Raw genomic sequence first — 115,343 nt, 5'->3', positions numbered from 1 at the left:
CGGGATTGTTGTTCGGATGCGTTATCACACTGCAGGTGGGGTGGTTGAGAGTGGTAAGGATCTAATGGAAATCCTACCTCTGCAGGATGAGCTCATTATTGAAGCGTCGATCCAAACCACCGAGATTGACAACGTGAAAGAAGGGCAGAAGGCAATGGTTCGCCTGACGGCTTTGAACCAGCGGATTACGCCGATGTTGGACGCAAGGGTCGTATACGTATCAGCTGATGCGTTGCGAAGTGAGGATCCAATGAGCGTTTCTGCTGATGTTTATAAGGCGCGTGTGAAGCTGGATCGTGAGAAAATTCCGACATACCTCAACTTCAAAGCAACACCGGGCATGCCGGCAGAGGTGTACATCACAACGAGAGATCGTACCTTCTTCGATTACCTTATGGAGCCTGTTCGTGACAGCATGTCGAGAGCCTTCAGAGAGCCTTGATATTGGTCGAGCTTAATAGCTTGTTGCGTTAAGCTGGTTCAACCATATGAGCTTTTTGCAGTGTGATGTTTCTTGGTATAAGGTCTAATGCTCAGCAACCTCTACTAAGAATGATTCAAAGGAGAATGGCGGGCTATACCTGCTTTTTTTATGAGACTCACTTTTGTTACTGCACTCTTATTTGTTTAATTGTGCAGGCGCACTAGCTTTAAGTGAGTGTATGTGGATCTATATTCACAACTGTTTAGTGCAATTTGAAGAAAATTTTTTATTGTGTTCTCAATGTTTCAGTAACTAATTGGGTAGTCCTTTGATTTACCGTAGAAATCCCTGCAAACTGCCGCTTACGTTAGCTTTATTTTGTTGATGAAGGAAACTAAAGCGTCTGTACACTGGCAGTGGACGACTGATGTATGCCGATAGGTAAATAGAACCACAAGTTTGATACTAGGCATTTAATGATAACTATTTGGCATTTCTTAACACTGTCTCCTTAAGCGAAGATAACCATGGGGTGAATTTGTTCAACTGCTGCGGGTGTTTGTTGCCTTCGGCAGTTAGGCTCGTGGTGGTAGCTGCATGACAACAATCGTTATTGTCGATGACAGGGCAATTAATAGAAGTATTTTTGAAAAGCTTGCTCTCGCTGTAGATGCATCTGTCAAAGTGCACTGTTTTGCTTCGCCGGTTGATGCTCTCGAATATATGGAGAGCAGCGTCCCCGACTTGATTATTACCGACTACAGTATGCCGGAAATGGATGGCGCTGATCTAACGCAAAAGGTGCGCGCGCTTGAGCATTGCAGCGATGTGCCGATTGTTGTCATCACCGTCTTTACGGATCGCTCGTTTAGAATTCGTGCGCTGGAGGCGGGCGCAACTGATTTCCTGCAAAGTCCGGTTGACCATAATGAGTTCGTCAGCCGAGCCAGAAACTTGCTTGCTCTGCGAGAAGAGCAAAATGCGGTCAAACGTCATGCTCGCTTTCTTGAACAGGAACTGGTCAACGTGGAGCAACAGAGCAAAGAAGCGCTCCGAGACTCCCGTGAGCAGCTGGCGCAAGTGATCGACAGTGTTCCAGCTATGATCACGACCAGCACACGAGATGGGCTTTGTGCGTTCTCTAATGCGGCCTGGGCGCGCTTTCTGGATTCGACCACGGCAGATCTTGTCGGTGAAGATACTTACGGCAAGTTTGATAAGTTTACGCGTGAGAGAAATCGTCGTTTGGATCGCAAGGTTTTCATTACGGGCAGAGCCTTGCCGCCCTATGAAATTGAACAGCGAAACCATGCTGGTGATATCTTCCATTTCATCGTTACAAAAAGCCCTCTGCTGGATGTTGATGGGAACACAACGCATGTTGTGACGACCGCGACCAATATCTCTGATCGCAAACGTGCAGAAGCGCATTTACTTCATATTGCGCACCACGATGCGTTGACGGGTTTGCCAAACAGAACGATGCTTGGTGAGCGCATTGATGAAGAGATTTTCCAGTGCCGAAACAGCGGTCGTAGCTTTGCACTGCATTTTATCGACCTGGATCGCTTTAAATCAATCAATGATGCTTTGGGTCATCGTACCGGTGATCGCCTCCTGGAGGTGCTCGCAGAGCGTTTATTGCGCTGTGTAGATGGCTCGGACCTGGTTGCGCGATTGGGTGGTGACGAGTTTGCTATTCTCCAGACTGATTTGAAGAGTTCAGAAGAGGCTCTGCGCTTTGCTCAGCATTTGGTGAGTGTGGTTGAAGAACCGTTCCATATCAGTGGGCGGGAACTTCAGACGAGTGCCAGTGTTGGGATTACCAAATACCCGGAGGATGGCCTTAACAGCGAAGAGTTGCTGCGTTGCGCAGACATGGCCATGTACCAATCCAAGGCAGATGGTGGAAACACGTTTCATCTGTTTTCGACGAAGATGGATCATCACGTCAAAGAAACCGTCGCGTTGGAAGCTGAGCTGCGGAACGCGATTGAGCATGATCAGCTGGAACTGTTTTATCAGCCTCAGATTGATTTGCGGACCCAGGAGATTGTTGGTGCTGAAGCGCTGCTGAGATGGAACCGACCAGATTATGGTGTGGTTGCTCCCAACGTCTTTTTGGGAACTGCTGAAGAAGTCGGGCTTATTCTGCCAATCGGTGAGTGGGTGATTTTTGCGGCTTGTCAGCAGGCAAAGAAGTGGCTCGACTTAGGGGTGGCGACGCCTCGGATTGCGGTGAATATTTCGCCAACACAATTCCGTAAGCAGAACGTGCCACAGCTTTTGAAAGATGCTTTGGTTTCCTGCAGTTTGCCGCCGGATAAGCTTGAGATTGAGATTACAGAGAACATCGTTCTGCACGGCTCAGAAGCAACTGTCCGCGACTTGCGCGAGATCCGTGAGATGGGAATTGCGATTTCGATTGATGATTTTGGGACGGGTTATTCCTCCCTCGCATATCTGAGCAGATACTCCGTTGATTGCCTGAAAATTGACCGGTGCTTTACGCGAGATATGATGACGGACCCGAACAACACGGTCATCATCAAGGCTATCGTTGGTTTGGGTAAGAGCCTTGATCTCTCCATCATTGCAGAAGGTGTCGAGACCCGGGAACAGGCTGAATATCTCACAGATGCTGGCTGTGAAATGGCGCAGGGTTATTTGTTTGGCAAGCCTGTACCTGCTGAGGACTTTTTACGTCTCCTGGAAGAGCAAGCGGCGAATTTGCAAGGGAACGGGCAGCAACGAGCGTTGGCTGGGGCGGAGTTTGAACTATGAACGACAACACAAAAACGAAGCTGCAGTTGCTCCCGTTGAGCGGATTAAAGGATCTTTATAAGCGTATTATTCAGTTGGGCGGCGGTGAAGGCGAGATGTCTCTGAACCGTTTTATGTTTACCTTGCTGATCACGCCTTATCTTGCTTCGAACATCACTTTTGGATCTCATGAAAACTTCCAGACCAATGTCATCATGACCACGTTTGGTGTTGGGTCCCTGGCACTGCTCGCTCATCTGCTCTACTCGCAGAACATCAGTTCGCTTCGGCGCGTTCTGGCGGTTTTTCTAGATGTCGGGGCAGTCTCTGCCGGGCTGTATGTGGGAGGGGAATACCTTTCAATCCTGTTTCCGATCTATCTTTGGGTGATCTTCGGTAACGGATTCCGATTTGGGTTGGATTATCTGGCATTGGCGACAATTGCCTCTGTAAGTGGGTTCGCTGTGGTGCTGACGACCCCATACTGGCAAGGTGAGTTCATTCTTGGTCTGGGTTTGCTTGGGTGTCTTGTTGTTGTGCCGCTCTATGCAAGCAAGCTCATCAGATCGATGACCGCAGCACAGCATGCTGCTGAAACCGCTAATAGAGCGAAGACCCAGTTCCTCACCGCTGTCAGTCATGAGTTGCGGACACCGTTGAATGCGATCATTGGCATGGGTGACCTGATCCAGGATACGCAGTTGGATGCTGAGCAGCGGGATATGGCGAAGACCATCAAGTATTCCGGTAGCTCGCTCCTTTCCATGATCAACGGCATTCTTGACTTTAGCCGGATTGAAAGTGGTCGAATGATCGTCAGTCGGACGGTCTTTGACATGAACTCGATCCTGCGTGAGGTGACACAGATTGTGCAGGGCCAAGCGCGCGGTAAAGGGTTGATCATTTCGCGCTACGTGGACAGCAACTTACCTCCGCTCCTCGTGGGTGATGCACGTCATATCCGCGAAGTTTTGCTGAATATTGCCGGCAATGCTGTCAAGTTTACTGAAGAAGGTTCTGTTTCCATTCGCGCAGTTTGCAAGGAAGCTGATGGTGGCGAAATTCGACTGCAGTTGGAAGTTAAAGATACCGGTATTGGCATTTCTGAAGATGCTCAGTCGCGCATTTTTGACCGTTTTACGCAGGCTGATGACAGCATCGTGGATCGATTTGGTGGGACAGGTCTTGGTCTTTCCATTGTACGTGAAGTTGTCCGGGCGATGGGCGGTGAGGTGTTTGTCACCAGCCAGCCGGGGCAGGGCAGCACCTTTGTCATTGAGCTGAAAGTAGGCCGTGCCGTCAGTGATGAGACAATTCGGCTTGAAGTGGAAGATGGGGCTGTTGCTATTGTCTCCAAACGCAAGGATCTGCGGGATGTTTGCGCTGCTTCTTTGCAGGATTGTGGCATTGAGCATGAGTGTTTTGAGACAGTTGGCAGTGCCTTCAGTGCTTTGCGTCAACAAACGTCCAGTGATGGCGGCAAGATTGTTCTCTTCGTTGGGGAAGATGTTCTGGCAGCGACGTCGGATAGCCTGCACTATGCGCTCAAATCGACTGGTCAGCATCACAACGTCAATCTGATTCCAGTTTACTCAGCTGCATCGGAAAAAGAGTGCGAGGACGTTTTCCAGCCAAGTATTGTTTCTTCGATCAAAGTTCCGGTTTCCACGCAAGCGGTTGCCTGGGCTCTAAGAGCCGCAGGTGCGGAAGATGCGAAATCTGGCATGGAGCTTAAGGAAGAGCTACAGGCTTACTTCAGTCGCTATATTGGGCTGAACATTCTTGTTGCTGAAGACAACAAGACCAACCAGCGTGTTATTGAAAAAATCCTGCAAAAGGGTGGTCATACCTGCAAACTCGTCAGCAATGGCGAACTGGCCCTGGATGAGTTGGAAGATAACTCTTACGATCTGGCGATCATGGATATCAATATGCCGGTGCTGAACGGTATTGAAACCATCAAGTTGCATCGTATTACAGAACTTGGACAGGATCGCCTTCCGATCATAGCGCTCACAGCAGATGCAAGTCGCGCGGCTGCGCGAAATGCGCAGGAAGCTGGGGCTGATGCATGTGCCACCAAACCGATCGAGCCGCAAAAGCTTCTGACATTGGTTGATGATGTGATTGCAGAAAGTGGCGTTTACGAAAACATCACCCGCAAGAAGATTGCTAATAGTCAGGTAACGTCTATTTCCGAGCATCCTCGGTTTTCCTCTGAAGTTTCCTCTGGGATCGACTATGCAAGCCTGTCACAACTGAGAACACTTGGTGGTCTGGATTTCGTTATTGCTGTGATTGAAGATTATCTGAAAGACACCACACAGCTGCATCGCGATATTAAAGCTGCATTTGAAGCTCGGGATGCAGAGCTATTTCGGGCAAGTGCGCATGCGCTTCGTTCTGCTTCAGTCAACCTTGGGGCGACGGAAGTTGCGAAACTGAGTGATGACATGGAGAACTTGCCTGCGCCGCAAATGCCGATCCTGGGTGAAGACATGCTGCGTAAGCTGTCAGGCAAGATAAAGCGCGATCATGAAAACCTGACCAGATATCTACAGCAGCTCAAGCAGGAAGGAAGTAATCCTATCAACCGCTTGAGCACACTGGATTTTTCTTAGAGCCAGTACAACTCTAGAAAGCTTGTTTACGTACAGATGGAGCACCGAGACGATCCTGAGCTTTTGTCAGGCGCTCCATCTTTTTCAAGTCCTGGTCGGACAAAGACAGAGCGGCGTCGACCCAAATCTCGACGACGTCAATCAGTTCTTCATAAGCAACAGGCTGAACGGTACGGCCTGCGCGGTAAATGGCAGAGTGAGCGGTGTGCTTGCGTGCGTTCTTGGTGATGTACTGCTGAACCGCAAACGGTGCTTCGCCTTCTTCTACAATCTCATGAACAATGCCCATTTCATGAAGCTCTTCAGCTGAGTAGAGACGACCACTCATAAGCATTTTTTCTGCAGTGCGGCCATCGACCATGCGTGACAGGAAGCTGTAAGCACCCATGCCTGGGAACAGATTGAACAGAACCTCAGGAAGACCGAATTTAGCTTGACGTTCTGCGATAATTACATCGCAAGAAAGCGCAGTTTCAAATCCACCACCTAATGCATCTCCCTGAATCATGCCGATCGTGACGATTGGAAGGTTTGAAGAGATGGCGTTGCGGTAAACAACGTCAATGCAATCAACGGCATACTGGTGAAGCTTCTCACGGTCTTTTTCGCGGATAAGCTGGATGAACAGGTTAAGATCACCGCCGAGATTGTAAACGCCTGGAATACGAGAGGCGACGACCTTGAAGTTGATCGGGCACGGATCTGCTGGCTGATAAGTCTCAAAAAGACGCTTCATCACGGCCTGTGACTGTGCGAGTTCGCTCAGCAACTCAGGTGTAAAACAAGGACGCCCTTCGCTTTTCATATAAAGCCAGAGAGCTTTTGTTGTTTCGTCGAATTCCAGATCAACCCAATTCAACTGAACAGACGCAAATTGCTGTGCAATTGAAACAGCGGCGACATCCACAACTGGATGCGTGCCAGACTTTAAGGATGGCTTTGTTGTTCCAATTAAGGAAGGAAAGTTGGATCTATGCCCCGTTAGATCAGACATCTCAGCCCCTACAAAATTTGCCTATGCGTTACAGTGGTTTTGGCACACCCCAGATCAGTCTATTTTTTGCTTTCGACTGTATTATGTGCAATCAAACATGGTAAATAATATATTAATACCAATATGTATGTCGAGCAAAAAAGTTATTGCACTGCATGAGTGAAGTAGTTACCCAGCGTCATTGTGACTAAAATTTTAGCTTTATTGTTAACCATGAATATTAACTGTTGGACTCTCAAAGCTTATAGATATGATTACTTAAGAGTTGGAGTGGGGGTTCCCAATAGGTAATATGAAACTAAGCTGAGGCTTGTAGTAAACAATTCAGTTATAAGTGGAAATGGATCGCACCTATACAAGCAAAAATAATCATCAGTTTTAGATCTCTCAAATTGTTACTTAAATCAAAGTATAATATTTAAAATATTAGTAATTCATACATCGCGAAAACTAACCAAAATTCGTTTGTTGCTTGATTAGCGAGTTAGTCAGGCAATTTCATCTGATTGAGAGAGCGTATTTTATCACGTAACCTTAACCTATAAGATCGCTATTTGGACTTTACGAGAAACTCTGGGATCATATAAAAATCAATAAATACAACGATTTATGAGTTATTTTTGGGCAACCTTCAGGAATGCTCTCGTTGAGTATTGCTATCGCGCTTTGCAGTTGCAATTTTCGGGTTTAACTCGTCTTCCTAAGGTGTTCTGCCTAAAAAAACGGCACTTATACGCTTGATGAACTTTTACCATCATAAGCGTCGATTTTTTTGTACAAAACGTGGAAAACTGCTGAATTGCGCTGATTTTGAGGTGTTAGACAGCAAATCACTCGTCTGGATTAACGTAAAAAATGGTCGTTTTGAGAGCAACAAAGAGCGGACTTGAGCGTCATTGCTGTGATGGTTTGAGCTTCTCCTACCAACTTTGCGATGTCGATGAGATATGTGTTTGCGACAGTTTGCGTTCATCGGTCAGAAGCGGTGAGCGCTTTTGTAAAAGCTGCGTTGAAATGTGAAAAACACGCTCTCTTTCATCCACTCGCGCGTCTTACTGTCTAGTCACATTGAGCGACGCATTTGCTGCAGTATGGACATGGTCGAGCTATGGCACCAATGCTTCGTGCTGAGTGAAATGAGTGATCTTATCCTGAATGCTTGACTGAGCTTGTGAGTGGAGACAAGGGGCCTCAGGTGGAGGCTTGGCTTAATTGTTGGGTATAGCTTCGTTGTTGCTTGCGCTCTACCTTTTGGGGAGTTTGATGGGCTGCCTTGAGGGGAGAACTGCAGATGCGTTTGCGCCTGGTGCTTGGGGATCAGCTGAGTTCGTCTCTTTCCAGCCTGCGCGATGCCAAGCCGGGTGAAGATGTCATTGTGATGGCCGAGGTGCGTGAGGAAGCGACTTATGTTCGTCATCACAAGAAGAAGATTGCGTTTCTGTTTTCGGCAATGCGTCACTTTGCCGAGGAGTTGAGGTCTCGGGGGCATCGGGTTGTTTATGTAAATTATGATTGCGCTGAAAATACTGGTCGCTTGTTTGGGGAAGTCCTTCGATTAATCAAGAACGACACTGTTTCTGAAGTCATTGTGACAAAGCCCGGTGAATATCGCCTGCTGGATGAGATGGAGAGCTGGCAGGAGCGGTTGGGTGTGCCGGTAGAGCTGCGTGACGATGACCGCTTTCTCTGCTCTGCTGAAGGTTTTCAAAAGTGGGCGTCCGGGCGAAAGAGCTTACGGCTGGAGTACTTTTATCGAGAGATGCGACGTGATCATGCCATCTTGATGGAGGGTGACAAACCTCTGGGCGGACAGTGGAATTATGATCATGACAACCGCAAGAGCGCACCAAAGGAGTTGGATGTTCCAGCTCCTTTTTCTGTAGAGCCAGACAAAATCACGGAGGAAGTTCTGGCGCTTGTTGCGGAGCAGTTTCCCGAGCACTTTGGTGACTTGCAGCCGTTTTCTCTTGCTGTGACGCGTGAGGATGCGCTTAAGGCGCTGGATCAGTTTGTTGCTGAGCGTCTCGGCAAGTTTGGTGATTATCAGGATGCTATGGTTCAGGGCGAACCCTGGATGTTTCATAGTCACATCAGCTTCTACCTCAATTGCGGATTATTGCTTCCTCTCGAATGTGTTCGTGCGGCGGAGCGGGCGTATTTTGACGGGACTGCACCGTTGAACTCTGTCGAGGGTTTCATCCGCCAGATTGTGGGGTGGCGAGAGTTTATTCGTGGGATCTATTGGCTTTCCATGCCTGACTACGCAGGACTAAATTATTTTGAGACCTCTCGAAATCTACCTGAGTTCTACTGGACTGGAGAGACGCAGATGAATTGTCTTCACCAGTGTATTGTTGAGACAAAAACGAATGCCTACGCGCATCACATTCAGCGGTTGATGGTAATCGGGAATTTCTCGTTGCTTGCCGGGCTTGCTCCCAAACAAATGAGTGAGTGGTATCTCGCAGTTTATGCAGATGCTTATGAGTGGGTGGAGTTGCCCAATGTGAATGGAATGATCTTGTTTGCGGATGGTGGGCTGTTCGCGTCAAAGCCATATGCAGCCAGTGGTGCTTACATCAACAGAATGTCGAACTACTGCGAGCATTGCTCTTATTCTCACGCAACGAAGACGGGTGAGAAAGCCTGTCCCTTCAACTACCTTTATTGGAATTTTCTGGATCAGAATGAAGAGAAGCTCCGAGGCAATCCCAGAGTCTCGATGATCTACCGCAGCTGGGACAAGATGAGTGACAGCAAGAAGAGCGAGATCAGAAGTGATAGCCGCCGTTTTCTTGGGCTGTTGGATGGGACGCAAGCGTGATCTGAAAGTTACCTCGCTGCGTAAGAGCAAACAGAGAGGGCGTTATGGCAGAACATGAGAAGCTTGTTTGGATTATTGGAGCGAGTTCCGGCATTGGAGCAAGCCTTGCCCAGTTGTATGCGCGTTCTGGATGGCAGGTTGTTGTCAGTGCGCGAAATGAGCAGAAGCTTCAGGCTGTTGCTCAGGATGCCAGCAATGTTGACGTGATGCCGCTTGATGTGACCGATGCAGTGCAAGTCTCTGAGGTCTTGGAGCGTTTTGAGCAGACCAGCAAACTGCCTGACCTAACGGTGTATTGCTCAGGCGTGTACTTTCCGGGTGGCATAGATGTGCTGAGTGAAGAGCACTCTGTGGCTTCCATGGATACGAATTACTTTGGTGCTGTGCGTGTGATTGCGGGGCTCTTTCCGTTGCTGAAACAGCAAGGTGCAGGGCATATCGCGATCGTCAGTTCATTAAGCGGGTATTGCGGTCTTCCCAACGCTGCTTGTTATGGGCCAACCAAAGCGGCGCTGATCAACCTTTGTGAAAGTTTGAAACCTGACTTTGACAAGGCTGGGATTGACCTGTCGCTTGTGAATCCGGGCTTCGTAAAGACCCCTATGACTGACAAGAACACCTTTGAGATGCCGTTTCTTTTGGAACCAGAGCAGGCTGCCAAGGATATCTATAGGGGGCTTGAGAAGCGCAAGTTTGAGATTTACTTTCCATTTCGCCTTGCCGCTATCATGAAGATCCTGCGCTTGTTGCCATACTCTCTCTACTTTCCGGTTACGAGAAGGATGAGTAAACGATGACTGAGAGAGCTGATCTGGAGGCTGCTGCAAGGCAGTATGCGCTTTTCTTTGAAGAAGTGACGCCAGAACGTATCGAAGACGTTCATGAACTCATCAGTGATGATGTGCACTTCATTGATCCGTTTAATGATGTGAAAGGGCGTGCCAACTTTGAAAAGGTCTTTCATAAGATGTATGAGGATGTTCAGGAGCCACGGTTCAAGATACTCGATCTGGCGTGGTCTGATGACCTGTGTTTCATGCGTTGGGACTTTACCTGCAAGCAAAAACTGCTTGGCAACTGGGGCGTGCGGGGGGTGACAGAGGTGCACTTTGACAAGGATGCCAAAGTTTGTGCGCACTATGATTACTGGGATGCTTCACGCCATTTCTATCGCAAGCTGCCGGTTATTGGTGCGATGATCAGGTGGATTGCTTCGCGTGCTGCGATCTAAAGGATTGGTTGGGCCTGTCTGGCCCAACTTCAACTTCGTCAAATTGGTTTTTTGATCTGAAACAGGCCAACATTGATGGTTCCCTCAGCAAAGCCAGCCTCACAATATGCCAGATAGTAATGCCACATCCGCTTGAAGCGGTTGTCGTAGCCCAGCTTGGCGATTTCTGGCCAGCTCTGGAAGAACGACTTTCTCCAACGTATGAGTGTCCGCTCGTAGTCTGCACCAAAGAACTCACGTGTCACGAGTTGCAGTTTTTGTTGCTCAATCTGCCTTGCAAGTTCCTTAGCTGAGGGGAGCAAACCTCCCGGGAAGATGTAGCGCTGAATGAAATCAACGTTCTTGCGGTAACTGTGGAACTTTTCGTCAGAGATGAGAATTGCCTGAATGACAGCAGTGCCACCGGGTTTCAGGCGAGACTTGAGCTTTTCAAAATAACCGGCCCAGTTCTCTTCACCCACCGCTTCGATCATCTCGATGGAGACTATGGCGTCGTACTGGCCTTGCGTTTCGCGATAGTCGCGCAGTTCGAAGGATGCACTTCCGTCAGTTTCTTGGGATTGAAGGCGGGATTGGGCAAATCTGAGCTGTTCCTGCGAGAGTGTGATGCCGTGCACATCACGTCCGGCAGTGCAGGCATGTTCAGCAAAGCCACCCCAACCGCAGCCAATCTCCAGAATTTGCTGGTCTGGTTGTGTATCGGTCATCTGCAAGACACGATCGTACTTTCTACGCTGGGCGTCTTCGAGTGTTTCGTGCTGTTTTAGTTTGTAAGCAGATGAGTAGGTCATCGTCTCATCGAGCCAGTGGCTGTAAAAGTCATTTCCAAGATCGTAGTGGAACGCGATGTTGCGCTTGCTGCCGTTCAATGTGTTTGCATTTGCCAAATGGCGCAGGCGGGCGAAAGCGCGTGAGAGGATGCCGCGCTTGGTGACAGATTGCATGATGTGTTTGTTGGCCACCAGCAAATCGAACAGAGACCTCAGGTCACTGCATTGCCAGTCTTCTTCCAGATACCCTTCGGCCAATGCGAGAGAGTTACCGGAAAGAAGACGCCATAAAAGGCGAGTGCTTAAAATCTTGACGGTTACGACCGGACCTTTCCCAGACGGGTTGCCATAGGAAAGCATTTGATCATTGGGAAGAATGACCCATAAATGACCTTCGGAGAGACGGCGGAGCATACGGTCCAGCAATGTCTTCCAAAGTTTTGAAGAGAGGTTAAGCTCTGTCATTTTTGTGCCGGTCAACGGACTGAGGGAGGAGTGATCTCTGAGTGTCATGGGTGTCTCCCTGAGTTTATTTTGGTCTTTTTGAGTGCTGGAGTTTGCTTGTGCATACTCGTTACGATGGATGCTGGCGGTGCTGGTCGCTTGTAAAAGCGGGCGCCTTTGATCCAGAGTTTGAGGGCTTCGAAATGAATGAGCCCCAGGATTTTTGCCGAATTCTGGAAGTACCGAAGGCCGATCTTGAGGAGGCGCGTTGTTGTCGCCGCCTTTTGTTTTCCCTGAAAACTGGCCGTCAATACAGGAGCGCTGCCCTGTGTCAGCCGAATGATGAGTGAAACATGGTCTGTTGGTGGGCGTGCAACAAAATGATAATGGCCGGAGACTTCCAGGAACGGTGAAACATGGAAGTTCTTTGGGCAGGAGTGTCGGTAGGCCTGTTGAATGCCTTGATGCTCAGATGGCGTTATTTCAACGGCATAATGGTGCATGTCGCCAAAGGTGTTTCGAACCTGATAGAGAATGGCTTCCAATTTGTTTTTCGAATAGCAGTAGAACACACTGATTGGATTGAAGGCCCTTCCTAAAAATCTAGGGTAGGCGAGGAGGCGTATCTGTTCGGGAATGGCGGTTATGTGCGCTTGTTTCAACACATCCTCTACATAACCGCGCAGGGATGAATGACCTTCTTCCATGTGGTCTGATGGATGGAAGCTGAATAGGTTGAACCGGTCGACGGACAGCAAGCGCGATATCTGGTTCACGTCCTGCAATCGGTCGATGTCGATTGAAAAGGAAACGGCTTTATAGCTGAGCTTGTGTTTGATCTGATCATGACGGCAGTGCACCACATCGCCCAGGTAGATCCTGAGCGGTGCATTGGTGGAGTCCTGCTGTCGTCCTGTCAGGATCATTCCGCAGCCTCCTGATAACTTCCGTGGGGCCAGTCTTCAGGCAGGCCAATGCGTCCGTTGGGATTATCGCATGTCCATGGGCGTTGGCCGTTACCGAGCGCCTCAGCCACGGCCAAGCCAGACTGCAACCCATCCTCATGGAAGCCATAGCCCAGGTAAGCGCCGCAGAACCAAGTGCGCCGTTCCCCCTGAATTTGCCAAAGTTGCCTTTGAGCGGACAATGCAGTTTGATCGAAAACCGGGTGGGCGTATTGGAAGGTGCGCAGCACGGAGCCTTCAGCTGGTTGATGGCTTGGGTTGAGGGTGACAAATACATCCTCAGAGGTGTTCAGTCTTTGAAGGGCATTCATCCAGTACGTCACGCACAGAGCGTTGTTTCCCATCTGATTGCCGATGAAGTTCCATGCGGACCAGGTTGTTTTGCGTTTCGGCATGAGGGAAATGTCGCGATGTAGAATGGCGATGTTTCGCTGATACCGGATTGATCCGAGGATCTGACGTTCTGCCCGAGAGGCATTGCCTTCCGCATTGAGCAGGGCAAGTGCTTGATCTGAGTGACACGCAAACACGATATGATCGTAGGAGGATGCGTGACCGCTTCTTGAGTAAACCGTGATCGATCCGGGTTTGCGCTGGATATCTGAAATGCCGGCATTCAAAATGACTTTGCCGGAAATCTCTGAGGCCAGTTTTTGAACATAGTTGCAAGACCCGCCAGAAACGGTGCGCCATTGCGGTCTGTCTCGTACTTGTAAAAGGCCGTGATTGTTGCAAAAGCCGATGAACGTGCGGAATGGAAACTGCAGCAATTGCTGTGGAGGCATAGACCAAATGGCAGCGCCCATGGGAAGCAGATGCTCATTGATGAAGTTGGCTGAATAGTTGTTTTGAGTGAGATAACTGCCCAGTGTTGCTGACTGGAGTTTTGGATCTTCGGCGTCCTGAGGGGCGTCCTTATAAAAGCGGAGCGTTTCCGATACCATGCGCAGGAAGCTGGGGCGGAAGAGGTTAGATTTTTGAGCGAACAGGCCTTTCAAACCTGAGCCAGAATATTCGCGGGCGCCTTGTTCGAGCGAAACTGCGAAGGACATTTCGGTTGGGTCTGTCTGGATATCCAGATGATTGAAGAGTGCAGTCAGGTTGGGATAGGTTCTTTCGTTATAGACGATGAAACCAGTGTCTACAGCGACGTCTCTATCAGCGACTTTTACGTGCTGTGTGTTGGCGTGACCGCCGAGACGATCATCTTTCTCGTAGATATCTACATCATGACTTTTAGAGAGAAGCCAGGCTGCGGAAAGACCGGAAATTCCACTCCCAATAACTGCAATTTTCATAGCTTACATCCAATCCAAAGTTTCTCTTTTTAGGAGCGTTGATTGGAAATGGATCACCTTAGGCAGGAAAAAGTGATCCAATTGACAAACTGTTTGGTAAAAAGACTATGTGACACAACCCGGCGGTTTGCAGAGCGATGGTTACGATGCAGCTTCAAAATAATGATGGCGAGAGCGAGAACAGCCTGACCTCTGCAGATTTGAGCGCTTTGCTCCAGTCTCTTGGTCAGGAGCGGTCTCGTCAGACATTTCGTCAGCTCTTCGAGTTTTTCGCACCTCGGCTCAAGACCTACTTTCTCAAAGGAGGAGCCACCTCTGAGCTGTCAGAGGAACTGGTTCAGGAAACCTTTGTGATCGTATGGCGAAAGGCTGAGATGTTTGATAGTCGTAAGGCATCAGCTTCGACCTGGATCTATACGATTGCTCGTAACCTCCGGATTGATCGATTTCGTAAAGAGCGGCGGTATCTTTACAAAGATGATCAGTTTTTTGCCAATGCACTGGTTGGAGAAGAGACGCAGTTTGATGACCATCACCAATCACAACTCAGCGAACGGGTGAAGAAGGTTCTTCCCCTGTTGCCAGCAGAACAATCAACCATCATCAAACTGGCGTTTTATGAAGATGCCAGTCATTCAAAAATCGCCCAGTACCTGGAACTGCCGCTTGGGACTGTTAAATCCCGGATGAGATTGGCACTTGGGCGTTTACGGAAACTTTTGGAAGGGGTGGACCTATGATCAATCATCACCTCAGCGATGAAATTGTATGGGCTTATGCAACCGGGTCTTTGCCTGCAGGACATGCCTTGCTCGTCTCCTGTCATCTGGAGCTTTGCCAAGGATGTAAGGCTCGCTTAGCTGAAGCGGAAGCCCTTGCAGGCGCGATGCTTCAAACTACTGAGCAGCAAAAGCCTTCTGACGACATGTTCGACCTTCTGATGGCTCGGGTTGAAAACGAGCCGACACTTTCGGCGGGTGCCTATCTGGCTGAACCCAAGCCTGAGAAAGGCGTGCCATCGGCGCTGTGGGATGTGCTGGGGCATGGATACAGCGGCATCAAATGGAAGATGGTTGGTCCGGGGATCCGGCAGTTCATCTTGCCGATCAAGTCGAGCGAAGGCGAGAGTGCTCGCTTGCTGAAACTGTCTCCGGGTTTCGTCACGCCTGAGCATTCTCACCACGGATCAGAAATGACGCTGGTGTTGCAGGGGTCTTTTAGCGATGAAACCGGACGCTATAAGATTGGCGATGTCCAGGAAGCAGACGAGCATGTACATCATCAGCCAATCGCAGATACAGAAGAAGACTGCATCTGCCTTGCTGTGACTGACGCACCGCTGGACTTCAAAGGCTTCTTTCCCAAGCTTCTGCAGCCACTCTTCGGGATCTGATCCGACGTTGTGGCTGTAGCTGTTCTGGGCTGTTTACTAGTGAGCTGACCTGAGAAATTTTCATAAGAAAGAATAGGCATAGCGTTGTGTTTTGTCTGGGCATATGGTGTGGGGCCTGTTGCATGGAGCGCCGATGTTTTACCTCAGGTTTGTCCTCGCTGTTGTTGCTTTTTCTCCTGCTTTGTTTCTTTTGAGTTGCTCCAGTGACAAGGTAGAAGAGATGCAAGCGCCGTTGAATGATGTGTCGCGGTGGGGCGTTCAGCTGCAGGATATCGAGATCAAGAAAATTCATAGGTCAGATCTCGATCTTGTGGTGATTGATTACTCCAAAGACGGCACTGCACGGGGTCGGTTTTCCAGTTATGAAATTGCCAAGGCCAAGGAAAAGCCAGATGGTTCCAGACGTCGTGTGCTTGCTTATCTCAGCATAGGTGAAGCAGAGGATTATCGGGATTACTGGAAAGATACCTGGCAGGAGACCCCTCCTGAATGGCTGGGTGATGAGAATCCAAACTGGCCCGGTAATTACACCGTCAAGTTCTGGCAACCAGAATGGCAAGGCCTCATCATGGCCTATCTCAAGCACATCATTTCTGCTGGATATGATGGTGTGTATCTGGACGGTGTTGATGTTTTCCAGCGGTATGATGAGGGTGATCAAGCGCAGGCCAGAATGGTGAAGTTCGTTGGAAAAATTTCCAGACTGGCGAAAGCACAGGAGCCCGGCTTTATTATCGTCGCGCAGAACGGGGAAGAGTTGCTGCGGTTTCCAGAGTACCGCGATGAGATTGACGGGATCAGCAAGGAAGATTTGCTTTTTGGCGCCTATCAAGATGGAGCCCGAAATAGCCCGCAACTGATTGACTGGAGTTGGGGCTTTCTGGCTGAAGCGCAAAGAGATGGCTTATCCGTCTTCGTAATCGAGTACCTGGAGGATGGAGACAAGCGTAGGCGCGCGCGCAAAGAACTGGATGAGTTGGGCGTGATTTCTCTCTTTACCCGTAGGCCGTTGGATACGTTGGTCGCCTTCTAACGAAGAGCCTCATACCAGGTGTTGGGCCTCAGGGAGAGGCGCGCCTGAAAGAAGATGTGCTGGTCCAGCTTTCTGAAGGCATTTTGCAATGTTGCCACCGCGAGGAAACTTGCTGTCAGGCAGGCGACGAAGTAGCCGAAGCCAAGATATTCCCGAGGAAGAAACAAGGTTGCGTAGGTACAACTGGCGTTGAGCAATAAAAACGCGAGCTGCAACAGCATGTTTTCCATGTTTTTATTGATGAAAATGAGTGTTGTAGAGGCTGCGAAAAACAAGAATTGAAAGAGTACACTGATTGCTGCAATTCGGATTATCGCAGCTTGTCGGTATTCGAAGTTCAGAGATTCGACCACCATTGGAGAGAACAGGACAAGCAGCGCGCAGAGTGCTAGCTGGATTAGTGTGATGCGCCCCAATGTATAGATCGCTTCTGTCTTCAGGTTTTCTGATTTCTCGCGGATCTCAACGAGGGTGCCATGTCCTGTGATCGTTTGGATGTACGCTCTAAAGTTTCGAAAGAAGTTGGTTTCGGCCTCAATCAAAAACAGCGCCAAAGGTGGGATAAGCAGTAATTGGGCTATGAATATTGAGCTGTCATAGGCAGGCGCATGCCGAAGGCCACTGGGCAGAAACTGGCCCTCAGCACTTTGCCAGATGATGACTTTGTCGACCCACAGTGCGCTGATGTTGAATATTGCGGCCAATGCGAGGGGCCAATAGCGCTTCATGGCGCCTGCAACATATGTCAGCGTTGTTGTGAAAGAGTAGTGCGATGCGGGAAATGTGAAGAGGACTTCTGTTGAAAGCCAAATAAAGCACAACAGGAATCCCAGGCTGAAGGCGCCAAGCAAATGAAATTCGCTGGGACTATGTGCTGTGCTGTAGATGATGAGTGCAACTGTGAGAAGTAAGCCTGTTGCAAAGGATAGGCTGACGCTTCTGTAATTTTGCAGGCTTGAGCTGAAGCCGAGGGCAATCCAGAGCAAGCTGGCGATCACGCAGGAAACGATGATGCTTATCACATCATGAAGCGGAACATTCAGCAGCATTATCAGGATTGGAGCACTGACAATTGCAGTCACCAATGCGCAGGCATAGAGCGCGCCTAAATAGATTTGCGGAATGAGATGGAATTTTCTGAAATAAATAGCGTCTGAGGCCATCCTTATAGCGATGATCAAGACGGGTGCGCTTGTGAGAAGCGATAGGCCGAGGATGTAAATCAGTTTTGTTCTGAAGCCGGTGAGTAGCGGTAAGCCCAGTTTCTGTTCGGTGAGAAGTGAGATGAACAGGACACACAGAATGAACATGAGCCAAGGGCCTGCGATGACCATGCTTGCATGGAAGACAGCCCGTACATGAGACGACAAATCACCTTTGTGAGTTAGACGTTGCAGCTCAAAGCCGATGCCTGCCATTCAAAGTCTCCGATACCATGATGTTATCTTTGGTTTTATGCAAAAAGGTGTTTTGCTTTTGGGCGCTGTCTCTCGAAGTTCCGCTCATACAAATCCTTGTAGGATTTGAGGGCTTGCTGCTCGTTGTAGTCACGTTCTATGCGTTGTCGCAGCTGCGCTCCGTATTGCTGGCGAAGTTCATCATCCCTTAGCAGTCTGGCCATGGCTTGTGCTGTTGCGGATGGAGATACAAGCTCTGTGATGATGCCGCCAGACCCGAGTGGATGGGGATCATCTGCGCGTCCTTCCAAGACCTCTCTGCATGAGCCAACATCTGTTGCGACACATGGAATTCCGGCGGCTCCAGCTTCGAGAAGAACGAGGGGTTGGGCTTCGCTCAAACTGGTGAGTGCGACGAGATCAATGGAGGGCAGGTACTCAGCGATGTTGACCGGACCTGTGAATGTGATTGTCTCCTCCAGACCCAGCTGCACTGTGAGCTTATGACATTCCTCGTAGTAGGTGGGTTCTTCGTCTGTTGGCCCCAGGATGAGTGCATTCACATCAGGGAGCTCATTTTTCAGCAAGCCAACGGCGTGAATGAAGCTTTTGACGTCCTTGATTGCGACCACGCGCCCAATGAGCGCCACGGTTGGCTTGTGGTTGTTGTGCTGCGCTTGTGCGGACTTGAAATTGTCGAGGTTGATGCCGTTGGGAATGACTTGCATCTTGCTTTGGCACGCTCCCTGAGACAGCTGCATCAGCTGGTTGTCTTTGTAAAGCGTGGTGATATCCGAACAGCTGTTGTAGCAGCATCTGGCAAATGCTTCGAAGGCCGAGATCCAGAGATCGCGCAGGTCAAGGCGAGGATCATCCAGCGAGAAACCTTTATTGATGCTGTCTTCAATCCAGTCTGCGAGCAGGATCTCTATGCGGCGTTCGTTGGTGTAGATGCCGTGCTCGGTGATGATTGCCGGTGCTTGTGTGCTCAGGGCCGCTCTTGCTGCGAACAGGCCTGCGTATCCCGTTGAAATGGTGTGGTAGGTCCTGGCTTGCGGGATGGGAGCTTTAAGGACTGCGAACAGGCCGCCGAACAATGTGTACCAAGCCCAGAAGAAGTGATGGAATGAGGTTTCCGGCAGAATCTCCTCGTACATCTGGCAGATGACGTTCCATGTGAGATCAGAGTGGGTCAGCTGGTTTATGGACCATGGGCGGGTGGTGGAGTTCACGAGACGATCAAGATCATACAAGCGCGCTTTGCTGCCGTTTTTTAGGAAGGCGCGTAGTTCTCTTGAGATGCCTTGTGTGCTGGAGGTGCCGTAATCTGGTACGGGCTCGGGATCATGGATGTCGAAGAGAGCAAGCTCCTGATAGTGCTTCACATTTGGTGGTAACTTGTATTTGGGTATTCCATTTTGTGAGCTGGCGAGAACTGCGACGACAGAGAAGGTGAGGTCTGGTAGGCCTGAGATAAGCCAATTGATCCAAGAGGATACGCCTCCGGCAACATAAGGGTAGCAGCCCTCAACGATTATGCAGACGTCTGTTGTTGACGAAGAACGCATACCACTTACCCTCTCAGTTGACTAAAGCCTGCTCGTGCGCAGACTGAACCGTTCTTCGTTCAAGCCTGTTCTTTATGCGCTGATTCATCGCGCAGGCTTCCAGATCTTTGACGCGGGTTAATTGCTTCAGGCAAAGCTGTGCCTCTTTGAGAGCTTCTTTTTGAATGAGGCGGTCTGCCCGCAAGAGGGTCAGGGCTTTTTCGGCTTCGGGGCGTGCATCTGTTTTCAGGAACTTACGCAGCGTGGAAGTCACTTGCTCTGGCTGGGATGTGTCTATGAGTTGAGAGAGGGCTGCGGCCTGTAATCGTGTGATTGCCTCACGTCGTTGCTCTATTGACGCTTCTGAGGGGAGAGTGATGATCTCCGAGATATCGTTTTGAAAGCGTTGTTTGAGTTTGGTGTAAACAGCGGCTGCCTGAACGCGGATCTCAGGCTTGTCGTTTTTGAGTGCGGCCTGAAGGAACTCCAGTAACTCGGGTTTGTATTTGAGCGTTATGATGGACAGAGCTCTTTTGATCTCCTGAGTGTTTCCTGAGGCAAAGATTTTCTGGAATGGCTTCGGCGATCCATTTGTCATGTCCAATGACCGGTTGCTTATGATCTTGCTGAATACATCGGCTTGTCTGGTTGGCGTATCTTCAAGAGCAAGTGTTGTGTGCCATTTGGCAAGCCGGGCAGTTTGTTTTCTGCCATCCAATTGCATCAGGACAGAAGCTAACAATCCTCCCAATGGGCCAAACAGTGCGAAGAGCAAGATGCCATAATCAAAAAGCGCAAAGCCTGTGCTGTGGATGTTTCTCATAAGCAGAAGGCAGAGCACGACTGTCAGACAATGAAATGCAGCAGCAAGCTCGATTACCTCGGAGTTTTGGATGATCTGCGAGAAGAACCAAGCTTCGATAAGTGTTGCGGTTACGATGATAACCGGCAGCAAGAGTATTGAGAGGCTGAAAGGCTGCTTGGTGGTTGGCGCATCGCGCAACGTATCCTGAACCATCCTAGATCACCGAGTTGTCGAACCTGTTGCTCGTTTGGGGAGCGTTGACCGAATAGAAGGCGACGAGGTTATCTGGCATTGGGGCTGTGTTGTGGCTAAGGAGGGTGTTTGAGAGCGCACTGCTGATGGCTTCTAACAGCACTGTGGAGTCTTCTTCGAGCAGGTGCGCTTCCAACTGATGGAAAATGATTGCTCCTTGCAGTGCTTCACCGTCCGTTCGCAGGCTGTTTGAACCTGGAGTTCCAAATAGAAACACCAGACTCCCTCTGGGCGTGCGAGACCTGAATACTCTTTTATCACCAGCCAGAGAGGTTAGCTCGGTCGTATCCAGATGGTTGATCAGCCATGCTTGTTCTTGCTGCTCACGCGAAGGTTTCAGCTCAGATGATGCCGTGGTGTTGGAATGGAGGAGACCAAGGCGCTTATTTGAGCACTTGAAGAGGCTATATCTGGTCGTGCCGATCAGGTTGGCAAAAAGGGTTTCCAGCTGATTGCTGTTGTTTTGAAGATCCAGCGTACTCAGCTTGTCGATTGCCCTACACACACTGACCGGGCTTGTGGTTTCCATCGAAGCTATACGGCTTTGCAGGTTCTCGGCTTCAAGCGTGAGTGTGGTGCAGTAATCAGAGATTGTGTCTCGTTGTCCTAAGGCATGGGCCAACTGGCTTTGGAGTTTTTGGTTTTTGCGCAGCAGTGATGTCCTGAATTCTCCGAGTACAATCGCTGTCAGGAGCCAGAGTGTTGGTTGCAAGCCTGTGTTTGTGAAGTACTCAAAGAAACCCTGTCCGCCCATGGTTTGTGGCGGGATGTGCCAAAGAGTGATCGCCAGCGCTGCCAGAACGGCGAGGATTCCGGAACGGGTTCCGAGGATAGAGCTGGCAATAATGATCGGGATCCACAACGGGCTTGGCGAAATGCTCCAGAGTGGGATTTCAGGATACATCGTGGACACTGCGGGGAAGGGGAGGAACAGCAGGACGACCTCCAAAGCGTGGTAACGCTTTTCCGGTGTGCGTTTCGCTTTCTTCTTTTTATGATGTTCAGTGTTACTTGAAAAATACTGATCCGAATACATCGCGAATAAATAGTCCTATTGTCAAAATCATCAGTATAGATTGTGTTTTAAATCTTCATTTGTGGCCGGGAATATTTACTTGCTGTTTTATTTATATTCAACTCTATGGAAAGTTAGGGTATTAAGTTCGGGGTTGGATATAAAATGATTTGTTTGCAATAAGTATACAGTCTTAAATTACTTATTGGTGACTTCAGGATGCGTGAAGTGCGTAACGATTGTTCTTTGTACTCCTTCTGTATTGAAGGTGAGTGGCAATTGTTTTTAGCTGGAATTACTAGGCAGGTTCGCGCCCTTATTTTCTACGGTTTTGCGCTGTTTTGCTTTGTATGTTTCATCAATAATTCGCAGGCCGCCTTGGTGAAGCGAGAGATTATCGGGTTGTACGATAGCCTTCGTGAGGCTGAGCCATCTGCAACGGCAATACATAACCTTCTTGAGATGCCGTTGAACCACCTTGGTTATTCGATCCGGTATGTTGACGTGAATGCGGGTTTGTCTGCGATGAAACCTACGGAAAACACAGCTGCTGTTGTGAGCTGGTTCCAAGGGGTATTGGCTGATCCGCATCAATACTTTGCATGGGCCGATAAGCAGGCGAGTTCAGGATTGCAGTTTCTTGTGTTTGGTGAGACCGGAATTCGCGATCTGGAAGATGATGGGGCGGTCTTGAATCTGTTCTTGCAGCATCTGGGACTTCGGTTTGAGGCTGGATTCGTGATGCTCACAAGCGCCTCGTCAGATCTTCGTCTGGATTCAGAGCTAACTGCCTTTGAACGACCCTTTTACAAAGTATTGCCGGGGTACTCACTGGTTACGCGCATATCCCCAGAGGGGCAGTCGATTGCCTCTGTTCAGCCGCCTGTGCGTGTTGCGACGGAACGAACGCAGTTGGCTTTTATCGGGGCTGGAGGATCCTATGTTCAACCCGGCTTTGCCATTGCGACTGACGATGTGCTCAACCGCCAGAAGTGGTTGATTGATCCAATTGGATTTCTTCAACTGGCGCTTAAGCAGGAACGCTTTCCTATTCCGGATACGTCGACGTTGATGGGGCGGCGAATTTACTTCTCGCACATTGATGGGGATGGTTGGAACAATGTCTCCTATTCCTCCAAGTATCGGGGACAAAAGGCATTGTCCGGTGAAGTGATGCTTCGAGAGCTGATTGAGCCCTACCCTGATTTACCTGTCACTTATGGTCTGGTGACAGCGGATGTTGATCGGAGTGAGGGAGGGGATGATCGCAGCGTTGGGCTGGTCAAAGAGTTGTTTGCTCTCCCGCAGGTGGAAGTGGCCAGCCATACCCACTCCCACCCATTCCACTGGGCTTTCTATCGAGATTATGACCGTGCAAAAGAGCTTGCGCTTATTCGTGAGAAGAATGTTGCAAAAGAGCCAGCAGCTGAGGGGCCTGTGAGCTGGCTCTCCAAGCGTTTCTTTGGTGAGAGTGGCAAGGCCTCTTTCAAGACTTATCTGGCGCAGAATGTGTCTATGCCGCGCTATTACATGCGTAAACCGTTCTCGCTGGTGGGAGAGATCGGAGGTTCTCTTTCTCAGGCCGAAAGCTTTGCGCCGAGTGGTAAAAAAGCGAAGTTGTTCTTGTGGTCTGGTGACACGCAGCCCTTTGAGGAAGCGCTTGCGCATACTCGTAAGCTTGGGGTTTACAACATGAATGGCGGCGATACGCGGTTTGACCGTGACTGGCCTTCGTTGAGTTATGTGGCCCCCTTATCCCGCCAGGTTGGCGAAGAGCGGCAGATCTATGCTGTCTCCAGCAACGAGAACACATATACGAATGACTGGACGGGGCCATTCTACGGATTTTCGCAATTACATCAGACCGTTGATAATACTGAGAGCCCGATCCGGCTGAGGCCCTACAATGTGTATTACCACACCTATTCTGCGGAACATGATGCATCGCTGAGAGCGGTTCGGAAGCATTTGGATCGGGCGCGTGGAGGGGCTTATTTGCCGATCTTTGCCTCGCAGTATGCTGCTATTGCAAATAGCTTTTTTGGGGTGAAGCTTTACCAGGCGAGTGATCACAGCTGGCTTGTTTTGAATCGAGGGCGCCTTCAGTCGTTTCGGTTTGATGATGCAGAGCAGTGGCAGATTGATTTAGCGAAGAGCAAAGGCGTTATTGGCTCAAGGCACCACCAGAATTCGCTGTATGTTTCGCTGGATCCGGCGGTTCGTGTTCCGGAGATTGTATTGAAGTCATCGCACAGCACAGGCGATGAGCATATTGCCAGCATCACGGATGCCCGATGGCAGGTTTACGACTGGGTGCATAAGCCTTGCCGCATTGGTTTTCGTGCTTTTGGGTTTGGAGCTGGAGAGTTTCAGTTTCGTGGACTGTCTTCAAGCCTTCATCGGGTGAAGGTGAGGAGAGAGGATGAGCTTATCTTGAGTGATAATGTTCAGCCATTGCCGGATGGATCTTTGCGTTTGGATTTGGCTGTATCCGGGATGGACCCATTGGACATTTCATTGACATGTAAAAACTGGGCTTCGACGGCACGCATGGCGACGATGAGGAGGCGGCCATGATCCGCTTTCTCAAGTATTTGTCGCTTTATCTGCTGTTTCTGGGGATCGGTTATGCGCTTGTTCCGGGGCAAACAGAGAAGATTGCTGTTCAGATCAAAGAGCAAAAGTATCATGAGGCTCGGGAGCATTTACTGGCCTCATTTGAGGAGGACGACAGTAGTCCGGAGGAGTATCTTCAGCTGGCTGAGATTGCAGAGCAATTGGGGTTTGTTGAGGAAATGCACCGCATGCACGAGGCGTATATTGAACGCTCTCCCGATGACCTTTGGGTGTTGCGCAAGATTGAGCTCTACCACCGATTGGCAGGTGACTTTCGAGGATATGTGGAAACCTTAAAGGCGGTCGCACGGTTGAGCGCTGAGCCTGAGGACCGTGACAAGCTGCTCTCCACGTTGCAGTTTGAGGGGCTTTATGAGGAAGAGCTCTCAGAGCTTTCCTTCTTTGGCGGTAAAGGAGTGTTGACGCCTCAACAACTTGGCCGGTTGGGCATGTTGCATTTTCAGGGGGAGAGGATGGAAGTGGCTGCGGCTGCTCTTGCCAAGCATCACGAAAGTGCTCCTTTGACATCCAAGCATTGGCCTGCACGTCTGGCCTATTTTCATAGCCTACTTGAAATCGGTGACTTTCTGAAGGCCGAAACTGTTGCTCTCAGTCTGCGAGAGACAAACAAGCCTTGGGCTGACTTTGATTTTCGGAGCGAGTTTTTGCGGTATGGCCGTGATGAGTACATGCGGGAGGTCGAGGTGCCTGAGGGGCTAGCTGCGATTTTATCTTGTGTCATCAGGCCCCAAGAGGGCGCTCAAGACTGTCCATGACATCGTGGTTTGCTAGGCTCTGGCTGATGCTTCTGAAGATTCATCAGCCTCAGTTGTGGGCGTCTTTGCTGCTCTCAGCTACGCACTGCCGCGGATGACCAGTTCGGGTTCTACCACGACGGACATTTCCTGCTGATCCGGGTCTGCAAGGCGGGCTTCCAGCGTGTTCATGAGGTTTTGGACAATCTCGTCGATTGGATTGGTTGCTGCAGTCAGATCAAAGCAAGGCCAGGCAGCCATTGGCATGTTGTCTGATCCTACGACGGCAACATCTTCCGGAACACGCAGGTTCAGTATGGATTTTGCTGCATTCAAAACACCCAGAGCTGCTGCATCCGAGACACAGTAAAAGGCGTCGGGCGGATTATCACTTTGCAGGAGGCTCAATGCGGCCTGCAGGCCGCTTTCGAAATCGAACCGGGTTTGTGACACTCCGTGGGGTTGAAGGCCAGCTTCGCCGAGTGCTTCCAGATATCCTTCGCGTCGACCTGTGTCTGCTGTGATGCCTTCAATACCGCCGATGTAAGCGATCTTTTTACATCCGCGTTTGATTAGGTGCCGCGTGCCAAGCAGACCGCCGCGCTTGTAGTTTAACCACACACAGTCTGCACCTTTGACCATTGGTCCCAGCCCTGTGTAGATCAATGGCACGTGCATTTTCTTGCTGTTTTCGATCACTTGCAAATCAACTGTGCCGGCTCGCACGATGGCCGCTGAAACCGGATACATTAGTGCTTTGCCCAGTGTCTCGGCAATGTTTTCTTCTTCCTCAGAGCGTATTTGCAGGGCCCATTTTCCGCGTTTTTGCAAGGCGGTCGACAGGCGATTGAAGAAATCTTTATCGTACATGCCATCGGTGTTTCCGAAGACGACAGCGACCAGATCTGATTCTTGTTTGATGAGGGAGCGTGCAAGTGCGTTGGGGCGATACCCCATCTCAGAAGCGACTTTTAAAATGTGATCGCGAGTCGCTTTGTTGAGGCGATTCTCCGCCGTGAACGCACGGGAAACAGCAGAGACAGAAACGCCTGCGGCACGTGCAACATCTTTACCTGTCAGTCTTTTCATCGCTTCTTACTATCTTGGATGATTGTCATTTTAACTTCAAAGAAGTCGCTTAGAAGACCTCTATTGCAATCGATTGCCAAAACTCATAGCATAATGCTTTGGTTGCTTAAAGGGGGGCAAGTTTCCGGAATGGTTGGCGTAGGAATCGAAATCGAAAAGCTTTGTGTTGGTTACGACAAGACCCGTGTTCTTCATGACATTGATCTTGAAATCAACTCGTCTGAGTTTGTTGCGCTGCTGGGTTCATCTGGCTGCGGAAAGACAACTCTTCTGAAAAGTCTCTCCGGTTTCATCAAACCCATGTCGGGGCAGATCCGCGTTAACGGGAATGATGTTGCACAGTTACCACCCGAGCAACGCAACATGGCGATGGTGTTTCAAAGTTATGCGCTCTGGCCTCATATGACGGTTTGTCAGAACATGGGATATGGGCTGAAGCTGCGTGGGATGTCCAAGGAGCAAATCAACCGGAAGGTTGATGAGCTGTTGACGCTGCTGGGACTTGCGGATTTTGGGGACCGCAAAGTGCCCAACCTTTCTGGTGGTCAGCGTCAACGTGTGGCGCTTGGCCGGGCACTGGCTGTCGATTCTCCGATCCTGTTGCTGGATGAGCCGCTTTCCAATCTTGATGCACGCATTCGCTTGTCCATGCGGCATGAGATCCGTTCTTTGCAACAGCGTATGGGTTTGACGGCAGTGCATGTGACCCACGACAGGGAAGAGGCGATGGTGATGGCCGATCGCATTGTTATTCTCAATGGAGGGCACGTTGCGCAGGTGGGCACACCGCTGGAAGTTTTTGAGCAGCCAAAGTCCAATTTTGTTGCGACCTTTATGGGCGCTGAGAACGAAATTGCCCTCAATGTTGAGCGTGCAAATGGAACTTTGAGCATTGCAAGGCAGGAGGCCGTCAAGGCTGCCAGCTTAAGCGTTTCAAACGAGATTGGTGATGGAGGTGTGAACTGGCAGGCATCAGCTGCCGGATCTGTTCGGGGGCGTTTCCGCTCCAGTGCAGCACATTTGCGTGCCGATGAAGCCGTACCTGAGGGGCATTTGGCTCTGGCGGGTAGGGTGACACAACTCAGCTATCCGGGGGGGGTATTTCGCTACGAAATAGAAAGCGCCGGGCAGCTCTACATGATCGACGATCCTTGTCGATATGCGGTTGGCGATGTGGTGACGATCTGCGTGCCAGCTGGTGGGCTTCACCTTTATTCCGAGGCGGCCTGACACCTTTTTAAACGTGAATAGAACTTTTTTCTCAACGATCTTAACCCAGGAATTTTGAGTGATGACACTTAAGTCAGTTCTTACAGGTGCAATCTCAGGTGCTGTGATTGCTGTTGCTCTGCCTGCGTCGGCTGAAACCCAGCTGAACGTGATTACCGGCGGCTCCCAGAACATGGTTGAATATGTGACCGATTATCTGGGCCCGCTTTTTGAAGAAAAATACCCAGGCGTGAAAGTTCGCGTCACTGGGACCGGCCCGGGAGATGCTGGTTCTCAGAAAATTCTTGAAAAGCTGGAAGCACAGTCTGCTGCAGGTAAAGAGCAGTGGGACATCGACGTTATTGTTGCTGCGCAGAAGAAAACCGGCGAGATGAAAGAAAAAGGCCTTTTGGCTGATTTCCGCGACAACATCGAAACCGGCAAAATGGTTACGCGCGCGACGGCTGAAAATGCGCTTGGCGTTTATGTTGGCGGCTATGTGATGCCAATGTTCCATAGCCAGACGGCGATTGCTTACAACCCGGCTTTGGTGCCAAACCCACCTGAGTCTTATGACGAGCTGCGTGCATGGGTAGAGAAGTACCCAAAACAGTTCGGCTACAACGGCATCAAAAACGGTATGTCCGGCGTCGCGTTTGTGACTGGCTGGATGTACACCTACGCAGGCGACACAAAGACCCTGCAGAGCGGTCCATATGATCCGGCGAAGAAAGACACCTGGGCGCAGGCTTATGCTGATCTGAAAGCGTTCAACGAGAACGTGACTTTCACTCCGGGTAATGCTGGTACTCTGGACATGCTGAACCGTGGTGAGATCGTCATGGGTCCGGTTTGGGTCGACATGTTCTATTCCTGGCAGGGCGATGGCCGTATTCCACCAAATCTGAAGCTGAAACTGATTGCACCGGGTATGCCTGGTCAGCCTTACTATTACGCAACCCCAGCGAAGGCTGCGAACAAAGATCTGGCTGAAAAGTTCATCGAGTTGGCAACCAGCCCTGCTGTTCAGGCCGAAGGCATTGTGAACCGCTTCAACTGGTATCCAGGCATCGATGCAGACCACGTGAAAGCAGCTTTGGATGAGGAAGTCTGGTCCAAGTTGTTCACTGACGTCACACCTCTTGAACTGGCTCAGAAGGGTAAACCGTTCCCGATTGGTCCTTACTTTGACGACATCAAAGAAGGCTACGAGCGGCAGGTTTCTAACTAAGCATATCTGAAAGAAACCGGGAGGGGCGTGCGTCTCTCCCGGCAAGTTTGGTTTTGGTGAGAGGTGGTGTCCATGAGTGGACAAAGTATGTCAGTTGGGCCGGGTCGGATGGGAGCAATATTGCTTGTTGCGCCTGCACTGTTGATGATCGGCTTTTTGTTTGTTTATCCCTTTGGCTATTCTGTGGTTTCAGCCTTCACAGACAATGGCGAAGGCAGCTGGCATATCGCCAATTTTACTAAGGCTATTGAGTTCTATTCCAAAGATATTCTGTTTACGATTGTGATTGTCAGCCTGTCTACGGTTGTTATCGGCGTGCTGGCTGTTGCTATTGCGGGCTATCTGACGCTTGGCGAAAACCCGACGGCTGTCGCAGTCCTCAAGTGGCTTTATCGGTGGCCGTTGTTCATTCCGTTTATTGTAAGTGCGCAGTTGATGCGGACGTTCTTGGCAAAGAACGGGATGATGAACAACATCCTCACAAGCTCTGGCATTATCGAGCCACTGGCGGCGCAGAGTTATCTAGACTGGCGCGGGATTGTGATCACCTTTGTCTGGAAGCAGACACCGTTTGTGGCTCTGCTTGTTGCGGGCGCTATGGCTTCCATTGACCGCACCACGATTGACGCTGGCCGGATTTTTGGGGCTTCCCGCCTGCGTATTCTGATTGAGCTTGTGGTGCCGCAGATTGCGACAACGCTGATGGTTGGGTTGATCCTGTCTTATGTGGTGATGCTGTCTGTTCTTTCCGTGCCGCTCATGATTAACGCGCAGTCGCCGACCATGCTGACTGTTGATATGGCGTGGCGGATCAATTCCTATGGCGACTATGGCGTCGCTAATGCGCTGGGCATCATGTCCTATCTGTTTACCGGGGTGGTTGCGTGGTTCTATCTGCGTCAGAGCCTGAAAGATAAGGGAGCATAAGATGGTGCAAGCTGCTCTTTCTTCCACTTGGGTGCGCACAATTACCCGCGTTCTCACCATGAGCCTGCTGGCTTTTGCGATCTTTGGCCCGATCACCAACATGCTTTTGTGGGCTGTCGCGGAAGTTTGGTACTTTCCTTACAAGCTGCCTCTGGAATACGGCTTTTCCTTCTGGGAACGTGTTTTCCGCCCTGAGGGTAATGCCACTGAGGCCCTGTTCTCCAGCATCTGGATTGCGCTGCTAACTGTGGTGGTCAGTCTGGCGATTGCCATTCCAGCTGGATATGCTCTGGCGCGTGGGAAAATGCCGTTCCGCTATCTCATCATGCTGCTGTTTCTCCTGCCGCAGGCCTTTCCGGCGGTTGCTGTGCATATGAATGTTGCGCGCATTTTTTATGGATTGGATCTGACCGGTTCCATTGCAGGTGTTGTGCTGGTTCACGCCAGTCAGGGGCTGGTGTTTGCCGTATGGATTGCGACTGCTGCCTTTGCTGCTGTGGATGCGGAACTGGAAGCTGCTGCGCGTAACATGGGGGCAGGGCGTTGGCGCACGTTTACTGATGTGACATTGCCTCTGGCTTTGCCGGGCGTCATGGCAAGCGCGATCTTTGTGTTCCTCATCTCTATGGACGAGTTTACCGGAACCTACTTTGTTGGTGCGCCAGACGTTGTGACGCTACCGATGTTGCTGTTTACCTCCAGCATGGAAGGCAACTACCAAATCGCGTCCATCTCCTCCCTGATCCTGCTGGTGCCATCCGTCGGCTTCATGCTGTTTATTGAGCGTTTCCTAAAAGCAGATGTGCTTGCAAAGGTGGGGAACTGAGGTTGCTTTCGGCAACAAGTCTTGCACCTAGAACTCTAAGTGGCGACCCAAGGTTTTTTGGGTCGTCGCTTTTACCTCGTTTGATTGAATTCATATATTTTTCGGCTACTTACGTGATAACCAGCTCGTTACATCTGCTGTGGGATGTTCCGGAGATGTATCCTTCATAGGTGTAGTCGAATGTTTCAGCCTTTTTCACGGTTCAACCGCCTCTTAATTTTGATCGGATACGATCATAACCTCTCCCAGGTCCCGTAATAGTGGTCAGGCAAGGCTGAGTGATGCCGATGGAAATGAATGCACTGCTTGTACTTCTCATTGAAGACGATATGGATCTGGCAGCGACAGTTGGTGATTTTCTATCTTTCGAGAATATCGAATGTGACTTCGCCTTTAATGGTCAGGCAGGCCTCGATAGCGCGCTGAAAAATCAATACGATCTTATTTTGCTGGATCTCACGCTGCCGAAAGTCGATGGGCTCTCGGTTTGTCAGCAGTTGCGGGCAAAAAATATCACCTGTCCGATCCTTATGCTGACTGCACGTGATGCGGTGAGTGATCGTGTTGCGGGATTTGAGGCAGGTGCAGATGACTACCTGATCAAGCCCTTTGCCTTTCCCGAGCTGGCGGTGCGTATTCGTGCTTTGCATCGCAGGAGTAAAGGCCATTGTAATGCAGTTACGATCGGGGATCTGGAAGTCAATTTGAATGCGCGACAGGCCACACGTGCGGGGCGGCAGTTGAAATTGTCTCCGACTGGATGGATCTTGCTTGAGCAGTTGGTTCGAAGTACGCCCAATGTTTTGAGCAAACAAGAGCTTGAGAGAGCTGTTTGGGGAGATCAGGTACCTGCCAGTGACAGTCTTAAAGTGCACCTTTATAAACTTCGCCGCCAAGTGCAACGCCCTTTTGAAACGCAGCTTTTGCATACAATTGCGGGCTCCGGCTTTGTATTGAGGCCCTGAGGGAAGTACCAGATGTTTCTGTTTAGGCGAAAAAGAAAGAAGACAAAGACACTGAAGCGGGAGCTGCGCTACTGGTTACTCGCTTTCGTTGGCTTGCTTGTAATCGTCTATACGATCGGTCTGTTTTCTTACCTGGTTGCTGGGTTGAAGTTATCAAACAAGGTTGAGCTAAAGAGCTTTATACTTGCCTATGAAAAAGCGCTGGAGAAGCAGCCTGCAGACTTGCCTCCTGAAGATGCAAGGATCTTCTCGACATTCAAATATGAAGATCTACCAGAGATGGTAAAGAAGGCTTTTCCAAAAGATGAAATTGAGCTTGGCCATGCTGATATCGAACCAGTTGGTGAAAGCGGAAGAGCTCCAGAATTTGTCATCTTTTTCTTAGCTGAGCGTCTTAGTGATGGTCGTACGCTCTATGTCGTTCGCATGTTGAAGTTCAATGAGGATCTGGACACTGGGGGAATTCTGGATTTTGATTTTCTTGAACGTGTGATGTTTGTTGGTGGTGCTACAATCCTTGTACTGGTGTTTTTGCTGTCGCAATTCCTCAACCAACGTATCAATCGCCGTATCGCTGCCTTACAAGAGTGGGCTGACACGTTGAATGAGACGAGTGCCGTCGAGCGGCGACCAGATTTTCATTATGACGAACTGAATAAAATTGGTGACCACCTGAGCAATGCTGCACGGCGACTGGGGCGTTTTGTGGAAAGAGAGCATTCGTTTTTGCGTCATGCGAGCCATGAGTTGCGGACACCGATTACGATCATTTCTGGTAGCACCAGTGTCATGGAAAAGATTGCGACAGATGACAAACAACGCAAAGTAACCGCACGGATCAAACGTGCCAGTCATTCAATGGAGACCATTGTAGCGACGTTGTTATGGTTGGGACGTGAGCAGGAACCTAACCCGGACCTTGAGAAAGTGGATCTATCGACACTTCTGGATGAAGTGATTGAAGACCATAAATATTTGCTTTGCGGAAAGGGCGTTGTGCTGAACGTGAACCTTCCAGCTCTTACGATTGATGCACCCAGAGTACCGCTGAGTATTATTGCTGCCAACATTATTCGGAATGCATTCCAGCACACGCAGCATGGTCAAATTGATATTTCGATCAGTCCTAAAGATATCGTCATTTGCAACCAGGCTGCGGACCTTTCCGAACAGGAGAGCAAGATTGTCTTTGAGGAGAGTTATGGTGTCGGTCTTTCGCTCATTCGCCGGATTGCACGCCGTTTGAACTGGACTTTTCAGATAGAGCAAGTTGGCGATCACGTTACGACTCGTTTAACTTTCTAGTGAATGCATCTGCGATATGCATATTCTTAATTGTTGTTATTTCATAGTAAGTTACGTCGTTACCCTGCGATAATCCTCACTGAGTTATTTCTCCCCTGAGAATTTATAGGGGATAGGACATGCGGTCTTTATCGCACATGCTCATTTTTGCAGCATCGGGTATTTTGCTGGCAAGTTGCACAACCGGGCTGAGCCCTCAGCGAACAACGTTTACGGAAGAAATGGCCGTGAAACAGACACCCGCTGAGTGGAAGCAAGGTGTGTCGCCTCAAGCGCAAAACCTTTCGTCACTGCTTGCGTTGAGTAGTGATAAGAAGCTGAACACACATGTGGATGCGGTGTTGGCAAACAACATCTCTCTTCGTCAGTCAGTGCTTGATTTGCAAAAAGCAGAGCTGGAGCGGGAAAAGACATCTGACTCACTCTGGCCAACACTTACATTCAACAGCAGTGCAGATCGACAACGCTCAAAATCTGCCCAAGGGACGTCTTATGCCAGCTCTGTTGGCGGAGACCTCACCGTCAATTGGGAAGCTGATCTTTGGGGCAAGCTTTCTGATCGTGCGCGCGCATCTGGCCGGATCCAAACCGCCAGCGAGCATGATTTGCAAGCAGCACGGGCTTCTCTTGCAGCGCAAGCGATGCGGAACTGGGTGCAGCTCACTGCACTGGAGAAACTGGCAGATCTGGATCGTTCCCGCATTTCCAGCCTGGGAAACACCGAGGAGATCATCTCTGATCAATTTACACGCGGTATCGGAGAGCTGAGTGACTTGGAGGCGGCGCGTTCTGCCACTGCCAATGCGCAATCCGATCTGGCAGATCGTAAATTGCAGATTGATCAGCTTAAACGGCAGATGCAGGTTGCGGCCAGCCAGATGCCGAACACTCATTTTCGAACTGGTAGCTTGCTCCCCAACGTCAAGCTGCCTAAAGGCGCCATGCCAGCCACCACACTTGGGCGGCGACCAGACCTGTTAGCTGCTTATGAGCGGGCCGCTGCTGCGGACCTGCAACATAAGGCAGCTTACAAGGATCTGCTTCCGTCTTTTTCTGTCAACTTTTCTGCAAGTGATCAATCCGCAAGCCTTGCAGATTTGTTGAATGGTGGCCCGGCATGGCGTCTCCTTGGATCAATGTCAGCTCCGATACTCGATGGCGGAAATCGCCGGTTAACCGCCAAACAAGCTGATCTGGATGCTGCCCGCCTCTGGCTGTCTTATCGTCAGACATTGCTCACGGCTGTTCTGGAGGTCGAAAACGGCCTCCAGAATGAGCAAACGTTGCGCAGCCGCGAAACGTTTCTCACCCGGGCCCTGAGCCATTCTCAAAGCAATTATGAACAATATGAACGCAGGTATCGTGATGGCCTGACCGATATTGTGACGCTGTTGTCAGCGGAACGTGATGCGTTTGCTGCTCGGCAAGCGGTGGTCAACATACGCAGCAGCAGAATGCAAAATCGTGTTGATCTGGCTGTTGCTTTTGGCATCGGCCTTTAGGCGGGCACTTTTATTCCTTCTCAAACCAACAAGCAGTTCCCAATATGCGTAGTACCCTTCGACCATTTATGGCTTTCGGAGCATATCCTTCGAAAGCACCTCAGGCCGTTTGCCTTTCGATACTGACCCTTCTGGCAGGATTGACAGCTTCACAGCCTGCTATGGCACAGGAAGCCACTGTACCTACTTTGCCTCGGCCTTTGGTTTCAGTGGTTACGCGAGAGGCCGGGCCGGAGGCTGTTGAGTTTACTGTCTTTGGTGCTGTGAGTGCACACTATCAGCAGCAGTTGACGAGTGAGGTGACTGGTCGTGTTGTGCGCTTATCATCGCAGCTCGAGCCTGGACTGATGCTCAAAAAAGGTGATGTTCTGGCTGAGATTGAAGATAGCAGCTATCGGGCAGCGCTGGCCACTGCACAGGAAAGTGTCGCGAGTTCTGAGCTGTCTTTTTTGCAAGAGGAACAGCGCGGGAAACAAGCTGAGCTGGATTGGGAACGTGCGAATATCAAAGGTCGTGAAGTAACCCCGCTGGTTTTGAGAAAACCGTTTTTGAAACTGGAGCAGCTTAAGCTCAAAGCAGCCGCGGCCAATCTGGTGGAAGCGCAGCGGAATCTTGAAAACACTCGTATAGTTGCGCCTTTTGATGCGGTTGTGATTTTGCGCAGCATTGCACCTTCCAGCTACGTCGCCGCAGGCACGCAGATCGCCGAGATTTACTCGACCGACACACTGGATGTTGAGGTGGCCCTGACACCTGCCCAATGGCAATTGCTGATGACTGAGAAGGGCAGTTCTCTCAGCGTCAATGAGATATCGGCACGCGTGTTGAACGAGTCTGGCGTGCAGTGGCCCGCCAAGATCACTTCAGTTGGGGCAACTGCGAATGCCCAAACACGTCAGCAATCCTTGCGGTTGCAGATTGAACCTCGCAATGCGCAGGGCACTGTCATGCGTCCGGGTACATTTGTGCGTGTGATGCTCACAGGGCGAGAAATTCCGGAGATAGTCATGGTTCCGGCGTCCGCCATTACCTCTCAAGGATATGTCTGGACAGTCTCTGATAATAGCCAGCTTGAGCGGCATCTTGTGGCGCCTTTGTTCACGCGCGGCGATGAGGTGGCTCTAGATGTAACGGCGTTTCCTTCTCAAGGGTCATGGGAGATCGTGGTGAACCCAATCAGTCGTTATCTGCCACAGCAGATTGTCACCACTCAGGCTGCGGAGTAAGCCATGCAACAGAGTAACCACAAAGGGTGGATCGCTTGGTTTGCGCACAACCCGGTTGCGGCAAACCTGCTTATGATCTGTATTTTTGTTGCTGGTATTTACACCGCAATGAACATTCGCACTGAGGGTTTTCCGGGATTTGAAGCCAATCAGGTCACTATCAGCGTTGAATACAAGTCAGGTGCTGCGCAAGAAACTGAACGTGGTGTGACGGAGAAGATTGAGCGTGCGCTGACAGGGACCGAAGGTATCAAGAAAGTCACGAGCACCTCCACGGCGAGCAACTCTTCGATCGTAATCGAAAAATCCTCCGGCACTGATCTGGATAAGCTTCTTTCCGACATCAAAACCAAGGTGGATGCTGTTTCTCTTCCTTCAACTGCTGAGAAGCCAGTTGTGGTGCGCGCGGAGGAGATTGAAGATGCTATTCAAATTGAGCTCTATGGAGAGGCGGATCCAGACGTTCTGGATACTGTTGCGCGGCGTATCAAAGACCGCTTACTTGAGGACGCGTTGATCCCAACTGTCACTATCAGTGGTGAGCGGATGCAGGAGATCTCGATTGAAGTGCAGGAAGAAGCTTTGCAGCGATATAAGCTCAGCTTTGATGAACTGGTTCGACAGGTCGGTAACTTCTCGCTTATTTCTCAGCAAGGCAGTTTGAAGAGTGAAAACGGGCGGATCCTGATTAAAGCAGACAGGCAGGGTTACTTTCTGCAAGACTTCGAAAGCATTCCTGTTGTGACTCTTTCTGATGGCACTGTTGTTAGGTTGCAGGATGTTGCAAAGATTACGGATGCTTACACGGATGATCGCTCAATCTACCGCTATCAAGGACTACCTGCCAGAAAGCTGAGCGTGCAGCTGATCGGGAAAGCCAATCTTATTCCTGCAGCAGTGCGAGCACGTGAAATTATCAATGAGGTTGAAGCTGAAGACAGCTTGCCCACGAACATCAAGTTTGATTTTTGGGAGGACGAGAGCGAGAACATCTCAGACCGTCTTTCTCTGATGATGAAAAACGGTCTCATGGGAATGGGGCTTGTACTCGTCACTCTTGCGCTTTTTCTCAACTTACGTACGGCTTTCTGGGTTGCAATGGGGCTGCCAATCGCTTTTGCAGGCGCACTTACCTTGATGGGAGATTCCTTTTGGGGAATGACGCTCAACGAGATGACTACATTCGGGTTCATCATTGCGCTTGGTATCGTGGTTGATGATGCGATTGTGGTTGCTGAGAGCGCGCATAGTGTGACTGAGAAAGAAGGCGATGGGATTGATAACGTCATCAAGGGCGTCAAACTGGTCGCGACACCTGCAATCTTTGGCGTGCTGACAACAATTGCTGCTTTCTACCCAATCACGCTGGTGACTGGACGGCTGGCGGAAGTGTTCTCGGTGTTCTCTTGGGTGGTGGTTTTCTGCCTTGTGTTTTCGATCATTGAATCCAAGTTCATTCTGCCTGCGCATCTGGCTCATCTGAAGCATAATGCAAAGCCTGCTAATCCGCTTTCTCGTGGTTGGAAGGTTATTCAGAACGCTGTCAGCGGCGGCTTGGAGCGGTTTAAGCAAAGTGTTTATCGCCCCTTGGTGAAGCTCAGCCTCAGAATGCGTTATCTGTCTGCCTTGTGCTTTGTGGTGCTCTTTGTGGCGGTGGTCTATATGGTGCCCTCCGGGATTGTGCGTGTTGTGTTCTTCCCAGAGATCCCACGTCAAATCGTGACTGCGACCTATAAAGGCGAGCCTGACCTTGGTTATGGGCGACTGTTTGCTGAAGCGAACCGGATTGAAGCGGCGGCTCATGAATTGAAAGCGCAGCTGGATGCTGAAGTAACGTCTGGTGTTTCTCCGATCACTGGCATTGAGATGCAGGCCAGTGACGATGGAAACGTGACTGTGCTGGCAATTACTACACCGCCAAGCGAGCGTGACATTACCGCAAATGAGATTGCAGAGCGCTGGCGCAAGCTGGTTGGACCAGTTGAAGGGGCGCAAACGATTAAGTTTGCGGCTGATGACTTTGATTTTGCTGATTTCAGAGTAGAGCTACTGCTGGATGATGTTGATCAGTTGATTGCGGCTAGCCAGTACGTTGAGGATAGGCTCTCAACCCAGAACGGCGTTTTGTCAGTTACCAATGACTTCAGGGCTGTGCGTGGGCGATTGAACATTGAACTCACTGATTACGGACGCTCCGTTGGCATGACGACCTCTGCCATTTCTGAGCAGGTGTTTCAGGCTATCGGCGGCGCAGAGATACAGGAGTTCCAGCGGAACCAGCAAGAAGTTAAGGTGAGGGTGCGTTACCCAGAGGCGCAGCGAAGCTCTGCTGCAGCCTTGCAAACGCTCTATGTTCGTACTCCGGCTGGTGATCCTATCTTGCTGTCCTCCGTTGCAAACTTGCATTCTGATCTGACTGTAGATGAGATCTATCGCAGTTCACGCAAGCGGGTTGCGACACTTGATGCGCAGATCAATAAAGACGAGATAGCTGCTGATGCGTTGGTCACCTACTTCAATCAGGAAATCTTGCCAGAACTACAGGCAATGTATCCCGGTGTTGCCGTTGATTTTGGGGGAGAGGTTGAACAGCAACGCGAAGCAATTGGTGGGTTGATGACGGCCTTTGGAATTACGATCATCGCGATCTATGTTCTGCTTGCGGTGCCGCTCAAGTCTTATACCCAGCCGATTGTGGTTATGATCGCTATTCCGTTTGGTATTACGGGAGCGATTATCGGGCACTGGATTGTTGGTATCCCTGTTTCCATCCTCAGCATCAACGGGATACTTGCTCTCAGCGGTATTGTGGTGAACGACAGTCTGCTTCTGGTTTCTGCCTTTAATGACAACAGGGCTGTCGGTATGCCAATGCGTCAGGCTCTTGTTGCGGCAGGAACTCAGCGCATGCGTGCCGTGATCCTAACCTCGACGACCACGTTTGCCGGGCTGGCACCAATGATCTTTGAAACCGCTGAACAGGCCCAATTCCTCATTCCTGCAGCGGTGTCTTTGGGCTTTGGAATTCTATTCGCAACCTTGATCACCTTGTTCTTGATCCCGACATTCATGATGATCCTGGCAGATGTCAGGAGGTTGAAAGAGACTGTGATAGGGCTGGTTGCACCAAAGCGGATGGAAACGGATGCGCGCGAGGTTACAGTTGTGGGTGAGTGAATGAGGCGAGTTGGTCATTTCACTAGGCAGAGACCCCTGAGGCCGGCTGATAGAAGGAAAGTGACGCAAGCAAACTGTTGAAGTTGCTTGCATTGCGTCTGACATGGTGTCCTTGTTGTATAGCTTTGGGGCTAATCTCCAAGCCTTGTGCTCTTAAGTATCGGGGTTGTAAGAAAATGGATGCTGGACGCTATCAACTGAACTTTGCAAGCTTACCACTTGATTTCGACCGCGTCTCTTTGCTGCGTACATGCGAGCATCAGCTAATTTGAATAAATTGTCCAGATTGCCGTTTGCTTCTTCAACTATTGCGACACCAATTGAAACAGTTAAGCGAATTGTATTGCCATCTCGGCGTAATGGATTACTATCGATTCGATTGCGAATTCTTTCGGCAATTTCTGTTGACATAGTATTAGATGTGTCACTGAGTAATATTGTAAATTCTTCTCCGCCATAACGGCAGACAATATCATCCCCTCTTACAGTCGTACGAATGATTGTTGCTATATGATTTAGGGCTTGATCACCTAATTGATGACCGAACGTATCATTAATTCTTTTAAAATGATCAATATCTATCAGGATGAGGGATAAATTTCGCTTTTTCGCAGGCAGTTCTTGAAGTTGCTTGAGATGACCACTGAAGTACTTCCTATTGTAAGTAAGCGTAAGTGGGTCCAGAGTTGATGCTCGATGCATTTTTCTCAGTACATCGAGCTCTACATTGGAAAAAAGAGAGTATCGCAATATTATCTTTGGTCCGATGCGAATTACATCATTGGGAGATATCCAGCATCTTTTGATCTTATTACCATTTACAAACACGCCATTACGCGATTTCAGATCAATCGCTTGAACGCCTTCTGGCGTTGTTTCCAAAAGCAGATGCTGACGGCTAACACTCGCGTCTCTAACCATTATTTGGCGGTCTGGCGAACGACCAATTTGAACCCTTGGAGTAGTCAGAAGATGAACTTGCCCAGTTTCATTACCACTAACAAACATAATGCCAGGCTGGGAGTTGTCGTTCTGACTTGAATGACTTGCTAGATCAATAGGGAGTTGTTGGTGATCAAATTGAACTGTCTCATCTGATCCTTGTCCCAAATCACTTGCCTGATCTACTGAATTCTCGGTCTTTCCAATTTTCAAATCATCACAGTTCATTTGGAGCCCCGGCCATCTCTTATTTTCCGAAGCGATCAGACTATTGTGCCGTCACGGTATTCGGATTTATCAGTTAGCACGCATTTTCTGCTTTGATCGTTAACACTCTCGAGTTAGCCAAAACCCCTAACATTGGATTATGGGGCATTAGTGCTCGTTAGTGTTGTGTGATGAGCGCGGAAATTGCTTTAAAATATATTACACTAAACTATCATTGTAAATGTATGCACGAGTGATAATAAAAACTACGTAAATATATTTGATTCTTAATTGAGGGTAAGAAATTATGTCTACAGATAACAATGAGAAAGTTGAATATGATCAGGATGTACTGATTGTCTGGAAAGATGAAGTATATCGGATCTCTGAGGCTGAGTGGAAAGACAAAACTCCTGAGCCAATTTCTGAGCACATGAGAGTGGAAGAGCTGGTGAAGTTTGGTGCAGCAGTTGCTTCAATTCCAAACTACGAGGAGAAAGGTTCTGAAGAGAAAATTTCACCGAGCAGTGTTGGAGGGACATGCTTTCTCCTGAATATCGATGTGATTAAAGGCGGTTATTAATAGATATGGCTCCGCATAAAGCGGCGGAGGCGTGTTTTCGGAGCGGTGAAGAGCTACAACGAAGTCATGCCTCTGAAACATCGTTAGTGGAGAAAACATACCGTAGAGGCACGCATCGGCTCGTTTCACCTGTCCAGACGGTTGAGCGGATTGAGCCCTATTTGCAGTCTTTTGGGATTACCCGTGTCGCGAATATCACCGACCTTGATAAGATCGGCTTGCCTGTGGTTGCTGTCTACCGACCTAATGCGCGGTCGCTGGCCGTATCTCAAGGCAAAGGCTTAGACCTGGCGGCAGCCAAAGCTTCCGGCATAATGGAGGCGATTGAAGGCTATCACGCAGAACATGTAAAGCTCCCACTTCGTCTGGCAAGTTTCTCTGAGATCTCTCAGGACGGGGCTGTGCTTGATGTTGGACGCCTACCGCACAATAGCGCTCGATCATTGGATCTGAACCGGCAGATTCTATGGTGTGAGGGGCGTGATCTGGTGTCTGATTGTTCGGTTTGGGTGCCCTATGAGATGGTGCACACCAACTTTACGCTGCCACTGTCCGGCAGCAGCGGCCACTTTCAGATGAGTTCTAACGGACTTTCCAGTGGCAACTGCTGGCAGGAAGCGGTTAGTCATGGGATTTGTGAGCTGGTGGAACGCGATGCGCTCGCACTTTGGTCTGCTCGTGGGGCGACAGCGGATCCGAAGGGTGCTCTGGATTTATCTAGTGTTGATGATCCGGATTGTCTTGAGGTGATTAAGATGCTGCGCGATGCAGGACAGGCTGTCGGTGTTTGGTCCATTACGACCGATATCGGGCTACCAACTTTTGCTTGTACGATCGCCGATTTCGTTCCCAACCATCTTGGACAATATTATGCAAGCGATGGCAGTGGATGCCACTCAGTGCGTGAGATAGCCCTTTTGAGAGCTTTGACGGAAGCTGCCCAAACTCGACTAACATTTATTGCTGGAGCTAGGGATGATGCTCACCGCGACTTTTTTGAGGTTTCCAGAAATCGCGATCGCGTGGAGACTATAAGGAAAAGAATAGGTAAGTGCGCTGAGCTTCAAGGCCTTTCGTTCAAGGACGTGCCAAGCTTTGATGGGGAAAGCTTTGAAGAGGACATTACACATCAAATTGCGCAACTTCGGGCGGTTGGAATTGAGCAGGTCGCACTGGTGAATTTAGGAGGGTATGTTGACGGCATTGAGGTCGTGCGTGTTGTCATTCCCGGTCTTGAAGGTTTGCATGATGCTCCGGGCTATGTCCCCGGCAAGCGATTGAAGTTGCATAGTCTCGATTTAGCTGGTGGTGCATAAAGCTATGTCTGTTTTTGTTTTTCTTGGTCCAAGCCTTGCTCTATCTGATGCTCAGGCCGTCTTGGATGCGACTTATCTTCCGCCAGCTTCGCAAGGTGATGTTTATCGTGCTGTTGAAGATGGTGCCCGTATGATCGGAATAATCGACGGGTATTTCGAGCAAGTTCCTTCTGTTTGGCACAAGGAAATCCTATGGGCTATGTCGCGAGGCGTTCATGTTTATGGGGCTGCGAGTATGGGCGCATTGCGAGCTGCTGAGTTGGCTACCTTTGGGATGACTGGCGTCGGCAAGGTGTTTCAGGCCTATCATGAGGGGCGGCTTGAAGATGATGATGAGGTTGCCATTGCTCATGGGCCGGCAGAGTTGGGGTATCCAAAACTGTCTGAGGCTATGGTCAACATCCGTGCAACGCTGGATCGGGCGGAGAGCCAGCATGTCATTTGCAAAGAGCTTCGAGAGTTCTGTGAGGCAACCGCAAAATCCTCTCACTTTCCTGAGCGTTCTTACAAACGTCTGTTGTCCTCTATAGAAGGCCAGGCAGATTGCGATGAAATCGAGGCATTTCGAGGCTGGCTTTTAGCTGAGCAGGTGGATGTTAAGCGTGATGATGCCTTGGAGATGCTCAAAACCATGGCTTCGCAGCAAGCGGGGGCTTTAGAGCCAAAGAAGGTGTCGTTTGCTTTTGCGCATACGGACACATGGGAAAAGTTAGTCCGGCAGATCGCCCCTTCAGAAGACCCAGTGAATATTGATGATCTGCTGGATGAGTTGCGTCTTGATCCAAAGCTGTATGCTCAGATTGTCGATGGTGCGATTGCACGAGCTCTTTCGCTGAAGGAAGCGGATCGAGTTGCCTTACAGGAGCAGCCAGAGAAATTTCAGCTAAAGCTCCACTCCTTCTTTGTGAGGCGTAATCTTGTTGAGGGATCGGAAATTCAGGACTGGCTGCATGAGCAGGAACTCAGCTCTGAAGACCTGATTTCTTTGATTAAGCGTGAGCAACGTATCGAAACCATCAGAGATAGTTTCGATACTGATATTCGCAAAGCACTTCCAGATGTGCTGCGCGCTGCCGGGAAATATGGCTCTCTTGTCCAGAAGGTTGAAAGCAAGAAGACGTTGGTCCCATCTGACGTTCTGGAAGGGTTTTTTCTAAACGACGACAACCCTACTGAGGAACAGCTCTTAAGCTGGCACTTTACCGAGCGATTGAAGACTCCCGTTCCTGTTCATATAGATAGTCACATCGCTGGATTGGGCCTGAAGAGCCGAAAGGCGTTTCTCCAGACCCTTGTCATGGACTATGTGCATGAGACTGCGTTGTCTACAGCGCATCAAGTCGTTGTGAGTGAGGCTACCAGCTGAGCTAGATAGTCATTGAGTGGTCGTGGGCGGAAGCCCAATGTTTTTTCAGCTTCTTCATTGTCAACGATACAGCCGTCCTCAACACACACACTCATCAAACCGGAAAATGTTTGCATCATTGGGTCGCCAGATGAGGACATTGCTTCCAGCTGTGTTTTTGGCATGTCTTCGCGCTGCAATGGTCTGCCAGCGAGCTGTTCGCAGCGTAAGATGACCTCTTCCTGACTGAGCGCTTCGGCACCGCCGATTTTCAAGGTGCGGTTCCGAGCCTCAGGTGTTTCCAAAGTGGCTCTGACGGCCGCACACACATCATCTATCGAGATCCAGGAAATTGCACCTTTACCGCCGCCAAAAGTAAGTATTGCATTTGTTTCAGGATTGATACCGGTTGGCGCTGCCAGCCAGGACTCCTGAAAATGAGGCGCTTGCAAGATGGTATAATCCATCTCACCACATCGCAGGGCATCTTCGACCGCCCGTTTTGCAGTCTGGAGCGGGAATGTTCGACCAAACTGGGGGAATGATAGGTATACAAAATGCTTTACATCGTTCTCTTTCGCGAGCGTGACCAAATCCAACTGTCCTTTCAGGTCAACGCTCTCAAAGCTGTCACCTTCAACGGGCCTTGAAACAGATGTCGCTGTAGAGACAACTGCATTCACGCCTTGGCAGGCAGTTTGAATTGTTGTGGGGTCTTTAAGGTCTGCGTGAACAACTTCAGCACCAAGATTTTTAAGCTTTTCGACGCTCTCTTGGCTGCTGCTACTTCGCACCATTGCTCTTACCTGGTGCCCTTTGGCTCGTAGTTCTTTACAGACTTTAGAGCCGAGCACACCGGTTGCTCCAACAACAAGGATCATTTTATTTCCCTCAAAATGATTACGTGATTCTAACTATGTATATTACAAGAATCCTCTGGTTTCGGCTTGAAGCAATGCTTCTTTTGCGCAGCTCATTACTTTGCGATAATCCTTTGTGGAGAAGCTCGTGATTATGCCCTCCAACGGAAAGTCTACCTGATCGGGGAGTCTCAGCTGAACTTCATGTCTTAAAGTTTGCGCGCAGTTGTTCAGCGCTTCTAGGTCGCCTGCTTCACAAGCGATCTTCAGATCAATTAGTATGGCTGTCCATTTCATTGCATATTCAAAGGGGAGGGCCGACCAAACCTTCATTGCTTTTTGGGTTTCTGTTTTTGCTGAAGCAACGTTTCCTTGCTTGAGCATCACCCATCCCAATGATGCATGCGCGACACCAACGTAATCCATCATCTGAGCTTTTTTTGCTGCCTCCAGTAGCTCCAGCGCTGCAATCTCGGTTGCAGTTAGGTCTCCCAGTCTTCTTAATAGTATGACATGGTAGCAAAGCGTGCGAACTTGGCCGCTGGTATCGCCGATTTGCTTGGTCATCTCCAGAGCCTTCAGTAGAGCTGACTTCGCCTCTTCAAGCCTTCCGGCAAATAATAGAAGAAATCCAAGTTCAAATTGTGCGACGGAAATCTCTATGTGCCTTCCTGTTTCAATGGCCGATCTCAACAGCTGTTGCCCTAACTCAACTGTTGCTTCGTTGACTCTGTAGCGATCGCGGCGCAGATTTCTGTATATAAGCGAAAGGTACAGTTTGTAGTGATGGTCGGGGTTGCCGCTGTGCTCGATTAAAGTTTGTGTCTCAGAAAATTCTTGGTCCATTTTGTGATAATTTGCGGCCCAGTAATGTGTCCACAAGCGAGCAACCTTGATTTCTATGTATTCCTCACGTGTTCCAGTCAGCGTGCGCTTATCTGTTATCAAGACGCGCGCGGCTTCATCCAGAGCTGTCAGCGCCTCTTCATGCCTATGTTCTGCTTCATAGGTTTTGGCCCTCAGTCTGTACAGGCGGGCCTGCGTGATCAGGTTGGTTGGCTTTTGGTCCAGAGCGCTTTTCAATGCACTACGGGCGAGGTCATGGTTTCGTTTGAGCGAATACAGGCCTGCCAGAGCTTCGTTAACTGATATGCTTTCCCTAGACCAGTCCTCTTTGCGTTCTGGTTCAAGGGTGCGGGCCTTCTGGATTTCCGACAGGGCGGTTTGATAGAGTTTGATAGCTTCATCATTTGCGTGGTGGCGATGAGCGTGATCTGCTGCAAGTTGCAAATGTCGGGCTGCTCGACCGGGAACGCCTGCACAGGCCCAATGATAGCCTAGGCGCGCGTCGATATTATCGGACCCTTTTTCACTCGCACTTACTTTGTCCAGTTCAGTCGCTATTCTCTCATGCAGTTCGCGGCGACGGTGAGCGGAAAGTTGGGCTTCTGTTACCTCCCGGATTTTATCGTGAAGGAAGCGGAAGCCATCTTTTTCGTCGGCTTCTAAGATTTGGCGTTCAACCAACTCGTCAATCACATGGCCGATCGTCTCTTCGTTCAGCTTTTTAACAGAGGCGATGAGGTCTATTTCGAACTGACGGCCAATGAGTGCGGCGCAGTCAACTGAACGGCGTGCGTCTGGGCTAAGCTGGCCAATGCGGAGGGTGATCAGCTCACTCAATGAACTCGGCAGTGGGAGTTTTTCAAAGTGGGTTGTATCGGATAGTGCTTTGTGCGCGAAGGCCCACTTGCCAGATTGGTCCCGCCGGAGCACCTGTTCTGCCACTGCTGTACGAAGATACTCAGCAATGAAGAACGGGTTGCCATTGCTACGCTCTAAAAGGAATTCTGCGAATGCATCAGGAAGCCGGTTTATCGCCAGCATGCCGCTAGCTAATTTTTCAATGTCATGGGTACCCATTCTTTCCAAGGAGACATCACTGACATCATCAAAAGGCAAAATAGCATTGATCTCTTTGGTTCGCTCTTCGGATCTCATAGTTCCAAGCAAAAGTCCGGAGATGCCGTCCATGCCTTCTTCAGCAAGGTGTTTTAGAAATGCCAGGGTTAATTCGTCGGCCCATTGCAGGTCATCAAGGATCATCAGCAAAGGGCAAGTTTGAGAATAAGCGGTCAGGACACTACGCAAGGCTTCGAATAGTCGTATGAGCGTTTGCTCTGGTTCGAGCTTTGGTGAAGTAGGAAGGTGCTTCGCCCAAGGGAGAGATTTTATGCTGGTCGAGTATTGAGATAATACTGCGGCATGTCTCCCTATTAGTATTTCAAAGTTCTCCTTTCCCCCTTCGATGCAAGTGTCAGCGATCTGATCCAACAATCGTAAGAAAGGTTGGAGTGGTTGGCTAACTGGCTTAGTTTGAGTGCTGTCTCTTACTTGAGAGGCGCACTCGCAACTGACAACCGACATTCCTGATTTCTTAGCCTTACTGGCAATCTCTGAGACGAGACGTGTTTTACCCAGTCCGCTTTCACCGAAGACAATATGGATCTGGCCTATTCCATCTTTGGCGTTGCTCAGATGACTTTCTATATTTGCCTGTATCTTGAAGTTTTCAATAAAGGACGCGCGATAAAGATACGGCTTTGCTGAAGGAGCCGCTACTGGCCACTTTGGCCGCTTTATGCCGAGTGCTTCAATCGACTGCAAAACAGTTTCTGCGTAGCCGATGCGTTGGTCTGCGGTTTTTGATAGGAGCGACATGATCATGTCATCTAGTGTTTTGGGAACACCATGAACAAGATCAGATGGATTGATCGGAAGGCGTTCGAGATGACCGCGAAACACCTGAGTTCGCGAGCCGTTGAAGGGTTTCAATCCAGTCACAAGTTCGTATAAAATACATCCAAGGCTATATAAGTCGCAGCGAGCATCGAGAGTTTCGTTTCGAATTTGCTCCGGTGCCATAAAATGAGGGGATCCGCTGATGACTTGGGCGCTTTCAACGACCTCTCGACCGACTGAGCCACGTACCTCAGTGACAAGGCCAAAGTCGGCCAGTATGGGAAACTTGCTTTTAAGGATGAAGACGTTGCTGGGCTTTAGATCGCGGTGAATAATTCCCAAGCCATGTACATAGGCAAGAACCTCACAAATGCCGTAGATAAGCGTAAGGGCATCTTCCAGTTGGCCGGAAGCTGCAATATTGTGATGGTCCAGTAGGACGTTGTGGTCAGGGTAAGTGATGTTTTCGTCTAGATTAATTTCATCAAAACCGGAGATAGTTGTCTCGGGGCTGTATTCTGTTGCGAACCACTCCTGGGTAGTGGAGGTGGAAGTCGCTGATCGGTGGTCTGACCAGATTTTGTCAATCGTTTTGGCAAGCGTAGGTGCTTCAATTACTTCCGTAGCATGCCATGGGAGGCCATCAGAGATGCCATGGTCGAGAATCTGAATAACTCCAGGATGCTTAAGCTTTGCGAGAGACCTTATTTCGCGACGGAGTTGGTTTAGCTTGGATGCGTCGCGCTTAGTGGCCATTTTGATGGCGACATGTTTGCCGGTGGCTGTATTTTCACCAGCAAAAACAACCCCGTTACTGCCTTGCCCTATCTGCTTGATTATTCTGTAAGGGCCCAATTGATTGTTTTTTTGATTCATCTGAATATCTATTGCTGAGGTTCAGATGTAATATATCAATATTATCTGGCTTTATCGATGTGATATTTTAATCAATGTTTGAATTTGGCCGATAAAATAGCATGCTGATTACACGTTATGGCGATAAAACAAGGTCGATAAGTGTACATGGAGAGAGCACAAGTGAAGAAGCTGTTTGTCACATCATATCTTGAGGTAATTGTAGCTTCTCGTCTTGATCTTCGTTTGAAGAGAGATGGTAGCGAGGGAGGGACTTGAACCCCCGACACGCGGATTATGATTCCGCTGCTCTAACCAACTGAGCTACCCCGCCATCCGGTGCGCTATGTTGCGGTGTTGACCGCCGCGCTGTGAAGGGGTGTATAAGGCCCCAGAGGGGTGGCGTCAAGCGTTCTTGGGTAAGTTTTGTGGAAATATGATCTCTTGTGAAAAACTCCATGAAAACCTAGGGTTAATGCCAATTTCGTTGAGCAATAACTGCCAGTTGCAGTTGTCAGGAACAAGAAAATCTCATTTTTTACCAAGTTAGAAATTCCGGAGTGGCTTTTCTGGGATTTGTGGGGCGGTGTCGTATTGAAACTGCGCAAGGCACTGGCTTGAGAAATCAAAATAAAACGCCCCGGTGACGATCAGGTCAGGCGGGGCGTTTTGAATAATTCTGTCAGTTTGGCAATGCGTTAGCCTACAGGAAAGCCTGCTGCTTCCCAGCCTTTTCCGAGTAGTGCTTTGAGGGCAGCTTCTGCGCCTTCCTGCTTTTCAGCACGCTGAATCCAACCGCCGCCGAGAACACGCGCTTCCTGACCGTCTTTGTCGAAGAAGACGCAAGCCTGTCCTGGAGCTACGCCGAATTCGCCTGCTACCAGCTCGACAAAAATGTTTTCGCCGCTCTTGCGCAGAATTGCTTCTGTTGGTGGGCGGGTAGAGCGCACCTTTGCATAAACAGTGATGCCGTCTTCCGGCAGATCGTCCAGCGTACCTGGGCCAATCCAGTTTACTTCGCGCAGCAGCAGGTTGTGGGTTGCTAACGCTTCTTGCGGACCGACAATCACACGTCGCCCATCTGCATCCAGATGAACAACATAGAGAGGGTCACCAGTTGCAACTCCGATACCGCGGCGCTGACCGATGGTGTAATGGATGATGCCGTTGTGTCGGCCAAGAACGCGGCCATCTACATGGACGATATCACCTGGTTCTGCCGCGTGCGGGCGAAGCTTGGCAATAACGTCTGTGTAGCGGCCTTCTGGCACAAAGCAGATGTCCTGACTGTCATGCTTGTCAGCAATTGCCAGTCCAAACTCATGTGCAAGTTCGCGGACTTCTGGTTTGGTCATGCCACCTAATGGGAAGCGTAGGAAATCTAGCTGTTCCTGCGTTGTTGCGAATAGGAAGTAGCTTTGGTCACGGTCCAGATCGACAGGACGGAACATGGCAAGCTGATTGCCTTCCACGCCTGTACGGACATAGTGACCTGTGACCAGAACATCAGCGCCCAAGTCCTTTGCCGTTTCCAGAAGGTCTTTGAACTTGACGGTCTGGTTACATGTTACGCATGGAATCGGTGTTTCGCCATTGATATAGCTGTCCGCGAAGCGTTCGATGACCTGCTCTTTAAAGCGGGATTCATAATCCAAAACGTAATGCGGAATGTCGAGTTTTTCTGCGACACGGCGGGCATCGTGGATGTCTTGCCCTGCACAGCAAGCGCCCTTGCGTTGGATTGCTTCGCCATGATCGTAGAGCTGTAGAGTGACGCCGACCACATCATAGCCTTCGCGTTTCATCATTCCGGCAACAACCGATGAATCAACGCCGCCTGACATGGCAACAACCACCCGTGTGTCTTCTGGGCGGCCGGGCAGGCCAAGACTGTTTAGCATTCCAATTACCTCATCCTGTAGGCGCGTTTAAGTGAGAGCCGTATCTATAACATCACGAGCAGATTTCAATCCTGGGAGACATTGAAGTCTGAAGCGCAGATTAGTTTCTTTTGCTTGCTTAGTGCTTGCTGCGCTCTGGCGATGGCTAAACGCGGGCTCTCTTTTAAACGCTTCGCATGCGTACGCTTCGAGCGTGCTAGTTGGCGGGAATATACCTAAAACTCGACGGAAGGCCAATCTTTTTGATTGATGTTTTTACTTGCTGGGCATTTGTTGCCGAGGCGGGGGCAATAAGTGATCTTGTGGCCTGTTCTTTGAAATGTTGAGTTGAGTTTATCTATTTGAAAATGCTTATATATTTTTGATTTTGTGGCTGGCCCGCTAATTGCATATCTGCGCGCAAGATGTCTTGACCATCGTTGCTGATGGTGTGTGCTGCGTAGTTTGAGGAATATATGTCGCAATCTGCTTTGCTGAGTTTAGCCGGTCCTGTTCAGCCGCAAACGCCTTTAGGCCCCGTTGTGGGGCAAGGTGGTAATGCGCTGCTTGGTGAGAGTGTGCTCGGCCAAAATGCCGATACTTTCTCCGGTCTTCTCGCCAAAGCTTCTGAGAGAGATGGTGCAGCGGCAACTGCGGTGGATCTCTTTTCTGGAGCTTTAACGACTGGCGGTGATCTCTCGGTTTTGAGCCCAAATCTCATCAAGGATGAAAATGGGGAGAGTGCGATTGTTGGTTTGGCTGGTGAACTGCCGCTTTCCACTGTTTCTCAGTTGCCAGTGCCTGGTGTGGTTCCGGGATTGGGGGCAGTTGCGACAACTAATGATGAAGCGCTTCTTCTCAATGGCGGCGAAGGGAAAGCGAAAGCGCCTTTTGTTGCCTTGCCACAAAATGTCCAGGAGGCAGGCAGTCAGCCAGCCTTAGCGGAGAAAGCAGGCGAAGCGAAAGTTACTCAGCCGGTCGCTAATGTTCAAAACGCTTCTCCTATTGTGGGTGAGGGCGAGGCCATCTCTTCCAAGACAGTAGAGAGTGCTGTTGTAAATCTTGGTGCTTTACAGCAGGCCGAGCGTGGTGGGCAGATCTTGCCGCAGGCGGATGATGGACAGGTAACGGCTCAGGTTGGAGCTGTTGCTCAAGAGACAGACGTCGCCGGAACTGTACAGGAATCTAAAGGCAACGCTCGCAATGCTTCAGATACGCGGCAGCGCGTGACGTCCGAGCAGCAGGGTGCTGTTGTTAAGCAAGGTGGTTCAACTGAGCCTCAGTTAAATGCGCTGGAGCTCCCGAATTCAGATCAAGTGGCTAAGGTTTCTCCTGAGCTGATTGCACGTTCTTCAGGCGTATCTGAGAAGTCCCAGAGTTCTGCTGCTTCACCGCAAGTTCAACCAGCGAGCAATGGGGCTAAGGTAGAGCAAGTCGCCAATGCCGTTGGTAATGGTGCTGTCACGACCTCAGATAGCGGTAATGTTGGCACTGTTGCTAATTCAGTCAGCGCCCCTGCCGAAAAGACCGCTGCACCGGATCGTGCTGCAGGTGAAGCGGATGTTCGGTCATCGCAACCTGTTGTTGGTCGTCAGGTCAGTGAGCTAGCAACAGCGCAAGACGTGAAGAGTGTCAAAGTTCAATCCGAACCTGTTCAGCCGCAATCTGTAGAGGTTAAGGGAGCTGTTCAGTCTTCTCGCGGGGATGTTCTTGTTGATGCCATTGAAGGTGATGCAGAGGCTTCCTTAGAAAAGCCTGTGCTTGTCCGGCAGACTGATCGGGCTGGTTCAAGCTTTGTCGGCAATCAACAGCGTGCGGTGCAGACCGCGTCTGTTGAAGTTGATAGTGACATCATTTTCCCGAATGTGACTTCCAAGCCTGATGTGCCTTCAGAAAAGATTGGCCAAGCTTCGCAGGTACAAAAGGCTGTTGATGTATCCTCTGTTCAAGAAAGTGAAGCGAGTGTCCGTTCTGCGGAACAGGTGAGCCGGACTGCTGCTGTGACGAGTGTTGCGACCCCGTTGGTTGTGAAAGACAAAACTGCTGGTGGAGCTGTGCAAGCGACATCGAGTTTTGAATCCGTCACGGAGGTTAGTGATGCTCCGGAGGCTGATGAGCTTACCAATGCACTGAACAAGCCTACAGAGCAGGCAGTATCCGCTGACAAGAAAAGTACTACGCCCTCTGTCAGTATTCAGGTGAAGGTGCCACAGGAAAATGAGCAGGTTGCTTCAACAACGGCAATCGGTTGGGGGCTTGCTGCCGGTCCGTTGGATGGATCTGAAGCTGAGCTTGATTGGGAAAGTTCTGAAGCAATCTCCAGTACTGCTGCACGTTCTGACACTGCATTCCGTTCAATGGGCTCTCTGCCAACCTCTACGCTGAGGAATGTTGCGAATGCTGTGTGGCCTGAGATTGCCCGACAGGCAAGTGGCGGCGTTGATCGTTTTGAAATCCGGCTTGATCCAAAAGAATTGGGTGGAGTCGATGTTTCTCTTGAATTTAGTAAGGATGGCCGCGTACGGGCGCATTTGATTGTTGAGAGACCTGAAACTCTCGAACTTTTGCAGCGAGATCAACGTGGGTTGGAAAAGGCTCTTCAGGAAGCTGGGATCGAAAGCGATAAAAGCTCTCTTCAGTTCTCACTTGGAGGGCGTGGCTCGCAGACTTCAGATCAGCAAGAGAACCGACAGGTCAATGTCGGGCAGCTGGATCGAGCGTCAGAAGGCACTGAGTTGCCAGACGAAAACTATCTCGCACATAACAACTTAAATAGTGCTGCCCGCGCTGGTGGACTGGATATCTCGGTTTGATGCCGCGCATGAGGAAATAGACAATGACTACAATTAATGCACTGACACCGAATGCAAACTCCTCTGGCGCAAGCACCCAGAACAGCATAAATGCAAACTTTGATCTGTTTATTTCATTGCTGACCACGCAGGTGCAAAACCAGGATCCGTTAGAGCCTCTCGATTCGGCTGAATATACGAATCAGCTGGTTCAATACACGATGGTTGAGCAACAGGTTGCAACTACTGAGAAATTAGAGGAGCAGCTGACTCAGCTCAAAACGCAAAGTGCGAGTCAGTTTGTAAACTATATCGGTAAGGAAGTGACAGCTCAGAGCGCAACTGCGCAGCTCAAAGATGACAAAGCCTCGTGGAATCTTGATGCCGTTTCCGCAGGCAAGGCAACCATTACTGTTAAAAATAGTGAGGGTGCTGAGGTCTATCAGGAAGAGATTGATCTGAAGGAAGGTGACAATACCTTTGAATGGGATGGCGTAGCGACAAACGGCACAAAAGCTGGTGATGGCGCCTATTCCATTGATATTATTACCCAGGATGCCAATGGCGAGCCTTTCGCTGTTCAGACCGAAGTGAAAGGGAAAGTGGACGCCGTGGACTTCAGCACTGGCGACATTATTCTGCACATGGGGGATCTTAAAATTCCCGTGGGTGAGGTCACTGGAGTCAATGGAATTCTGTAGTAGTTAATATCCACTAAGATCCCCGGTTATGAATCTTACCAAAACATTGATGGGGGCTTAGCCAAATTTTAAGCGCCTTGTTCTATTCTCATCCTCAGCTTGGTCATGGTTTGTGTGAGAGTAGAATGACCGAACATATACGTTCACGAGTAAAATACGTCATCGGCCCCGATGGGAGCCCTCTGACGATAGCGGATCTTCCTCCTACCTCTACTAAGCGGTGGGTTATCAGGAGAAAAGCTGAAGTGGTTGCGGCTGTGCGTGGAGGCTTGTTGTCTCTGGATGAAGCATGTAACCGGTATACTTTGACGGTTGAAGAGTTTCTGTCTTGGCAGAACTCGATTGACCGACACGGTTTAGCCGGCTTGCGCGCTACACGCGTTCAGGACTATCGCAGCAACTAGTAAGCTTCAGGCAAAAAGGGTGTAATACCCAAACAGGTTTGAGGTTCTGAAAAGGCCGGCTGTCTCAGCCGGCCTTTTTGTATGTGGAAGCCACATTTTGTACAATTTTACAGATTAACCATGATGTCTTAACTGCTTCGGCAAAATCTGCCGAACAGGCCGCTCAAGATTCATTCGACTCTTCAAAAGCCTAGTCAAAGGCCTTTCCTGCGATATTCCACAATGCTTCTTTGTGGGTAGATTTCCCGTTTACCGATTATTAGGGTTTTATTAACCTTTTGTTAACTCTAAGGCGGGCAATTTTTACCTACCAGCAAATCAGGGGCAATTCACGCCGATTTCCAAGGTGTTGAGAGTATTGCTGGTACATTTTGAATGAGCGATTTGAACGTACGGGGCGGCAACTGTGAGTGGAATCCTTGACTTCTTGAAAGGACTTGGGCCCGCGCGACTGGCAGCGATGGGGGCGATGGCTGTTACGTTGATCGGCCTGTTCGGTTTCATCATTGTTCGTGCGACAGCACCGCAGATGGTGCCGCTCTTCACGGACCTTACTCTTGAAGATGCTGCAGCGATTGTTAGCCAGGTTGAATCTCAAGGTGTTTCATATGAGTTGGGTGTCAACGGACGTAGTGTTCTTGTCCCTCAGGAGAACGTTCATCGTCTGCGCATGACAATGGCGGAAGCTGGCCTGCCATCTGGCGGTGGTGTTGGTTATGAAATCTTCGACAAGACAGATACGCTCGGTGCAACCAGTTTTGTGCAGAACCTGAACCGCCTCAGAGCTCTTGAAGGGGAACTTTCCAGAACCATTCGCAGCATTGGCCGGATTTCTTCTGCGCGTGTTCATCTGGTGATCCCTGAAAAGCAGTTGTTCCAGCGTGATCGGGAACCGCCAACAGCTTCGATTGCAATTAAGGTGCAGGGTTCTTTGTCTGGTGGGCAGATCCGTGCCATTCAGCATCTTGTTGCGACGGCAGTTGAAGGACTGGAACCTTCCTACGTCTCTATCGTTGATGAGCGCGGCACTTTGCTTGCCAGCGGAACCGGCGATAAAGAAGGGCTTGCTGGTGGCTCTTCGCTGGATGAACGACGTTCGACAATGGAGGCTCGCCTGCGGCAACAGGTTGAAGAGATCCTCAATAACGTTGTTGGAACCGGTCGCGCTCGTGTTCGGGTTGCTGCAGAAATCAACTATAACCGCAAAACTGAGACACAGGAGCTGTATGATCCTGATGGGCAGGTGTTGCGTTCTTCTCAGAGTAAAGAAGAGAATGCATCTTCCACCAATGGTGAGGAGACGGTTTCTGTTGGCAACCAGCTGCCGAATGCAGACGCAGCTGGCAGTGCAACCGGGTCCAAGGATGCCTCGAATGTTTCTGAGGAAATCCTGAACTACGAGATTTCCAAGAGTACAGTGACGGAGATCTATGAAGCAGGTGGTCTGGAACGGCTGTCTGTAGCGGTTCTGGTTGATGGTACCTACACAACCAGCGAGGATGGCACGCAGACCTATCAACCGCGCAGTAAAGATGAGCTGGAGCAAATTGCTACTCTGGTTCGAACTGCTGTTGGCTTTAACAAACATCGCGGTGATAATGTTGAAGTGGTCAACATGCGCTTTGTCGAAGCTCCTCTTCAGGACTTTGGTGATAGCGAAGGTGGGCTGTTCGACTTTACACGTGCTGACATCATGAAATTTGCTGAGTTGGGTGTTCTGTTAGTGATCACCATCTTGCTGTTGATCTTCGCAGTCTCTCCGCTGATGAAGCGTATTCTTGCTAAAGAAGAAGAGAGAGCGGCGGCGGCAGAAGGCGGTGTTCAGATGCTGCCAGATGGCACATTGGTCGCTGAGGGCCCTGCGCAAATTGGAGGTGTTGTTGGTGAAATGGAGGAGGTTCCTTCTGAAATGCCAACAGCAGAATGGATTGAAGATGCCAAAATGCAGGCAGCTCTCCATCAAAGCTCAATTCAGCAAATAAGTGAGTTGATTGAAGATTCTCCAAGCGAAGCGGTCAATATCGTTCGCGGTTGGTTGAACGAGGCAGCGTAGGATGAGTGAGGAGATACAGCCGCAGGAATCGACAGCACAAGCCTTATCAGTCTCATCTGGAATAGCTGAACGAGAGCTTGGAGGTGCAGAGCGCGCAGCCGTTCTGCTCTTGGCGCTTGGGCAGGAGTATGGGAAGGCCATTTGGGCTGGGTTGGATGAAATTGAAGTGCGTCAGGTTTCCAGCGCAATGGCGAGTCTGGGTCCTGTTACACCGACCATGCTTGAAGAGCTGTTTGTTGACTTCCTGAAGCGGCTTTCCACCCGTGGTGCGTTGAACGGCAACGTGGATGTTACAGAGCGCCTGCTGAACTCTTTCCTGCCAACTGATCGTGTTGCGATCATTATGGAGGAAATTCGAGGTCCTGCAGGTCGGAACATGTGGGAGAAGCTTTCCAACGTTCCTGAAAACGTTCTGGCAAACTATCTGAAGAATGAGTATCCGCAGACCATTGCGGTGGTTCTTTCCAAAATTCAGAGTGACCATGCGGCTCGCGTTCTTGCGCTGCTGAATGAAGAGCTGGCGCTGGATGTGGTGAACCGTATGCTGCGTATGGAGTCTATCCAGAAAGATATTCTGGAGAAGGTTGAGCAGACATTACGGGTCGAGTTCATGTCGAACCTGTCTCAGACCAGCCGTCGTGATAGCCACGAGATGATGGCCGACATCTTCAATAATTTCGACAGGCAAACCGAAGGCCGCTTTTTGGCAGCACTGGAAGAAGATAGCCGTGAGTCTGCAGAGCGTATCCGCAATTTGATGTTCACCTTCGAGGACCTGTTGAAACTAGATTCCGCTGCCTGTCAGACCTTGCTTCGCAATGTTGAGAAGGATCAGCTGGCCATGGCTCTCAAAGGAGCTTCTGAAACTGCTGTTGTGTTCTTTACGGCCAACATGTCATCGCGTGCAGCAAAGATGCTTCAGGAAGACATGGAAGGTATGGGACCAGTTCGATTGCACGATGTAGATGAGGCGCAAAGCTCACTTGTACTGAAGGCGAAAGATTTGGCAGCCACTGGTGAAATCAGCATTAACAAGAAGAAAGGAGAGGAAGAGTTTGTCTACTAATCGTTCCTTTTCTTCGCGATCACCGGAGGCTCGCTGATGGTTACTGTGATGCCTCAAGGTGCTGTGCGGCGACGCTTTTTGTTTGATACTAAATCGATCGATGAGGCTGAGGCCGCAGCAACAGTCGAAGACGTCCCTCCGGTGGAACCTACTATTACAGTTGCTGAGCATAAGCAGCTTTTAAAAGCAGCTGAAGAGGCCGCGTTTGTTCGTGGTGAGATGAAGGCCCGGCAGGCCATTGCCGAGCAGCAGACGCTGAGTGCGCAGGAAGAGCTGGTGGTGTTGCGGGAGCGACTTGAAGTTGCTCTGGGTGATCTTGAAAGCCAGATCCGCGCTCAAGAGCAGAAGCTGGTTTCCATGTGTTTTCTGATTGCGCGCCGTCTTTGCAGTCACCTTATTGCGCGTGAGCCGCTTGCTGAAGTTGTGGCATTGCTTGCTGAATGTCTGGCTCCTTTGCGCAAGATCCCTCAGATTTTGATTGAGGTGCCGACAGAAGATACGCATGCGCTGGAAGACATGGTTGACGGTCTGGTTTTGAACAGCAGCTTTGAAGGCAAGGTGCATGTTGTGAAGTCAGAGAGCATGTCGCGCGGTGATTGCCGGATTGAATGGCCGGATGGTGGAATTATTCGTGATCGTCGCAAGACGGTTGAGCATATTGAACAAGTCATAAAATCTCATTTCGACGCCCGTGAGCGAGCCAGTCGAGCAGCGTGATTTTAGTTTTTGCCTATGACCGTGCTGGCTATGGCCGGTGCGGGATCAGAAAGGTTGATTATGAGCAGTGATGAACAGGGAATGGTGCTGGACCAACACCAGAGTACCCAGCGCGCTGGTGGCCTGGATGAAGAAGGTGCAGGCGGCATTAAAGCAGCTGAGGATTTGGAAGCTGTTTTTGATGTTCCGGTCCAACTGGCTGCTGTGCTTGGGCATACAAAGATGAAGGTTTCCGACCTTTTGCATTTGGATACCGGGATCGTTATGGAACTGGACCGGAAGGTGGGCGAGGCCATCGACGTTTACGTGAATAACAGGCTGATCGCGCGCGGAGAAGTTGTGCTCGTGGAAGATAAGCTTGGTGTCACCATGACTGAAATCATCAAGGCGGATAAGTGATTGTCATGGGGCGTACTGGAAAGGAACTGACATGCGGCTCTTGATCGTTGGGACCCTTGGCGGTCAGCTGACGACCGCAACCAAGATCGCGATGGAGCGGGGGGCATCTGTTACCCATGCGCCTGGCGTTCTTGAGGCCATGAAAGTCTTGCGTTCTGGTCAGGGTGCGGATCTTTTGATGGTTGATGTCAATGAAGATATCGGTCAGCTGGTAGAACTGACAGAACGCGAGCGTATCCATGTGCCACTCGTTGCGTGCGGGTTGGGAACGGATGCGCGCGCGGCTGTGTCTGCCATTCGGGCTGGAGCAAAGGAATACATTCCGCTGCCTCCTGATCCGGAGCTGATTGCTGCTGTGCTGGCGGCTGTTACGGAAGAGCGTGAAGACCTGATCTATCGCGACGCGGCCATGGCAAGTGTGATCAAGCTGGCAGAGCAGGTGGCTCCATCTGATGCATCGGTTCTGATTACGGGTGAGTCCGGGTCCGGTAAGGAAGTGATTTCCCGCTTCCTGCACAGCAAGTCCAGTCGTGCTGATAAGGCGTTTATCTCCATCAACTGCGCTGCAATTCCTGAGCATCTTCTTGAATCCGAACTTTTCGGCCACGAGAAGGGCGCCTTTACCGGTGCTGTTGCGCGCCGTGTTGGCAAGTTTGAGGAAGCCAATGGCGGCACCTTGATGCTTGACGAGATTTCCGAGATGGATGTTCGTCTGCAAGCCAAGTTGTTGCGGGCTATTCAAGAGCGGGTGATTGACCGTGTTGGAGGCAGTCGTCCGGTACCGGTCGATATTCGCATCATCGCGACGTCCAACCGTGATTTGGCTGAGGAAGTGCGCAATGGTGGCTTCCGCGAGGATTTGCTGTACCGCCTGAACGTGGTGAACCTGAAACTGCCGGCGCTGCGAGAGCGGCCAGCAGATATTCTGGAGCTGGCAAGTCACTTCATTGAAATTTATGCCAAGGCGAATGGTACTAAGGCACTGCCGGTTTCTCAGGAAGGTCGTCAGCTTCTGTTGGCCAACCAATGGAAAGGAAATGTACGCGAGCTGGAAAACACCATGCACCGTGCTGTTCTTCTTTCTTCTGGTAGCGAGATTGATGCAGACGCTATTCGCATGCCAGATGGATCTCCAATTGCCATGGGGTCTGGACAGCAAACGGCTTCGCGCGCGGCCCATGCAGCTGAAGCCGTCTCGCGCGATATGGTCGGGCGTACTGTTGCTGATGTGGAGCGTGATCTCATTTTGGATACGCTGGATCATTGTCTGGGGAACCGTACGCATGCTGCAAAGATCCTTGGCATTTCGATCCGCACGCTTCGCAACAAGTTGAACCTTTACACCAAAGAGGGTGTTGAGGTTCCAGGGCCAGGCGAAGCACGCGCTGGCACTGCAGACGCATAAGAACGGATAGGGCGCGGCGATGTCTGAAGAGACAAATACAAAAGCGGCTCAAGGAGGAAGCGACAGCGCTCCTTCTGCTGCTCGCGTGCCCGGACTAGGTGCAGCTGGTGGTTCAGCCTTTTTCCAAGACCTTTGGGGCGCCATAAAGCAAGGCGACCTTGGGCTTGCTGCAGGTGTGATGGTCATCCTTGTGATGCTCATTGTTCCGATGCCTGCGATGCTTCTGGACATGTTTCTCGCGATTTCGATCATCTTTTCAGTGATGATCCTGATGGTGGGGCTGTTCATTCAGAAACCGCTGGAATTTTCCGCATTTCCGACTGTGTTGTTGATTGCGACCATGTTGCGACTGTCGTTGAATATGGCGTCGACGCGACTGATTTTGGCACACGGACATGAAGGAGCTGACGCAGCCGGCAATGTGATTGCAGCGTTCGGTAGCTTTGTGATGGGCGGTAATTTCGTGATCGGGATTATCGTCTTTGCAATCCTTGTGATTGTGAACTTCATCGTTATTACAAAGGGTTCTGGCCGTATTGCTGAGGTTTCTGCCCGCTTTACGCTGGATGCAATGCCCGGTAAGCAGATGGCGATTGACGCGGATCTGGGTGCGGGCCTGATTGATGAGGAGACTGCACGGACCCGTCGTAAAGAGCTGGAGTCTGAATCCACCTTCTTCGGCTCCATGGATGGTGCCTCTAAGTTTGTGCGTGGTGATGCTGTCGCCGGTCTGATGATCACGTTCATCAACGTGATTGGCGGCATCGTTATTGGTGTGATGCAGCAGAACCTGACGTTCGCTCAAGCTGCCGAAAACTATACGCTGCTGACGATTGGTGATGGCCTGGTCTCTCAGATTCCTGCGCTGATCGTTTCCACTGCTGCGGGTATTCTTGTTTCTAAAGCGGGTGTTGAGGGTGCGGCCGATAAGGCTCTTGTCCGGCAGTTTACCGGCTACCCAAAAGCGCTTGGCATGTCTGCGTTTGTGATGGTCGTGCTGTCGTTCCTGCCGGGTATGCCGATGTTGCCGTTCCTAGCATTGGCAGGTGCTGCTGGTTATCTGGCGCGGCAGGCAAGTAAGAAGCATGCTCGCGAAAAAGCGGTGGAAGTGGCTGCAAAAGTTGAAGCTGAAGTGCCGGATGAGCCGCAGGAAGCGCCGATTTCCGACAGCTTGAAAATGGATGTGCTGCGGATTGAGCTTGGCTATGCGCTGCTGCCAATCATCAATGGGCGTAATAAGCAGGAAACAGATCAGGTTACGGAGCAGATCAAAGCGCTGCGCCGTCAGATTGCCTCTGATATGGGCGTGATCATGCCGTCAGTGCGTATCCTTGATAACATTCAGCTTGGCGCGAATGATTACATGATCAAGGTGAAGGAAGTGGATGCTGGCGGCGGTTCTCTGTTCCCGAACCAGTTTATGGTGATGGACCCTGCTGGTGGGCAGGTTCGCCTGCCGGGGACGCATACCACAGAGCCAACCTTTGGTTTGCCTGCGACCTGGGTGGAAGCGCAGTATCGGGAAGAGGCCAATCTGCTTGGTTATACGGTGGTTGATCCTGCGACGGTTATTTCCACGCACCTGACGGAGACAATTAAGTCTCACATTTCCGAGCTCCTTACCTACGCAGATGTTCAGGTTCTGTTGAAGAAGCTGGATGAAGAGCAGTCCAAGCTGGTGGAAGATATTGTTCCGACCCAGATTTCCATCTCTGGAATTCAGCGTGTGCTGCAGGCGCTGCTGGAAGAGCGCATTTCCATCCGTGATTTGGGAACAATTCTGGAAGGGATTGCGGAGGCGATTGGTTCAACGCGGAACCCGAATGCCATTGCTGAGCATGTGCGTACCCGTCTGGCGCGCCAGATCTGCTCTGCCAATCAAGCGCCTGGTGGTTATCTGCCTTTGATCAGCCTGAGCCCTGTATGGGAGTCTGCATTCCTTGAAAGTATTATCGGGGATGGGGATGATCGCCAGCTAGCGATGGCGCCTTCCAAGCTGCAGGAGTTCGTTGGTTTGGTTCGTGATGCTTATGATGCGGCGGCCAATCAGGGTGAAGTTCCTGTGCTGTTGTGCTCAGCTCAATCGCGGCCATTCGTGCGTTCCATTGTTGAGCGTTTCAGAGCGCATACGTTTGTTATGAGCCAAAACGAAGTTCACCCGCGGGCGCGACTGAAAACAGTGGCAACCATATAGGATCTCAAGTGTTTCGTGAGATTGGAACACTTGCAGCCTTTCCTTCTTCCCGCTACCCAGAGTGCATTGTTTCTTCCTAGTTTGAGAGAGTGGTATGGCGCATATTCAACTGGATCTTGATGGATACACAGACCTGCCAGAAGGCAAAGTCGCGACTGTGGTGACGCATCTGGAGATGTTGGAGAAGCCTGCTCTCAAACCGATTGATCGTCCTGACCTCACGCTGGAACGGGCCGGCAAGATCGATATCACCGAGTATAGAGCTCTCTTTAAACGTGTGGGTGAGCCGTGGCTTTGGTTTGGTCGTTTGGTGATGAATGATGCTGAGCTGGAGGCGACGCTGAGCAGGCCGACCAATGAGTTTTACTGGGCTATGAAGAACGGTGAGCCTGTGGGGATGCTTGAGTTGGATGTTGCCAAGGAAGACGAAGTCACACTGAGCTATTTCGGACTTGTGCCAGAAGCTGTTGGCGGTGGTGCTGGCCGCTGGCTGATGAACCACGCGATCAGCAAGGCCTTCTCGCGTCCTGAAGTGAAGCGCTTCTGGTTACACACATGCACAGGGGATAGCCCACGGGCGCTGCAATTTTATCTGCGCAGTGGCTTTAAGCCCTTCAAGCGGTCCATTGAGGTTGCTGATGATCCGCGTCTGAATGAGATTCTTGATCGATCCTGCGCTCCTCACATTCCTTTTTTGCCATAGGGCAGAGCAGGTTGATGGGCTGGACCTTTCGGTTCGCTTGGTAGACGCGTACATGCTTGCATTGGTGTTCTCACCTAACTTTGGGGTTGTGCGGCAGAAACCCCTCAGGGTTGGTGTTGGAAAAGTGCCCCAAAACGGGACAGTTAATGAGGTTTCATTAGAGTTTTATCTAGGATGTGTTAGTTTCCTTTTACCATGTACCTTTGATTAATCGTGGAAGATGTGTGAGGGCTGCACGCAAATCGATTGGTTGTACGTAGGTTGAGGGGCGGTTGAAACGGGGTGTGTTCAACCGAATATTCGGGAGCTGCCATGTCAGAGCTACATGACAACGTTGTGCCTCATGAAAAGGTGCGGTCGCTGAGAGATAGTATTCGCAAAGTGCGTGTTGCGGAGATGGAACGGACAGACGTTGTTGTGAGCCTTCAGGAGAGCGAGAAAGCACGCCTTGAATTGCTCAGCGAAGAGCTGATTGATGTGTTCAAGGAAGTTCCTGAAGACGACGACCAGTTTGCCTTCCAGATCGTTCCCGGTACCCAGCCTCGCCTATGGATCGACATGACCAGTCATGTGTTGATGGGTCGTGATCGACATTCTTACCGCTTTGTGAAGGAGACTCGTCTGGGGCGGATGGTGTTGCTTGAAACCGCTGATATTGACGATATGGCGGACTGCATTACCGAATATATTGCCGAGCGGATTATTGAAAAGGAACGTGCGCTGGAAGCAGACTGGATGCTCAATCGCATTCGCCAGCAGGATGTTCCAACAGGCAAGAGGCTGGACCAGCTTAAACAGGAAAATGCAGGCAGAGCTGTTGCAGCCAAGCGCAATAAGGCGCGTGACTTCTTTATTCTGATCTGCGGGCTTTTGCTGGGAACTGTTATCGGGGCGGCGGGGCTTGTAGCACTGGCTTTATATGCGAACCCTTTTGCGGGTTAAGCGCTGTCTTTGTGAGAGGCATCAGCATGCCTCTCTGTTTTTTAATCTGAAAACGAGCCCCACGTCTTAACTATAGGCTTTACGCTGCTTGCCTTAAGCTGGGTATGGACAGATCATGCTGTGCGATGTGATGCACGCCTTCTTCTGCCGTTGTAAAACCGCGTTCTTCCATAATGCATGACCAGCCGTCGCCATCTTTTTCAATGGTGAAGAGATTGTAGCGAGCAGGTGGCTTATGGCCACTCAGGCCATTTGATGCGGATGGAACGCAAATCACAGGCACTGGACCTTCCGGCCCGTTGATTTCCATACGGGTCGCCCGATGGGTGTGGCCATGCAGAACCAACTCCGCGCCATGTTCTGCAATGATGTTGCGGAAACGGCTGGAGCCTACCAGACGCTTGTACCAGGCTGTCGCGTTGCGCACAGGTGGATGATGCAGCATGACAACGCGGAAATCACCGCGCTCTTTTGCGCGGCGCAACTGGTCTGCCAGCTCGCGCAGCTGGTTGCTGCTGATGTGGCCTGTGGCCATGAAAGGGCCAGTTGCTTTGGCAGTGGAGAGGCCAATAATCGTGACGTGGCCTCGTCTGCGGGCAAATGGGAAGTGCGGATCAGTTCCCAGAGGCGGTGTCAGCCCCAAGCCCGGATCGCTTTGCATGTATGGACGCCAAGCGCCGTAGGCTTGCTTTAAAGCGCCTGGGACATAGGCATCGTGATTACCTGGTGTCAGGGATAAAGTCTCGGGAGAGCCCACGGTTGCGAGCCAGTCTTTGGCTCCAGCAACCTCTTTGGGCAGTGCAATGTTGACCAGGTCTCCGCAAAGCGCGATATGATCCGGCTGCTGCGCGTGAATATCGCGTATCAGTGCATCAAGATAAGAGTTGGTCATTGCATGGGCGCGGTTGCGCCGCCAATTTATGTAGCCAAGAATACGCTTCGAGACCAACTGAACTGGCTGAACGTCCGGCAATGGACCCAGATGTGGGTCAGATATGTGTACAAGCTTAAACATAGCCTGCGCATCATCGCTGCATTGCGCCTGAGGTCAAGGAGTTTTCCTTAATTCTGAGAATTACCCTCAAGCGCCTTTAACAGATCGGCAATGCTGACTTCCAATTTGCCTTAAAGGCAAGAAGACGGACGCAAAACAGCAGTGTCGTGGGTGTTTGCAGAATTGACTGCTGGTGCCCAATGGAAGCGTTTTGTGCGACGGAAACGAGCGAGAACTTTAGTAAGCATGACGTGTTACTCCTGCGATTTGGGAAACGCGGATTGGGTGTCTATTATAAGTAGGTGATGGGGCCGCCCTGATTAATTTTTGGGCGTATGCTTATTCTTTGATCTCTTTCTACGCCTATCCTGTGGGTTGTGTAGTGTTAGTTTTGCAAGGGTGGTATGCACTTTTTGCATAAATGATATTTCAGAATATAGTGCTGCTATATCAAACGGTTACATTGATTGTGAGGCCAGACGTGGCAAGCTTTAAGACACGAATTATCAATATTCTGGTGCAATCGGCGGCTCTTTTGAGTCGTGGAATGACGATGGGCGCGCGCGTTGCGGCATTTGATGCTGAAAACCGAGTCCTTCTCGTACGTCATCAATATCTGCCGGGCTGGTATTTTCCTGGTGGTGGTGTTGATTCCGGGGAGACGATGGCGGAGGCCGCTCGCAGGGAACTGGCAGAAGAAACGGGGTATGGATGCGGACCAGATGTGGCATTGCTTTCCATGCATCTTAACCGTGGTGGAACAGGCCGGGACCATGTCGGCCTCTTTAAGGTGAGCTTGACTGAGCAAGATCCAAACTGGAAAAGACCGGCTCTGGAAATCTCAGATCTACAGCTGTTTGCGTTGGATGCCCTACCTGATGATGTGAGCCCGGCGACGCTGCGTCGTCTGCAGGAAATTGCGGGCGAAGCTGAGCCAGATCCCTATTGGTAGTTGTTTTTCAAGGGCCTACGTGCCGGTGGCCTACAACTAACGAATACGCATCTGCACTTAGTTTTGTGCTTTACGACAGAAAATTTGCGTGTTAGTTAGTCAGGAGAAATTATATTTCGTGTGCTCTGGCATGCGATAGACCGAGAAACTGGGGTGTGAGCCTTATGGCTATTTGCTGGGAACAGCGACGACGAATGAACGCGCGGGACTTGCTCTCGCGTGGTGCATCGTGCCGTCCTTCTCTCAGTGTGCTCCCAACATCGGTCTAACTGCCCGAGCCACACGGATCGACGGTCTTCCTCCTTCGATTTGTGGTATGTGACATGATAGTTTCAAAATGGCTGGTGCGGCAGGAAACCCCAGCAGATTTCTCCGAAATTGAGCAGATGCAAGCAGAGGCGTTTGGCCCTGCACGGTTTGAACGGACTGCGTTCAAAATCCGTGAAGGCGTTCAACAAGCTTCTAGGTTATGTTTTGTTGGAGAACTCAACAGTCAGATTGCCGGGTCTGTGAAACTCACTCCCATCATGATTGGCAATAGCCAGAGCATGTTGCTGGGACCACTGACCGTAAAGGCCGCCAATAAAGGGCAGGGACTGGGTCGTCTTTTGTTGACGACTGTTGCAAATGAGGCCAAAGCGCAGGGCGTTCAGTCCATTTTGCTGGTTGGGGATCATCCTTACTATGGGCCGCACGGTTATGAGCAGGTGCCTCATGGCCAGATCACATTGCCGGGGCCTGTTGATCTGGATCGGTTGCTTGTTTTGAAACTGCAGGGCGGGCAAATGCCGACTGGTGCTGTGGTTGGTGGATACGTGAAGCCTGCGTTGGTAGCCACAAAGCAAAGTGAGAGCCAGCTGGTGGATGTGATGCAAGGCTCGTTGGCAATGGCGACTTGAAAGACTGAGCAGGAGAATTAATTCATCCTGCAGATCCCTTTTCCATCTAAGATGTTTTTCTATCGTCCTTCGCGATACCAGGTGAAGGACAGCAGCCCTAACAGCAAGGCAAGGCCGAGGAAGCCGATGAGAAGCGGATAGCGGTCTATGCCATTCAAGATGCTGGCGTCTGTTCGTTTGATGCCGATCCAACCGTTTCCATGATATTGAGCGGATGAACGCTGTGCGATGACGTTGGGCGGGGACAAGGATGTGCCGTCGTCACCGCCGATCCGCAAAGCTGTACCACCTGTCTGTTCTGTGATGCCAGAGAGTTTGTCTGCCGTTGAAACCACTTCCAGAAACTCTCTCGGATTTGGCGGGCCGACATTAATCAGTGCTGTATGTGCGCCATCGGTTGCTGAATAAAGGCCGAGTTCTTCCACTTTGACGGAGGCGGTCCAATGTCCTGATGTGTCTTTTATCAACTCCAGCTGCTCAGTTTTGCCGGAGGGCGTTGTAAGCGTGACCGGATCAACCAGATTTGCAAGGGTTTGTCGCTCTGTCAGCAGATTGGAACCGCGTAAAGACAAGCGCAGGGCTTCCTCTTCCAGATCAGGTTCCTTCATGAGCCAATGGGCCAGCCTGCGTAGAAGCGGGACGTGTGGGCCGCCACCCTCATAGCCTCTTGCCCAGAGCCAGACATGATCAGACAGCAGGGCGGCAACGCGGCCTTTGCCGACGCGGCTGAGAACCAGCAGCGGCTTATCGCCCAGCGCAGTCATGATGGGTTGGCCTTCTTGCACATTTGCACCGACGAGGCGGAACCATTTGCTCCATTGGGGCGGGCTTTCACCTGCACCGGGCAGATCGCGAGTTACTGGATGGCGCAGGCCGAGTTCTGAGACGTTGGCAAAGAAGGGTTCTTCAAAGACTTCACCAGTTGGTGCGGCTGGAAGCACGCGGCCCAGCGGGGTTCGGAAGATGCTGTTGGCTTCTGCATAGTCAGGACCACCTGCAATGAGGACTGCGCCGCCGTCACTGACGTATCGGGCGATGTTGTCGAAGTAGAGCAAGGGGAGGACGCCGCGGCGTTCGTAGCGGTCGAAGATGATGAGGTCGAACTCGTCGATCTTGACGGAGAACAACTCACGGGTTGGGAAGGCTATCAGAGACAGCTGGTTGATTGGCGTTCCGTCCTGTTTTTCCGGTGGCCTCAGAATGGTGAAGTGGACGAGATCGACTGAGGCATCTGATTTGAGCAGGTTGCGCCATGTGCGCTCGCCCGCATGGGGAGAGCCGGACACCAGCAGGACGCGGAGATTTTCGCGAACGCCATCAATGGTGACGAGGGCGCGGTTGTTCAGTGGTGTCAGCTCGCCATTGAGTGCTTCCACCTCAAACTCATAGATGTTCTGGCCGCCATGTTCGATCTCAACTGCGATTTCTGTCGGATAGCCTGAAGAGATAAACTGCTTGGACAGGATATCGCCGTTGCGGCGGACTATGATTTCAGCGCGATTGCCGAAGGGCTGCGGAGTGCCTTCCTCGATCAATTCCAGCTGGACGACCTGTGTTGAGCCAACCAGGCCAAAGCGCGGGGCTTTGGCGACTTTCAAACGACGATCAAACTCGCCTTCACGGCCTGTGATGAGCGCATGGACCGGAGCTGAGAAGCCGAGCTTTTCTGCAGTGGCTGGTACATCATGTATCTGACCATCGGTGATCACGATGGCTCCGGCTATTCTCTCTGGCGGGACATCAGCCAGTTCATTGGAGATTGCAGTGAAGGCACGGGTGCCATCGCCGCTTTCCATGGAAGTATCATTGAGAGAGACCTGCCGCAGATCAATGCCGTCAAGGGCTTTTAGTTGATTGACGATACCCTCTCGCGCTGCCTCAGTCAGCTCTGCACGATTTTCCAGTTGCTGGCTTTGGCTGTTGTCTGAGACGACAACGACGGTACTTGGCAGGTACTCCCGATCCTCTCGTAAGACCGCCGGATTGAGCAGGGCCAGAACCAGCAGAGCCAAGGCGGCGGAACGGATCAGGGCGCCGCGCATACCGACGAAGAGGAGGTAGGCACAGACCAGAGCTATGATCACTCCAAGCGCGATTATTGCCGGAAGGGGCAAAAGCGGGTCGATGGAAAGAGACCATGTCATGTGTGTAGCTGTGCTCCGCGTCTTGTTTGCTGGCTTATTATTGGCCGATACGTTCCAGTAGAGCAGGGATGTGGACCTGATCTGCCTTGTAGTTGCCTGTCATGGTGTACATGAGGATGTTGATGCCCACCCGCGCCGCCATCTCGCGCTGGTTGCCATCAGCAGGAATGGTTGGGTAAAGGTAGTTTCCTTGCGTATCAATGGCCCATGCTGCAGCGAAATCGTTGCCGCTGATCATGATGGGGGACACGCCATCGCCTGCGCGGACCGGGCGGCTGCCATCTGAGGTGGTCGCGCTGGCTTGTACCCACATGGGGCTTTGATTGTAGCGGCCGGGGAAATTATCCAGAATGTAGAAGGTTTTGGTCAGCACGTGGTCTTGCGGAACAGGTTCCAGACTAGGAATGTCCAATCCGCGCAAGAGTTGCTGAAGCTTCAGTTTGTTTGGAGAGTTTGAGCCTGTTCCAAACGCATCTCTGGTGTCGAACAGGATTGTGCCGCCGTTGCGCATGTAGGCACTGATCCGCGACATGGCCTCAGGGCTTGGCATCTGCATGCCTGCATCTATGGGCCAGTAGATGATTGGGAAAAATGCCAGTTCATGGCTTTGCAGATCCAGACCCACCGGAGCTTCAGGCTCCAATGCTGTTCTGTCGGTTAGTAATCTGGTGAGGCCGAACAGTCCGGCTCGGCTGATTTCGTCCACCTCTGGCACGCCTGTCATTACATAGGCGAGGCGGGTGTCTAATGAAGCATCGAGGGCGAACTGTTCTGCGTTGTCTTGTGCCTGCGTTTTATCAGCACCTGTCAGGCTCAGGCTGGAGGCGATGAGCAAGAGAATAGCAGCGTGTGTGAATTGGCTTCGACGTAGTTTACCAGAGAGCCAGAGCAAGGCGAGCGTATCCAGCAAAGCTAGCAGGATTGCGATAGAAAAGAACCAGCCACGAAGGTCCAGCGGTTTTTCTGAGGGGTAGTCGAGTATCTTTGCCATGGACAGTGGTTTGAGGTCTAACGGGATCAGATTGTCCTCATCTTCCATGAGGTTAAGTGCGCGTGCTGTATCGTCGGTGCCGTAGAGACCTGGGGGGGTATCGCGGCCTGGATGAGTGGTTGCAAAATCGCGCTCCAGAATAGGTTTGTGACTGGCAGAAGGCGGTGTGAGTTTGCCATAGCCATCCAGCATTTTGAGCAGAGGCAGGGCGGAGGCTGATGTTGTGCCGTCAGCTTCATCATCCGGATTGAAGACCGCCGTTGAGGAGATGCTTGTGATGGCTCGCAACATATCCACAAACCCACCGGAAAGAGGCAGGTTGGACCACTTGGTATCAGGGGTGACATGGAACAGGACAATGGTTCCGTTGCCATGTTTCTTGGCCGTGACGAGAGGTGTACCGTCTTCCAGTGAGGCCCATGTTCTGTCAGGCAGGTCTGCGGTTGGTTCTGCAAGCACCTGACGGTTTACGGTGACGTCCTTAGGAAGAGCGATAGAACGGAACGGGCTGTTTTCTGAAAAAGACTTGAGTGCCTGTGGCTCCTTCCAGGAGAGAGAGCCACCCAATTTACGGTCGCCCAAACGGAGAGCAACAGGGATGAGCGAATCTTGCTTTTCCGGGAGTTGCGGGCCAGCGAAGCGTATCAGTGTGCCGCCTTTGGAGACCCAGCTGGCGATGTCAGCCTCTGTGGTCTTGGGCAGTGTGCCGACTTCAGCGAGGACGAGGACTGAGATACCTTTGTCAAAGTAGTCGGAGATGGCTGTGGTGATGTCTGTGCTTTTTGCTGGCGGAAGGTCTGCAAAAGGGGCAAGTGCACGTTCCAGATAGTAAAGTGGCGAGAGCAGAGGCTGAGAGCGGTCGGCGAAACCGCCTGCGAACAGGCCGACTTTTCGGCGGCGCCATTGTTCATCCACGAGCACCGTGCTGCCAGCGCTGGACTTACCAAGAATTGCGAGTTTGGTGATGTCGTTGCGCAGCTCTGACGGAAGCTCCAATGAAATTTCGGCGGCGCTTTTGCCTGCTTTCATCTCGATGGTTTGTTCTGCAATAGCGCGTTGCTTGCGATCGAAAGCGCGGACCGTCAATGTTTCTGCCAGTGGTGCTGGGTGGCGGAGGACTGTGGTCGTCATGGCGCCAGTGGTGTTTTGCAACTGTTTAAGTGCGTAGACCGGGGTGTCGGAGCGGTAGATAAGGAAAGAGCTTTCGCGCACGTCTGACGCTCTGGCAATGCTGGCTAATCCCCGTGCAAAGCTTGTGGTGGATGGTTCCTCAAGCGGTGATGAAAACCAAAGGATTGCACCGGGCGCGTTTTGCTCTGCTTGCTTTTGCAGGGTAGGAATGAGTTCTGACCGGGCGGCTTGCCAGCCTTGAGGTGTCAGTGCGCGAAGCTGGTCGGCAACCTCCTGCGCACTGGACAAACGCAAGGGCTGGGCAGGGCCATCTGCTGTTGTCACCAGCATGACGGTTCTGTTGTTCTGCGCTGCACCGTCTACCATGAGTTCCGCCATACGGATTTGGCGGTCCCAATCTGCTGAGGCATCCCATCCATTGTCGACGATGATCCAGAGTGGGCCTGTTTTGGGCTCTGCAATATCCAGAGGTTTCCAGACGGGGCCAGCCATAGCGATGATCAGGACCGCAGCCAGCATAAGGCGCAGCAGGATCAGCCACCACGGGGTGTGTTGTGGGGTTTCCTCTTTGTTGCGAAGAGACAGCAGGAGGCGCAGAGGTGGGAACTTAACGTGGGCAGGTTGAGGTGGTGTGGTGCGGAGCAGCCACCACAGAACGGGAAGAGCTGCGAGTGCGGTGAGTACCCACGGTGCTGCAAACCCAATTGGGAGAAGAGAACCGATCATCGCAGGTCTCCTCTCATTTTGTGCTGTGGGGCGTCAGCCAGACGGGAATGGAGCAGCATCAAGGGCTCGACCGCTGGGCGGTCTGTGTGGTGCAGGGTATAGCTCCAGCCGAATTTGCGGGCGAGAGAGCTGATCTGATCCTTATGCGCGGCCAGACGAAGCAAGTACTCCTGTTGCCAGGTTTGTGCGCGGCCTGCTTTGAGCTGCTCTCCGTTTTCCGGGTCTTCGAATTGGGTTGGGCCTGTGAAGGGGAATGTCTCTTCAATCGGGTCTAGAAGCTGGATGAGGTGGCCTTTAGCGCCTGTGCCGGCGATGTTGGCCATCCACGCTTCCAGCTTTTCCGGTGGGTCGAGCAGGTCTGAGAAGAGTACAATCTCAGAAAAACGGCGGATTCCTTCAGGGTTGGGTAGCGTTGCCTCAGGGTTCTCGTGCACCAGAGTTTCTGCGATGGTCTGCATTGAATTTCTACTGGCCAGTGGCCTTGTCAGGCCAGTCAGACCGACACGTTCGCCAGCTTCATTCAGGGCATACGTCAGAGCCAGCATGAGCAGCAAAGCGCGGTCGCGTTTGGAGGCGGTGGCTTGTCTGCTTTGGAAGCGCATGGAAGCGGAGAGGTCTGCCCAGACCCAAATGGTTTGGGCTGCTTCCCACTCGCGCTCACGCACATACAAATTGTCGTCGCGGGCGGAGCGGCGCCAGTCAACTTGCTGGGCGGCTTCTCCAGAAAGGAAAGGGCGGAACTGCCAGAAGGTTTCGCCGGGGCCTGCTCGGCGGCGACCATGCCAGCCAGAGGTGACATTAGCTGCAATGCGTCTTGCCTCAACCAGCAGCTCTGGCAAGGTATCAGCAATGGACTGCGCTTCGCCCGTTAAGCCGAAGATGTTTTCCTGTCTGTCTTGAGGAGCGGTCCTCGAAGATAACATATGCGATCCTGTCGGCTTGTTGTTAGGCGATGCGTTCTTTTATGTCTTTGAGCAGTTGCGGAATGGTTTTTCCGTCGGCTCGTGCGGCAAAGGTGAGAGCCATGCGGTGTTGCAGCACAGGTTCGGCCAGAGACATGACATCGTCAACGCTTGGAGACAGGCGTCCATCTGCCAAAGCACGGGCACGCACGGTCAGCATAAGTGCCTGACTGGCGCGCGGTCCTGGGCCCCAGGCGATGTATTGGGCGAGATCGTCAAAGCCATCTGCTTCGCCGGGGCGGGCTGCTCTGACCAGTTTCAGGATTGCGTCCATGACGGTTTCGCCCACGGGAATGTGGCGTACCAGTTGTTGCATCTCCCGCAGCTCTTCAAGTTGCAGGACCTGTTTGGATTTGGCTTCTGTCGCCCCTGTGGTTTCCAGCAGAATACGGCGCTCTGCATCTATGTCCGGATAATGGACATCAATCTGCATGAGGAAACGGTCGAGCTGTGCTTCCGGAAGTGGGTAAGTGCCTTCCTGTTCAAGCGGGTTCTGAGTGGCCAGTACGTGGAAGGGGGCAGGCAGGTCGTGGTGATGGCCTGCGATTGTGACGTGGTATTCCTGCATGGATTGCAGGAGAGCGGACTGGGTTCGCGGGCTGGCGCGGTTGATCTCGTCTGCCATCAACAACTGGGCGAAGACCGGGCCGGGAATGAAGCGGAAGGAGCGTTTGCCATCCGGGGCTTCCTCCATCACTTCAGAACCCAAAATGTCCGAGGGCATCAGGTCTGGTGTGAACTGGATACGGCTGGAATCGAGGCCGAGCACTGTGCCCAGAGTTTCCACCAGTTTGGTTTTTGCAAGACCGGGAACACCAACAAGCAGACCGTGGCCGCCGGAGAGAATTGTCACCAGTGTGCGTTCAACGACGCTTTCCTGACCAAATATGGAACGGGCGATTTCCTCTTTTGCCTGTCGGATTTTCTCACAAGCCGCCTCTGTGCGTGCGACTATATCCTCTGGTTTGGGGGGCATGCCTGTCATATTGGTGTTCATCGCTGCTCTCTTTTCGTCGCGCGTTGCAACCCTGCCTAGCTCACCTTTGCATCATACTCGGTTTTAAAAAAGGCGATCCCTAGCAAATTTATAGGCCTGTACTTTTCAGCAATAGGCTGACTATGCAGGCAGAAGTGCAATGCAAGGCGCGAAAGCCAGTTTCAAAATGTTTTGATATGATCGGGGTCAGAGCATCCCTGGGTTATAGTTTGGTTGGCTCTACCCTAACGGCATTTCTGTGAACAGATAGTGAGTCTGAGGACTGAGATTCTGTTTGCCCCTGAGAATTGAGAGCATTGCGCACGTAATAGAGACCACCAATGACGTCTCTATTTTGCTGCGTCGATGCTTATCGCAAAGGTATAACTTGGCGCGGGCTTTGAGGGAGGGTAGCGTTAGAGCTTGCGTGACACCATATTACCCCAATAGTGGTGTGTTCCGATGTATTGGTAGAATGACCGTGGTGAGCGAATTAACAGAAAAGAGCATTCCGGAAATCAAGGAGATGCCGAAAGGTCTTCAGGCTTTGATTTCGCGTGCGGGAAAGTCCAAAAGCCTGCCTCCCATCCATCTTTGGAACCCGGAGTTCTGCGGTGATCTGGATATGCAGATCAAGCGGGACGGATCCTGGTATTACATGGGCACGCCTATTCAGCGTGAGGCTCTGGTGCACCTGTTCGCGACTGTTTTAAAACAGGAAGACGACGGGAAGTATTATCTTGTCACGCCTGTTGAGAAGATTGGCCTGAGCGTTGAAGATGCACCGTTTGTGGCCGTGGAGATGGACATTCACCAGCAGGACGGAGAGCAGGTGATCACCATCCGGACCAATTGCGGTGACGTGGTTGAAGCTGGGCCTGACAATCCTATCCGTTTTGTACAGCAGGAAGAAGATGGCGGGCTGAAGCCTTACATCCTTGTGCGTGATCGGTTGGAAGCATTGTTTGCGCGGACACTGGTTCATGAGCTCGCGCCGCATTTGCAAGAGCGTGAAGGCGAGGGTGGACGGGTTGTTGGCATTGAAAGCCATGGCGCATTCTTTGTGGTGGATACGGTCCAGAACCTTGGATTTTAGGAAGAGACATTAGGACGGCGTATTATCTTGTCTGAGTTTACAGCAGAGAATTTCAGATCTCGGGTGATGGACCGGTTGGCCGGTCAAGCCCATGAGCCTGCAGGAGATCACATCCTCAATCCGGATATTCCTGATTATGGTGAGGATCTGGAGCAGGTACGGGATGCTGCTGTTCTGATCGGTATTGTTGACCGGGGGACAGAGGCGTCCATTCTTTTAACCCAGCGTACCGCGCACCTGCGTTCTCATGCAGGGCAGATTGCGTTTCCTGGTGGCAAAATTGATGAGGATGATGACGGGCCTGTGGGTGCAGCCTTGCGAGAGGCGCATGAAGAAGTTGGCCTGGACTCTGACTTAGTAGAGATTTTAGGTGATCTTGGCGATTACTACACGGGCTCCGGGTATCGGGTCGTGCCGGTTCTTGCGACGGTCAAACCTCCGTTGATCCTCTCTCCCAATCCGGCAGAGGTGGATGAAGTATTTGAAGTGCCTTTGTCTTTTCTGATGAACCCTGAGAACCACCAGAAAAAAAGCGGAGAATTCAGAGGCAAAACGCGCTACTATTATGCCATGCCGTTTGAGCAGCGTTACATATGGGGTGTCACCGCTGGCATCCTGCGCGTGCTTTACAATAGGGTTTATGCCTGATGATACGAATGCTCCTGACACATGGGTTGTTGTTCTTTGTTCCTTTTATCGCCTACGCAGTGTGGGTGATGGTGGTACGTAAGGCAAAGAAAGACAAGCGATTTCGCGATGGCCCGATGTTGTGGTTGAGCATCAGCGGAATAGCTCTTGTCATCGCCAGCCTGATGCTGCTTGCAGAAACAAGCCGCGCGCCTCTAGGCTCACAATACAGACCAGCGCAAGTGGTGGATGGTGAGTTCGTTCCAGGTGGATACGAGACTCCTCAAAAATGACCAGATTACAACAGAGCGGCTGGCTGGACAGTGCTGCTGTTCAGCGGGCTTTTGACGTTCTGGAACAAGACGGTGATGTTGCGCGTGCAGTTGGTGGAACTGTGCGCAATTCTCTACTTGGTGAAGTGGTGGATGATGTTGATATTGCCTGTACTGCCTTGCCGGATGTGGTGCTTGCCAGAGCGGAAGCTGCTGGTGTCAAAGCCATCCCAACTGGTGTTGACCATGGAACGGTGACGCTGGTTATTGATCGCCAGCCAATTGAAGTGACCTGTCTGCGTGAGGATATTGAAACGCACGGACGCCACGCGACGGTTAAGTTTGGGCGTGACTGGACGAAAGACGCACAGCGCCGCGATTTCACAATGAATGCGCTTTACGTGGACCGTCATGGTGAACTGTTTGATCCGCTAGGCGGTCTGGATGACTGCCTCAATCGGCATCTGCGGTTCATTGGAGATGCGCGTGCGCGTATTCGTGAAGATTATCTGCGCATCCTACGGTTCTTCCGGTTCTTCGCGACTTACGGGCAAGGGGAGATCAACGCGGATGGGTATGCTGCCTGTATTGAGCTGAAAGATGGCCTTTCTCACCTTTCCAAGGAGCGTATCACCAAGGAAGTTCTGAGAACGTTGTCTGCACCGCGTGCTCTCGATTCATTGCTTCTGATGGAGCAGGGCGGAATCTTGCAGCTCATTTTAGGTGGAGAGGCTGCGAGCTCTCGCTTGGCGCGTCTTTTAGACCTTGATGATTTGCCTGAGGCAGCTCTCCAGCCAGTGTTACGGCTTGGTGGTGTTGCGGGGTCGAAGGTTGCTGAGCGCCTGCGCCTTTCTAATGCGCAGAAGAAACAGATTGAGGTTGCTGCTGATATTGCTGAGGCTTTGCGTTTACACGGGCAGAGCAAGCAGCAGTTGAAAGCGTTGTTGGTTGCTCACGGTACAGATGCTATTGTTGATGGTGTTTTGACTGCCTGGATGAGCGACATCGTGCAAAGTGAGGCGGAGCTGAAAGAGCTGTTGGCCTTTGCGCAGAACTGGGTGATACCGAATTTTCCGCTGACTGGTAAGATGATGCTTGCTGGCGGTATTCCTGCCGGACCTGATATGGGTAAGGCGATGCGGCTGGCACAGCAGATCTGGGCTGATGCGGATTATCAGCAATCTGCTGAGAGTTTGCTGGAGCAGGTGAAAGTGCTGCTGGCTGATGAGGTGAAGTGATCATGAGTGTCAAGCTGCGTGGTCATCACTTGCTATGCGTGCTTACATTTATTGGGCATGGCTATTCTCCTGCGTTTTCCAAGAACTATGAGGCTGTGGTGAAGCGCCTGAATGCGGGAGAGGCTGCCCTACTGGTTGAGGGGCCGGATGAGATTTGTGCGGTTCTGATCAGTGAAGAAGAGCAGCCGCATTGCTTTAATTGCAGTGTGGTGGAGCGTGATAAAGTGGCTGTGACGTTGATCTCTCGTCTGCTTGGGACTGAGCTGCGTGTTGGCGATGAGCTTGCGCTGAGTTCGCATTTGGTCACCAAAATGCGGAAGGCATATGCTGAGGGTGTTTTTAAGACAGCCTGCCAAAACTGCGAGTGGGTGCAGTTTTGTGATGAAATCTCTTCATCTGGCTTTGAAAAAGTCCATCTTCGCAATCCAATGAAGCTCTGAAGTCGTTTGCCTTTATTTTGAGGGACTTAAGCTGCTTCTGAAATTTTCATTGGTGCGTATTCTTGTCCGAAAACCAGCTTCCACTTTTCGGGAATGCACTTTGGTCTTCAAATTTTAACAGAATGCCCCCATATGGAGGGCAACATGAGTTTAAGGGCAGGTTTAGGGGTTACATGCTTGCATTGAATAAGTTTCCAAAGTTTCTCACACTCTTGGTGTTTTCGATCGGTCTGATTTTTGTGACGGCTGACTTTGCAGAGGCAAAGCGTGGGTTCAGTTTCGGTAGCCGCGGTTCACGCAGTTACTCAGCTCCAAAAGCGACCAAGACCGCACCAAAGACGGCTCCGGTTCAGCGGACCATGACACCTAACAACGGCACTAACACAGGTGCGCAGCAGCAGAATGCCGCGGCAGCCTCCAAGGCAGCTACAGGCCAGCGCCGTGGTTTGTTTGGCGGTGGTTTCCTCGGGTCTATGCTCGGTGGTCTGGCACTTGGTGGATTGCTGGGCATGCTGTTCGGTTCCGGGTTCGGCGGTATGGCCGGGTTCTTCGGCCTAATCATGCAAGTGTTGCTGATCGGCGGTGGTATCATGTTGCTGATGCGGTTTTTGCGGGGACGCCAACAGCCACAGGCCGCTGGTGCTGCCCATGGATACCAGCAGGAGCCACAGCAGAACCAGTCGTTCAGCTTTAATGATGCGGGTGCGCAGGATGCGCCGCGTCGTTCAGGATCTTCTGGCATTCCGAACACCGGTTTTGGTGGTGGTCAGGCGCCTCAGTTTGAGGAAAAGCCTGTCTTTTCTACCGAAGCGGATGATGAAATCGGCCTGACTGCGGATGACTTTGATGCCTTTGAAGCGCTGCTGACAACCGTCTGGACTGCTTACGGCTCTGAAGATTACGGTAAGATCCGCGAAATCGCGACGCCTGAAATCATGGGCTACTTTGCTGAGGAACTGGGTAAGGCTGCGTCCAACGGTCTTGTCAATGAAGTGCGCGGCATCAAGCTGCTTCAGGGTGATCTGAGTGAAGCCTGGCGTGAAGGTGACAAGGACTATGCGTCTGTCGCAATGCGTTATGAGGCTATTGATGTGATGCGTGAGCGGGCCAACAACAAAGTGGTTGAAGGCAATCCGGATGTACCGGAAGAGCGGACAGAGATCTGGTCGTTTGTTCGTGATGCCGGTGAGAGCTGGAAGCTCTCAGCTATTCAACAAGCTGATTAATCAGAGCAGATAATAGAAATTGGAAAGGGGCCTCATGGGCCCCTTTCTCTTTAATGGTTCGATGGGTCTTGTGCTGCTAAAGCAATTCGCGTTTAGCTGAAACGCTTGATCTGCTTTAGCTTTTGCTTTTGCGTATCTATCTCCGAAAACCGATAGGCACTTTTTTTGGAGATACGCTTTAGGTTGCGACAGAAAGCTTTACATCGATGTTGTTGCGGGTTGCGTTGGAATATGGGCAGACCTCATGCGCTGCAGCGACGAGTTCTTCTGCCTTGGCTTTGTCCATGCCCGGTACGGTAACAGCCAGAGCAATTTCCAGACCGAAACCACCTTCGGAGCGTGGGCCAATGCCAACGGTTGATTCTACATTTACGTCAGCAGGCAGAGCGATGTCAGACTGCTGAGACGCTACAAACTTCATAGCTCCGATGAAACAAGCGGCGTATCCAGCAGCGAAGAGCTGTTCTGGATTGTTGCCTTCACCACCTGCGCCACCCAGTTCTTTTGGAGTTGCAAGTGTCAGTTCCAGAGCACCGTCCTTTGTTTTTGCAGTGCCGTCCCGGCCACCGGTAGCAACTGCGCTTGTTTCATAAAGAACGTTAACTGGCATTTGGTATTCCTCGTTGTTGTTATGTATCGTGCACGATTAAATCCTATGCGATATAGTTAAGAAGAAATGTGGGGTGCTGTCAATCAAAACGTGAATTAATCGTGTGCGATTTAGTTTGACGGCTTTTATATTGATGGGTAGAACGAGGAAAGAGGATGTTACTCAGGACTGGAATACGGTGATGGCCGAGAAGAAATCTGAAGAATTTCAAGGCTTTGGTTTAGATCAGCATTTGTGCTTTGCCATCTATAAGGCCAACCACGCCTTCAATCGGTTTTATAAACCGGTGATGAAGAAGCTTGGGGTCACGTATCCGCAGTACATCACTTTGCTTGCTCTATTGGAAAAAGACCATCAGCGCGTCTCCGAGTTGGGGGAGCGCTTGTTCCTTGAGTCGAACACTCTGACACCGTTGCTTAAGCGCCTTGAAGAAATGGGCTTTCTTGCTCGTGTGCGCTCCAAAGAAGATGAGCGGCAGGTTATTGTTAGCCTGACGAAAGAAGGGCGAGATTTGAGCGATGGCGTGATTGACGTACAGCACTGCGCCTTTTCGAATCTGGATGTGCCGGTAGAAACCATTGGCCAGCTGGTTGAGCAGCTTAATGACATTCAGGAGATGTTGACGGAAGCCAAAGAGAAGGTTTCCAGCTAAAGATCAGCTGTCGGGCAGCATCGCTTTTTCAAAGGGATCGCGGCCATGCTGATCATATACGCAGCACAGGTCCTGCACTTCCTCCTTTAACAAGACAAACTGAGAAAAGCCGACGAGCTCTCCGTCAATATGTATTGGGGAGACGGTGACGAGTATGGTGGTGGTTCCGTATGGATTGGCCACATAACGCACCGGGTCTTTGCGGCCATCTTTGAACAGCTGCAGCATGGCATCAAACCGCGGGTTGGTGATGGCGCGGCGGTGGTTTTCTTTTACGTTGTGCCCGATGTGGCGGGGCTGACGATCCAGATTTTCTGAAGCCCATTTGTTGTAGTAGAGCAGCTTGCCGTCTTTATCGATGATGGTGACACCGATGCCTGCTTCCTCCAGCAAGCGGTCAGCCCAGCCCGATAGCCTCCACGCTTCCAGAATGCGTTGTTCAGTGACTTCCGGCAGTTCGCTCTTGTTGTCAGTCATGTCTGCTTACTCGCTGTTCGCCCAAACCTTAGCGAAGGCGAGTAAGCAATTGCTTTCAGAAATACTCGGGTTTTCTAAAGCTATGAGAATGCGGCGGCTGTTTTGAACTTGCGCTGGCGTGCCCAGAGAATGCCCAGTGAACCCGCCGTCATGATGACGCCTGCCAGAATGGCGATTGGATCTAGGAGTGTCTGAGGCAGATAGCCAGCTTTGTCGGCGATGAGCTCAAACAGCAATGAGGTGAACGGCAGGGCGGCGATTGTGGCAACGTAGTTCTGACTGCCAACCAGATTAATCGCCTGCATGGACAGGAACATGGACACACCGCGCAGGGTTATGCCGACACAAATGGCCGCGAGCCACATGGTTGGGCTCCAGACCTGTGTCAGGTCGATGAGTGGCAGGTTGCTGGTCCAGTCCGTTGCTTGCTGTGTTGCTGCAGGACCATCGGTGATGAGAGAGAGGGCGGCCAGGGCGATGAGCATGATCAGTGCGCTGGCCACCAGCATGACACCGCTGAGCGAGGCGCGTTCTTTCAGATCATCTCCCTGATTTTGCGGGTGGAACTCAGCGATAATAACGGAGGCAACCACTGCGAATTCTGAGAAGATCATCAGATAGACGGCGGGGTTGGAGTAGGTGCCCTCCAGTGAGGAGATCAACAAAACAACGCCAAGAATAATGATCAGATGGCCGGGCAGTTCCAGAGCGGTGGGGAGCCGGAAAAACAAGAGAGCAAAGGCGAGCGCTGAAAACGGAACGGACACAAGGCCGAAAAAGCCTGCGTTTGCCGCACTTATGTACAGCAGAGAGGCTGTGAAACAGGCAGCAGAGAGGACGCGGGCAACCCCATAGGCCCAGGTGTAAGGGCTCTTGAGCGCATCCATTGTTGCGCCCACCTTTCGGCTGACGGCGATGAGGAACAGGCCGCCAAACATCAGCTGAATGATAGTGAAGATCCATGGATCAAGATTGTAAGTAAGCAGCAAGCCTTTGCTTATGACAATCAGAAACGCCCAGCTTACCATGGTGGCAAGGCAGACAATCAAGCCCTTGGGGGTCAAACTTAGTACTCCTCTCCGACGAATTCGCCGGTGATTTTCAGGCCATCAATTCCGGTCTGGCCGTTTTCTTTATAAATGCGCCTTGGGTATGCCCCTGCATGATTGGCAATATGATCAGCAAGTTGCTCAGAATGTGTGACGAGCCAGATCTGGCTGCGCTCTGAGGCTTTGGCAATGACTTTGGCGAGTGGTTCCAGCAAGTCAGGGTGCAGGCTGGCTTCGGGTTCGTTGAGGGCAATGAAGGAGGGCAGGCGGTAGGACAACATAGCGCCAAGCAGGGCGAGATATTGCAATGTGCCGTCCGATAGTTCCTGAGAGGGGAACGGGCGGCGGATTTCCGGTGTCTGTAATGCGAAGCGGCAATCCTGCCCATTGGCTTCGATGATCAGCTTGCTGTTGGGGAAGGCATCATCGACCGCTTCCTGGAGATAGAAGGTGTCCTTGCGGATTTCCTTGAGGGTGGCGAAAACCGCTGCGAGATCGTTGCCGTCTGATGAGAGCGTTGGGGTGGTGACATTGGGGCTTGGGCGACGTAACAGGCTGTCCCGATCACTGCGGAAGGTGTGGTAGAAACGCCAGTCTGCAATTGCGCGGCGGACCAGATCTAACTCCGGAAACTGGCTGCCATCTCGAATGCTGGCAAGGGCCGTCTCGGAAGGCAGAAGCTCGTTGTCGTAGGTTACTTTGCTGCCGTTGCTGGCGCGCAGAAAGGCACTTGGGCCTTTGCGGTTCATCAGCACGACAGACTTGGAGCCTGTCAGAAGGTTTAGTTCTTCTTCTCTCACCATGGTCTCATAGGGCAGGGCGGGATCAGAGATCGGGTTGGGCAGGCCCAGCTGGATGCGGTAGGAAAGATCCCCCAGATCGGCACGCAGGATGATGCGCTTCTTTTCGTGGGTTTTCAGCTCTCCTGCCCACATGACGCTGTCTACACCGCCTTCCTCTGAAACGGCGCGGGTGATACGGCCCAGTGCGGCTTGCTGCAGAAGTTCAAGCGACTTGTAGAGGTTGGTTTTACCGACGCCATTGTTGCCGACAAACACGTTGACGGCACCAACTCGCATGAACAGCTTATGTACGGATCGGTAATTCTCAATACCGATCGCCGAGAGAGGGGGCATAGACATCTGGTGAAACTTTTTTGATATATCTTCGGTAGGTATGATTGAGAATAAGCAGGTTGGCTCACGAATGTAAATTGAACCGCGGCGTTCATGCACCGGAAATTCACGTTTTGTTCGCCTGTGGTTGATGAAGCCCTGTGCTTCATGGCAGGGTTGTCTAAACTGTTTTATGGTTTCGTTGTCGTGTGTTCTCGCCTGAAGGGGATCGTTCCTTTTTCGGGACTGCGCTTGAGAGGAAAGTGTCAATGTCTGATCAAAATTCTGATGGTATGCGGCAGGAATCCGATAGTTTTGGTGTGCTGGATGTTCCCATTGGCAAATATTGGGGCGCGCAAACCGCACGGTCTCTGATCAACTTTCCCATTGGCCGGGAGCATCTGCCGCCTGCGCTGATCCATGCGTTAGGTGCGGTGAAGCTGGCTGCTGCCAGGGTGAATATGGAAGAGGGGCGTTTGTCAGAAGATCTGGGCAAGGCCATTTGTCAGGCAGCGACCGAGGTGATTTCCGGCAAGCTGGACGCGCATTTCCCGCTGGTGATCTGGCAGACGGGGTCTGGCACGCAGTCCAACATGAACACCAACGAGGTGATTGCCAACCGTGCCATTGAGTTGCTTGGCGGTCAAATCGGCACCAAGTCTCCTGTGCACCCCAACGATCACGTGAATATGGGGCAGTCCTCCAACGACACCTTCCCGACGGCCATGCACATCGCGGCAGCTTGTGAGATCAACAAGGTACTGCTGCCGGCCCTGACACATCTGCACGACACCATGGAAGCCAAGGTGGCGGCCTTTGCGGATATTGTGAAAATTGGCCGGACGCACACGCAGGATGCGACGCCTTTGACATTGGGGCAGGAGTTTTCTGGTTATGTGGCGCAGCTGGAGTATTCCAAGGAGCGTATTGAGCAGAGCCTTGTGGGGCTTTATCGCCTTGCGCAAGGTGGTACAGCTGTTGGAACCGGGCTTAATTCAACGCCGGAGTTCGCCAGTGCGTTTGCTACTCACGTGAGTGAGGTGACAGGCCTGCCATTTGTGACGGCGGTCAATAAATTTGAGGCATTGGCCACGCATGATGCAGCTGTGTTTGCACATGGTGCGCTGAACACGCTGGCTTGTTCGCTGATGAAGATTGCCAATGACATTCGCTTCCTTGCCTCCGGTCCGCGTTCCGGTCTTGGTGAGATCAGCCTGCCAGCCAACGAGCCGGGCTCTTCCATTATGCCGGGTAAAGTGAACCCGACCCAGTGTGAAGCGGTGACCATGGTCTGCGCTCAGGTGATGGGCAATCAGACAGCTGTGAGTGTGGGCGGATCGACAGGGCACTTTGAGCTGAATGTGTTCAAACCTGTGATTGCCAACAGCCTGCTGCAATCCATTGAGCTTCTGGCAGATTGTATGGTGAGCTTTGCGGACCGCTGTGTTGTTGGCATTGAGCCAAACATGGAGCGGATTGAAGAGCTGCTGGAGCGGTCCTTGATGTTGGTGACAGCGCTTGCGCCCACCATTGGCTATGATAAAGCAACCGAAATTGCCAAGTCAGCGCATAAGAACGGCACAACGTTGAAGGAGGAGGCTCTTCGTCTTGGCTATGTGTCTTCGGAGGAGTTTGACCGTGTTGTCCGGCCAGAAAAGATGGTCAGACCTGGGTAGGGTGGTTGCCGCCTATCATGATGTCCAACACGTGTTTCAGGCAGGCTCTTGCGTCTGCCTCCTCTAACTGTTGAGCCCCAATGAGCGTTGCGTAAAGGATCTGGCTGTTGGTCTTTGCATGCTTCTTGGTCTGCGGGATTTGTGAGAACAGGTTTTCGACGTATTCCAGACGCCGCTGATCTATCTTACTCATATAGGCGCCGGCGAGATCATCAAACTGTGCCCAGTTGCGGATCGCGGCAGAAACACCGTTTGCGCCATACTCCAATGAGACTTCCTGTGCTGCGATCTCAATCAGATCAAAGAGACGCTGTTTGGGGTCGGGGCTGCCTGCATCCACTTGCGCGATGATTTGTTGTGTGGCCAGTTGCTCCCAATGGTCCAGCATTGCTTTTTTCAAAGCAGCCACATCCTTGAAATGCCAATAGAATGAGCCCTTGCTCACCTTCAGTGTTCTGGCAAGCGCTTCTGCCTTCAGGCTTTGGGGCCCTTTGGTTGCCAAGGACCGAAAGCCACCTTTGATCCAGTCCACTGCTGCGAGTTTGGTTTTCTCTGTCATTTTGCTACCATACGCTACCGTATTGACAGGGTCCAGCATTAAGCTAACATACGCTGCCGTATGGAATTAAAGATGAGGGAATTCCAATGAATAAGTGGCTTTTGGCTTCTGGTATCCTGTCGTTGCTATTGATGCTGGTACATGTGTTTCTGGGTGGGCCAGAGATCCTCGATCCTGTACTGGGCAGTGATCTTCATCCTGTGGTGATCGCGGTGCTGTCGGTGGTCTGGCATGGAATCACTGTGGTGATGCTGGTGAACGGCGTGTTGTTGTTGGCAGCTGCCTTTAGAGAGGAACTGGCCGCTGGTGTTGCCTGGGTGGTGATTGGGCAATATAGCGGGTTCACGCTACTGTTCATCTACTACGGCATCACCCAGTTGGGTAACCTGATGGATATGCCACAGTGGATTTCCTTCGCGATTATAGCCGGCTGTGTGGCGATGGGATTGCGGAAGGCCGGGCGTGCAAATGCATTGCGGAGTTCTGTAGCCTGAGTGGTTGATATGGGTGACGCCCAAAACTGCTGCGTGTTGACATTTCGCGGTTGGCGCTTTTATTGTCATCATCGGTCGGCAGTTCCCAAGGCGTCGCTGCCCCGTAAGGGGAGCTAAACCTGCCATTCACTTCGACAGCAATCGACATTCTTGTCCGATGCCGCTTCGCAAGCCAGCGACCACGAAAATGTAATGCGGCTCGAGAGGATTTTTCAATGTCGAGAGTCCCAGTCCCTCTTCGTTCGCCTGATATCTCCAAGTTTGCGCGTAGTGTTGCCCGCCAGATGAAATCTCGCGGTGATACTCCCTCGCATGTGGAGTTGATGAACATGCTCGCCAAAGCGGCGGGTTTCCAGAACTTCCAGCATCTAAGAGCTTCGCATTCTGCTGGTCGTCGCCTCGATACAGAGCCGGTTGTCGAGACGGTAGACCATCGGCTTGTTGAGCGCGCCCTCAATCAGTTTGATGATTTGGGGCGATTGGTGAGCTGGCCGTCACGGCGGCAGGTGCAGGTGCTTTGTCTTTGGCAGCTGTGGTCCCTTATTCCGGCTGGTGCATCGCTTCGGGAGAAAGAGATCAACATGCTGCTCAAGGAAGGACACTGTTTTGCTGACCCTGCTTTATTAAGGCGTGAGCTGTTTAGTCTCGGGCTTTTGCATCGTAATCGGGATTGTTCTGATTACAGACGGCAGGAGCAGCAACTACCGCTGGAAGCGCGTGATCTGATCAAGCGTTTGAAGGGGAGAGGTTTGGAACGTGAGACTGGCAGTTCTGCCATGTCGTTCATTGTCAGGCCGAGCGCTTAAGCTGGTTTTCACTTCCAAAGAGACAGGAAGCTCCCCAATACGTGGGTTGGGGAGCTTCTTTCGTTTTTCTGGCTTATGGCCACTTTACCACGGGTGGCATGGAGGACAGGATGGAGGAGACGTTTCCGCCTGTCTTGAGGCCGAAGATTGTGCCGCGGTCGTAAAGGAGGTTGAACTCCACGTAACGGCCACGACGGACCAGCTGTTCTTCACGTTGTTCGAGCGTCCATGGGGTCAGGAAGTTTTTGCGGATCAGCTTTGGATAGATGTCGAGGAAGGCGTTGCCGACGGATTTGGTGAGGGCAAGGTCTGCATTCCAGTCGCCGGTGTTGTGGCGGTCGTAGAAAATGCCACCGATGCCGCGTGCTTCGTTGCGGTGAGGCAGGTAGAAGTACTCGTCACACCACTTCTTGAAGTGCTCGTAATCTGCGCCCGGATGGTCTGCACAGGCTGCTTTCATGGCCTCATGAAATTCGACAGTGTCCGGATCTTCCTGCGTGCGGCGTGCGCTGAGCACAGGTGTCAGGTCTGCTCCGCCACCAAACCACTGCTTGGTGGTGACGACCATGCGGGTGTTCATATGCACTGCTGGTACATTTGGATTGTGCATATGGGCGATCAGGGAGATGCCGGAAGCCCAGAAACGCGGGTCTTCGCTGGCTCCGGGGATCTGGTCGCGGAACTCTGGCGAGAACTCACCGTGTACGCTGGAGACGTGTACGCCAACCTTCTCGAACACACGTCCATGCATCAGGGACATGACACCGCCGCCGCCGTGGCCGCCGCTGTGGTCTGTACGTTCCCATGGGGTCCGCTCGAAACGTCCCGCTGGCTGGTCAGAGAGAGGGCCGTCCAGTTCCCCGACTTCTACTTCCAGCTGCTCAAAGGCATTGCAAATGTTGTCACGCAGCTGGCTGAACCACGCGGATGCCTCTTGTTTTTTGTCTTCCAGATCTGCTGGAAGCGTGTTTTGTGTCTCGCTCATAGTCCCTCCTTGAGCGCAAAGCGTTCTTTGCTGTTCTATGTAAGGGAGCGCAACTGAGAAGTACAGGTGAGGCGGAACGGTGCACGGAGCTATTTGGATCTGTCGAGGATGACCGGATACTTTTCAGGCTGGACGTAGTTGCCGTCACATTCGGGCTTGGCACGGAACTCCATCAGTTGGGGGTAGCCATCGGATGTGAACTTGTGGACCTCGTAGGTGCCACAATCTCCAAGACCGCGGCCTTCCGTGAAGCTGGTCAGATCTCCGGTCTTGATGTCCCAGACACCGTTGAAGACCACGTCAGGGTTGTCGTTGCCTTCATGTTTTGGGCGTTCAAAGGTCAGCAGCTTGGCGTTGTTGGGCTGGCGGGAATCTATACGGATGTAGAGGTGGGCCATGTTGTAAAGGTTGTTGGCGCACATGAACTCCAGCACCTTCACGTCCTTGCTGAACTGCAGTGTATTGTTGCCGGACAGGTCGTAGGCGTCTTTCCAATCACAGGGATAGGCTGCATCCAGCATGTTTATGTAGCGGTTCAGGATTGATGGATCGTGCTGTGTGACGGGTTTGACAGGTTCGGCGTGTAACGAGCTTGCCAGTAGAGTTTCGAAGAGAACGGTTGCTGCAAAGCAGGCTGTGAATGTTCGGGGCAAGGTTTGGAACACGGCGATCTTCCTCTTTGGACAACCCTAAAGCAGTTCGCATTTAAGTTGAAACATATGAACTGCTTTAGCCTTTGTTTTTGCGTATCTTTATCCGAAAACCGATTTCCACTTTTCGGAGATACGCTTTAGTCTTCTGGCTGTGTCTTTGAAGATGCCTTGCCTGCCTTACTCTTGCGCTAAAACTCTTGGTTTCATCGTGCTTACCAAGAAGCCTCGGGCTTTAATGGACTTGCGGTCGCTTTTATCTTGGCGGGTAGATCAGCGGATAATTCGTTGGCTCTCGGAATTTGCCGTCACACTGCCGCTTGGCGCGATACTCCACGAGTTCCAGATATCCTTTGGGTGTGAAGCGGTGGATTTCAAAAGAGCCGCAATCAGAGAGGCCGCGATCCACTGTGAAGCTGGTGAGAGCGCTGCGATTGTGGTCCCAAAAGCTGTTGAACAGAATGTACCGGCTGGTGACTGGCTGGTCCTCAGGACGATCGAGGGAGACGAGTTTTGCAGGCTGTTTTGAGTTTTTGGTGCGACGGATATAGAGGTTCGCCAGATTGTGCATGCCAACGGTGCAGGAGAACTCGAGCACCTCGATGCCGTTGCCGAGGTCGTAGAGGTTATACCCGCTTCGTGTGTGTGCATCATGCCAATCACAAGGGTATATCTCGTCCAGCAGGTGGAGATATCGATTCAGGACGGCTTCGTCATGCAGGTTGGCATGGAGGACGGGTTCGACCGGTGCTCCTGCGAAAGTGGGCTGTGGAACTGACAGCAAAAGTGCAAAGCAAAACAGATGAGCGAATTTTCTCGAAAGACTCTCAAACATCGCAATAAAAACCTAAATCGCGCAAAGCAACGCATTCAATAACGCAACTAGTTTAGGTTGTGTTTTATTCAAAAACAATCTGTTTGACGAAGAGCTTCACCCAGGACCATGCCAGTGGAAACGGCCATGTTGAGAGAGCGCATGCCGTTCTTCATAGGAATCAGCAGTCTTGCATCAGCAACTTGATGGATATCTTCCGGCACGCCCGAGCTTTCGCGGCCCATCAGGATCAGATCCTCTTTCTTGAACGCGAACTGCGTATAAGGGCGTGATCCTTTGGTGGTCATGAGGATAAGTCGGCGTTTTTCGGCTAACTGCCATTCACGAAAACTCTCCCAATCCATATGGCGTTGGAGTTTGGCGCGTTCGATGTAATCCATACCCGCCCGTTTAAGTGCATGATCAGACAGGGGGAAGCCTGCCGGTTCGATCAGGTGTACCGTCACATCCATGCAAGCGGCCAGCCGTAATAGGGTCCCGGTGTTCTGCGGAATGTCTGGCTGGTAAAGGGCAATATCTGGCATGTTGTCGGGTGCTCGCGTTGTTTCCTGAAAGATTGGCTTATGGAAGCATCTCTTGGGCATCTAGAGGAACCCAAGGAAAATCTCCAGAAAAATCATAGAGTTTGTTGATAGGTGGAGCGTTCCGGTGGGTGAAACCTAATGGAAATCAAGAGGTTCTATCTGAATTCGTGATATATGTTGCGAAAAAGATACACCACATCCTAAAGTGGTTTTCCGTATTTTTTGGGGCTAGGCATGTCTCCGCCTTTATGAGTATAAGCATCTCGCACCGGCCGAGAGCCCTCATCTTACTTGACGAGACTCTCCGAGTTGCTGATCGCCCGATCAGCTATTTTTTAACGTTGGAACTAGGGAGACATACATGATTACTGAATTTGTGCTCGTGAACGTAAATGTTCTCCCAGCGACTGGCGCATGTGCTATGCATCCCGCCAAAAACGCAGGTTACGCCGTTTCCGCTTAGAAGGCGGATTTCCAACACTTTCTAGCTCGTATTTTCTTAATGCAGCCCTCTTCACGGACGTATTACGTCTGCGGTTGCATGCATATGTTGTCGGAGTATCTCCAATGATTACGTCATTTATCTGGGCGCAGATCGCGTCCCGTGACGATTCTGCATCTCAAATTCCGGTCGATGGTGGCCGGTATGTGCGCTCGGCTGGTTCTGAAAAAGGAACATTTTCTCAAAGCCTTGGGCACGCATTCTGGTTCTTGATGATTAGTGCCGGAATCGCATTTTTTACAATTATTCCAACGCTCTACGCAGAGTTGGCTACGGTAGAAATTGTAAGAGCAAACGGAATCAATGAGGCTGGCTCTCTGTTTCAGGGACGTTTGATTGATACCCTGGTTGGAGCTTTTGCTGTTGGGGTTGGAATTGCCAGTGTTATCTGGACTTTTTCCGGCTCTCCGAAAGATAACCGGGATCCTTACGATCGAGATGAGCGGCTGCAGTAAGCAGCCGTCATCCTCTTACCATGTTGACGTGGTAGCGCACCTTGCAAACCAAATATCTTAATTGGGATTTGTCATGTTCTCTTATTTTGAGAAGCTTATTGACCCATTCAAAATGGAAGAGATCGAGACTCCTCCAAGTAAGTTTTGGGGGTTTATTTGGTATTATACCAAGCCTGTTTCAATACTACTTGTTGTGATCGCCTTTTTCGCTGCATCTATTGCAGTAATTGAAGTGGTCATCTTTACGTTTATGGGTGATTTGGTGAACTGGTTAGGCACCGAAGACCCGGAAACGTTCTTTGCCGACAACTGGGGCCATCTGATCTGGATGGGTGTTGTTCTTCTTGTGATTTCGCCGATCATGTCAGCAGTGTGGGAGATGTTCTTCCATCAAGGATTGGTTGGTAACTATCCAATGCTGATCAGGTGGAAGGGGCACCGACAGTTACTTCGACAGAGTTTGACTTTCTTCCATAATGACTTTGCAGGTCGCATTGCTAACAAGCTGATGCAGACTTCTCTTGCTGTGCGGGAAGTTATTACGCGTATTGTCGATATATTTGTCTATGTAATTGTTTACTTCCTGGCTGCGCTTGTTGTGCTTGTGAGCGCAGATTGGCGTCTTGCATTGCCGATGATCGGTTGGTTGCTCTCCTACTTCCTCGTCATGTACGTCTTTGTTCCCAAGCTTAAGCGTATTTCCAAGAAGCAAGCAGATGCCCGGTCTGTGATGACTGGTCATGTCGTTGATGCCTATACGAATATCTCGACCGTAAAGCTGTTTTCACATGCATCGCGTGAAGAAGACTATGCCAAAGGTTCCATGAGCACTTTCATGGATACCGTGCATAAGCAGATGCGGAATGTGACAAAGCTGAACATCTGCCTGACGCTGATCAATAATCTGCTCTTGTTGTCTCTTGGCGCTCTGTCCATCTGGCTTTGGCAGAGGGCTTTGGTGACGACTGGTGATATCGCGATTGCGATTGGTCTGGCCTTGCGTTTGCAGGGTATGTCTCAGTGGATTCTTTGGGAAGTTGCTGGTCTGTTTGAGAATATCGGTACGGTTCAGGACGGATTGGGCATGTTGTCCCGGCATACTGAGGTCACTGATAAGCAAGATGCGAAAGCGCTTGTTGTTTCTGACGCGGAAATTCGCTTTGAAGATGTGAAGTTCCACTATGGCAAAGGCAGCGGCGTTCTGGAGAACCTGTCGCTCAACATTAAACCGGGTGAGAAAATCGGGATTGTTGGTCGCTCGGGTGCGGGTAAATCGACCCTGATGAACTTGCTGCTGCGCTTCCATGATCTGGAAGGTGGACGCATTGCCATTGATGGTCAGGATATTCGCGGCGTGACGCAAGAGAGCCTGCGCCAGAATGTTGGTGTGGTTTCTCAGGACACGTCTTTGCTGCACCGGACGATCCTGGAAAACATCACCTACGGCAAAGACGGCGCAACACTGGAAGAGGCAACTGAAGCGGCGAGACGGGCTCATGCTCTGGAGTTTATTGATGGCCTGAAAGACCCTGAAGGGCGGACTGGCTTTGATACTCTGGTGGGCGAGCGCGGTGTGAAACTCTCTGGCGGTCAGCGTCAGCGCGTCGCTATCGCGCGCGTCTTGCTGAAGGATGCTCCGATCCTTGTTCTGGACGAAGCAACGTCTGCTTTGGACTCAGAAGTGGAAGCTGCGATCCAGGAAAGCCTGTTCGAATTGATGGAAGGTAAGACAGTTATTGCAATTGCCCACCGACTTTCCACAATTGCGGCAATGGATCGCCTCATTGTCATGGATCAAGGCAAGATCGTCGAGATGGGTACCCATGAGGAACTTCTGAAATCCGAAGGTATCTATGGAAACCTCTGGAATCACCAATCTGGCGGTTTCCTTGCACAAGTTGCCGCCGAATAAGGATTCCTGACAGGGAATCAAGCGGTTTAAACCAAAAGTGGTTCGGGGAGAGTTTGCGTCCTATGGTCCCCGAACCACTCGACTTTTGACTCATATTTGCGTGTCAAAATCTCAATTGATCCCGTTTTTTTCCTCTTATGCCCAAGTTGTCTGCGACAATAAGTCCGCAAATTTTTAACCAGTCTAGACAAGTGCGACCATTGGTGGCAGATAGCATCCGTCAATATAAGTGCGTATTTAGCGCATTTTCACCTATGTCTTCTTTGCGGTGTATAGACAGTGACCGGTTTTGACTGGTTGCGGGCCTGTCCTCACAGAAGAGATCGTAGGTGTTCTCTTTCAATTTTGTTTCGAGAGGACGCGACCTTGGAACACACGGACACGGCTGAACCGTCACGCCGCGATTTTCTTTACATCGCGACCGGTGCCGTGGGCGCGGTCGGTGCGGGAGCTCTGGCTTGGCCCTTTATCCATCAGATGAACCCCGATGCATCTGCACTGGCTTTGGCTTCTATCGAAGTTGATGTTTCTGCGGTTGAAGTCGGGCAATCCATCACTGTGACCTGGCGTGGTAAGCCGGTCTTTATCCGTCAACGTACGGAAAAAGAGATCGCTGAAGCGACAGAAGTGCCTATTGCTGATCTGCCAGACCAGTTTGCACGTAATGCTAACCTAGAAGATGGTGCGGACGCATCTGACGCAAACCGCGCTACGACAGGTAAAGAAGCCTGGCTGGTTATGGTTGGCGTTTGTACGCACCTGGGCTGTGTGCCTCTTGGTGAAGCTGGTGAATACGGCGGCTGGTTCTGCCCATGTCACGGCTCCCACTACGACACTGCTGGTCGTATTCGTAAAGGCCCGGCTCCAGAAAACATGCTCGTGCCGCCTTACAAGTTTTCCAGCGACGACGTTGTTGTAATCGGCTGACGAGGCCCTTTCAGGAGGCAGCTATGGCTGGTCATTCTACTTATGAACCGCAAAACGCTGGCGCCAAATGGCTTGAGCGTCGTTTGCCGGTACTCTCCCTTGTACATGGGAGTTTTGTTGCGTTTCCTACCCCGAAGAACCTGAACTACTGGTGGACCTTCGGCGGTATCGCATTTTTCGTGCTCGTTGTTCAGCTCATTACCGGTATCGTTCTGGTAATGCACTACACGCCGAATGATGCGCTCGCATTTGCATCCGTTGAGCACATCATGCGCGATGTGAACTACGGATGGTTGATGCGTTATCTGCACTCAAATGGTGCATCCATGTTCTTCTTCGCAGTGTACATCCACATCTTCCGCGGTATGTACTACGGTTCTTACAAAGAGCCGCGCGAAATTGCATGGATCCTGGGTGTGTTGCTGTTCTTCCTCATGGTGCTTACCGCATTCATGGGCTACGTGCTTCCTTGGGGCCAGATGTCTCTTTGGGGTGCAACGGTTATTACGAACCTGTTTTCTGCAGTTCCAGTTGTTGGTGAAGCAATCACCACATGGCTCTGGGGTGGTTTCGCAGTTGGTAACCCAACACTGAACCGCTTCTTCTCACTGCATTATCTGCTGCCGTTCGTGATCCTTGGCGTTGTGATGCTGCACATCTGGGCGTTCCACGTTGCTGGTAACAACAACCCAGTTGGTGTTGATCCTAAGTCCGATAAAGACACAGTTCCATTCCATCCGTACTACACGTTGAAGGATCTGTTCGCGATCGTTGTCTTTATGATCCTGTTCTCCTGGTTCGTGTTCTACCTGCCAAACTATCTGGGTCATGCTGATAACTACATTCCAGCGAACCCAATGGTGACACCAGCGCACATCGTTCCAGAATGGTTCCTTCTGCCATTTTATGCGATCCTGCGTGCGATCACTTTCGATATTGGTCCAATTCCTTCCAAGCTCGGTGGTGTGATTGCCATGGGTGGTGCGATTGCGATCTTGTTCGTGTTGCCTTGGCTTGACACTTCCAAAGTTCGTTCAGCGAATTACCGTCCTGTTTACCGGTTCTTCTTCTGGCTCTTCTTCTTCACCACAATCATGTTGGGGTGGCTTGGATCTAAGCCTGCTGAGCAGCCATACATTGCCTGGATCCAGTTCTTTACGGTCCTCTACTTCGCACACTTCCTGATCGTTCTTCCAGTTCTCGGACTGATCGAAACGCCTCGGAAAGTTCCTGACTCAATCAACGATGCAGTGCTGGGTAAGTCCAGTGATGCGGCTTAAGGGCAGGGGATTTTAAAGATGAAAAATCTAATGTTCAAAAGCGCTCGTGCTCTGGCTGTTGTTGCAGGTCTTGCTGTAGCTGGTCCGGCTCTTGCAGCTGGCGAAGGACCTCACGTCGAAAAGCAGCCTTGGTCTTTTGCTGGCCCATTCGGTCAGTTTGACAAAGCGCAGCTGCAGCGCGGCTTCCAGGTGTACCAGGAAGTTTGTTCTGCCTGTCATGGACTGAGCTACGTCGCATTCCGTAACCTTGCTGAGGAAGGCGGACCAGGTTTCTCTGTTGATGAAGTGAAGGCTCTTGCAGCTGAATACTCCATCGAAGATGGCCCGGACAGTGAAGGTGAAATGTTTGAGCGTGACGGTAAGCCGTTCGACAAATTTCCATCACCATTCCCGAACGAGCAAGCTGCACGTGCTTCTAACAATGGTGCTTACCCACCAGACCTTTCTTTGATGGCAAAAGCGCGCGCTGCCCTTCGTGGTTTCCCTTGGTTTGTTCTTGATGTTGCCACGCAGTATCAGGAAAACGGCCCGGATTACCTGTACGGCCTGCTAACTGGCTACCATGAGGCACCTGAGGGTGTTGAGGTTCCAGAAGGTCAGTACTACAATCCAGGCTTCATTTCAGGGTCCACGCTTGCAATGGCGCCTCCGCTGTCTGATGAGCTGGTTGAGTACTCCGACGGTTCTCCAATGACTGTTGATCAGTATGCTCGTGACGTTTCTGCATTCCTGATGTGGACTGCTGAGCCTCATCTGGAATCACGCAAGCGTATCGGCTTTGGTGTGATGGCATTCCTGATCCTGTTCGCATCGCTGCTGTACTTTACAAAGCGTAAGATCTGGAGAGATGTTGACCACTAAGGTCACATTTATAAATTCAAAAAGGGCTATCCTAATCGGGTAGCCCTTTTTTTTGGGGTTGCTGGCTGGATTTGATGTACCGCCAACTTCCTATCAGTGAATCAGGTAAGGTTGCGCCGACACAGGCAAAGCGGAGAGAGCGATATGCAGGCGGTTCTGGGCATTATCGGAGGTTCTGGCCTCTACAATATTCCTGGTTTTGAAAATGCCCGATGGGAACGGATCGAAAGCCCGTGGGGTGAGCCAAGTGATGATGTTTGCATCTGCGAGATTGGTGGTCTGAAGGTTGTTTTCCTGCCTCGTCACGGTCGTGGACATGTGCACTCTCCAACCGAGATCAATTATCGTGCAAATATTGACGTGCTTAAGCGGGCTGGTGTCACAGACCTGATTTCCGTCAGCGCCTGCGGGTCCTTGAAAGAGGAATATGCACCGGGAACTTTCGTTCTTGTTGACCAGTTCATCGATCGTACGTTTGCGCGCGAAAAGAGCTTTTTTGGAACTGGCTGCGTGGCGCATGTCTCCGTTGCTGATCCTATTTCGCCACTGCTGGTGGATGTTGTTGAAAGTGCCTGTCAAGAAGAGGGCCTTACGTATAGCCGCGGCGGTACTTATCTGGCTATGGAAGGGCCTCAGTTTTCTTCCAAGGCAGAAAGCCTCCTCTACCGCTCCTGGGGCTGTGACGTTATTGGTATGACAAACATGCCGGAAGCCAAACTGGCCCGTGAAGCGGAAATCAGTTATTCAACTGTGGCGATGGTAACGGATTACGACAGTTGGCATGCCGACCACGGAAACGTAGATATCAACGCGATCATCAAGGTTCTACACGAGAACGTGGAAAGTGCTCAGAAGCTTGTCCTAGCTGTTGCCCGGAAACTGCCGAGAGAGCACCAGCAGTGCCCGGTTGGTTCCAACACGGCACTTGATTTTGCGATTATGACTGCTGAGGACAAAAGAGACCCGGCACTGCTTGCAAAGCTTGATGCTGTTGCTGGACGTGTGCTGCGCAAATAATCGAGCACAGATCGCTTATGGGGCCCTCGTTGAAGGGCTTCTTACAAAAACTATGCAATTCAAACGCGGAAATGACCATGACTGACATAACTAACAGTATCTCAGAGGAGCTGATTGCGTCCATTCGGACCATTCCAGACTATCCAAAGGAAGGTATTCTGTTTCGCGATATCACAACACTGCTGAGTGATCCTCGCGCCTTCCGCCGTGCGGTTGATGCACTGGTACAGCCTTGGGCTGGCTCCAAGATTGAGCAGGTTGCTGGTATCGAGGCGCGCGGCTTTATTCTTGGTGGTGCTGTGGCTCACCAGCTCTCCGCCGGTTTCTTGCCAGTGCGTAAGAAGGGTAAGCTGCCGTTTAAGACCATCGAGCAGGAATATGAGCTGGAGTATGGTACCGATACCATTGAGATCCACTGTGATGCTGTAAAGCCCGGTGAGAAGGTTATTCTGGTTGATGACCTGATTGCGACTGGTGGGACCGCAGAAGCTGCTGTGAAGCTTCTGAGAAGCGCTGGGGCCGACATCGTGGCTGCGTGCTTCATTGTCGATTTGCCAGAACTGCAAGGACGTGCAAAACTGGAAGCACTCGATATTCCTGTCAGGACATTGGTGGAGTTTCCCGGTCATTGAATGACGCCTTTGTAGAGAATGGCCCGCAGTTTTCTGCGGCCTTCAATCACGATTTTGAATTGCTTTTGAAATGGCGCCGGGATGTGCGCCATTTTAAGCAAGACATTATTGATCGCGAAACTGTTGATGAGCTTTTGCGATTAACTGATCTTTCCCCAAGCGTCGGCAACAGTCAGCCGTGGCGCTTTATCGAGATGAGCCAACCTGCGAACCGCGAGGCTGTTTATCTCAATTTCCAACAGGCAAATTCTGAAGCTCTTAAGGGCTATAAAGGGGAGCGGGCAGAAAGCTATACCAAGCTCAAGCTGCAAGGCTTGACCGATGCTCCGCTGCAATTTGCTGTATTTTGTGATCTTGATCCAACGCAGGGAGGTGGGCTCGGACGGCAGACAATGCCAGAGACGCTGGCTTATTCTTGTGTTAGCGCAATTAATTGCCTCTGGCTTGCTGCTAGAGCAAAAGGCATTGGTGTCGGTTGGGTGTCTATTCTCAACCCTGACAGTATCGGGCAGTTGTTTGGTGTTCCTGAAAACTGGAAATTTGTTGCCTATCTTTGCATAGGTTACCCCTGTGAGAACAACGAAGTCCCCGAACTGCAGCGCACTGGCTGGCAGGCACGTACTGCCACTGAATTGCGAATGTTAAAAGATATTGATCTAGTCAGGCCAGAAGCCAAACAGGAGTCTTCTTCGTGTCAATCCAAGTAAGAGCAATTGAACCAGAAGATCGAGAGCAGGTTGTTGAACTGCTCGTTAACCGGTGGACCAGTCCTGAGCAATTGCTTGATGGTGAAATGGTGGATGCCTCACGTCTGCCCGGATATCTCGCTCTGGATGAAGGGCGTCTTGTGGGGATGATTACGTTGATCAAGCGGGAGCAGGAATGGGAGATCCTTACGCTGGATTCGCTACAGCGCTGGGGCGGCATTGGTACGCTTCTGCTGGATGCTTCCGTTGATGCTGCGCGGCAGGAAGGTCTTGGCCGGATTATGGTGCGGACCTCTAACGACAATCTGGATGCATTTCGGTTTTATCAAAGACGTGGCTTCCGCTTAGAAAAAGTGGTGCAGGGCGTCATTGATGAGGAACGTAAGGTAAAGCCAGAAATACCAGTCACAGGCTTGCACGGCATACCGCTGCGTGACGAGGTGATTTTTGGACGCGACATCACCGGCAATCGATCTTAGCTTTACATTCAAACGGTATTTGACTAATTTTATGAAAGATTAAATAAAATTGTATATGAGGGTTGTGTTGTGATCGTCCGCATAATCGAATTGGTGCGACGCTATAGAACGATACGGCTCTCCTTACTGGCCACTGTACTGGATTGCTCTGTCGATGAGATCCTGTATGCCGTTGATGGCCTGGAAAACAACAGTATCATGCGCGTGCGAGGCAGTTCCCTGGTTTCGAATGAGGCCATTGCAGAGAGTGATATCAGCGTGCGCATGCACTCTCGGTTTGCCGAGAAGAATGCCATTGGCAAACTTGCTGCCAGCCTGATTAAGGATGGTGAAAGTTTGCTGATTGAGGCGGGCAGTACGCTTTCCCTTTTTGCCAATCATCTGAAAGAGAAGAAAAATCTCTCCATCGCGACGACAAGCCCGCTGATTGCGGAGAGCCTTGTCCGGCATAGTCGTACATGTAATGTTGAGTTGATTGGCGGCAGGTTGGAAGCGCATACCACTGCGCTTCATGGGGAAGAGACACAGGCGCGTATTCGTGATCTGAAGGTGGACTGGACCGTCCTGAGCCCGACGAGCATGTGTATTCAAAAAGGGGCCTGCTACTTCCACAAGGTTGATGCTGAAACCAGCTTGCTTATGCAGCGCAGTGCGCAGAAAACTATGATGTTGAATGATAGTTCCAAATTGGGCGTTCCCAGCCGCTATACCGCGCAAACAATGCAGGGTGTTGATGTCTTTATTACTGATAATAATGGGGAATTAGGCTTTGCTGAAGTCGATCATCATCTTAGAAAAGCGCGCGTTTTTCATGCGATTTCCGAGGATGCTGACAGCGAAGATTTCATTCTTCTGAACAGTTGATAAATTTTAATCTTTTTCGATAAAAATGAACATTGTTTACTACCGGAATAGTATCTGGGATCTAGGCCAATTTAGATGATTAATGACTTAATGGTGGACGTTCTCGCCAATCTGGTTAAGCGCCACAGACGTATTTCATTGACTGCTGCGGCAGATATTTTAGGAATGGATTTTGAAGAACTCACCAGTCTGGCGAAGGTGTTGTCGGATCGTGAGGAATTTGAACTCTTCGATAATTCTATTTGCTTCCTCATGCCACGAGATCAGGATGCCTATCGAGTAAGGCTTCGCAGCCATTACATCGAGAAGTATGCGATTGGTCGGCTGGCGACTTCGTTCTTCAAGACTGGTGACCATGTGGTTGTTGAGTCCGGAAGCACAATGACAATCCTGGCGCAGCATCTTGCTCAGGTGCCGCAGATAAAGGTTTCGACCAACTCGTATGCGGTCGCCTCAATGATGATTGGGGCTGAGACAGCTGCAGACATCCATGTGATTGGCGGCAATCTCTATACCGATGGGCAGGGGGCTTTGGGGCCGATTGCTCTGGGTACGGTTGAGAGCCTCGAGGCGGACTGGGGGATCATTTGTCCTGTCGGTTTGTCCACTGAGGGGGATCTCATGTACTACGTGGAAGAGGAAGCTAAGTTTGCGCGGGCCGTCATGGCGTCTTGCAAGCGAACTATGGTGCTGTGTAACTCCAGCAAGATTGGCGTTCCGAGCCGGTTCGTTGCTAATTCATGCGCTCAGGCAGACATGCTGATCGTGGATAGCGGCGTTGAGCCAAGTATTCTTGACAAGCTGATCGCGCAGGGCGTGAAAGAAGTCCATGTGGCTGATGTGGAGGCAGAAGCTTCCAGTGAGATTGTTTTGTTAGATATTTGATTCTTATCTCATTGATTTTTCAATAAAAAAGGCGCTCGATTGAGCGCCTTTTGTTTTATAGCGATTGTGCCATAGACTTATGTATTGAACTTGAAGAGCAGCACATCGCCATCCTGAACGATGTATTCCTTGCCTTCGTCGCGTGCTTTGCCTGCTTCTTTAGCCGGGTTTTCGCCGCCAAGCTCAACGTAGTCGTTGTAAGCGATGGTTTGTGCGCGAATGAAGCCGCGTTCAAAGTCCGTATGGATGACGCCAGCAGCCTGAGGGGCTTTGGTGCCTCTTGATACGGTCCAGGCGCGTGTTTCTTTCGGGCCAGCTGTGAAGTAGGTGATCAGGTGCAGCAGGTCGTAGCCTGCGCGGATCAAACGGTCTAGGCCAGGCTCTTCCAAGCCCATGTCAGCCATGTATTCACGCTGCTCTTCGTCTTCCAGTTGTGCAATTTCTGCTTCAATCGCGGCTGAGATGACAACGGAGGCTGCGCCTTGCTCTTCTGCCATAGCCTGAACCTTAGCGGACAGGCCGTTGCCTTTGTCTGCTGATTCTTCTTCCACGTTACACACGTAGAGAACTGGCTTGGATGTCAGCAGGTTCAGCATTTCGAGCTGTTTGACGTCTTCCGGGTCGGTGAGGCCAAGTGCGCGCACTGGCTTACCATCCTGAAGAATTGCGAGTGCCTGTTCCATAATCGGAAGAGCCATCTTGGCGTCTTTGTCGCCAGACTTCGCTTTTTTAGCGAGCGGCGCAATACGCTTTTCGAGGCTTTCCATGTCAGAAACCATCAGTTCGGTTTCGACTGTTTCTGCATCAGCGATTGGATCGATCTTGCCATCAACGTGCGTGATGTCGTCGTCTTCGAAGCAGCGCAGAACGTGTGCGATCGCGTCTACTTCGCGGATGTTAGCGAGGAACTGGTTGCCCAGGCCTTCCCCTTTGGACGCGCCGCGCACGAGGCCTGCAATGTCTACGAAAGTCAGGCGGGTCGGGATGATCTCTTTGGAGCCAGCGATTGCTGCAATCTTGGACTGGCGTGGATCTGGCACAGCAACATCACCAGTGTTTGGCTCAATGGTGCAGAACGGATAGTTTGCTGCCTGCGCCGCTGCTGTCTTCGTCAGAGCGTTGAAGAGGGTAGACTTACCAACGTTAGGCAAGCCGACGATGCCGCACTGAAAACCCATTTATTCTTGTCCTTTCGATCCAAACAGCTGCTCAAGCGCTGACGCGAGCGGCCCTTTTTTGTTAGCTTCTTTGTCCTGATAGCCCGTTGCTTTTGGAGCTGGCTTTTTTTCTGGTTCAGGCTTGGCGGGGTCCTGCTTCTTTTTAACAGCAGCCTCGCGAGAGCTGTCCTTTTTGTAAGGTTTACCAGAGCCTTCCGGGCGTGTTGCCAGTGTCACCTTGTTGGCGAACTGGTTGTCGTGATGTTGTGCAAGCAAAGGAGCGTTGTCTGCAACTGCCTCCAGAAGAGGCTCAAGCCACTCCTGATCCGCTTTTGCAAAATCACCCAAGACCCATTGATGTACGCGGTCTTTATGGCCGGGATGGCCAATACCAAGGCGTACACGGCGATAGGCATCCGTGATGTGTGCTGTGATGGAGCGCAGGCCATTGTGGCCTCCGTGACCGCCGCCATTCTTCATGCGGAATTTCGCAGGAGGCAGGTCCAGCTCGTCATAGAGCACGACAACATCTTGTGGGGTGAGCTTGTAGAAACGGAGTGCTTCACCTACGGAGCGACCGGATTCGTTCATGTAGGTCATTGGCTTCATCAGCAGGACTTTTTCACCTGCCAAAGTGCCTTCAGAAACCTGAGCCTGAAAGCGAGCCCGCCACGGGCTGAATGAGCTATGGCGGCGATGAATTTCATCTGCCGCCATGAACCCGATATTGTGACGATTACTCTCGTATTTAGGGCCTGGATTACCGAGGCCGACTAACAGCTTCATAGGTATTGTCCCAAGCCCTAGTTAGAGAATTACTCTTCGCCTTCACCTTCTTCAGAAGCGTCGTCGTCTTCTTTCAGACCTGCTGGTGCAACAATCGTGGAGATTGTGAAGTCGCGGTCTGTAATGGTCGGAGCACAACCAGCTGGGAGCTTAACAGCAGAGATATGCTGAGAAGAACCGAGGTCAGCTTCACCAAGATCGATTTCGAGAGCTTCTGGGATAGCGTTCGCTGGAACAGTCATTTCAACAGTGTGACGTACAACGTTGATAACACCACCGCGCTTAAGGCCTGGGGAAGTTTCTTCGTTGAGGAACTTCACTGGGATTTCAACGGTCAGAGTAGCGTTTGCAGAAACACGCAGGAAGTCAACGTGCATCAGAGTGTCTTTTACTGGATGCAGCTGGAAGTCTTTTGCAATTACAGAAGTCTTTTCGCCGTTCAGGTCGATTGTACCGACGTGAGACAGGAAACCGCCCTTATGCAGGGTCATGGTTGCTTCTTTAATTGGCAGGCTGATAGACACTGCTTCTTTTTTGTCGCCGTAGATTACTGCTGGTACAAGACCTTCACGACGAGCTGCACGAGCGGCCCCCTTGCCGGCCCGTTCACGCACCTGTGCTTTCAGCTCATAGCTGTTTGCCATGGTGGAATCTCCTAGTTTGATTATAAAAGTAAGGCCGCGGGAGCGACAGATTTCTGCGCTCAACTACGGCCAACTTCGCACGCCTCCTCCAAGGGTGTCGACGTACGCGGCTCGTATAACCGATACTCCCAGAAAGAGCAAGGGCAACTGCTGAGCCTACAATAAGAAAAACCGAGGCGTACCCCGGTTTCTCAAAGCTTGTGATTAGAGCTCGTTATGAATCGAACAAGCTGGAAACAGAGCGTTCCTGCGATGTGCGATTGATCGCTTCGCCCATGAGTGGGGCTATAGAAATAGTGCGGATGTTTGGAGCAGCCTGAACAGCAGCCGTTGGCTCGATGGAATCGGTGATTACCAGTTCTTTGAGCTTGGATGCTGAAACGCGTGCCACTGCGCCACCTGAGAGGACACCATGTGTGATGTAGGCCGTGACGGACTTGGCACCAGCAGCAAGAAGTGCATCTGCTGCGTTGCAAAGAGTTCCGCCAGAATCGACGATGTCATCCACAAGGATACAATCGTAGCCGCTCACATCACCGATGATGTTCATGACTTCGGATTCACCAGGCTTGTCGCGGCGCTTATCAACGATGGACAGAGGAGCTTCAATGCGCTTTGCTAGTGCACGCGCACGAACCACACCGCCAACATCCGGAGAAACAACCATGACGTTGGTTGTGTCATAGTGCTCTTTGATGTCACGGGTCATCACCGGCGCACCGTAAAGGTTGTCGGTTGGGATGTCGAAGAAGCCCTGAATCTGCGCAGCATGCAGGTCGAGTGTAAGCACTCTGTCTGCACCAGCATTGGTGATCAGGTTGGAAACAAGTTTCGCAGAGATTGGCGTACGAGGCGCTGACTTACGGTCCTGACGGGCGTAGCCAAAGTATGGAACCACTGCGGTAATGCGACGTGCTGAAGAACGGCGGAGCGCATCAATGATGATCAGCAGTTCCATGAGGTGGTCATTTGCCGGATAGCTTGTAGGCTGAATGACAAAGACGTCCTCACCGCGCACGTTCTCCTGGATTTCAACGTAGATTTCTTGGTCTGCAAAGCGGCGAACCTGGCACTTCGACAATGGTACATCAAGATACTTTGAAATTTGCTCGGCCAGCGCGCGATTGGAGTTACCCGCGACGATTTTCATAACCCGCAAGTCCTTCTTGGGCTTTGATCTCACCGTGTGACATTCGTCGGTGGTGAGGTGGAAATTTGCGTCCCTTGGTGGAACCCGATTTCTTCTGGTAAGGCGTCCTGACAGGTCGCCTTGCGCGCCTTTTAGCAACCTCGTCTTAAGCCGACAATAGCCAGAACGCACAGCAGCTCAGCTTTTTTGCAAAAGCTGAGCTGCGTAATTGTGTATCTATTTGATTTTATTAGGTCACTTGCTGTGTAACCATGCTTCTAAAGAAGCAATTGTTCTGGTCGCAATTCTTCGCAGTGCATCGCTTGAAACATCAGCCCATGGATCGCCAGAGTTGCCGCCAGTTTGCTCCTGGCCATCGATCCGGTGAACACGGTTGCCATTTGCGTCAATAATATCAAATACATAGAAGACGGTGGTGGTGTACTGATCGCCAGCTGCGGTCAAGAATCCTTTGACTCGGTACGTTGCTGGTGCACCAACGCGTCTGACGAGGTTGAGATTCGCTGCTGCTGCGCGATTCCCAAGTTGCTCAGAGAGATCGTCGGCAATATTGCCAGGCAGTCCGGTCAGCTGCTCAAATGCAAAAGTTGCTTTTGCCGGAGAGACAGTCGGAGGAGCTGACTTGGTTTCAATCATGTCCCCGATGCTGGAAGGGGGAAGAGGGTTTGCCGCACAGCCTGCAAGAATTGCCATAGCGGCAATGATTAATACCCGAGGTAAAAGTACGAGCTTCAGCATGTCAGTCCTTAAAGTCCACTCAGAGAATCAGCGTGGGGTGCCCCCAATAGATTCGTAAAGGTTAATTATGGCAGTCTTTACCCTGCCTTCACAGGGAGGTCGAGAGAAAGCTGTGATAAGCTTTCAGGGCCATCTGCGTGTGTGATGTAAGTTTGGCCCAAAGTCATAGCGGTTTCGCTGTCTGAATCCATGATGATCATGTGCATAAACAACACCATGTTTTCATGAATTTCATGTGCATTTTCTTTGAAAGCCATGTAGGGCGGCTCCATCCAGCTTGGTGTGAAGCGGGCACCAAGTGAATATCCGCAGGCATTCAGGCGGTGTGGCATCAGGCCGCGATCATCCAGAATGTTGGCGTGTGCAGCAAACAGGTCGCCAAATGTGTTGCCCACCTGCATGGCTTGTTCAACAGCCAGAAGGGCATCTTTTGCGGCGCGGTGGAGCTCCAGATGGCGCGGCGTTGGCTCACCCAGAATAACTGTGCGGATGGAGGCAGCGTGATAATGGCGGTAAACCCCCGCCCATTCGATGGTGAGTTGATCGTTTTCTGAGAGGGTTCTGCGACCAGATTTGTAGCGGCAGAGAAGGGCGTCTGGGCCTGAGCCAATGACGAATTCGTTTGCCGGATAGTCGCCGCCGCCTTCAAACACTGCGCTTTGCATCTTAGCCAGAATGCGGCCTTCGTCGGCTCCGGGTTTGATTTCCTCCATACCGGCAAGGAAAGCAGCATCGGCGAGTTTGCCTGCGGTTCTGACATATTCCAGCTCAGTTGACGATTTGACCAGACGGAGCTCCTTTATGATGTCGGAAGCGTCATCGACGTCTGCAAAGGAGTGCAGAGATTCGTCCAGCAACCGGCCATTGGCAGCGGTGAGGCCGTGGGTGTCATACTCTACGCCGATGCGGGTGCCGAGCAGGTCGAGATCAAACAGAAGCTCTTTTACCTGACCAACCGGAGATTTGCCTGCGACGTCCATCCAGAGGCGAATGTCTTTGAGGTTGGAGGTGTTGCGGGCTTGGCGCAGATCAGCGGAGCGGGTGAGAAGGATAGGTTCTTCACCAGGGCGGTAGATCAAGCACTGGAAGAAGCAATAGCCGAAGGTGTCAAAACCTGTCAGCCAATACATGCTCTCCTGTGCGAAGATCAGCAGGCAATCGAGATGACGCTCTTTGAGTTTGGCGTCCAGAGCAACACGGCGCTCAGCAAATTCTTCCGGTGCAAAGTGCAGGGCCATGGTCTTCTCCCAATCCATAGTTTGCAAAGCAATGTGAAACAGAACTTACTCTTGCTCGTCCGTCAGCACAATCAGGTGGTCAACATGATAGTTGATATCTGACGTCCGTAATCTGGTTCTTTGTTATGGGTGGTTCTTCGGTAGGAGAAGAACCTGTCCGCATCCGCATAGGTGCATAGTTTGAGGTCGACGACGTCTTTGAGGCCAAGTTTGTCCAGTTGGGCTTTGATGAAAGCCGGCAGATCAAACATGCTGTGCAGTGGCTTTTGTGAGGGAATGAAGAATCGCTTGTTATCCTGAGACTGTTCGAGGAAGCGCACCACAAATTCCGGGCCAACCTCATAGGCCTGCTGTGAGATCATCGGGCCCATCACAGCTGTGACGTTCGACGGGTTTGCACCCAGTTGTTGCATGGCTTGAACGGTGTTGGGCAGGATGCCATCGACGGCGCCTTTCCAGCCTGAGTGGGCTGCGCCGATAACTCCGTTGTCCGGATCCGCGAACAGGATCGGGCCGCAGTCTGCGGTCAGGATGCCAATGGCGAGGCCGGGAGTGTTGGTGACGAGAGCGTCTGCGCGCCTGTCATCTTCCTCAGCAAAGGGCGCAGATACGTTCAGCACCTTGGCCGAGTGGATCTGGTAGGGGGTAACCATCCGTTCAGGTGTTGTGCCGAGTTGATCGGCGACGCGGCGGCGGTTTTCCAGAACGTCTTCACGGACATCGCTTGAGCCCAGACCGACGTTGAGGCCTTTGTAGATGCCGGAGGAAACACCTCCTTCGCGGGTGAAGAAGCCATGTGAAAGGCATTGCATTGCGTCAAGCTCTGGCACTTTAATCATTGGCTTCTCCCTGCTTCGATGCGTTCAATTCTGGAAAGGAATTGGTTTTTCTGAGGTGTTGGTGATGCTAAGGACTTTGAAGAGCGTGCCCATCTGGTCATCGGCTGCGAGGCGCTCCACGTCTTTGCGGATCTGGTCCTGATCCAGTGTGGATTTGCCAGTCCCAAGTTGTCCAGTGCGCTCCAGCAGCCCAAGGCCGAGCAGAAACTCGCCCTGACCGATTGGGCCGTGCACGTTTGCCCCTTCTGCAGTGGCTGCGCTGGCGAGTGCCTGAAAGTTGACGTGGGCGGTTAAGTCCGCTTCGCCGCAATGTTCCAGCGTGGAGACGTATTCGTGCTTTTTGAGGGCCTGAAACGTGTCGCCTGTGGCCGTCTTTGCATAGCCGTAATCTATGAGCAGAGCAGCACCGCCGTCTGCCTTGAGGCGCTGACCGATTTGTGAGGCAATTGCGGTGGAGGCTGGAGACAGCTCCAGTGTATCGCCCAGTTTTGCCTGTAAACCGGCTTTGGCGACGTCTGTCGGAGACAGAGTGCCTGAGCCGATGCCAAATGTCAGATTGCCATCGTCATCCAGCCCAACACAGCGCTCACGCCAGCCTTGCTCGGTGAGCTGGTACTGGTGGATCGGGAGAGCATCGAAAAGTTCATTGGCAACGAGCAGGGTTGGTCCATCCGGGATGGTCTCCAGCGTGTTGTGCCACTTGATTGTGTAGGCTTTGAGCAGTTTGCGCTGTGCTTTACGTAAGGATGGACTGGTTTCGACCAGATGTATCTGAATGTTGGCGAGCATCTGCGGGCGTAACGAGATAACGCGCAGGATGTCTTTCATTAAAGTGCCGCGGCCCGGACCCATTTCGACCAGATTCACCGGGCCTTTCAAATCCTGCGACAGCCATTGATGCATAAGCCAGGCACCGATCAGTTCGCCGAACAGCTGTGAGATTTCTGGCGCCGTGGTGAAATCACCTTTCGTCCCGAATGGCTGCTGTCGCATGTAGTAGCCATGCTCGGGATCAGAAAGGCATATGCCCATATATTCAGCGAGGGTCATTGGACCATGGTCCGCGATGCGTTTTTTGATTTTTTCCTGAAGTGGCGTGGACGCAGAGCTGGTCATTTTGCTTCTTTGATTTCCGTGTTTCTTTTGAGAGCCCAAATTACGACGACAATGCCGATCAAAACCATTGGCAGGCTCAACAGCATTCCCATGGTAAAGAAGCCAGCGAGGTAGCCGATGTGGGCATCCGGTACGCGGTAGAATTCTACGAAGGTGCGTGCCAGACCATAACCGATGGCGAAGCTGCCTGCGAGAACGCCCGGTTTTTGCAGCAGTTTGAAGCGATGGGACAACAGGCGCAGCACGAAGAACAGAAGTGCTCCTTCCAGCGCTGCTTCATAAAGCTGGCTTGGGTGTCTTGGTTCTGGCCCGCCGGTTGGGAAGACAACGGCCCATGCCACATCTGTCGGGCGGCCCCATAGCTCTGAGTTGATGAAGTTGGCGATACGCCCGAAAAAGAGACCGATTGGAGCGGCGATGGCGGCCAGATCAAACATGGTCCAACCAGACAGGCCACGTGCTCTGGAATAGATGATCAACACGACAATCATGCCCAGCAGACCACCGTGGAAGGCCATGCCTCCCTCCCATACAGCCAGAATGTCTGCTGGATTGGCGAGGTAGTAGGGCAGATTGTAAAACAGGACGTAGCCGAGGCGCCCACCCAGAACAATGCCGAGCGTTGCCCACATGACGAAGTCGTCGATGTCTGTTGCTGTTGGATGAGCTGTCTTGTTCCAGAGTGGCGAGTTGCGGACGGTTACGATCATGTAGCGCCATGCAAGAAGAATTCCGGCGATATATGCCAGTGCATACCAACGGATGGCCAGTGGTCCGAATTCAATCAGAACCGGATCAATCATCGGGAAAGGTATTGCTAAGAGCGGCATATGAAACCCTTCTGTTATTAAAGTGCCTTGCGCTCAGAGACCTTCACGCACTTTACTCTAATTCGGTTTGTTTGAGCGCATTGCAAGTGTTTGATCGGAGGTTATCAAACCTCATGCGCTTCAGTTCAGCGAGCATTCCGACAAGTGAAGGATTTGGTCAAGTGGTTTGTGGCAGGTGTTCAACACAAGCTTTCGACATCTTACTGACAGGTTCTTTAGGGTTCTGGGTGCAAATCAGCTCTCAGCGCTTGAAACTGACGGGCCGGACCAATACTTGTTTGTGAGAGAGAAATTTAAAGAGGACGCCATGAGCCAGTCTCCAAATCGTATGTTTGACGAGTTTGCAAAGCTGATGACCGATGCCGCTGGTGTTGCGCAAGGTGCCAAGCGGGAAGTAGAAACCGCATTCCGAGCGCAGGCCGAGCGTTTCATGTCGGATATGGATCTGGTTTCGCGTGATGAGTTTGACACAGTCAAAGACATGGCGATCAAAGCGCTTGATGAAGTTGAAAAGCTTGAAGAGCGCCTTGCAGCAGTAGAAAAGCGCCTTGCCGATCTAGATGAAAAAGCTGCGCCAGAAGACAAAGCGTAGGTTTGGCTGAAAATTACATGTGAATATGCTGTGGGCGGCATTGAGTCGTCCACAATTTTCGCAATGATCTGTCTATTCCCCCTATAGGGGAAAGGCCAAATCTATCGGTATATTGGCAAAAAAGGGATTCGATGTCCTGCATCAACAGTTCCGGTCTGGAACTTCCTTTGTAGTACATGCTTCTATCCAAGAGCACGTAAGTGTCTGGTCCATGATCACTCGACCCGCGTCCGTCCGGAGTGGGTAGACAAACCATTCCTCAAACGGAAAGAGGACCGGAAATGAGCCTTATTGAGTTCGGCACGGAACGCCCCCTGAATCCGGTTGATACCATTGAAAACCTTGCAACCGGTAATGACTGGTGCTTTGAACGACTTGGTGATGATGAAATTTCCATTTCGGTTACAGGGACTTGGTGTGATTACCACGTAACCTTTTCATGGATGGAAGAGTTGGAAGCACTGCATATGGCAAGTGCGTTCGACCTCAAGGTTCCTGCTCCCAGAAAAGATGAGATTGTTCGTCTGCTTGCGCTCATTAACGAGCAGCAGTGGATGGGGCATTTTGATATCTGGGGTCGTGAAGGTGTTGTTATTTTCCGTCAGTCGCTTTTGCTGGCTGGTGGTGCAGAAGCCAATTCATCTCAGATAGAAGTCCTATTCTCTAATTCTCTTGATTCATGTGAGCGGTATTATCAATCGTTCCAGTTTGTCGTGTGGGCTGGCAAGACAGCACAGGAAGCGATGGAAACTGTGATGTTTGAAACTGCCGGTGATGCATGAAACTAACGAATGAACGCCCGCTTGTTCTGATTGGAGCAGGCAAAATGGGTGGTGCCATGCTTGCTGGCTGGATGAAGCAGGGTATGGCACCTGAACATGTTGTGGTTGTTGACCCTAACCCACCATCAGACACACTTGAAACCATTACTGCAAACAGCATCACCTGGCACAAGAGCGTGCCAGAAGGTGTTGTGGCGGGTGTGCTGTTGATGGCTATCAAGCCGCAGATGATGGAAGAGGTGCTGCCAACGCTTACTGATGTTGCTGATGAGGGCAGCATCATCCTTTCTGTTGCAGCGGGCACAACAATCAAGCGCTTTAAAGCAACGTTCGGAGCAGCCCAGCCTGTTGTGCGCGTGATCCCGAATACGCCTTCTCAGGTAAGGCGAGGTGTGACTGCAGGTTATGCTTCGGTTGAAGTTCTGGATGAGCAAAAGGCTTTGATGAGCTCCCTGCTTGAAACAATTGGCGCGTTTTACTGGGTGGATGCTGAAGAGCAGATTGATCTGGCAACAGCTGTCAGCGGTTCCGGTCCTGCCTACGTGTTCCATCTAGTTGAAGCCATGAGTGAGGCTGGTCAACGATTGGGGTTGAATGCCGAGCTTGCAGAGGCTTTAGCCCGTGGAACAGTCGCAGGTTCTGGTGAACTGCTCCATCAATCTCCCGAGAATGCTGATGTTTTGCGCAGGAATGTGACGTCTCCCGGTGGGACGACAGCTGCTGCGCTTTCCGTTTTGATGGGAGACGACGCTTTGACAAACCTGATGAGTGAGGCTGTTGCAAAGGCAGCTCATCGCGCCACTGAACTTGCTGACTAAAGCTGCACCTGTTTGTGCAGGTTCTGCCGCGCTGCTTTAGATTTTGTTGTGGCGTCTCTTTAGCGTAAAACCGGTTTCCACTTCTTGGAGATACGTTTTCAGCAGGTTCCAAAATTGCTCGATATTGAAGTAAAGCCTCGGTTACTAGACTGAGGCTTTTTCTTTGTATCTGTGCTGCTCCTGTGTGTATGATTAGGTGTTGATGCGTAGTTAGAGCAGGTCGCGTTCATTTACATTCACGCTCCGCACTCTAACTTCTTTAGTGGAGCGAATTCTTAGTGTTTGATTGAAGCCAATCAAACGGAACGCGCTCTGGAGTGTTGGCCATACAGGAGCGTGCCATGCCCACCGAAAAGACCCATCAGAAAGTCATCGCAAGTTTTATTGAGTTGCTGGAAACACACCGGATTGAAGAAATCACTTATACAGCGATCGCGGACAATGCTGGTGTGAAGATTGAGGTGGTGCGGGCGTGTTGCAATGGAAAGCTGGATCTGCTGGCAGCGTTTATGCAGGACATTGACCAGAAAGTCCTGAAAGAGCGCGATCCTGACCTTATGGATGAAACACGGCGTGATCGGCTGTTTGACGTCCTCATGTGCCGGTTAGATATCATGGAACCGCATAGAGAGGCGATCCGTAACCTACGCAAAACAGTGGTGAAAGACCCGGCTTTGGCCATGCATATGCACAAATTGGTGACACGCTCGATGAAGTGGATGCTGGTGGCAGCAGGCATTGAGGAATTTGGTTTGCGCAGCGTCGGCATGTCCAATGCCTTGGCTTTGGGTTTTGAGCGGTTGGTTCGTGTTTGGCTTGAGGATGACGCACCGGGGCACCCGAAAGTTATGGTTGCCGTTGACGATATGCTAGCGAACGGTGAAAAATGGATGGGCCGCGCTTGCCGCGTTGAGAAAGTGGCAGCCCCCTTTATTGAAGGGTTGGGACGTTTGTGCCAGAGACCTTCGCGCCCAGCAGGTAAAAGCACACCTCCACCTGAAACTGCGAATGGTGGGGCTGAAGCCAGTCCCTAAAGCCGTTTGTAGTTAAGCTGAAACACGCGAACTGCTTTAGTCTTTGTTTTTGTGTATCTTTATTCGAAAATCGGTTTCCACTTTTCGGATAAGGATGCGTTGTAATTTGAGTTATTGAGAAGAATATGGACCAAAAAGAAGATACGAAAACCATCGGTATTGATGATTTTTTGAATGTGGATGTGCGTGTTGGCACTGTTGTTGAAGCCGTTGATTTTCCCGAGGCCCGCAAGCCCGCGTACAAACTGAAGATTGATTTTGGTGATGATATTGGTGTGAAGAGAACATCTGCTCAGATCACTGCTCACTATACGCCTGAGGCGCTTGTTGGTCGTCAGGTTATTGCTGTTGTGAACTTCCCACCACGCCAGATCGGGCCATTTATGTCTGAGGTTTTGACACTTGGCTTAGCGGATGAGAATGGAGATATCGTTCTGCTTCATCCTGACAGCAAGGTGCCTAACGGTGGCCGGATGCACTAAAGCAGTTCGTATTTAGGTTGAAACATCTGAACTGCTTTAGCCTTTGTTTTTGCGTATCTTTATCCGAAAACCGGTTCCCACTTTTCGGCGATACGCTGTAGAATACGCTTCAGGTTTGCCGGACCTTTATGACGTGAGGGGAAAAAACTTATTCCCCTCCTGAATTCCTCCCATACTCTGAACCTATGCCTACGTAACGGGCTGCTGGCGGAGCGACCGTCAGTTTGTCGTAGGTTGGGTGGGGCTATTGGAAGACGTAACGCACCTTTCAGTGGTCCGGTGAACCGAACTTCAAACGTGACCGCATGGTTTGAGGGGAAGGGCCCAGGACTATAGGGTATCACGCGGTGATAGGTGCAGATGTACCGGCAGTAAAACCTGCTTTTGCAGATGTGTTTGTCAAAGACGGAGGAACTGTTTGGGCATGGAAACGTGTCTGGATAAGCCACTTTCTTTCTGGGAAACCGGCTATCGTGCCTTATAGGCAAAAGAGGCGACGTTGTTCATTATAAAAAGCCCGGGCAAGGCGTGTAGCTGATGCCGAAGACTCATTACTAACAAATAGCGCAGGTATTGCCTGCCGCCTTGCTCATCCCGACTTCCGGGAATTCTGGTTCAACACTGCATGGATTGCCATGTGGTGCTATTGGTGTTTGTGCAACACTGTGAGCTAGATCGGAATGCGAATGCGAACGCGCAGGCCGCCCAGTGGAGACTGGCGCAAGAAGATTTCACCCCCATGACTTCTTACAATATCCCTTGCAATCGCCAGGCCGAGGCCTGAGCCACCGCTGTCCTGATTACGGGCCGTGTCTAGCCTGTGGAAGGGACGGAAGACGTTCTCTCGTTCTTCACGCGGAATGCCCGGGCCATCATCATCAACGGTGATAATCAGCCAGTCAGGTGTTCGATTGCCCTTGATGCGCAGCGTCTTGCCATAGCGCGCGGCATTGGAAATCACGTTCAGAAGACAGCGCCGGAAGGCTCGGCCTTTGACGATGACAAGGGGATCTCCGTCGAAGGAGGATGCAACGTCAGCGCCAACAACCTCTGCTTCGACCTCCAGATCCTCCAGCATGAGCGAGATATCAACCGGAGCAGGCGGCTCGTCACCATAGCCTTTGGAGAAGGAAAGGTAGTCCTCCAGCATGCGGTTCATTTCGTCGACGTCTTTACGCAGAGCATCCGCCTCAGGGGACTGAGGAAGCAGGGCAAGCTCAAGCCGGAACCGCGTGAGGATGGTTCGCAAGTCATGGCTGACGCCTGCAAGCATGGTCGTGCGCTGATCAACATGGCGCTCAATTCTGCGGCGCATGTCCACGAAAGCAAGAGCGGCACGGCGGACTTCACGAGCGCCATGTGGGCGGAAGTTGGAGACTTGCCGGCCTTTGCCGAATTCCTCAGCAGCATCTGCCAGTTGCTCGATTGGCCGGATCTGATTTCTGAGGAACAAGACTGCGATGATAATCAGGACCAGAGAGGTGGCGACCATCCAGACGATGAAGATGTGTGAGTTCGACGCATATGTCTGGCTGCGACGGGCAATGATACGGAGTGTTTTGTTTTCCAGCTGAATGCGGATTTCGACATATTTCGAAGCTCCAACGGTATCAATCCAAAACGGCTTGCCAATGCGCGCAGCAATCTCACGGGTCATATACCGATCCACCAAGTCAAAGAGTGGCTTCGGTTTTGGTGGCGGGAGCGGCTCTTTGGGTAGCACTGTTACAGACAGGCCCAGAGCTCCAGCACTGATTTGCTTCAGTGTCGCGTAATTGTCGTCGTGATTGTAGGTTTCTGTCATATCGACAACAGCTGCAATCTGTCGGACTACGGCTTCAGACAAGCGCTTGGTTACGAGATCGTAGTGGCGCTCCATGAAAACGAAAGCGAGGACTGATTGCAGGATCAGGAAGGGGATAACGATGATCAGCAGAGCACGGACATAAAGGCCCTTCGGAAGCCGATAATGCAGCCAGCTGGTCACCGCGAAGTAGGGCTTTAAAAGCGTTCTGATCCATTGTGGAAGTGTGAACCGGTCTGATAAGCCCATTGTCCTCTCGCTGCTCGCCTGTGCGCTGGCTGCTATAATGGCAGCTAGTTGGTAATAAGCCGATAACCTATCCCACGCACGGTCTGCAGGTATAGGGGATTGCCGGGGTCTTCCTCAATCTTTCTTCTCAAGCGGTTCACCTGAACGTCGATTGTGCGCTCGCCAAGTGCAGCATCTGCTCCGACAAGGTCAGTTCGTGCTACAGTTTGACCAGGCTTCTCCGCGAAGGTGTTGAGGATTTGTTTTTCCCGATCAGTCAGACGGACATGTTCGTCATTGCGTTTTAGTTCACCGCGTTCTGCATTGTATTGAAACGGGCCGAACGCCAATACTTCGAGTTTCATTTTTGGCTTTGGGCCACCTCTGCGGAGAATGGCGGAAATTCTAAGGAGTAATTCGCGTGGTTCAAACGGTTTTGAAACATAATCGTCGACGCCAGCTTCCAGTCCTTCAATCCGATCTTCAATATCGGAGCGGGCTGTGAGCATGAGGATGGGGACAGCTTTGGAACGGCGCAGGTCTTTTGCGAGCTCAATTCCGCTTTCGCCTGGCATCATGACGTCCAAAATGAGTAGGTCGAACTCCAGGCCGGATAATCTGCGGCGGGCTTCTACTGCGTCTCTTGCGACGGTTACCCGAAAGCCGCTTTCTCCGAGAAACCTTTGGAGCAGGTCGCGGATACGGCTGTCATCATCAATCAGGAGAATGTGAGGTGCATCATCTTCCAGAAGAGCAGAGCGGGCCACGGTAATTCCTCAATCTGTTTGTTTGGTGATGAGACGGGCAACTTCGCTGCGATCATTCTCATCAATCATAAGATATAAAAACTGGCGGACAATCTCATCACTGCCATCTGGCATCATGGAGATCGCCTTATTAATACGTTGGGACTGGAGTTTGGATAGTCGGGCACAAAATTCTGTACCTTTTTCAGTGGTATATAGCAGGCGCTGACGGCGGTCCAACGCTCCTGGTTCCTGACAAATGAAGTCATCATCCACCAACTGTTTCAAAACACGTCCTAAACTTTGCTTCGTGATTTTTAAAATGTCGAGCAGGTCAGAGACTCTGATTCCGGGGTTTCTGTGCACAAAATGAAGAACACGGTGATGGGCACGACCAAAACCCAGCTCATCGAGAAGCACATCCGGATCACCCGTAAAATCGCGATAAGCGAAGAAAAACAGTTCAATAAGGTCAAACCGTGGTGAATCGCTGTCTTTTTTATTCATTTCCTGTCCCGGATAACTGCCTATTTTTTAATCTCACAAAAAATACGTCAGTCATGTTGACTTATTTCAGAATGATAGTTACAAGTTACTCATCGCTGAAGAAAGGAAAGAACTCAACACGTCGCATGTGCGCAATAGTTGAAAAATTTATTTCTTCAACGGTTTTACGTCGTGGGTAGGTATTGATCATCTGTAGTTGTAATACGGCTGCTCTGTATACCTATCCTTTATAAACTCATTGATTTAGCTAGAACACACCTTGACTGGCAAGTCCTTGCCTTGCCTGCACCGTGAATTGTTCGCCATATGGAGAAGAGAAATGGCGGGTATACCCTTTGATCAACTAGAAGGCTCAATCTGGTTGGATGGAAAAATTGTTCCGTGGTCAGAGGCCAAGGTGCACGTGCTCACGCATGGATTGCACTACGGAAGCAGTGTGTTCGAAGGTCAACGCGCCTATGGCGGCGAGATCTTCAAGCTGGAAGAACACACCAAGCGCTTACATGCTTCTGCAGAGGTTCTGGGCTTCACTATTCCGTGGAGCGAAGAGCAGATTAACGGTGCGTGTAAACAGATGCTGACTGAGAACAACCTGACAGACGCTTACCTGCGTCCGGTTGCCTGGCGCGGCAGTGAGATGATGGGCATTTCAGCTCAGTCCAACACCATCCATCTGGCGATTGCTGCCTGGGAGTGGCCAAGCTACTTCTCTCCAGAAGAGCGCTTGAAGGGTATTCGTCTGGATCTGGCAGAATATCGTCGCCCTGATCCAAAGACTGCGCCGTTCAAGTCGAAGGCAGCTGGTTTGTACATGATCTGCACAATCTCCAAGCATGCAGCAGAAGCAAAAGGGTATTCCGATGCTTTGATGCTGGACTGGCAGGGCCGCGTTGCTGAAGCGACTGGTGCCAACGTATTCTTTATCAAAGATGGAACAATCCATACGCCGATTGCAGATTGTTTCCTTGATGGTATCACACGCCGTACTGTGATTGATCTGGCACGTGCTCGTGGTATCGAAGTGATTGAACGTCGTATCATGCCTGAAGAGATGGAAGGCTTTGAACAGTGCTTCCTGACTGGGTCTGCTGCTGAAGTGACACCGGTTTCTGAAATCGGACCGCACAGTTTTGTTCCGGGTGATATTACGAAGCTGATGATCGAGGATTACATGGCTGCTGTACAGCCTGCGAAAGAAGAGTTGCTTGTTGCAAGCTGATTTCTTCGCCGCATGAAAATTCAAAGCCCGCTGCTCTGACTGAGTGGCGGGCTTTCTCGTTTTATTCGGTTGCGAGCTGTTGTTCGTGCTGCGGTTTGAAGAGTTTGCCGTTTTCTGTGATCAGCACGCAGATCAAGCCAAGGATCGAGAACAAGGCGACACCATAGACGAGGGGCAGTTCGGTCCCATTGTACAGCTTGCCAATGCCAGCACCGAGCAGGGCTCCGATCAATGTGGTGATGAAGCCTATCATTGCCGAGCCAGCGCCTGCAACGCGCCCCAATGGTTCCATTGCC

Annotated in this window: 103 protein-coding genes and 1 tRNA gene (2 of these 104 running past the window's edge); 63 read left to right on the top strand and 41 right to left on the bottom strand. The window is 51.3% G+C overall.

Features of this window, described 5'->3' with window-relative positions:
• The 3 genes from PsAD5_RS24700 to PsAD5_RS24690 form a co-directional block, all read left to right on the top strand.
• On the top strand, positions 1-442 hold the end of the coding sequence (locus PsAD5_RS24700) for an HlyD family type I secretion periplasmic adaptor subunit (RefSeq protein WP_208988807.1). 899 nt of this gene lie to the left of the window's left edge; 442 of the gene's 1,341 nt are visible here — the last part of the coding sequence; its start codon lies off the left edge, out of view; the stop codon is at positions 440-442.
• A 579-nt stretch (positions 443-1,021) separates the two neighbouring features.
• A complete protein-coding gene (locus PsAD5_RS24695) occupies positions 1,022-3,208 on the top strand; it encodes a GGDEF/EAL domain-containing response regulator (protein WP_063294041.1) in 2,187 nt (728 codons plus the stop codon).
• Positions 3,205-5,808, top strand: coding sequence for a hybrid sensor histidine kinase/response regulator (locus tag PsAD5_RS24690; RefSeq protein ID WP_063294040.1), 2,604 nt, complete (start codon positions 3,205-3,207; stop codon positions 5,806-5,808). Before PsAD5_RS24695 ends, PsAD5_RS24690 begins: the two co-directional genes overlap by 4 nt.
• 13 nt (positions 5,809-5,821) lie before the next feature.
• Here PsAD5_RS24690 and PsAD5_RS24685 read toward each other — a convergent pair whose 3' ends face one another.
• Positions 5,822-6,802: a crotonase/enoyl-CoA hydratase family protein gene (locus PsAD5_RS24685; protein WP_063294039.1), complete on the bottom strand. Its 981-nt coding sequence runs from the start codon at positions 6,800-6,802 to the stop codon at positions 5,822-5,824.
• Between the two features lie 1,291 nt (positions 6,803-8,093).
• On the opposite strand from PsAD5_RS24685, the gene PsAD5_RS24680 reads away from it, so the two are divergent.
• The 3 genes from PsAD5_RS24680 to PsAD5_RS24670 are packed head-to-tail and all read left to right on the top strand — an operon-like array spanning position 8,094 to position 10,857.
• Entirely contained in the window at positions 8,094-9,626 is a 1,533-nt protein-coding gene (locus tag PsAD5_RS24680) for a cryptochrome/photolyase family protein (protein ID WP_063294038.1), read from the top strand.
• A 44-nt stretch (positions 9,627-9,670) separates the two neighbouring features.
• Positions 9,671-10,423: an SDR family NAD(P)-dependent oxidoreductase gene (locus PsAD5_RS24675; protein ID WP_063294037.1), complete on the top strand. Its 753-nt coding sequence runs from the start codon at positions 9,671-9,673 to the stop codon at positions 10,421-10,423.
• Positions 10,420-10,857 (top strand): nuclear transport factor 2 family protein, encoded by a 438-nt coding sequence (locus tag PsAD5_RS24670; protein WP_063294036.1) that lies wholly within the window; start codon positions 10,420-10,422, stop codon positions 10,855-10,857. Before PsAD5_RS24675 ends, PsAD5_RS24670 begins: the two co-directional genes overlap by 4 nt.
• A gap of 38 nt (positions 10,858-10,895) precedes the next feature.
• Here the strand turns inward: PsAD5_RS24670 and PsAD5_RS24665 are convergent, their stop codons facing one another.
• The 3 genes from PsAD5_RS24665 to PsAD5_RS24655 are packed head-to-tail and all read right to left on the bottom strand — an operon-like array spanning position 10,896 to position 14,334.
• Positions 10,896-12,140 carry an SAM-dependent methyltransferase gene (locus PsAD5_RS24665; protein WP_063294035.1) on the bottom strand — a complete coding sequence of 415 codons (1,245 nt, stop codon included), beginning with the start codon at positions 12,138-12,140 and terminating at the stop codon, positions 10,896-10,898.
• Entirely contained in the window at positions 12,137-12,997 is an 861-nt protein-coding gene (locus PsAD5_RS24660; RefSeq protein WP_063294034.1) for a DUF1365 domain-containing protein, read from the bottom strand. The genes PsAD5_RS24665 and PsAD5_RS24660 overlap by 4 nt, the downstream gene beginning before the upstream one ends.
• Positions 12,994-14,334 (bottom strand): NAD(P)/FAD-dependent oxidoreductase, encoded by a 1,341-nt coding sequence (locus PsAD5_RS24655; RefSeq protein ID WP_063294033.1) that lies wholly within the window; start codon positions 14,332-14,334, stop codon positions 12,994-12,996. Before PsAD5_RS24655 ends, PsAD5_RS24660 begins: the two co-directional genes overlap by 4 nt.
• A gap of 146 nt (positions 14,335-14,480) precedes the next feature.
• Between PsAD5_RS24655 and PsAD5_RS24650 the strand changes: the two genes are divergently transcribed.
• The 3 genes from PsAD5_RS24650 (at position 14,481) to PsAD5_RS24640 (ending at position 16,760) form a co-directional block, all read left to right on the top strand.
• Positions 14,481-15,074, top strand: a complete 594-nt coding sequence (locus tag PsAD5_RS24650; protein WP_063294032.1) for a sigma-70 family RNA polymerase sigma factor — start codon at positions 14,481-14,483, stop codon at positions 15,072-15,074.
• Positions 15,071-15,727, top strand: coding sequence for a ChrR family anti-sigma-E factor (locus tag PsAD5_RS24645; protein ID WP_063294031.1), 657 nt, complete (start codon positions 15,071-15,073; stop codon positions 15,725-15,727). The genes PsAD5_RS24650 and PsAD5_RS24645 overlap by 4 nt, the downstream gene beginning before the upstream one ends.
• A 133-nt stretch (positions 15,728-15,860) precedes the next feature.
• Positions 15,861-16,760, top strand: coding sequence for an MJ1477/TM1410 family putative glycoside hydrolase (locus PsAD5_RS24640; protein ID WP_208988806.1), 900 nt, complete (start codon positions 15,861-15,863; stop codon positions 16,758-16,760).
• On the opposite strand, the gene pelG is transcribed toward PsAD5_RS24640, so the two are convergent.
• Genes pelG through PsAD5_RS24620 form a run of 4 tightly spaced genes read right to left on the bottom strand, consistent with a single transcriptional unit; the run spans position 16,757 to position 21,797 of the window.
• Positions 16,757-18,178 carry an exopolysaccharide Pel transporter PelG gene (gene pelG, locus PsAD5_RS24635; RefSeq protein WP_063294029.1) on the bottom strand — a complete coding sequence of 474 codons (1,422 nt, stop codon included), beginning with the start codon at positions 18,176-18,178 and terminating at the stop codon, positions 16,757-16,759. The two genes, PsAD5_RS24640 and pelG, sit on opposite strands and share 4 nt — an antisense overlap.
• A gap of 35 nt (positions 18,179-18,213) precedes the next feature.
• Positions 18,214-19,725, bottom strand: coding sequence for a GT4 family glycosyltransferase PelF (pelF, locus tag PsAD5_RS24630; RefSeq protein ID WP_063294028.1), 1,512 nt, complete (start codon positions 19,723-19,725; stop codon positions 18,214-18,216).
• A 13-nt stretch (positions 19,726-19,738) separates the two neighbouring features.
• Positions 19,739-20,722, bottom strand: a complete 984-nt coding sequence (locus PsAD5_RS24625; protein ID WP_063294027.1) for a hypothetical protein — start codon at positions 20,720-20,722, stop codon at positions 19,739-19,741.
• A 1-nt stretch (position 20,723) separates the two neighbouring features.
• A complete protein-coding gene (locus tag PsAD5_RS24620) occupies positions 20,724-21,797 on the bottom strand; it encodes a hypothetical protein (RefSeq protein ID WP_063294026.1) in 1,074 nt (357 codons plus the stop codon).
• A gap of 198 nt (positions 21,798-21,995) precedes the next feature.
• Between PsAD5_RS24620 and PsAD5_RS24615 the strand changes: the two genes are divergently transcribed.
• Positions 21,996-24,353, top strand: coding sequence for a polysaccharide deacetylase family protein (locus PsAD5_RS24615; RefSeq protein WP_208988805.1), 2,358 nt, complete (start codon positions 21,996-21,998; stop codon positions 24,351-24,353).
• On the top strand, positions 24,350-25,168 hold the full coding sequence (locus PsAD5_RS24610) for a tetratricopeptide repeat protein (RefSeq protein WP_063294025.1): 819 nt from the start codon (positions 24,350-24,352) through the stop codon (positions 25,166-25,168). Before PsAD5_RS24615 ends, PsAD5_RS24610 begins: the two co-directional genes overlap by 4 nt.
• Before the next feature lie 78 nt (positions 25,169-25,246).
• On the opposite strand, the gene PsAD5_RS24605 is transcribed toward PsAD5_RS24610, so the two are convergent.
• Complete coding sequence (locus PsAD5_RS24605) at positions 25,247-26,236, bottom strand: LacI family DNA-binding transcriptional regulator (RefSeq protein WP_063294024.1); 990 nt, start codon at positions 26,234-26,236, stop codon at positions 25,247-25,249.
• 129 nt (positions 26,237-26,365) lie between these two features.
• Here PsAD5_RS24605 and PsAD5_RS24600 point away from each other — a divergent pair, with 129 nt between their 5' ends.
• The 9 genes from PsAD5_RS24600 (at position 26,366) to PsAD5_RS24560 (ending at position 38,604) form a co-directional block, all read left to right on the top strand.
• On the top strand, positions 26,366-27,466 hold the full coding sequence (locus PsAD5_RS24600) for an ABC transporter ATP-binding protein (RefSeq protein WP_063294023.1): 1,101 nt from the start codon (positions 26,366-26,368) through the stop codon (positions 27,464-27,466).
• A gap of 61 nt (positions 27,467-27,527) precedes the next feature.
• Complete coding sequence (locus tag PsAD5_RS24595) at positions 27,528-28,676, top strand: ABC transporter substrate-binding protein (RefSeq protein ID WP_063290076.1); 1,149 nt, start codon at positions 27,528-27,530, stop codon at positions 28,674-28,676.
• Between the two features lie 108 nt (positions 28,677-28,784).
• Positions 28,785-29,603 carry an ABC transporter permease gene (locus PsAD5_RS24590; protein ID WP_063290166.1) on the top strand — a complete coding sequence of 273 codons (819 nt, stop codon included), beginning with the start codon at positions 28,785-28,787 and terminating at the stop codon, positions 29,601-29,603.
• Between the two features lies 1 nt (position 29,604).
• Positions 29,605-30,429 (top strand): ABC transporter permease, encoded by an 825-nt coding sequence (locus PsAD5_RS24585; protein WP_063294022.1) that lies wholly within the window; start codon positions 29,605-29,607, stop codon positions 30,427-30,429.
• Between the two features lie 287 nt (positions 30,430-30,716).
• Positions 30,717-31,394: a response regulator transcription factor gene (locus tag PsAD5_RS24580; RefSeq protein WP_063294109.1), complete on the top strand. Its 678-nt coding sequence runs from the start codon at positions 30,717-30,719 to the stop codon at positions 31,392-31,394.
• Between the two features lie 12 nt (positions 31,395-31,406).
• Positions 31,407-32,699 (top strand): sensor histidine kinase, encoded by a 1,293-nt coding sequence (locus PsAD5_RS24575; RefSeq protein WP_063294021.1) that lies wholly within the window; start codon positions 31,407-31,409, stop codon positions 32,697-32,699.
• 119 nt (positions 32,700-32,818) lie between these two features.
• Positions 32,819-34,201 (top strand): TolC family protein, encoded by a 1,383-nt coding sequence (locus tag PsAD5_RS24570; protein ID WP_063294020.1) that lies wholly within the window; start codon positions 32,819-32,821, stop codon positions 34,199-34,201.
• 44 nt (positions 34,202-34,245) lie between these two features.
• Positions 34,246-35,427: an efflux RND transporter periplasmic adaptor subunit gene (locus PsAD5_RS24565; protein WP_063294019.1), complete on the top strand. Its 1,182-nt coding sequence runs from the start codon at positions 34,246-34,248 to the stop codon at positions 35,425-35,427.
• A gap of 3 nt (positions 35,428-35,430) precedes the next feature.
• Positions 35,431-38,604 (top strand): efflux RND transporter permease subunit, encoded by a 3,174-nt coding sequence (locus tag PsAD5_RS24560; protein ID WP_063294018.1) that lies wholly within the window; start codon positions 35,431-35,433, stop codon positions 38,602-38,604.
• Positions 38,605-38,757: 153 nt separating this feature from the next.
• On the opposite strand, the gene PsAD5_RS24555 is transcribed toward PsAD5_RS24560, so the two are convergent.
• The gene (locus PsAD5_RS24555; protein ID WP_063294017.1) at positions 38,758-39,774 is read right to left on the bottom strand and encodes a GGDEF domain-containing protein; all 1,017 of its coding nucleotides are present in this window, start codon (positions 39,772-39,774) and stop codon (positions 38,758-38,760) included.
• Positions 39,775-40,060: 286 nt separating this feature from the next.
• Here PsAD5_RS24555 and PsAD5_RS24550 point away from each other — a divergent pair, with 286 nt between their 5' ends.
• The 3 genes from PsAD5_RS24550 to PsAD5_RS24540 are packed head-to-tail and all read left to right on the top strand — an operon-like array spanning position 40,061 to position 43,018.
• Entirely contained in the window at positions 40,061-40,336 is a 276-nt protein-coding gene (locus PsAD5_RS24550) for a hypothetical protein (RefSeq protein WP_063294016.1), read from the top strand.
• 5 nt (positions 40,337-40,341) lie between these two features.
• A complete protein-coding gene (locus tag PsAD5_RS24545) occupies positions 40,342-41,652 on the top strand; it encodes a YcaO-like family protein (protein ID WP_082831041.1) in 1,311 nt (436 codons plus the stop codon).
• A 4-nt stretch (positions 41,653-41,656) separates the two neighbouring features.
• Positions 41,657-43,018, top strand: a complete 1,362-nt coding sequence (locus tag PsAD5_RS24540) for a TfuA-like protein (RefSeq protein ID WP_153041420.1) — start codon at positions 41,657-41,659, stop codon at positions 43,016-43,018.
• On the opposite strand, the gene PsAD5_RS24535 is transcribed toward PsAD5_RS24540, so the two are convergent.
• The 4 genes from PsAD5_RS24535 to mnmA form a co-directional block, all read right to left on the bottom strand.
• Positions 42,988-43,878 carry an SDR family oxidoreductase gene (locus PsAD5_RS24535; RefSeq protein WP_063294013.1) on the bottom strand — a complete coding sequence of 297 codons (891 nt, stop codon included), beginning with the start codon at positions 43,876-43,878 and terminating at the stop codon, positions 42,988-42,990. The two genes, PsAD5_RS24540 and PsAD5_RS24535, sit on opposite strands and share 31 nt — an antisense overlap.
• A 42-nt stretch (positions 43,879-43,920) precedes the next feature.
• Positions 43,921-47,475, bottom strand: a complete 3,555-nt coding sequence (locus PsAD5_RS24530; RefSeq protein ID WP_063294012.1) for a protein kinase domain-containing protein — start codon at positions 47,473-47,475, stop codon at positions 43,921-43,923.
• A 236-nt stretch (positions 47,476-47,711) separates the two neighbouring features.
• Positions 47,712-47,788, bottom strand: a tRNA-Met gene (locus PsAD5_RS24525).
• 364 nt (positions 47,789-48,152) lie between these two features.
• Complete coding sequence (gene mnmA, locus PsAD5_RS24520; protein ID WP_063294011.1) at positions 48,153-49,355, bottom strand: tRNA 2-thiouridine(34) synthase MnmA; 1,203 nt, start codon at positions 49,353-49,355, stop codon at positions 48,153-48,155.
• Positions 49,356-49,810: 455 nt separating this feature from the next.
• On the opposite strand from mnmA, the gene PsAD5_RS24515 reads away from it, so the two are divergent.
• The 11 genes from PsAD5_RS24515 (at position 49,811) to PsAD5_RS24465 (ending at position 62,710) form a co-directional block, all read left to right on the top strand.
• Entirely contained in the window at positions 49,811-52,147 is a 2,337-nt protein-coding gene (locus PsAD5_RS24515) for a flagellar hook-length control protein FliK (protein WP_063294010.1), read from the top strand.
• A 23-nt stretch (positions 52,148-52,170) separates the two neighbouring features.
• Positions 52,171-52,827, top strand: a complete 657-nt coding sequence (locus tag PsAD5_RS24510; protein ID WP_063294009.1) for a flagellar hook assembly protein FlgD — start codon at positions 52,171-52,173, stop codon at positions 52,825-52,827.
• A gap of 125 nt (positions 52,828-52,952) precedes the next feature.
• Complete coding sequence (gene sciP / locus PsAD5_RS24505; protein WP_054784903.1) at positions 52,953-53,231, top strand: CtrA inhibitor SciP; 279 nt, start codon at positions 52,953-52,955, stop codon at positions 53,229-53,231.
• A 406-nt stretch (positions 53,232-53,637) separates the two neighbouring features.
• Positions 53,638-55,284, top strand: a complete 1,647-nt coding sequence (gene fliF / locus PsAD5_RS24500; protein ID WP_084404530.1) for a flagellar basal-body MS-ring/collar protein FliF — start codon at positions 53,638-53,640, stop codon at positions 55,282-55,284.
• Position 55,285: 1 nt separating this feature from the next.
• Positions 55,286-56,350: a flagellar motor switch protein FliG gene (locus tag PsAD5_RS24495; RefSeq protein WP_057463631.1), complete on the top strand. Its 1,065-nt coding sequence runs from the start codon at positions 55,286-55,288 to the stop codon at positions 56,348-56,350.
• Positions 56,351-56,386: 36 nt separating this feature from the next.
• The gene (locus PsAD5_RS24490; protein ID WP_063294007.1) at positions 56,387-57,067 is read left to right on the top strand and encodes a FliH/SctL family protein; all 681 of its coding nucleotides are present in this window, start codon (positions 56,387-56,389) and stop codon (positions 57,065-57,067) included.
• A 60-nt stretch (positions 57,068-57,127) separates the two neighbouring features.
• Positions 57,128-57,466: a flagellar motor switch protein FliN gene (gene fliN, locus PsAD5_RS24485; RefSeq protein ID WP_152986715.1), complete on the top strand. Its 339-nt coding sequence runs from the start codon at positions 57,128-57,130 to the stop codon at positions 57,464-57,466.
• 31 nt (positions 57,467-57,497) lie between these two features.
• Complete coding sequence (gene flbD, locus PsAD5_RS24480) at positions 57,498-58,871, top strand: sigma-54-dependent transcriptional regulator FlbD (RefSeq protein WP_063294006.1); 1,374 nt, start codon at positions 57,498-57,500, stop codon at positions 58,869-58,871.
• Between the two features lie 19 nt (positions 58,872-58,890).
• On the top strand, positions 58,891-61,065 hold the full coding sequence (gene flhA, locus PsAD5_RS24475) for a flagellar biosynthesis protein FlhA (RefSeq protein ID WP_057463628.1): 2,175 nt from the start codon (positions 58,891-58,893) through the stop codon (positions 61,063-61,065).
• Between the two features lie 94 nt (positions 61,066-61,159).
• Positions 61,160-61,768: a GNAT family N-acetyltransferase gene (locus PsAD5_RS24470; protein WP_063294005.1), complete on the top strand. Its 609-nt coding sequence runs from the start codon at positions 61,160-61,162 to the stop codon at positions 61,766-61,768.
• Between the two features lie 312 nt (positions 61,769-62,080).
• A complete protein-coding gene (locus PsAD5_RS24465) occupies positions 62,081-62,710 on the top strand; it encodes a hypothetical protein (protein WP_063290061.1) in 630 nt (209 codons plus the stop codon).
• 79 nt (positions 62,711-62,789) lie between these two features.
• Here PsAD5_RS24465 and PsAD5_RS24460 read toward each other — a convergent pair whose 3' ends face one another.
• A complete protein-coding gene (locus PsAD5_RS24460; RefSeq protein ID WP_084406041.1) occupies positions 62,790-63,725 on the bottom strand; it encodes a metallophosphoesterase family protein in 936 nt (311 codons plus the stop codon).
• A gap of 526 nt (positions 63,726-64,251) precedes the next feature.
• On the opposite strand from PsAD5_RS24460, the gene PsAD5_RS24455 reads away from it, so the two are divergent.
• Positions 64,252-64,656 carry an NUDIX domain-containing protein gene (locus PsAD5_RS24455; RefSeq protein ID WP_063294107.1) on the top strand — a complete coding sequence of 135 codons (405 nt, stop codon included), beginning with the start codon at positions 64,252-64,254 and terminating at the stop codon, positions 64,654-64,656.
• Positions 64,657-64,979: 323 nt separating this feature from the next.
• Positions 64,980-65,555, top strand: a complete 576-nt coding sequence (locus PsAD5_RS24450) for a GNAT family N-acetyltransferase (protein ID WP_063294004.1) — start codon at positions 64,980-64,982, stop codon at positions 65,553-65,555.
• 59 nt (positions 65,556-65,614) lie between these two features.
• Here the strand turns inward: PsAD5_RS24450 and PsAD5_RS24445 are convergent, their stop codons facing one another.
• Genes PsAD5_RS24445 through PsAD5_RS24430 form a run of 4 tightly spaced genes read right to left on the bottom strand, consistent with a single transcriptional unit; the run spans position 65,615 to position 72,506 of the window.
• The gene (locus PsAD5_RS24445) at positions 65,615-67,699 is read right to left on the bottom strand and encodes a hypothetical protein (protein ID WP_063294003.1); all 2,085 of its coding nucleotides are present in this window, start codon (positions 67,697-67,699) and stop codon (positions 65,615-65,617) included.
• A 37-nt stretch (positions 67,700-67,736) separates the two neighbouring features.
• Entirely contained in the window at positions 67,737-70,547 is a 2,811-nt protein-coding gene (locus PsAD5_RS24440) for a DUF4159 domain-containing protein (protein ID WP_208988803.1), read from the bottom strand.
• Positions 70,544-71,470 carry a DUF58 domain-containing protein gene (locus tag PsAD5_RS24435; protein WP_063294002.1) on the bottom strand — a complete coding sequence of 309 codons (927 nt, stop codon included), beginning with the start codon at positions 71,468-71,470 and terminating at the stop codon, positions 70,544-70,546. The genes PsAD5_RS24440 and PsAD5_RS24435 overlap by 4 nt, the downstream gene beginning before the upstream one ends.
• Before the next feature lie 22 nt (positions 71,471-71,492).
• Positions 71,493-72,506, bottom strand: coding sequence for an AAA family ATPase (locus tag PsAD5_RS24430; RefSeq protein ID WP_057463622.1), 1,014 nt, complete (start codon positions 72,504-72,506; stop codon positions 71,493-71,495).
• 454 nt (positions 72,507-72,960) lie between these two features.
• Between PsAD5_RS24430 and PsAD5_RS24425 the strand changes: the two genes are divergently transcribed.
• The 6 genes from PsAD5_RS24425 (at position 72,961) to PsAD5_RS24400 (ending at position 77,384) form a co-directional block, all read left to right on the top strand.
• The gene (locus PsAD5_RS24425) at positions 72,961-73,581 is read left to right on the top strand and encodes a DUF1285 domain-containing protein (protein WP_063290057.1); all 621 of its coding nucleotides are present in this window, start codon (positions 72,961-72,963) and stop codon (positions 73,579-73,581) included.
• A 27-nt stretch (positions 73,582-73,608) separates the two neighbouring features.
• Complete coding sequence (locus PsAD5_RS24420; protein WP_082596903.1) at positions 73,609-74,229, top strand: CoA pyrophosphatase; 621 nt, start codon at positions 73,609-73,611, stop codon at positions 74,227-74,229.
• Positions 74,229-74,501, top strand: a complete 273-nt coding sequence (locus tag PsAD5_RS24415) for a DUF6111 family protein (protein WP_208860182.1) — start codon at positions 74,229-74,231, stop codon at positions 74,499-74,501. The genes PsAD5_RS24420 and PsAD5_RS24415 overlap by 1 nt, the downstream gene beginning before the upstream one ends.
• Positions 74,498-75,718, top strand: coding sequence for a CCA tRNA nucleotidyltransferase (locus PsAD5_RS24410; protein ID WP_063294001.1), 1,221 nt, complete (start codon positions 74,498-74,500; stop codon positions 75,716-75,718). The genes PsAD5_RS24415 and PsAD5_RS24410 overlap by 4 nt, the downstream gene beginning before the upstream one ends.
• Positions 75,719-75,720: 2 nt before the next feature.
• On the top strand, positions 75,721-76,158 hold the full coding sequence (locus PsAD5_RS24405; RefSeq protein WP_063294000.1) for a DUF1284 domain-containing protein: 438 nt from the start codon (positions 75,721-75,723) through the stop codon (positions 76,156-76,158).
• Between the two features lie 173 nt (positions 76,159-76,331).
• Entirely contained in the window at positions 76,332-77,384 is a 1,053-nt protein-coding gene (locus PsAD5_RS24400) for a TIM44-like domain-containing protein (RefSeq protein WP_063293999.1), read from the top strand.
• 178 nt (positions 77,385-77,562) lie between these two features.
• On the opposite strand, the gene PsAD5_RS24395 is transcribed toward PsAD5_RS24400, so the two are convergent.
• Entirely contained in the window at positions 77,563-77,994 is a 432-nt protein-coding gene (locus tag PsAD5_RS24395) for an organic hydroperoxide resistance protein (RefSeq protein WP_057463616.1), read from the bottom strand.
• Positions 77,995-78,175: 181 nt separating this feature from the next.
• On the opposite strand from PsAD5_RS24395, the gene PsAD5_RS24390 reads away from it, so the two are divergent.
• Positions 78,176-78,646, top strand: coding sequence for a MarR family winged helix-turn-helix transcriptional regulator (locus PsAD5_RS24390; protein ID WP_208988801.1), 471 nt, complete (start codon positions 78,176-78,178; stop codon positions 78,644-78,646).
• A 3-nt stretch (positions 78,647-78,649) separates the two neighbouring features.
• Here the strand turns inward: PsAD5_RS24390 and PsAD5_RS24385 are convergent, their stop codons facing one another.
• The 3 genes from PsAD5_RS24385 to PsAD5_RS24375 form a co-directional block, all read right to left on the bottom strand.
• Positions 78,650-79,123, bottom strand: coding sequence for a PAS domain-containing protein (locus tag PsAD5_RS24385; RefSeq protein WP_063293997.1), 474 nt, complete (start codon positions 79,121-79,123; stop codon positions 78,650-78,652).
• An 80-nt stretch (positions 79,124-79,203) separates the two neighbouring features.
• Entirely contained in the window at positions 79,204-80,187 is a 984-nt protein-coding gene (locus PsAD5_RS24380) for an EamA family transporter (RefSeq protein ID WP_063293996.1), read from the bottom strand.
• A gap of 2 nt (positions 80,188-80,189) precedes the next feature.
• Positions 80,190-81,314: an AAA family ATPase gene (locus PsAD5_RS24375; protein WP_063293995.1), complete on the bottom strand. Its 1,125-nt coding sequence runs from the start codon at positions 81,312-81,314 to the stop codon at positions 80,190-80,192.
• 242 nt (positions 81,315-81,556) lie between these two features.
• Here PsAD5_RS24375 and fumC point away from each other — a divergent pair, with 242 nt between their 5' ends.
• Positions 81,557-82,963 carry a class II fumarate hydratase gene (gene fumC, locus PsAD5_RS24370; RefSeq protein ID WP_063293994.1) on the top strand — a complete coding sequence of 469 codons (1,407 nt, stop codon included), beginning with the start codon at positions 81,557-81,559 and terminating at the stop codon, positions 82,961-82,963.
• Here fumC and PsAD5_RS24365 read toward each other — a convergent pair.
• Positions 82,950-83,522, bottom strand: coding sequence for a TetR/AcrR family transcriptional regulator (locus PsAD5_RS24365; protein WP_063294105.1), 573 nt, complete (start codon positions 83,520-83,522; stop codon positions 82,950-82,952). The genes fumC and PsAD5_RS24365 overlap by 14 nt on opposite strands.
• Before the next feature lie 86 nt (positions 83,523-83,608).
• On the opposite strand from PsAD5_RS24365, the gene PsAD5_RS24360 reads away from it, so the two are divergent.
• Positions 83,609-84,016: a hypothetical protein gene (locus PsAD5_RS24360; RefSeq protein ID WP_063293993.1), complete on the top strand. Its 408-nt coding sequence runs from the start codon at positions 83,609-83,611 to the stop codon at positions 84,014-84,016.
• A gap of 215 nt (positions 84,017-84,231) precedes the next feature.
• Positions 84,232-84,822, top strand: a complete 591-nt coding sequence (locus PsAD5_RS24355; RefSeq protein ID WP_208988799.1) for a DUF2087 domain-containing protein — start codon at positions 84,232-84,234, stop codon at positions 84,820-84,822.
• A 73-nt stretch (positions 84,823-84,895) separates the two neighbouring features.
• Here the strand turns inward: PsAD5_RS24355 and hemF are convergent, their stop codons facing one another.
• The 4 genes from hemF to PsAD5_RS24335 form a co-directional block, all read right to left on the bottom strand.
• Entirely contained in the window at positions 84,896-85,807 is a 912-nt protein-coding gene (gene hemF, locus PsAD5_RS24350; RefSeq protein WP_063290045.1) for an oxygen-dependent coproporphyrinogen oxidase, read from the bottom strand.
• A gap of 89 nt (positions 85,808-85,896) precedes the next feature.
• Positions 85,897-86,472, bottom strand: coding sequence for a DUF1176 domain-containing protein (locus PsAD5_RS24345; RefSeq protein WP_208986881.1), 576 nt, complete (start codon positions 86,470-86,472; stop codon positions 85,897-85,899).
• A 241-nt stretch (positions 86,473-86,713) separates the two neighbouring features.
• A complete protein-coding gene (locus PsAD5_RS24340) occupies positions 86,714-87,292 on the bottom strand; it encodes a DUF1176 domain-containing protein (protein WP_063293992.1) in 579 nt (192 codons plus the stop codon).
• A 68-nt stretch (positions 87,293-87,360) separates the two neighbouring features.
• Complete coding sequence (locus PsAD5_RS24335; RefSeq protein ID WP_063290043.1) at positions 87,361-87,816, bottom strand: tRNA (cytidine(34)-2'-O)-methyltransferase; 456 nt, start codon at positions 87,814-87,816, stop codon at positions 87,361-87,363.
• Between the two features lie 567 nt (positions 87,817-88,383).
• Between PsAD5_RS24335 and PsAD5_RS24330 the strand changes: the two genes are divergently transcribed.
• From PsAD5_RS24330 to PsAD5_RS24280, 11 genes are all read left to right on the top strand, one after another.
• Positions 88,384-88,773: a hypothetical protein gene (locus PsAD5_RS24330; protein WP_057463607.1), complete on the top strand. Its 390-nt coding sequence runs from the start codon at positions 88,384-88,386 to the stop codon at positions 88,771-88,773.
• A 73-nt stretch (positions 88,774-88,846) separates the two neighbouring features.
• The gene (locus tag PsAD5_RS24325) at positions 88,847-90,685 is read left to right on the top strand and encodes an ABC transporter ATP-binding protein (protein ID WP_063293991.1); all 1,839 of its coding nucleotides are present in this window, start codon (positions 88,847-88,849) and stop codon (positions 90,683-90,685) included.
• Positions 90,686-91,051: 366 nt separating this feature from the next.
• Positions 91,052-91,612: a ubiquinol-cytochrome c reductase iron-sulfur subunit gene (gene petA, locus PsAD5_RS24320; protein WP_057463604.1), complete on the top strand. Its 561-nt coding sequence runs from the start codon at positions 91,052-91,054 to the stop codon at positions 91,610-91,612.
• 23 nt (positions 91,613-91,635) lie between these two features.
• A complete protein-coding gene (locus tag PsAD5_RS24315) occupies positions 91,636-92,892 on the top strand; it encodes a cytochrome b (RefSeq protein ID WP_057463603.1) in 1,257 nt (418 codons plus the stop codon).
• 18 nt (positions 92,893-92,910) lie between these two features.
• Positions 92,911-93,753, top strand: coding sequence for a cytochrome c1 (locus PsAD5_RS24310; RefSeq protein WP_057463602.1), 843 nt, complete (start codon positions 92,911-92,913; stop codon positions 93,751-93,753).
• 144 nt (positions 93,754-93,897) lie between these two features.
• The gene (locus PsAD5_RS24305) at positions 93,898-94,770 is read left to right on the top strand and encodes an S-methyl-5'-thioadenosine phosphorylase (protein ID WP_057463600.1); all 873 of its coding nucleotides are present in this window, start codon (positions 93,898-93,900) and stop codon (positions 94,768-94,770) included.
• Between the two features lie 77 nt (positions 94,771-94,847).
• Positions 94,848-95,402 (top strand): adenine phosphoribosyltransferase, encoded by a 555-nt coding sequence (locus tag PsAD5_RS24300; RefSeq protein ID WP_057463664.1) that lies wholly within the window; start codon positions 94,848-94,850, stop codon positions 95,400-95,402.
• The gene (gene bluB / locus PsAD5_RS24295) at positions 95,399-96,109 is read left to right on the top strand and encodes a 5,6-dimethylbenzimidazole synthase (RefSeq protein ID WP_057463599.1); all 711 of its coding nucleotides are present in this window, start codon (positions 95,399-95,401) and stop codon (positions 96,107-96,109) included. Before PsAD5_RS24300 ends, bluB begins: the two co-directional genes overlap by 4 nt.
• Complete coding sequence (locus PsAD5_RS24290) at positions 96,094-96,588, top strand: GNAT family N-acetyltransferase (RefSeq protein ID WP_063293990.1); 495 nt, start codon at positions 96,094-96,096, stop codon at positions 96,586-96,588. Before bluB ends, PsAD5_RS24290 begins: the two co-directional genes overlap by 16 nt.
• A 69-nt stretch (positions 96,589-96,657) precedes the next feature.
• Positions 96,658-97,452, top strand: coding sequence for a DeoR/GlpR family DNA-binding transcription regulator (locus PsAD5_RS24285; protein WP_063293989.1), 795 nt, complete (start codon positions 96,658-96,660; stop codon positions 97,450-97,452).
• Positions 97,453-97,527: 75 nt separating this feature from the next.
• Complete coding sequence (locus PsAD5_RS24280) at positions 97,528-98,337, top strand: DeoR/GlpR family DNA-binding transcription regulator (protein ID WP_208980629.1); 810 nt, start codon at positions 97,528-97,530, stop codon at positions 98,335-98,337.
• A 77-nt stretch (positions 98,338-98,414) separates the two neighbouring features.
• On the opposite strand, the gene ychF is transcribed toward PsAD5_RS24280, so the two are convergent.
• The 9 genes from ychF to lgt all read right to left on the bottom strand — a co-directional run bounded on the left by ychF (position 98,415) and on the right by lgt (position 106,835).
• Positions 98,415-99,515, bottom strand: a complete 1,101-nt coding sequence (gene ychF, locus PsAD5_RS24275) for a redox-regulated ATPase YchF (protein ID WP_063293987.1) — start codon at positions 99,513-99,515, stop codon at positions 98,415-98,417.
• Positions 99,516-100,280 (bottom strand): aminoacyl-tRNA hydrolase, encoded by a 765-nt coding sequence (pth, locus tag PsAD5_RS24270; protein ID WP_063293986.1) that lies wholly within the window; start codon positions 100,278-100,280, stop codon positions 99,516-99,518.
• A 29-nt stretch (positions 100,281-100,309) separates the two neighbouring features.
• Positions 100,310-100,924: a 50S ribosomal protein L25/general stress protein Ctc gene (locus PsAD5_RS24265; RefSeq protein WP_063290037.1), complete on the bottom strand. Its 615-nt coding sequence runs from the start codon at positions 100,922-100,924 to the stop codon at positions 100,310-100,312.
• Between the two features lie 214 nt (positions 100,925-101,138).
• The gene (locus PsAD5_RS24260; protein ID WP_057463594.1) at positions 101,139-102,074 is read right to left on the bottom strand and encodes a ribose-phosphate pyrophosphokinase; all 936 of its coding nucleotides are present in this window, start codon (positions 102,072-102,074) and stop codon (positions 101,139-101,141) included.
• A 234-nt stretch (positions 102,075-102,308) separates the two neighbouring features.
• The gene (locus PsAD5_RS24255) at positions 102,309-102,812 is read right to left on the bottom strand and encodes a hypothetical protein (protein WP_057463593.1); all 504 of its coding nucleotides are present in this window, start codon (positions 102,810-102,812) and stop codon (positions 102,309-102,311) included.
• 77 nt (positions 102,813-102,889) lie between these two features.
• Entirely contained in the window at positions 102,890-104,050 is a 1,161-nt protein-coding gene (locus PsAD5_RS24250) for a M24 family metallopeptidase (protein ID WP_193757761.1), read from the bottom strand.
• Positions 104,051-104,121: 71 nt separating this feature from the next.
• The gene (gene pgeF / locus PsAD5_RS24245) at positions 104,122-104,889 is read right to left on the bottom strand and encodes a peptidoglycan editing factor PgeF (protein WP_063293984.1); all 768 of its coding nucleotides are present in this window, start codon (positions 104,887-104,889) and stop codon (positions 104,122-104,124) included.
• Between the two features lie 24 nt (positions 104,890-104,913).
• Positions 104,914-106,005, bottom strand: coding sequence for a class I SAM-dependent methyltransferase (locus tag PsAD5_RS24240; protein WP_063293983.1), 1,092 nt, complete (start codon positions 106,003-106,005; stop codon positions 104,914-104,916).
• Positions 106,002-106,835: a prolipoprotein diacylglyceryl transferase gene (gene lgt / locus PsAD5_RS24235; RefSeq protein ID WP_063293982.1), complete on the bottom strand. Its 834-nt coding sequence runs from the start codon at positions 106,833-106,835 to the stop codon at positions 106,002-106,004. The genes PsAD5_RS24240 and lgt overlap by 4 nt, the downstream gene beginning before the upstream one ends.
• A gap of 307 nt (positions 106,836-107,142) precedes the next feature.
• Here lgt and PsAD5_RS24230 point away from each other — a divergent pair, with 307 nt between their 5' ends.
• The 5 genes from PsAD5_RS24230 to PsAD5_RS24210 all read left to right on the top strand — a co-directional run bounded on the left by PsAD5_RS24230 (position 107,143) and on the right by PsAD5_RS24210 (position 110,543).
• Positions 107,143-107,427, top strand: a complete 285-nt coding sequence (locus tag PsAD5_RS24230) for an accessory factor UbiK family protein (protein ID WP_057463662.1) — start codon at positions 107,143-107,145, stop codon at positions 107,425-107,427.
• A 281-nt stretch (positions 107,428-107,708) separates the two neighbouring features.
• On the top strand, positions 107,709-108,209 hold the full coding sequence (locus PsAD5_RS24225) for a YbjN domain-containing protein (protein ID WP_063293981.1): 501 nt from the start codon (positions 107,709-107,711) through the stop codon (positions 108,207-108,209).
• Positions 108,206-109,027, top strand: coding sequence for a pyrroline-5-carboxylate reductase (gene proC / locus PsAD5_RS24220; RefSeq protein WP_063293980.1), 822 nt, complete (start codon positions 108,206-108,208; stop codon positions 109,025-109,027). The genes PsAD5_RS24225 and proC overlap by 4 nt, the downstream gene beginning before the upstream one ends.
• A gap of 341 nt (positions 109,028-109,368) precedes the next feature.
• Entirely contained in the window at positions 109,369-110,061 is a 693-nt protein-coding gene (locus PsAD5_RS24215; RefSeq protein ID WP_063293979.1) for a hypothetical protein, read from the top strand.
• 125 nt (positions 110,062-110,186) lie between these two features.
• Positions 110,187-110,543: a tRNA-binding protein gene (locus PsAD5_RS24210; RefSeq protein ID WP_057463587.1), complete on the top strand. Its 357-nt coding sequence runs from the start codon at positions 110,187-110,189 to the stop codon at positions 110,541-110,543.
• Positions 110,544-111,213: 670 nt separating this feature from the next.
• Here PsAD5_RS24210 and PsAD5_RS24205 read toward each other — a convergent pair.
• The 3 genes from PsAD5_RS24205 to PsAD5_RS24195 are packed head-to-tail and all read right to left on the bottom strand — an operon-like array spanning position 111,214 to position 113,828.
• Positions 111,214-112,596: an ATP-binding protein gene (locus PsAD5_RS24205; protein WP_063290031.1), complete on the bottom strand. Its 1,383-nt coding sequence runs from the start codon at positions 112,594-112,596 to the stop codon at positions 111,214-111,216.
• A 44-nt stretch (positions 112,597-112,640) separates the two neighbouring features.
• Positions 112,641-113,342, bottom strand: a complete 702-nt coding sequence (locus PsAD5_RS24200) for a response regulator (protein ID WP_063293978.1) — start codon at positions 113,340-113,342, stop codon at positions 112,641-112,643.
• Between the two features lie 9 nt (positions 113,343-113,351).
• The gene (locus PsAD5_RS24195; RefSeq protein WP_057463584.1) at positions 113,352-113,828 is read right to left on the bottom strand and encodes a MarR family winged helix-turn-helix transcriptional regulator; all 477 of its coding nucleotides are present in this window, start codon (positions 113,826-113,828) and stop codon (positions 113,352-113,354) included.
• Between the two features lie 319 nt (positions 113,829-114,147).
• On the opposite strand from PsAD5_RS24195, the gene PsAD5_RS24190 reads away from it, so the two are divergent.
• On the top strand, positions 114,148-115,047 hold the full coding sequence (locus tag PsAD5_RS24190; RefSeq protein ID WP_063293977.1) for a branched-chain amino acid aminotransferase: 900 nt from the start codon (positions 114,148-114,150) through the stop codon (positions 115,045-115,047).
• Positions 115,048-115,108: 61 nt separating this feature from the next.
• Here PsAD5_RS24190 and PsAD5_RS24185 read toward each other — a convergent pair whose 3' ends face one another.
• Positions 115,109-115,343 carry the final stretch of a multidrug effflux MFS transporter gene (locus PsAD5_RS24185; protein WP_063293976.1) on the bottom strand. Its footprint extends 1,022 nt past the window's final position, so the window shows 235 of its 1,257 coding nt (coding positions 1,023-1,257); its start codon lies beyond the right edge, outside the window — the gene reads right to left on this strand; it ends in the stop codon at positions 115,109-115,111.

Source organism: Pseudovibrio sp. Ad5 (genome assembly GCF_001623095.1).
In the GTDB taxonomy this organism is placed as follows: Bacteria; Pseudomonadota; Alphaproteobacteria; order Rhizobiales; family Stappiaceae; genus Pseudovibrio.
This window is presented reverse-complemented; position numbering and strand designations above follow the sequence as displayed.

Coding starts and splice junctions, on each gene's coding strand:
- PsAD5_RS24260 (WP_057463594.1), bottom strand. CDS start 102,074: ATGAAAATCGTCGCGGGTAACTCCAATCGCGCGCTGGCCGAGCAAATT.
- PsAD5_RS24355 (WP_208988799.1), top strand. CDS start 84,232: ATGTCGAGAGTCCCAGTCCCTCTTCGTTCGCCTGATATCTCCAAGTTT.
- PsAD5_RS24310 (WP_057463602.1), top strand. CDS start 92,911: ATGAAAAATCTAATGTTCAAAAGCGCTCGTGCTCTGGCTGTTGTTGCA.
- PsAD5_RS24330 (WP_057463607.1), top strand. CDS start 88,384: ATGATTACGTCATTTATCTGGGCGCAGATCGCGTCCCGTGACGATTCT.
- PsAD5_RS24685 (WP_063294039.1), bottom strand. CDS start 6,802: ATGTCTGATCTAACGGGGCATAGATCCAACTTTCCTTCCTTAATTGGA.
- PsAD5_RS24455 (WP_063294107.1), top strand. CDS start 64,252: ATGACGATGGGCGCGCGCGTTGCGGCATTTGATGCTGAAAACCGAGTC.
- PsAD5_RS24375 (WP_063293995.1), bottom strand. CDS start 81,314: ATGTCTATGCCCCCTCTCTCGGCGATCGGTATTGAGAATTACCGATCC.
- PsAD5_RS24335 (WP_063290043.1), bottom strand. CDS start 87,816: ATGCCAGATATTGCCCTTTACCAGCCAGACATTCCGCAGAACACCGGG.
- PsAD5_RS24515 (WP_063294010.1), top strand. CDS start 49,811: ATGTCGCAATCTGCTTTGCTGAGTTTAGCCGGTCCTGTTCAGCCGCAA.
- PsAD5_RS24560 (WP_063294018.1), top strand. CDS start 35,431: ATGCAACAGAGTAACCACAAAGGGTGGATCGCTTGGTTTGCGCACAAC.
- PsAD5_RS24510 (WP_063294009.1), top strand. CDS start 52,171: ATGACTACAATTAATGCACTGACACCGAATGCAAACTCCTCTGGCGCA.
- lgt (WP_063293982.1), bottom strand. CDS start 106,835: ATGCCGCTCTTAGCAATACCTTTCCCGATGATTGATCCGGTTCTGATT.
- PsAD5_RS24425 (WP_063290057.1), top strand. CDS start 72,961: ATGACCGTGGTGAGCGAATTAACAGAAAAGAGCATTCCGGAAATCAAG.
- PsAD5_RS24620 (WP_063294026.1), bottom strand. CDS start 21,797: ATGTATTCGGATCAGTATTTTTCAAGTAACACTGAACATCATAAAAAG.
- PsAD5_RS24190 (WP_063293977.1), top strand. CDS start 114,148: ATGGCGGGTATACCCTTTGATCAACTAGAAGGCTCAATCTGGTTGGAT.
- PsAD5_RS24360 (WP_063293993.1), top strand. CDS start 83,609: ATGAATAAGTGGCTTTTGGCTTCTGGTATCCTGTCGTTGCTATTGATG.
- PsAD5_RS24210 (WP_057463587.1), top strand. CDS start 110,187: ATGGACCAAAAAGAAGATACGAAAACCATCGGTATTGATGATTTTTTG.
- PsAD5_RS24255 (WP_057463593.1), bottom strand. CDS start 102,812: ATGCTGAAGCTCGTACTTTTACCTCGGGTATTAATCATTGCCGCTATG.
- PsAD5_RS24575 (WP_063294021.1), top strand. CDS start 31,407: ATGTTTCTGTTTAGGCGAAAAAGAAAGAAGACAAAGACACTGAAGCGG.
- PsAD5_RS24655 (WP_063294033.1), bottom strand. CDS start 14,334: ATGAAAATTGCAGTTATTGGGAGTGGAATTTCCGGTCTTTCCGCAGCC.
- PsAD5_RS24660 (WP_063294034.1), bottom strand. CDS start 12,997: ATGATCCTGACAGGACGACAGCAGGACTCCACCAATGCACCGCTCAGG.
- PsAD5_RS24585 (WP_063294022.1), top strand. CDS start 29,605: ATGGTGCAAGCTGCTCTTTCTTCCACTTGGGTGCGCACAATTACCCGC.
- PsAD5_RS24385 (WP_063293997.1), bottom strand. CDS start 79,123: ATGACTGACAACAAGAGCGAACTGCCGGAAGTCACTGAACAACGCATT.
- PsAD5_RS24680 (WP_063294038.1), top strand. CDS start 8,094: ATGCGTTTGCGCCTGGTGCTTGGGGATCAGCTGAGTTCGTCTCTTTCC.
- flbD (WP_063294006.1), top strand. CDS start 57,498: ATGCGGCTCTTGATCGTTGGGACCCTTGGCGGTCAGCTGACGACCGCA.
- PsAD5_RS24595 (WP_063290076.1), top strand. CDS start 27,528: ATGACACTTAAGTCAGTTCTTACAGGTGCAATCTCAGGTGCTGTGATT.
- PsAD5_RS24610 (WP_063294025.1), top strand. CDS start 24,350: ATGATCCGCTTTCTCAAGTATTTGTCGCTTTATCTGCTGTTTCTGGGG.
- PsAD5_RS24490 (WP_063294007.1), top strand. CDS start 56,387: ATGGTTACTGTGATGCCTCAAGGTGCTGTGCGGCGACGCTTTTTGTTT.
- PsAD5_RS24405 (WP_063294000.1), top strand. CDS start 75,721: ATGAGTGTCAAGCTGCGTGGTCATCACTTGCTATGCGTGCTTACATTT.
- pth (WP_063293986.1), bottom strand. CDS start 100,280: ATGAAGCTGTTAGTCGGCCTCGGTAATCCAGGCCCTAAATACGAGAGT.
- PsAD5_RS24695 (WP_063294041.1), top strand. CDS start 1,022: ATGACAACAATCGTTATTGTCGATGACAGGGCAATTAATAGAAGTATT.
- PsAD5_RS24665 (WP_063294035.1), bottom strand. CDS start 12,140: ATGACACTCAGAGATCACTCCTCCCTCAGTCCGTTGACCGGCACAAAA.
- PsAD5_RS24605 (WP_063294024.1), bottom strand. CDS start 26,236: ATGAAAAGACTGACAGGTAAAGATGTTGCACGTGCCGCAGGCGTTTCT.
- pelF (WP_063294028.1), bottom strand. CDS start 19,725: ATGCGTTCTTCGTCAACAACAGACGTCTGCATAATCGTTGAGGGCTGC.
- PsAD5_RS24365 (WP_063294105.1), bottom strand. CDS start 83,522: ATGACAGAGAAAACCAAACTCGCAGCAGTGGACTGGATCAAAGGTGGC.
- PsAD5_RS24445 (WP_063294003.1), bottom strand. CDS start 67,699: ATGACATGGTCTCTTTCCATCGACCCGCTTTTGCCCCTTCCGGCAATA.
- PsAD5_RS24415 (WP_208860182.1), top strand. CDS start 74,229: ATGATACGAATGCTCCTGACACATGGGTTGTTGTTCTTTGTTCCTTTT.
- PsAD5_RS24590 (WP_063290166.1), top strand. CDS start 28,785: ATGGGAGCAATATTGCTTGTTGCGCCTGCACTGTTGATGATCGGCTTT.
- PsAD5_RS24225 (WP_063293981.1), top strand. CDS start 107,709: ATGAGCCTTATTGAGTTCGGCACGGAACGCCCCCTGAATCCGGTTGAT.
- PsAD5_RS24470 (WP_063294005.1), top strand. CDS start 61,160: ATGGCGCATATTCAACTGGATCTTGATGGATACACAGACCTGCCAGAA.
- PsAD5_RS24280 (WP_208980629.1), top strand. CDS start 97,528: ATGATTAATGACTTAATGGTGGACGTTCTCGCCAATCTGGTTAAGCGC.
- PsAD5_RS24565 (WP_063294019.1), top strand. CDS start 34,246: ATGCGTAGTACCCTTCGACCATTTATGGCTTTCGGAGCATATCCTTCG.
- PsAD5_RS24495 (WP_057463631.1), top strand. CDS start 55,286: ATGAGTGAGGAGATACAGCCGCAGGAATCGACAGCACAAGCCTTATCA.
- PsAD5_RS24465 (WP_063290061.1), top strand. CDS start 62,081: ATGTCAGAGCTACATGACAACGTTGTGCCTCATGAAAAGGTGCGGTCG.
- PsAD5_RS24390 (WP_208988801.1), top strand. CDS start 78,176: ATGGCCGAGAAGAAATCTGAAGAATTTCAAGGCTTTGGTTTAGATCAG.
- hemF (WP_063290045.1), bottom strand. CDS start 85,807: ATGAGCGAGACACAAAACACGCTTCCAGCAGATCTGGAAGACAAAAAA.
- PsAD5_RS24325 (WP_063293991.1), top strand. CDS start 88,847: ATGTTCTCTTATTTTGAGAAGCTTATTGACCCATTCAAAATGGAAGAG.
- PsAD5_RS24690 (WP_063294040.1), top strand. CDS start 3,205: ATGAACGACAACACAAAAACGAAGCTGCAGTTGCTCCCGTTGAGCGGA.
- PsAD5_RS24540 (WP_153041420.1), top strand. CDS start 41,657: ATGTCTGTTTTTGTTTTTCTTGGTCCAAGCCTTGCTCTATCTGATGCT.
- PsAD5_RS24305 (WP_057463600.1), top strand. CDS start 93,898: ATGCAGGCGGTTCTGGGCATTATCGGAGGTTCTGGCCTCTACAATATT.
- PsAD5_RS24440 (WP_208988803.1), bottom strand. CDS start 70,547: ATGATCGGTTCTCTTCTCCCAATTGGGTTTGCAGCACCGTGGGTACTC.
- fumC (WP_063293994.1), top strand. CDS start 81,557: ATGTCTGATCAAAATTCTGATGGTATGCGGCAGGAATCCGATAGTTTT.
- PsAD5_RS24230 (WP_057463662.1), top strand. CDS start 107,143: ATGAGCCAGTCTCCAAATCGTATGTTTGACGAGTTTGCAAAGCTGATG.
- PsAD5_RS24625 (WP_063294027.1), bottom strand. CDS start 20,722: ATGGTTCAGGATACGTTGCGCGATGCGCCAACCACCAAGCAGCCTTTC.
- PsAD5_RS24570 (WP_063294020.1), top strand. CDS start 32,819: ATGCGGTCTTTATCGCACATGCTCATTTTTGCAGCATCGGGTATTTTG.
- PsAD5_RS24530 (WP_063294012.1), bottom strand. CDS start 47,475: ATGAATCAAAAAAACAATCAATTGGGCCCTTACAGAATAATCAAGCAG.
- PsAD5_RS24435 (WP_063294002.1), bottom strand. CDS start 71,470: ATGTTATCTTCGAGGACCGCTCCTCAAGACAGACAGGAAAACATCTTC.
- PsAD5_RS24600 (WP_063294023.1), top strand. CDS start 26,366: ATGGTTGGCGTAGGAATCGAAATCGAAAAGCTTTGTGTTGGTTACGAC.
- PsAD5_RS24615 (WP_208988805.1), top strand. CDS start 21,996: ATGCGTGAAGTGCGTAACGATTGTTCTTTGTACTCCTTCTGTATTGAA.
- PsAD5_RS24265 (WP_063290037.1), bottom strand. CDS start 100,924: ATGGCAAACAGCTATGAGCTGAAAGCACAGGTGCGTGAACGGGCCGGC.
- pelG (WP_063294029.1), bottom strand. CDS start 18,178: ATGGCAGGCATCGGCTTTGAGCTGCAACGTCTAACTCACAAAGGTGAT.
- PsAD5_RS24650 (WP_063294032.1), top strand. CDS start 14,481: ATGCAGCTTCAAAATAATGATGGCGAGAGCGAGAACAGCCTGACCTCT.
- PsAD5_RS24545 (WP_082831041.1), top strand. CDS start 40,342: ATGGCTCCGCATAAAGCGGCGGAGGCGTGTTTTCGGAGCGGTGAAGAG.
- PsAD5_RS24580 (WP_063294109.1), top strand. CDS start 30,717: ATGGAAATGAATGCACTGCTTGTACTTCTCATTGAAGACGATATGGAT.
- mnmA (WP_063294011.1), bottom strand. CDS start 49,355: ATGCTAAACAGTCTTGGCCTGCCCGGCCGCCCAGAAGACACACGGGTG.
- PsAD5_RS24315 (WP_057463603.1), top strand. CDS start 91,636: ATGGCTGGTCATTCTACTTATGAACCGCAAAACGCTGGCGCCAAATGG.
- PsAD5_RS24645 (WP_063294031.1), top strand. CDS start 15,071: ATGATCAATCATCACCTCAGCGATGAAATTGTATGGGCTTATGCAACC.
- PsAD5_RS24400 (WP_063293999.1), top strand. CDS start 76,332: ATGCTTGCATTGAATAAGTTTCCAAAGTTTCTCACACTCTTGGTGTTT.
- PsAD5_RS24250 (WP_193757761.1), bottom strand. CDS start 104,050: ATGGCCCTGCACTTTGCACCGGAAGAATTTGCTGAGCGCCGTGTTGCT.
- PsAD5_RS24395 (WP_057463616.1), bottom strand. CDS start 77,994: ATGCCAGTTAACGTTCTTTATGAAACAAGCGCAGTTGCTACCGGTGGC.
- PsAD5_RS24450 (WP_063294004.1), top strand. CDS start 64,980: ATGATAGTTTCAAAATGGCTGGTGCGGCAGGAAACCCCAGCAGATTTC.
- proC (WP_063293980.1), top strand. CDS start 108,206: ATGAAACTAACGAATGAACGCCCGCTTGTTCTGATTGGAGCAGGCAAA.
- PsAD5_RS24670 (WP_063294036.1), top strand. CDS start 10,420: ATGACTGAGAGAGCTGATCTGGAGGCTGCTGCAAGGCAGTATGCGCTT.
- ychF (WP_063293987.1), bottom strand. CDS start 99,515: ATGGGTTTTCAGTGCGGCATCGTCGGCTTGCCTAACGTTGGTAAGTCT.
- sciP (WP_054784903.1), top strand. CDS start 52,953: ATGACCGAACATATACGTTCACGAGTAAAATACGTCATCGGCCCCGAT.
- PsAD5_RS24460 (WP_084406041.1), bottom strand. CDS start 63,725: ATGTTTAAGCTTGTACACATATCTGACCCACATCTGGGTCCATTGCCG.
- PsAD5_RS24535 (WP_063294013.1), bottom strand. CDS start 43,878: ATGATCCTTGTTGTTGGAGCAACCGGTGTGCTCGGCTCTAAAGTCTGT.
- PsAD5_RS24555 (WP_063294017.1), bottom strand. CDS start 39,774: ATGAACTGTGATGATTTGAAAATTGGAAAGACCGAGAATTCAGTAGAT.
- PsAD5_RS24240 (WP_063293983.1), bottom strand. CDS start 106,005: ATGACCAGCTCTGCGTCCACGCCACTTCAGGAAAAAATCAAAAAACGC.
- PsAD5_RS24430 (WP_057463622.1), bottom strand. CDS start 72,506: ATGAACACCAATATGACAGGCATGCCCCCCAAACCAGAGGATATAGTC.
- PsAD5_RS24410 (WP_063294001.1), top strand. CDS start 74,498: ATGACCAGATTACAACAGAGCGGCTGGCTGGACAGTGCTGCTGTTCAG.
- PsAD5_RS24205 (WP_063290031.1), bottom strand. CDS start 112,596: ATGGGCTTATCAGACCGGTTCACACTTCCACAATGGATCAGAACGCTT.
- PsAD5_RS24550 (WP_063294016.1), top strand. CDS start 40,061: ATGTCTACAGATAACAATGAGAAAGTTGAATATGATCAGGATGTACTG.
- PsAD5_RS24340 (WP_063293992.1), bottom strand. CDS start 87,292: ATGTTTGAGAGTCTTTCGAGAAAATTCGCTCATCTGTTTTGCTTTGCA.
- fliN (WP_152986715.1), top strand. CDS start 57,128: ATGAGCAGTGATGAACAGGGAATGGTGCTGGACCAACACCAGAGTACC.
- PsAD5_RS24300 (WP_057463664.1), top strand. CDS start 94,848: ATGACTGACATAACTAACAGTATCTCAGAGGAGCTGATTGCGTCCATT.
- flhA (WP_057463628.1), top strand. CDS start 58,891: ATGTCTGAAGAGACAAATACAAAAGCGGCTCAAGGAGGAAGCGACAGC.
- PsAD5_RS24675 (WP_063294037.1), top strand. CDS start 9,671: ATGGCAGAACATGAGAAGCTTGTTTGGATTATTGGAGCGAGTTCCGGC.
- PsAD5_RS24640 (WP_208988806.1), top strand. CDS start 15,861: ATGTTTTACCTCAGGTTTGTCCTCGCTGTTGTTGCTTTTTCTCCTGCT.
- pgeF (WP_063293984.1), bottom strand. CDS start 104,889: ATGATTAAAGTGCCAGAGCTTGACGCAATGCAATGCCTTTCACATGGC.
- PsAD5_RS24215 (WP_063293979.1), top strand. CDS start 109,369: ATGCCCACCGAAAAGACCCATCAGAAAGTCATCGCAAGTTTTATTGAG.
- PsAD5_RS24195 (WP_057463584.1), bottom strand. CDS start 113,828: ATGAATAAAAAAGACAGCGATTCACCACGGTTTGACCTTATTGAACTG.